Origin of the sequence: Rhodococcus sp. IEGM 1241 (genome assembly GCF_033142365.1) — a bacterium.
Lineage (GTDB): Bacteria > Actinomycetota > Actinomycetes > Mycobacteriales > Mycobacteriaceae > Rhodococcus_F > Rhodococcus_F erythropolis.
In genome coordinates, this window is record NZ_JAWLSE010000010.1 from 1 (window position 1) to 99,913 (window position 99,913).

Annotated in this window: 84 protein-coding genes and 2 pseudogenes; 52 read left to right on the forward strand and 34 right to left on the reverse strand. The window is 60.3% G+C overall.

The features are described 5' to 3' along the window. Positions 1 to 58 precede the first annotated feature (58 nt). Positions 59 to 346 carry a hypothetical protein gene (locus R4P70_RS28510; RefSeq protein ID WP_411742489.1) on the reverse strand — a complete coding sequence of 96 codons (288 nt, stop codon included), beginning with the start codon at positions 344 to 346 and terminating at the stop codon, positions 59 to 61. A 174-nt stretch (positions 347 to 520) separates the two neighbouring features. Between R4P70_RS28510 and R4P70_RS28515 the strand changes: the two genes are divergently transcribed. Beyond that, positions 521 to 1,441, forward strand: coding sequence for an alpha/beta hydrolase (locus R4P70_RS28515; RefSeq protein ID WP_317832959.1), 921 nt, complete (start codon positions 521 to 523; stop codon positions 1,439 to 1,441). A gap of 184 nt (positions 1,442 to 1,625) precedes the next feature. Then, positions 1,626 to 2,534 carry a tyrosine-protein phosphatase gene (locus R4P70_RS28520; RefSeq protein ID WP_317832961.1) on the forward strand — a complete coding sequence of 303 codons (909 nt, stop codon included), beginning with the start codon at positions 1,626 to 1,628 and terminating at the stop codon, positions 2,532 to 2,534. Between the two features lie 187 nt (positions 2,535 to 2,721). Here the strand turns inward: R4P70_RS28520 and R4P70_RS28525 are convergent, their stop codons facing one another. Further along, positions 2,722 to 3,297 (reverse strand): TetR/AcrR family transcriptional regulator, encoded by a 576-nt coding sequence (locus R4P70_RS28525; RefSeq protein WP_029255204.1) that lies wholly within the window; start codon positions 3,295 to 3,297, stop codon positions 2,722 to 2,724. Between the two features lie 106 nt (positions 3,298 to 3,403). Between R4P70_RS28525 and R4P70_RS28530 the strand changes: the two genes are divergently transcribed. After that, positions 3,404 to 4,585, forward strand: a complete 1,182-nt coding sequence (locus R4P70_RS28530) for a GDSL-type esterase/lipase family protein (RefSeq protein ID WP_099697898.1) — start codon at positions 3,404 to 3,406, stop codon at positions 4,583 to 4,585. A gap of 31 nt (positions 4,586 to 4,616) precedes the next feature. On the opposite strand, the gene R4P70_RS28535 is transcribed toward R4P70_RS28530, so the two are convergent. Beyond that, entirely contained in the window at positions 4,617 to 5,105 is a 489-nt protein-coding gene (locus R4P70_RS28535) for a nitroreductase family deazaflavin-dependent oxidoreductase (RefSeq protein ID WP_283384469.1), read from the reverse strand. Between the two features lie 169 nt (positions 5,106 to 5,274). Between R4P70_RS28535 and R4P70_RS28540 the strand changes: the two genes are divergently transcribed. Continuing rightward, on the forward strand, positions 5,275 to 5,781 hold the full coding sequence (locus R4P70_RS28540; RefSeq protein ID WP_019748135.1) for a glyoxalase/bleomycin resistance/dioxygenase family protein: 507 nt from the start codon (positions 5,275 to 5,277) through the stop codon (positions 5,779 to 5,781). Between the two features lie 52 nt (positions 5,782 to 5,833). Continuing rightward, complete coding sequence (locus R4P70_RS28545) at positions 5,834 to 6,664, forward strand: MerR family transcriptional regulator (protein WP_317832966.1); 831 nt, start codon at positions 5,834 to 5,836, stop codon at positions 6,662 to 6,664. 19 nt (positions 6,665 to 6,683) lie between these two features. Here R4P70_RS28545 and R4P70_RS28550 read toward each other — a convergent pair whose 3' ends face one another. Continuing rightward, positions 6,684 to 6,857: a hypothetical protein gene (locus R4P70_RS28550; protein ID WP_155404261.1), complete on the reverse strand. Its 174-nt coding sequence runs from the start codon at positions 6,855 to 6,857 to the stop codon at positions 6,684 to 6,686. 245 nt (positions 6,858 to 7,102) lie between these two features. Between R4P70_RS28550 and R4P70_RS28555 the strand changes: the two genes are divergently transcribed. Further along, positions 7,103 to 8,152: a biotin/lipoate A/B protein ligase family protein gene (locus R4P70_RS28555; RefSeq protein WP_019748138.1), complete on the forward strand. Its 1,050-nt coding sequence runs from the start codon at positions 7,103 to 7,105 to the stop codon at positions 8,150 to 8,152. A 62-nt stretch (positions 8,153 to 8,214) separates the two neighbouring features. Here R4P70_RS28555 and R4P70_RS28560 read toward each other — a convergent pair whose 3' ends face one another. Further along, the gene (locus R4P70_RS28560; RefSeq protein WP_020907476.1) at positions 8,215 to 9,378 is read right to left on the reverse strand and encodes a hypothetical protein; all 1,164 of its coding nucleotides are present in this window, start codon (positions 9,376 to 9,378) and stop codon (positions 8,215 to 8,217) included. Continuing rightward, positions 9,378 to 10,322 carry a metal-dependent hydrolase gene (locus R4P70_RS28565; RefSeq protein WP_029255210.1) on the reverse strand — a complete coding sequence of 315 codons (945 nt, stop codon included), beginning with the start codon at positions 10,320 to 10,322 and terminating at the stop codon, positions 9,378 to 9,380. The genes R4P70_RS28560 and R4P70_RS28565 overlap by 1 nt, the downstream gene beginning before the upstream one ends. Before the next feature lie 226 nt (positions 10,323 to 10,548). Here R4P70_RS28565 and R4P70_RS28570 point away from each other — a divergent pair, with 226 nt between their 5' ends. After that, positions 10,549 to 11,205: a TetR/AcrR family transcriptional regulator gene (locus R4P70_RS28570; RefSeq protein WP_317832972.1), complete on the forward strand. Its 657-nt coding sequence runs from the start codon at positions 10,549 to 10,551 to the stop codon at positions 11,203 to 11,205. Here the strand turns inward: R4P70_RS28570 and R4P70_RS28575 are convergent. Beyond that, positions 11,171 to 11,905 carry an energy-coupling factor transporter transmembrane component T family protein gene (locus tag R4P70_RS28575; RefSeq protein ID WP_283567471.1) on the reverse strand — a complete coding sequence of 245 codons (735 nt, stop codon included), beginning with the start codon at positions 11,903 to 11,905 and terminating at the stop codon, positions 11,171 to 11,173. The two genes, R4P70_RS28570 and R4P70_RS28575, sit on opposite strands and share 35 nt — an antisense overlap. Next, positions 11,902 to 13,941, reverse strand: a complete 2,040-nt coding sequence (locus R4P70_RS28580) for an ATP-binding cassette domain-containing protein (protein WP_084326598.1) — start codon at positions 13,939 to 13,941, stop codon at positions 11,902 to 11,904. The genes R4P70_RS28575 and R4P70_RS28580 overlap by 4 nt, the downstream gene beginning before the upstream one ends. Positions 13,942 to 14,043: 102 nt before the next feature. On the opposite strand from R4P70_RS28580, the gene dapB reads away from it, so the two are divergent. Continuing rightward, positions 14,044 to 14,808 (forward strand): 4-hydroxy-tetrahydrodipicolinate reductase, encoded by a 765-nt coding sequence (dapB, locus tag R4P70_RS28585; RefSeq protein ID WP_019748144.1) that lies wholly within the window; start codon positions 14,044 to 14,046, stop codon positions 14,806 to 14,808. Further along, on the forward strand, positions 14,805 to 15,269 hold the full coding sequence (locus R4P70_RS28590; RefSeq protein ID WP_243617192.1) for a hypothetical protein: 465 nt from the start codon (positions 14,805 to 14,807) through the stop codon (positions 15,267 to 15,269). Before dapB ends, R4P70_RS28590 begins: the two co-directional genes overlap by 4 nt. Positions 15,270 to 15,304: 35 nt before the next feature. Here R4P70_RS28590 and R4P70_RS28595 read toward each other — a convergent pair whose 3' ends face one another. Next, positions 15,305 to 15,961 (reverse strand): DUF3105 domain-containing protein, encoded by a 657-nt coding sequence (locus tag R4P70_RS28595; RefSeq protein WP_243617193.1) that lies wholly within the window; start codon positions 15,959 to 15,961, stop codon positions 15,305 to 15,307. A gap of 47 nt (positions 15,962 to 16,008) precedes the next feature. Further along, the gene (locus tag R4P70_RS28600) at positions 16,009 to 16,956 is read right to left on the reverse strand and encodes a hypothetical protein (protein ID WP_317833050.1); all 948 of its coding nucleotides are present in this window, start codon (positions 16,954 to 16,956) and stop codon (positions 16,009 to 16,011) included. A gap of 202 nt (positions 16,957 to 17,158) precedes the next feature. Between R4P70_RS28600 and R4P70_RS28605 the strand changes: the two genes are divergently transcribed. Beyond that, positions 17,159 to 17,557, forward strand: a complete 399-nt coding sequence (locus R4P70_RS28605) for a DUF1801 domain-containing protein (RefSeq protein ID WP_020907486.1) — start codon at positions 17,159 to 17,161, stop codon at positions 17,555 to 17,557. A gap of 7 nt (positions 17,558 to 17,564) precedes the next feature. Here the strand turns inward: R4P70_RS28605 and R4P70_RS28610 are convergent, their stop codons facing one another. Next, positions 17,565 to 18,722 carry an isochorismate synthase MenF gene (locus R4P70_RS28610; RefSeq protein WP_243617194.1) on the reverse strand — a complete coding sequence of 386 codons (1,158 nt, stop codon included), beginning with the start codon at positions 18,720 to 18,722 and terminating at the stop codon, positions 17,565 to 17,567. A gap of 200 nt (positions 18,723 to 18,922) precedes the next feature. Here R4P70_RS28610 and R4P70_RS28615 point away from each other — a divergent pair, with 200 nt between their 5' ends. From R4P70_RS28615 to R4P70_RS28655, 9 genes are all read left to right on the forward strand, one after another. Continuing rightward, positions 18,923 to 19,153, forward strand: a complete 231-nt coding sequence (locus R4P70_RS28615) for a phosphopantetheine-binding protein (protein WP_243617195.1) — start codon at positions 18,923 to 18,925, stop codon at positions 19,151 to 19,153. After that, positions 19,141 to 19,941 (forward strand): 2,3-dihydro-2,3-dihydroxybenzoate dehydrogenase, encoded by an 801-nt coding sequence (locus R4P70_RS28620; protein ID WP_317832979.1) that lies wholly within the window; start codon positions 19,141 to 19,143, stop codon positions 19,939 to 19,941. Before R4P70_RS28615 ends, R4P70_RS28620 begins: the two co-directional genes overlap by 13 nt. A gap of 41 nt (positions 19,942 to 19,982) precedes the next feature. Beyond that, positions 19,983 to 21,647, forward strand: a complete 1,665-nt coding sequence (locus R4P70_RS28625) for a (2,3-dihydroxybenzoyl)adenylate synthase (RefSeq protein ID WP_317832981.1) — start codon at positions 19,983 to 19,985, stop codon at positions 21,645 to 21,647. Positions 21,648 to 21,683: 36 nt separating this feature from the next. After that, a complete protein-coding gene (locus tag R4P70_RS28630; protein ID WP_019748152.1) occupies positions 21,684 to 22,331 on the forward strand; it encodes an isochorismatase family protein in 648 nt (215 codons plus the stop codon). A gap of 47 nt (positions 22,332 to 22,378) precedes the next feature. Next, the gene (locus R4P70_RS28635) at positions 22,379 to 22,831 is read left to right on the forward strand and encodes a flavodoxin family protein (RefSeq protein ID WP_019748153.1); all 453 of its coding nucleotides are present in this window, start codon (positions 22,379 to 22,381) and stop codon (positions 22,829 to 22,831) included. A gap of 208 nt (positions 22,832 to 23,039) precedes the next feature. After that, positions 23,040 to 35,483, forward strand: coding sequence for a non-ribosomal peptide synthetase (locus R4P70_RS28640; protein WP_317832984.1), 12,444 nt, complete (start codon positions 23,040 to 23,042; stop codon positions 35,481 to 35,483). A 40-nt stretch (positions 35,484 to 35,523) separates the two neighbouring features. Continuing rightward, entirely contained in the window at positions 35,524 to 36,537 is a 1,014-nt protein-coding gene (locus tag R4P70_RS28645; RefSeq protein ID WP_029538034.1) for a Fe2+-enterobactin ABC transporter substrate-binding protein, read from the forward strand. Next, positions 36,534 to 37,835 (forward strand): enterobactin transporter EntS, encoded by a 1,302-nt coding sequence (gene entS, locus R4P70_RS28650; RefSeq protein WP_317832986.1) that lies wholly within the window; start codon positions 36,534 to 36,536, stop codon positions 37,833 to 37,835. The genes R4P70_RS28645 and entS overlap by 4 nt, the downstream gene beginning before the upstream one ends. Then, positions 37,832 to 38,677 (forward strand): siderophore-interacting protein, encoded by an 846-nt coding sequence (locus R4P70_RS28655; RefSeq protein ID WP_317832988.1) that lies wholly within the window; start codon positions 37,832 to 37,834, stop codon positions 38,675 to 38,677. The genes entS and R4P70_RS28655 overlap by 4 nt, the downstream gene beginning before the upstream one ends. Here the strand turns inward: R4P70_RS28655 and R4P70_RS28660 are convergent. After that, positions 38,626 to 40,074: an MFS transporter gene (locus R4P70_RS28660; RefSeq protein ID WP_046378457.1), complete on the reverse strand. Its 1,449-nt coding sequence runs from the start codon at positions 40,072 to 40,074 to the stop codon at positions 38,626 to 38,628. The genes R4P70_RS28655 and R4P70_RS28660 overlap by 52 nt on opposite strands. 521 nt (positions 40,075 to 40,595) lie before the next feature. Here R4P70_RS28660 and R4P70_RS28665 point away from each other — a divergent pair. Further along, on the forward strand, positions 40,596 to 40,940 hold the full coding sequence (locus R4P70_RS28665) for a hypothetical protein (protein ID WP_099697885.1): 345 nt from the start codon (positions 40,596 to 40,598) through the stop codon (positions 40,938 to 40,940). Between the two features lie 100 nt (positions 40,941 to 41,040). Here R4P70_RS28665 and R4P70_RS28670 read toward each other — a convergent pair whose 3' ends face one another. Continuing rightward, the gene (locus R4P70_RS28670; protein ID WP_099697884.1) at positions 41,041 to 42,297 is read right to left on the reverse strand and encodes an amidohydrolase; all 1,257 of its coding nucleotides are present in this window, start codon (positions 42,295 to 42,297) and stop codon (positions 41,041 to 41,043) included. A 115-nt stretch (positions 42,298 to 42,412) separates the two neighbouring features. Further along, a complete protein-coding gene (locus R4P70_RS28675; RefSeq protein ID WP_099697883.1) occupies positions 42,413 to 43,645 on the reverse strand; it encodes a MalY/PatB family protein in 1,233 nt (410 codons plus the stop codon). Between the two features lie 237 nt (positions 43,646 to 43,882). Here R4P70_RS28675 and R4P70_RS28680 point away from each other — a divergent pair, with 237 nt between their 5' ends. The 13 genes from R4P70_RS28680 to R4P70_RS28740 all read left to right on the forward strand — a co-directional run bounded on the left by R4P70_RS28680 (position 43,883) and on the right by R4P70_RS28740 (position 59,574). Then, the gene (locus R4P70_RS28680) at positions 43,883 to 44,479 is read left to right on the forward strand and encodes a YdhR family protein (protein ID WP_099697882.1); all 597 of its coding nucleotides are present in this window, start codon (positions 43,883 to 43,885) and stop codon (positions 44,477 to 44,479) included. A 23-nt stretch (positions 44,480 to 44,502) separates the two neighbouring features. Continuing rightward, positions 44,503 to 46,065, forward strand: a complete 1,563-nt coding sequence (locus R4P70_RS28685; protein ID WP_099697881.1) for a class I adenylate-forming enzyme family protein — start codon at positions 44,503 to 44,505, stop codon at positions 46,063 to 46,065. Then, a complete protein-coding gene (locus R4P70_RS28690; RefSeq protein ID WP_099697880.1) occupies positions 46,062 to 47,462 on the forward strand; it encodes an MFS transporter in 1,401 nt (466 codons plus the stop codon). Before R4P70_RS28685 ends, R4P70_RS28690 begins: the two co-directional genes overlap by 4 nt. A gap of 916 nt (positions 47,463 to 48,378) precedes the next feature. Then, positions 48,379 to 50,274 carry a long-chain fatty acid--CoA ligase gene (locus tag R4P70_RS28695; RefSeq protein WP_317832994.1) on the forward strand — a complete coding sequence of 632 codons (1,896 nt, stop codon included), beginning with the start codon at positions 48,379 to 48,381 and terminating at the stop codon, positions 50,272 to 50,274. Next, a complete protein-coding gene (locus R4P70_RS28700; RefSeq protein WP_099699039.1) occupies positions 50,271 to 51,305 on the forward strand; it encodes an ABC transporter ATP-binding protein in 1,035 nt (344 codons plus the stop codon). The genes R4P70_RS28695 and R4P70_RS28700 overlap by 4 nt, the downstream gene beginning before the upstream one ends. After that, positions 51,302 to 52,390, forward strand: coding sequence for an ABC transporter ATP-binding protein (locus tag R4P70_RS28705; protein ID WP_235868063.1), 1,089 nt, complete (start codon positions 51,302 to 51,304; stop codon positions 52,388 to 52,390). The genes R4P70_RS28700 and R4P70_RS28705 overlap by 4 nt, the downstream gene beginning before the upstream one ends. Position 52,391: 1 nt before the next feature. Next, a complete protein-coding gene (locus tag R4P70_RS28710) occupies positions 52,392 to 53,306 on the forward strand; it encodes an ABC transporter permease (RefSeq protein ID WP_214609045.1) in 915 nt (304 codons plus the stop codon). Next, entirely contained in the window at positions 53,306 to 54,196 is an 891-nt protein-coding gene (locus R4P70_RS28715; protein ID WP_099699040.1) for an ABC transporter permease, read from the forward strand. Before R4P70_RS28710 ends, R4P70_RS28715 begins: the two co-directional genes overlap by 1 nt. Positions 54,197 to 54,272: 76 nt before the next feature. Next, the gene (locus R4P70_RS28720; protein ID WP_143542760.1) at positions 54,273 to 55,799 is read left to right on the forward strand and encodes an ABC transporter substrate-binding protein; all 1,527 of its coding nucleotides are present in this window, start codon (positions 54,273 to 54,275) and stop codon (positions 55,797 to 55,799) included. A gap of 103 nt (positions 55,800 to 55,902) precedes the next feature. Next, complete coding sequence (locus R4P70_RS28725; RefSeq protein WP_099699042.1) at positions 55,903 to 56,511, forward strand: hypothetical protein; 609 nt, start codon at positions 55,903 to 55,905, stop codon at positions 56,509 to 56,511. Position 56,512: 1 nt separating this feature from the next. Next, the gene (locus R4P70_RS28730) at positions 56,513 to 57,889 is read left to right on the forward strand and encodes an amidohydrolase family protein (RefSeq protein WP_317833003.1); all 1,377 of its coding nucleotides are present in this window, start codon (positions 56,513 to 56,515) and stop codon (positions 57,887 to 57,889) included. Next, entirely contained in the window at positions 57,886 to 58,974 is a 1,089-nt protein-coding gene (locus R4P70_RS28735) for a histidinol-phosphate transaminase (protein WP_317833005.1), read from the forward strand. Before R4P70_RS28730 ends, R4P70_RS28735 begins: the two co-directional genes overlap by 4 nt. A gap of 117 nt (positions 58,975 to 59,091) precedes the next feature. Further along, the gene (locus tag R4P70_RS28740) at positions 59,092 to 59,574 is read left to right on the forward strand and encodes a hypothetical protein (protein ID WP_317833007.1); all 483 of its coding nucleotides are present in this window, start codon (positions 59,092 to 59,094) and stop codon (positions 59,572 to 59,574) included. Between the two features lie 100 nt (positions 59,575 to 59,674). Here R4P70_RS28740 and R4P70_RS28745 read toward each other — a convergent pair whose 3' ends face one another. The 4 genes and pseudogenes from R4P70_RS28745 to R4P70_RS28760 form a co-directional block, all read right to left on the reverse strand. Further along, positions 59,675 to 61,258 carry an AMP-binding protein gene (locus tag R4P70_RS28745; RefSeq protein ID WP_099698963.1) on the reverse strand — a complete coding sequence of 528 codons (1,584 nt, stop codon included), beginning with the start codon at positions 61,256 to 61,258 and terminating at the stop codon, positions 59,675 to 59,677. A gap of 21 nt (positions 61,259 to 61,279) precedes the next feature. Beyond that, entirely contained in the window at positions 61,280 to 62,128 is an 849-nt protein-coding gene (locus tag R4P70_RS28750) for a thioesterase family protein (RefSeq protein ID WP_317833009.1), read from the reverse strand. A 65-nt stretch (positions 62,129 to 62,193) separates the two neighbouring features. Next, positions 62,194 to 62,892, reverse strand: coding sequence for a zinc-binding dehydrogenase (locus R4P70_RS28755; RefSeq protein WP_235868044.1), 699 nt, complete (start codon positions 62,890 to 62,892; stop codon positions 62,194 to 62,196). Between the two features lie 3 nt (positions 62,893 to 62,895). Then, positions 62,896 to 63,171 (reverse strand): annotated as a pseudogene (locus R4P70_RS28760) (alcohol dehydrogenase catalytic domain-containing protein); the annotation flags it as partial. A gap of 507 nt (positions 63,172 to 63,678) precedes the next feature. Here R4P70_RS28760 and R4P70_RS28765 point away from each other — a divergent pair. Genes R4P70_RS28765 through R4P70_RS28785 form a run of 5 tightly spaced genes read left to right on the forward strand, consistent with a single transcriptional unit; the run spans position 63,679 to position 69,108 of the window. Continuing rightward, the gene (locus R4P70_RS28765; protein WP_099698966.1) at positions 63,679 to 64,422 is read left to right on the forward strand and encodes a PaaX family transcriptional regulator C-terminal domain-containing protein; all 744 of its coding nucleotides are present in this window, start codon (positions 63,679 to 63,681) and stop codon (positions 64,420 to 64,422) included. Beyond that, positions 64,419 to 66,053 (forward strand): acyl-CoA dehydrogenase family protein, encoded by a 1,635-nt coding sequence (locus R4P70_RS28770; RefSeq protein ID WP_180279713.1) that lies wholly within the window; start codon positions 64,419 to 64,421, stop codon positions 66,051 to 66,053. Before R4P70_RS28765 ends, R4P70_RS28770 begins: the two co-directional genes overlap by 4 nt. A gap of 40 nt (positions 66,054 to 66,093) precedes the next feature. Continuing rightward, the gene (locus tag R4P70_RS28775; protein WP_099698967.1) at positions 66,094 to 67,608 is read left to right on the forward strand and encodes a class I adenylate-forming enzyme family protein; all 1,515 of its coding nucleotides are present in this window, start codon (positions 66,094 to 66,096) and stop codon (positions 67,606 to 67,608) included. 10 nt (positions 67,609 to 67,618) lie between these two features. Further along, complete coding sequence (locus tag R4P70_RS28780; protein ID WP_317833014.1) at positions 67,619 to 68,185, forward strand: hypothetical protein; 567 nt, start codon at positions 67,619 to 67,621, stop codon at positions 68,183 to 68,185. A gap of 14 nt (positions 68,186 to 68,199) precedes the next feature. Beyond that, complete coding sequence (locus tag R4P70_RS28785) at positions 68,200 to 69,108, forward strand: amidohydrolase family protein (protein ID WP_099698969.1); 909 nt, start codon at positions 68,200 to 68,202, stop codon at positions 69,106 to 69,108. Positions 69,109 to 69,161: 53 nt separating this feature from the next. On the opposite strand, the gene R4P70_RS28790 is transcribed toward R4P70_RS28785, so the two are convergent. Then, positions 69,162 to 69,833 (reverse strand): enoyl-CoA hydratase/isomerase family protein, encoded by a 672-nt coding sequence (locus R4P70_RS28790; protein WP_099698970.1) that lies wholly within the window; start codon positions 69,831 to 69,833, stop codon positions 69,162 to 69,164. A 183-nt stretch (positions 69,834 to 70,016) separates the two neighbouring features. Between R4P70_RS28790 and R4P70_RS28795 the strand changes: the two genes are divergently transcribed. The 9 genes and pseudogenes from R4P70_RS28795 (at position 70,017) to R4P70_RS28830 (ending at position 76,836) form a co-directional block, all read left to right on the forward strand. After that, positions 70,017 to 70,604, forward strand: coding sequence for a TetR/AcrR family transcriptional regulator (locus R4P70_RS28795; protein ID WP_099698975.1), 588 nt, complete (start codon positions 70,017 to 70,019; stop codon positions 70,602 to 70,604). Positions 70,605 to 70,867: 263 nt separating this feature from the next. Continuing rightward, positions 70,868 to 71,377 (forward strand): MaoC/PaaZ C-terminal domain-containing protein, encoded by a 510-nt coding sequence (locus tag R4P70_RS28800; protein WP_235868040.1) that lies wholly within the window; start codon positions 70,868 to 70,870, stop codon positions 71,375 to 71,377. A gap of 726 nt (positions 71,378 to 72,103) precedes the next feature. Continuing rightward, a pseudogene (locus R4P70_RS32775) lies at positions 72,104 to 72,475 on the forward strand (PAS domain-containing protein); the annotation flags it as partial. A 123-nt stretch (positions 72,476 to 72,598) separates the two neighbouring features. Next, complete coding sequence (locus R4P70_RS28805; protein ID WP_235868043.1) at positions 72,599 to 72,829, forward strand: helix-turn-helix domain-containing protein; 231 nt, start codon at positions 72,599 to 72,601, stop codon at positions 72,827 to 72,829. Between the two features lie 187 nt (positions 72,830 to 73,016). Beyond that, positions 73,017 to 73,373 carry a carboxymuconolactone decarboxylase family protein gene (locus tag R4P70_RS28810; RefSeq protein ID WP_099698972.1) on the forward strand — a complete coding sequence of 119 codons (357 nt, stop codon included), beginning with the start codon at positions 73,017 to 73,019 and terminating at the stop codon, positions 73,371 to 73,373. A 342-nt stretch (positions 73,374 to 73,715) separates the two neighbouring features. Beyond that, positions 73,716 to 74,021, forward strand: coding sequence for a hypothetical protein (locus tag R4P70_RS28815; protein WP_317833022.1), 306 nt, complete (start codon positions 73,716 to 73,718; stop codon positions 74,019 to 74,021). An 81-nt stretch (positions 74,022 to 74,102) separates the two neighbouring features. Beyond that, on the forward strand, positions 74,103 to 74,390 hold the full coding sequence (locus R4P70_RS28820; RefSeq protein ID WP_317833024.1) for a hypothetical protein: 288 nt from the start codon (positions 74,103 to 74,105) through the stop codon (positions 74,388 to 74,390). A gap of 225 nt (positions 74,391 to 74,615) precedes the next feature. Then, positions 74,616 to 75,980 carry a CoA transferase gene (locus tag R4P70_RS28825; RefSeq protein ID WP_317833026.1) on the forward strand — a complete coding sequence of 455 codons (1,365 nt, stop codon included), beginning with the start codon at positions 74,616 to 74,618 and terminating at the stop codon, positions 75,978 to 75,980. A gap of 148 nt (positions 75,981 to 76,128) precedes the next feature. Further along, entirely contained in the window at positions 76,129 to 76,836 is a 708-nt protein-coding gene (locus tag R4P70_RS28830; RefSeq protein ID WP_317833053.1) for a transcriptional regulator, read from the forward strand. Positions 76,837 to 76,913: 77 nt separating this feature from the next. Here R4P70_RS28830 and R4P70_RS28835 read toward each other — a convergent pair whose 3' ends face one another. Further along, positions 76,914 to 77,819 (reverse strand): thioesterase family protein, encoded by a 906-nt coding sequence (locus R4P70_RS28835; protein ID WP_099699169.1) that lies wholly within the window; start codon positions 77,817 to 77,819, stop codon positions 76,914 to 76,916. 92 nt (positions 77,820 to 77,911) lie between these two features. After that, the gene (locus R4P70_RS28840) at positions 77,912 to 78,709 is read right to left on the reverse strand and encodes an alpha/beta fold hydrolase (RefSeq protein WP_099699168.1); all 798 of its coding nucleotides are present in this window, start codon (positions 78,707 to 78,709) and stop codon (positions 77,912 to 77,914) included. Between the two features lie 659 nt (positions 78,710 to 79,368). Between R4P70_RS28840 and R4P70_RS28845 the strand changes: the two genes are divergently transcribed. From R4P70_RS28845 to R4P70_RS28855, 3 genes are all read left to right on the forward strand, one after another. Further along, positions 79,369 to 80,385, forward strand: a complete 1,017-nt coding sequence (locus R4P70_RS28845; protein ID WP_099699167.1) for a zinc-dependent alcohol dehydrogenase — start codon at positions 79,369 to 79,371, stop codon at positions 80,383 to 80,385. A 105-nt stretch (positions 80,386 to 80,490) separates the two neighbouring features. Beyond that, positions 80,491 to 81,372, forward strand: a complete 882-nt coding sequence (locus R4P70_RS28850) for an NADP-dependent oxidoreductase (RefSeq protein WP_317833031.1) — start codon at positions 80,491 to 80,493, stop codon at positions 81,370 to 81,372. A gap of 124 nt (positions 81,373 to 81,496) precedes the next feature. Then, complete coding sequence (locus R4P70_RS28855; RefSeq protein WP_317833033.1) at positions 81,497 to 82,282, forward strand: crotonase/enoyl-CoA hydratase family protein; 786 nt, start codon at positions 81,497 to 81,499, stop codon at positions 82,280 to 82,282. 224 nt (positions 82,283 to 82,506) lie between these two features. Here the strand turns inward: R4P70_RS28855 and R4P70_RS28860 are convergent, their stop codons facing one another. Next, complete coding sequence (locus tag R4P70_RS28860; protein ID WP_317833035.1) at positions 82,507 to 83,106, reverse strand: TetR/AcrR family transcriptional regulator; 600 nt, start codon at positions 83,104 to 83,106, stop codon at positions 82,507 to 82,509. A 145-nt stretch (positions 83,107 to 83,251) separates the two neighbouring features. Here R4P70_RS28860 and R4P70_RS28865 point away from each other — a divergent pair, with 145 nt between their 5' ends. Then, a complete protein-coding gene (locus R4P70_RS28865; protein ID WP_019744600.1) occupies positions 83,252 to 84,469 on the forward strand; it encodes an acetyl-CoA C-acetyltransferase in 1,218 nt (405 codons plus the stop codon). Positions 84,470 to 84,693: 224 nt separating this feature from the next. On the opposite strand, the gene R4P70_RS28870 is transcribed toward R4P70_RS28865, so the two are convergent. From R4P70_RS28870 to R4P70_RS28905, 10 genes are all read right to left on the reverse strand, one after another. Then, positions 84,694 to 85,320 (reverse strand): TetR family transcriptional regulator, encoded by a 627-nt coding sequence (locus tag R4P70_RS28870; RefSeq protein ID WP_317833037.1) that lies wholly within the window; start codon positions 85,318 to 85,320, stop codon positions 84,694 to 84,696. A gap of 179 nt (positions 85,321 to 85,499) precedes the next feature. Continuing rightward, complete coding sequence (locus R4P70_RS28875; protein WP_099698993.1) at positions 85,500 to 85,892, reverse strand: VOC family protein; 393 nt, start codon at positions 85,890 to 85,892, stop codon at positions 85,500 to 85,502. 39 nt (positions 85,893 to 85,931) lie between these two features. After that, a complete protein-coding gene (locus R4P70_RS28880; RefSeq protein ID WP_317833040.1) occupies positions 85,932 to 87,548 on the reverse strand; it encodes an AMP-binding protein in 1,617 nt (538 codons plus the stop codon). 7 nt (positions 87,549 to 87,555) lie between these two features. Then, a complete protein-coding gene (locus R4P70_RS28885; RefSeq protein ID WP_180279717.1) occupies positions 87,556 to 88,185 on the reverse strand; it encodes a TetR/AcrR family transcriptional regulator C-terminal domain-containing protein in 630 nt (209 codons plus the stop codon). Positions 88,186 to 88,964: 779 nt separating this feature from the next. Then, on the reverse strand, positions 88,965 to 89,264 hold the full coding sequence (locus R4P70_RS32780; protein ID WP_099698989.1) for a helix-turn-helix domain-containing protein: 300 nt from the start codon (positions 89,262 to 89,264) through the stop codon (positions 88,965 to 88,967). 70 nt (positions 89,265 to 89,334) lie between these two features. Then, positions 89,335 to 89,748: an AraC family transcriptional regulator ligand-binding domain-containing protein gene (locus R4P70_RS32785; protein WP_411742490.1), complete on the reverse strand. Its 414-nt coding sequence runs from the start codon at positions 89,746 to 89,748 to the stop codon at positions 89,335 to 89,337. Between the two features lie 452 nt (positions 89,749 to 90,200). Continuing rightward, on the reverse strand, positions 90,201 to 91,487 hold the full coding sequence (locus R4P70_RS28890) for an MFS transporter (protein ID WP_180279714.1): 1,287 nt from the start codon (positions 91,485 to 91,487) through the stop codon (positions 90,201 to 90,203). Positions 91,488 to 91,964: 477 nt separating this feature from the next. Further along, positions 91,965 to 92,537 carry a hypothetical protein gene (locus tag R4P70_RS28895; RefSeq protein WP_317833044.1) on the reverse strand — a complete coding sequence of 191 codons (573 nt, stop codon included), beginning with the start codon at positions 92,535 to 92,537 and terminating at the stop codon, positions 91,965 to 91,967. Continuing rightward, complete coding sequence (locus tag R4P70_RS28900) at positions 92,530 to 93,987, reverse strand: class I adenylate-forming enzyme family protein (protein ID WP_317833046.1); 1,458 nt, start codon at positions 93,985 to 93,987, stop codon at positions 92,530 to 92,532. Before R4P70_RS28900 ends, R4P70_RS28895 begins: the two co-directional genes overlap by 8 nt. A 229-nt stretch (positions 93,988 to 94,216) precedes the next feature. Further along, complete coding sequence (locus R4P70_RS28905) at positions 94,217 to 94,957, reverse strand: PaaX family transcriptional regulator C-terminal domain-containing protein (protein ID WP_099698984.1); 741 nt, start codon at positions 94,955 to 94,957, stop codon at positions 94,217 to 94,219. A 1,634-nt stretch (positions 94,958 to 96,591) separates the two neighbouring features. On the opposite strand from R4P70_RS28905, the gene R4P70_RS28910 reads away from it, so the two are divergent. After that, the gene (locus R4P70_RS28910) at positions 96,592 to 96,915 is read left to right on the forward strand and encodes a putative quinol monooxygenase (protein ID WP_099698982.1); all 324 of its coding nucleotides are present in this window, start codon (positions 96,592 to 96,594) and stop codon (positions 96,913 to 96,915) included. 315 nt (positions 96,916 to 97,230) lie between these two features. On the opposite strand, the gene R4P70_RS28915 is transcribed toward R4P70_RS28910, so the two are convergent. Beyond that, positions 97,231 to 99,231, reverse strand: coding sequence for an acetoacetate--CoA ligase (locus R4P70_RS28915; protein ID WP_317833055.1), 2,001 nt, complete (start codon positions 99,229 to 99,231; stop codon positions 97,231 to 97,233). A 168-nt stretch (positions 99,232 to 99,399) separates the two neighbouring features. After that, entirely contained in the window at positions 99,400 to 99,720 is a 321-nt protein-coding gene (locus R4P70_RS28920; protein ID WP_180279700.1) for a putative quinol monooxygenase, read from the reverse strand. Between the last annotated feature and the right edge of the window lie 193 nt (positions 99,721 to 99,913).

Sequence of the window (99,913 nt, forward strand, 5' to 3'; positions counted from 1 at the left end):
CTACGCTACTGAGCAGGGTGAGCAGGCCTTGGTTGAAATCAAATAGCCAGAGCCTCCATCAGACCCAGGGCGATTCATTGAAGCCCAGCGCGGCCATCTGCGCGAAGTCCGTTCTTCCCAGCGGCGTAACGGTGGGTAGACCGGTGCCGTTGGTTGCGTAGTCATTGAGACCGTTGGCGTTCACGCCGCGGAGCAACACCGTTCGTCCGTCGACGTCCTTGATCGTTCGATCTGCGACGGTCAGTTGGGGGAGAGTCCAGCCCGGATCCGGAGGTGAAGCGTTTGCCGCCGGGGCTGCAATCTGGATAGCCAGGATTGCAAGGGTGGCAAGCAACAGCGCGCGCATCCGGTGACCTTTCTAGACAAACGTCCAATTTGGAGATGAGGGTAGCGTGAGAACGCCTTATTGCGGCGCGATTCGCACATACCCGTCACGTCTTCACTGCCTGGAATGCCCCGGCTCGAGGCTGCTGTACGGGGTGCGAGAATTGTCGACAAGTCGCGACCCGAGGGAGCATTTGTGAAGCTTGCACTGACTGATCTGGTCGAACAACTACCCGGCGACGATGTGGCGATCACGCGAGCGTTCTATGCGTCGCGGCTTGCCGGTGTCGGTCCGAGTTCGCTGCAGGAACTGCTTGTGGCGCGAGCATCCAGGGTGGTTGAGCCCACGGCGACCCGGGCTGTTGAACACACACTCGACATCGAGGGTCGATCCGTTTCAGTGCGCGTAGTCACGCCGAAAGACGGCGTTGTCAACGGGATCTATCTGTATCTTCCGGGTGGTGGTTTCTACATGAGTTCAGCGGCCAGCGCTGACGCCCGAAGTACGAGACTTGCCGACGCGGTCGGGGTGGCAGTGGTTACCGTCGATTACCGGCTTGCGCCGGAATTCCCTTGGCCGGCAGCGCCGGACGATTGTGAGGCAGTCGCTTTGTGGCTACTTGATGTCGCTGCCGAACGGTTCGGGACGACCAGGCTCGCCATCGGTGGCATGTCGGCGGGAGCAACCTTGGTGACGACGACATTGCTGCGCCTTCGTGATCGAGGTCTGGCCAAGTCGTTTTCGGGTGCCGTGCTGGAAGCGGGCACGTACGACGTCAGTGCGCAGACTCCCGCGGGCCGCACCATCAGCGACGAATACTTCATCGAAGCCTATGTCGGGCATGTCGATGATCGCACTCTCCCGGATATTTCTCCGACATTCGGCGACCTCAGCGGCCTGCCGCCTACCCTCGTGGTGGTCGGATCAGAAGACGTGGTTCTGGCTGAGAACCTTGCCATGGTGGCGCGGCTGTCGGCGGCCGGTAACGACGTCGACTTGCGTCTCTATCCTGTTGTCCCGCATGGATTTACAAACCATCCAACGCCTGTTGCCCGGCGTGCTGCGCTCGATATGGGTGCTTGGCTTCGGAATCGACTCGACTCCGACCCCGCGTGACAAGCACGGGCGCGGTTCAGTGTGCCGAGGGTGTAGGAGTGGCAGGAGCGGGCAATTCGGGCACCTGAACAAATGTCCGGTTTTTGGGGCAAAGTCGGGACGAGGAGCGCGCCACCCTTGTAATCTCGCACGTGAGTTTGCGGGGGCGCGGGGTCGTCCAGCACAGCGAGTGAAGAGGACGACGATGACGACTGCTTACACGCGCCGCCGAGGGGCGCATTCTTTCGGAATCGCCCTCACTGCGCTGTTTACCGTGGTGGCGGCCTTGACCGGTCCCGCACTCGCCTCCGCCTCGAGCGGCGACCCGCAATCGGGTTCGAGCCAGTTCGGATCGTCCGGGGAGCAACCGCCGCTGCCGGAGATCTCACCGCCGTCCGCGGCCGAGATCAGGCTCGACGAGGCGCGGAACTTCCGCGACATCGGCGGCTATCGGACTACCGACGGCAGGACCGTCCGGACAGGCCTGGTGTTCCGTTCCAACAAGCTCAGCTCGCTCAATGAGACTGATCTGGCCAAACTCACCGCCGCGAACCTGACCCTCGACGTCGATCTGCGTAACACCTCCGAACGCACGGAGGATCCCGATCGGATCCCCGCCGGGGTCACCTACCAGGTCGCCGACGTCGTCAGCATCGACCATGGCATCGCGTTCCACGAGTTCGTTCCCCTGACCCTCGGTCGCGCGTTGATCGACGGCGCGGTCAACGGAACCTCGAACATCGGCCAGAGCATCGGCTACCCGTTCATGGTCAACTACCGTGGCTCCGATGTCGCCTTCCATGATCTGCTGACGGCGATCGCGAACAACTCCGACGGCGCAACCGTCTACCACTGCAGCGCAGGGAAGGATCGCACCGGTTGGGGTACCGCGATCCTGCTGACCATCCTCGGTGTCCCGCGTGAGGTCATCAGTGCCGACTTCATGGCGTCGAACACGTACCTGGGCCGGGACGACGCGGTGGACCTGTCGTGGCTCGATGCGGCGTACGCCCAGGTGGACCGACTCTACGGTGGTATGGATACTTACGTACGGGAGGGCCTCGGCGTCGACCAGGGCACTATCGACTCTCTGCGTGCCAAGCTTCTCCTCTAAGCGCAGCCCCACACCTCGACTTATTGCCCACTCGGACCCTCTGCTGTTCCAGTGCGACCAATGATTACGGGAACGCGCAATTGTGTGGCGCTGCTCCTGCGGTGGGCTCGAGGTTGCGGTCTCCATCATCAGGCCGCATGCCAACACCAAGTGGCGCAGGAACTTTGCTCACAAGAAGCACGCCCGATCATGCACTCGACGCTGGCCAATTGGTCAGCATCGAATCGAGAGCCTCGAGGATCCTGGACCAGCTTTCGGCGCTGTCCGGTGCACTGTGGCTGAACGATCCACCTAACTCCAGGCTGGCATATCCATGGAAAACGCTGCCTAGCAACCGAACTGCGTGAGTCTGGTCGAGGTCGTTGAGGTTGTATCCGCGCAGAATCGATCGCATCATCTGCGAGTGTCTGAAGCCCGCGCTCGCTGCTGCGTCCTCCGGGGTGAGGCGCATCTGTGACGCGGCGTACCGGCCGGGGTGTGCCTTCGCGTAGTCGCGATAGACGTTCGCGAAGGCGGTCAAAGCGTCGCGGCCGGACCGACCGGCCACGGCGTCGGCAGCCTGGTCGGCCATCTCCTCCAAAGCGAGCAACGCGATTCTGGTTTTGAGGTCGTTCGAACTTTTCACGTGGGAGTACAGGCTTGCGACCTTGACGTCGAACTGCCTGGCGACTGCCGATACGGTCACGTGCTCGAAGCCGACCTCGTCGGCCAATTCCGCGCCCGCCATCGCGAGGCGGTCGGCTGTGAGTCCTGCGCGAGGCATGTCAATCGGTCCTGTTCGTTGGGAGGGTAAACCACTTGCCTAAAGAGTATAGGCAAATTACTATCAGCAGTAGCAAACTTCCGTAAACGATTTTCAGGTGAATGAAATGCACAGCCAGAGCAGCTGGATTACTACCGAAATTTCCGAGGACATCGTGCGCGGAGCCCTCGAAATCGAACGGACCGAACGCGGTGTGCTGACGCACCGCCTACCTGCCACGGCTCGCACGCAATTCGCTGACGGGCAGATGGCAATGGCGCAATCACAACCGTCCGGAGTGCGGCTAGTATTCCGAACCAGCGCCACGAGCATCGAACTCGATACTCTGCCCACGAAAATGATCTACACCGGCGCTCCGCCGAGGCCGCAAGGGGTGTACGACCTGCTCGTCGACGGCGAACTGGCCGGGCAAGCAAGCGCTACGGGCGGCAATACGGTGACGATCGACATGGCTACCGGTACCGCTCAGAGGCAGTCCGGACCTGTCAGTATCATCCGTTTCGCGGAGCTGCCCGCGCGATCCAAGACCGTCGAGATCTGGTTGCCACACAACGAGACCACCGAACTTGTCGCATTGCGATCCGACGCGCCACTCGAACTCGCGGTTGATACGAAGCGCCGCGTGTGGCTCCATCACGGAAGCTCGATCAGTCAAGGATCCGGCGCTGAAAGTCCCTCCGGCACTTGGCCTGCTCTTGCAGCCTCCGTCGGCGGCGTGGATCTGATCAACCTCGGGTTCAGTGGCAGTGCTCTGCTGGACCAGTACACCGCCCGCGCGATGCGCGACACTTCTGCTGACCTGATCAGCATCAAGATGGGCATCAATCTGGTCAACTCCGACGTGATGCGCCTACGGGCCTTCACATCTGCAATGCACGGCTTCCTCGACACGGTTCGCGACGGTCATCCAGTGGCGCCGCTGTTGGTCGTTTCGCCCGTCTATTGCCCGATCCACGAGGACACACCGGGGCCTGGTGCCTTCGACTTCGACGCTCTTGCCAGAGGCGAAATGCGATTCGTTGCCACCGGAGATCCCGCCGAGCGGGCATCCGGGAAGCTGACGCTGCGCTCGATTCGGGAAGAGTTGGCGCGCATCGTAACCCAGCGGTCAGTCGATGATCCCAATCTGCATTACGTCGACGGGTGTGATCTCTACGGTGCCGCGGAGAACGAAGAGTTGCCGCTTCCCGATCAGCTCCATCCGGACGCTGCAACGCATCGTCTCATCGGCGAACGCTTTGCCCAACGTGTATTCGCAGACGGCGGTGTATTCGCCGGCGAGGTGTAATCGCGCAATCTGATTCGGCTCACACCACCACTCACATCACGGTGAGCCGAATCAGCGGGTACTTGCGATCGGACTTGCTCTGGTACTTGGCGATTCGGGGCTGGGCGGTGGCCACTTGGTGCCACGCTTGCTCGCGATCGTCGCCTTCGAGTTCGTGAGCTGTGACTGGTACGGCATTTCGGCCGGGCATCTCGATAGACACTCGATCGGGATGCGCCACCACATTCGAGTGCCAGTCCGGGTTTCGACCGCCGCCGCCCGAAGCCACGATCAACAGACCGCCCCTGCCGTCGGACAGGTGCATCAGCGGAGTCTCTCGGGGTTGCCCGCTGCGTCGGCCTACCGTGTGCAGGATGAGGACGTCCATTCCCATGAATGTGCCTTTCCCGCGCCGAATCTTGCGATTCGTGCGGGCGTTCGCGTTCCGCTGCATCCACCGTGACAGTGCGCCGGGACCGCCGGACTTCGGTTCGCTGTGATTCCCGATGGGATCTCTCGGTGTTGGATCCGTCTGTGCCATGGTCGGCTACCTCCAGTTTGTCGGCGTGAGCGTCGTTTCGACAAACCTATGAGGCTTGCGGGCTCGGTGCTTCTCGATTTCTGATCACTGTGTTTTCCGGTCACTGTGTTTTGTGATCGGAGTTCACAAGATTTGACCCTGACGTAGCGTGAGGGCTCACGATGACTTCATGACCGACACCTACCCTGCATTCGACGTCAGCCCCGTCCCTGTCCCTACGACCGATGCCGTGCCTCCGGAACAGTTCCGAGGTCTCTACGGTATGCCGATGTTCGTGTCTGTTCCGACTTCGGATCTGGCCGAATCGGCAGACTTCTGGATCCGCGGGCTCGGTTTCTTCGACCTCTTTTCGGTGCCTGATCGACTGACGCATCTGCGGCGCTGGGCATTTCAAGACGTTCTGCTCGTGCCCGGCGAGCGAGCAGATTCACCACCGTCCATCAGCGTGAGCTTTGCGTGTGTGCTGAGTCAGATCGACCAGATAGCAAAGGCGTGTGAGGAATTGCGGCCCGGATGCACCAGCGGTCCAGACCTGAAGCCGTGGAATTCACTGGAGTTGGAGATCGTGACACCGGAGAACGCGCGTGTGATCATGACGGCCGCTCGTCCGTACGACCCGAACAGTGCCGAGGCCGAGCATCTGCGAGGTATGGGAATTGACGGACCCGACGACTGAACAGAAGTCTGACGCGGTGGTCTCGCGCGCCGCGTCTGTCAAACTGGATGCCGTGACGGATCAACTCTTCGGAGACGAGGCAGACAATGCTCTTACCGTCGGTGCTGCCGCATCTCGGCTGGGCATAACTGTACGTACCCTTCATCATTGGGACGCAATCGGTTTGGTGTGCCCATCCGGGCGCAGAGACGGAGGCTACCGGCTGTACACCGACGCCGACCTCGGCCGAATTGGTCGCGTACTTGTCTACCGCGACGTGGGCTTGTCGCTCGACGAGATCGGGATACTGCTCGAATCGCCGGCAGCCCACGTGGACGAAACACTGCGCGGGCAGCGCGCCGAGTTGCGACAACGGATTGCCGACTTGGAGCAACGGGGCGAGTCCTTGGATCGCATCATCGATGCCAGGAAGTCCGGTGTGCTGTTGCCGGTAGACGAGCAGGTGTCGATCTTCGGCCGACACTGGCAGCCGTCATGGGGACCGGAGGCGCACGAGCGTTGGGGTGACAGTGCGCAGTGGGCGCAGCACGCGGAACGGTCGGCGGGTAGGACCGCTGAGGATTGGCAGAAGATCGCCGACTGCGTCGAGACGCTCAACGAAGATCTGGCGCTGGCGTGCCGCGCGGGTGTCGAACCGGGAAGCGCCGAGGCGAATTCGCTGGCAGAACGCCACCGAGCGTCGATCGGGGTCTACTTCGACTGCACACACTCGATGCAGGTGTGTCTGGGACGGATGTACGTTGGCGATCCGGGATTCTCCGAGTTCTACGACGCGCTGTTCTACGAGACGGTCGAGGCCGGTCTGACCGCGTGGCTCCGCGCTGTCATCGATGCGAACGCTCTGGCACATGGAGTTGTCCCCGAATCGGCGACATGGGTGTGAGTGAGCTGGTGGTCGCTCGTCAGTCCAAAGACGCGCAGGCAGTGCACCACGGTCGGCCGTCGACCCCGGGGGCACGATGGGGTACTGCGATGCGCGCGGCCAAGATGCAGCTTTCGTTGTCGTGATAGACGTCGAGGTCCGAAGGTTCCGTCGAGTGGAACGCCGGGACCTTCATGTCTACCTCCGTTGTCACTCGCCAGAGAGTTGGCTCGTTGCGGTAATCCTCCCACCCCAGCGATCATCTCGCCTGTCGGAAGAAGTAGGAGTCGAGGCAGGGCCCGACACGGGCTGTCCTCACCGCGCGATCATGCAGCCGCACAGCGGTTTACAGGTGTGAGAGCCTGATCACCCTTCCGGTCGAACCGATGCGCACTGCGCGCGCGGTGTGATCTTCGACGGCGCTCACCGCAGAGAATCGCACAGGGATAGGCTGGACGAATGCGTGGAGAGTACAAGGTTCCTGGTGGAAAACTGGTCGCGGTCGACGTCGAGGTGGCGGACGGTCGGCTGGCCGAAGTCGCAGTCTCGGGGGACTTCTTCCTCGAGCCCGACAGTGCGCTCGACGACATCAACGCGGCGTTGCGCGGAATGCCAGCCGACTCGGATGCAGAACAGTTGGCACAAGCTATCTCCAGCGCGCTCGACGAGTCCGTCTCGATGATCGGCTTCACGCCGCAGTCGGTCGGTATTGCGATCCGGCGCGCACTCGGTCACGCCACGAGTTGGGCGGATCACACGTTCGACCTCATCCCACCGGTGGTTCTGGACCCAGCGATGCACGTCGCGCTGGACGAGGTCATCGCGCGTGAGGTGGCATCGGGTGAGCGTCCGCCGACACTGCGATTCTGGGACTGGGACTCGCCCTTGGTCGTGATCGGATCGTTCCAATCCGTGCGTAACGAGGTCGACTCCGAGGCTGCTGCGCGGCACGGCATCGGCGTGGTGCGCCGAATCTCCGGTGGCGGCGCGATGTTCATGGAACCTGGCAACTGCATCACGTACTCGTTGGCAGTACCGGCGTCGTTGGTCGAAGGTTTGAGTTTCGAGCAGTCCTACGCGTTTCTCGATCAGTGGGTGATGGGAGCGCTGGCCGAGGTGGGTATCAACGCTCGGTACGTGCCGCTCAACGACATCGCCTCGGACAAGGGCAAGATAGCCGGCGCCGCTCAGAAGCGATTCGCGTCCGGCACCGTGCTCCATCACGTGACCATGGCCTACGACATCGATGCGGAGAAGATGACGCAGGTGCTGCGAATCGGGCGAGAGAAGATGTCGGACAAGGGAACCAAGAGCGCAGCCAAGCGGGTCGATCCGCTGCGTTCTCAAACCGGAATGACGCGTGCAGCGATCCTGGAGTCGTTTGCGCAGCACTTCCGCGGCCAGTACGACACCCGTGACAGCGACTACACGGACTCGGAGTTGGAGCAGGCGCGCAAGCTGGTGGACACGAAGTTCAGCACCGAAGCGTGGACTCACCGCGTCCCCTGACGCCGTTGTCTCGAGACACCGACAAACCGGGACGAGACCCGAGAGGTCTCGTCCCGGTCGACCTAGCTGGCCGGAGTCGTTGAGTTTGCCCCGAGAAGTTCAGCGTCGTCGTCGACGACGGAGTTCCTCTTCGGAATGGTGAAAGTTGCGCTCACACACAGGATTGCGATGACGAAGCACGCCAGCGTGTACCAGAGGTTCCCGACTGGATCTCCAGCGCTGGTGGAACCGTCGACTGCGTCGAAGAAGTCCGGAAGCGCACTCGCCCACAGTACGGCCATGACAACCAGGTACACCACGCTGTAAATCTGGACGAACCTGTTGGTGTGTGCAGGAGCGTTCGATTCTGCCGAGCGCAGGTTTCTCCACTGGCGGACGAGAACCACGATCGCGACCACTGTGAGGACGGCGAGTTCCGCCGCATAGAGGAACCCACGAACGGTGTCACTGCCCATCCCGAAGACCGTCGCCGGGAGCGGGAGAATGAACGTACCCAGCGAGGCCAGCAGGCCGATCACGATGGTGCGCCAAACCAACTGAAGCCCGGAGAAGTGCTTGCCGGCATCGACATGCCGTCCGACGAAGTACTGGACGCAGAATGCCAACGACATCGGCCACAACGCGGCAAAGACGACCACGCTGGGGAGTGGAACCGCGTCGAACATGGGTTGGTTGATCGGGTTCGACGTCGACCACTCCCACCACCGCAACTGGGGTCCGAGGTGATCGAAGATTTCGTAGAACGCATGGTGGACGAAGCCGACGCAGACTGCGCCCAGCAGTGGACCGTATTTGCGGAAAACGCCGAGCATTCTGACTATTTCGAAGGCCAACGTCGCCATGAGCGGGTAGATGGCAATGATGTACAGCGGCAGTCGACCCCACATGAAGTCGACGGTGAACACGTTGTGCGCGAACATCGTGTCCACTTGTTCTTCGATGCCGAAGGCTGCCGGGAAGTACAGCGGAGGCTCGATGATGAACAGGTAGGCGGTGGCGCCGAACCAAAGGACCAGGTTGGTGGGGTCGCCGTTGCGGCGCAGTCGCACGATCGCCAAGACCAGTGCGAGTACCGAGCCGACGATGATCGTCCATTCGAGTACGGGCAGGGTCCAGTTCTCGAGGGCCGCCGGGTTACGGAACTCGACGAGTCCACCTGCTTCCTGACAGGAGAAACCGAGTTCTGTTGCCAGTTGGGCAAACGTGGGGGAGCAGTGCTCTGCCATCAGTTGGCCCCTGACGTGATCGACTCTTGTGCCTGAGATTCAGCGGTGTACCAGCGTGTGCAGTCGTAGCCGTCGTCGTAACGCTTGAACCACTGGTCGGCCAGTGCGGGGAGCTTCTCGTGGTCCGGGTTGTGATTGGGCATCTGGCTGCGGAAGACACCGCCGAGCGCGACGAGTTGTTCGCCGAGTTGTAGGTGATCGAAGGCGCGGGGCATGGTGCCCTTGGTCAGGTAGGGCGCAAACGACGTCAGAATCTTCTGCTTGGTGCGGTGCATGGCGAACATCGACAGTGAGTCGACTTGCCGTTCGGAGAGTGGAACGTGCTGGTTGAACCCCGCACAGGCGATGCGAATCACCTTCATGACGTGCGCGAAGATCGACGGCGCCATTCGCATCCGGTAAAGCTCGCTTCCGACAACGGAATTGAAGATGATCAGTGCCGAGCTGCGATGCTCGACCTCCTCGACGAAGTGCCAGATGAACAGTGACGCGACGCGGTCGTCTCCCGGACGGAACAAGGTCGCCTCGTTGTCGAGCATCAGTTTGAACACCGGTGTGAAGGTCGCCTCCAGATCTGCGGTGTACGCGAGCCGGTAGTTCAACGAGGTCGCCTCGGTGAGCAAATCGAATTCACCGATCACGGCGTCGAGTGTGTTCTGCAGTCCGGGGTATCGCCTGATCAGAGCTTTCACATGTTGGCGGTGGGCGGTCGAGTGGTGGCCTTCTTGACGCATGAATGCCACGGCTTCCTCGGCGACCTCCGGATCGCTGATCCGCGACTTGGTTTGCATGATCATCTTCACGATCATTTTCTCGAAACCGATGGCCAGGAACGAGACCGCGTTGGACATGCTCGACCAGGCCGGATTCTCCGGGTTCCACAGGAAGGGAACGTCATGATCCTCGAATCCGAAATCCATCTTTCGGGGCTGAAGGTTGGTCACTTGTCGAACCTCGTCTTTCGGAGGGGCTGGTCAGGTGGCCGCTCTGGCACTCGAAGCCACGTGTGGCGGTAATCATACATATTGGTGTGCAGTTGTATGTTCACTTTTCGATGACGAACGTGAATTCGAGGAACGCAGATGCAAAACCTGCCTGTGTTAGCCTGTGGCTCTTGGACTTCGAGCGCAAAGACATGGTTCGAGCCTCGTTCGAGCGAGGAAGTGGGCAGTGGCACGAAGGCGTGGGTGGGGCGGCAATCCACCGGTCAACGACGAAGATGCGTCTCGTCGAATTGTCGAGGCCGCGGTCGAGCTGATCGGTCGGACGAGTTCGGAAATCAGCATCGGCGACGTCGCGGAGTCACTGGGCGTGATCCGGCAGACCGTGTATCGATACTTCCCCAGCGCCGACGCTCTGATGCGGGCAGCGGCGATCGCGTCGGTCGACGGCTACCTCGATCGACTCACCACACACGTGAGCGGCATCGAAGATCCCGTCGAGGCGATGACCGAGGGTGTTCTCTACACACTGACTCAGGTCCACCGAACACCGCATCTCGGCATCCTTCTCACAAGCACGAATACGAGTCTGCACCCGGAGGGTCTGACCTCTCAGGAGGCGCAAGCCTTCGGAATGGCGATGATCAACCGCTTCGACGTGGACTGGGTGCATTACGGCTACGACGACGCGTCACTTCAGGAACTGGTCGAATACGTCCTGCGGACGATGCAGTCGTTTTTCCTCGCGCCTGGCGACCCACCGCGGAGCGATGAGGAACTGCGGCGATACCTACGGCGCTGGATGGGTTCTGCGATCATCGCCCAGGCAAATTCTGTCAGCGATGACTCGATCAGCGCAGAACTATCGTCAAAGCAACGGCACTGACGCACGCGGCGATGACGACGGTCAGTGCGAACAGGTCGGCGAGCTGAGGGCGCTTGGGGTACGCCGCAATCAGTCCAGTGCCCCCTCGAGCGGAGATTGCTTCGCCCATTTCGGCAGACCGCCGAATTGCCACGGACATGGTTGTGGTGATCAGGTCGACTATCGAATTGTCGGCCGCGCTGTTCACCACAGCTTTCGGGCGCAGTCGTCGCGCCGCTACCAGGGTGAGCATCTCGTCGATCAACAGCGGAAGTGAACGAATGCAGAGGGCGGTCGCGATGGCCCACTCGTCGACCGGGATCTTGAATATTCGCAGCGGTCTACCGAGCGTTGCCAGTGCCGGCGCCACGTCGCTCATCGACGTGGTCCACGCCAACATCAGTGAGACGCAGAGCAATACAAGACCGAACGTCACAGCTTGCAGGTAGATGAACACCGCGTCGATGCCGATCGGAAGGTTGATCAACGCGCCGAGCAGGATCAGCGCCCACAACCACCACGGGGGTCGGGGAACTGAAGTCGGGGGGATGCGTCCGATCACCGCGGTCAGCAACAACAATCCCAGTACGACGCCGATCGCCGGCCAGGACGGCGCGGCCACGACCACGATGCTGACGAGAACGACGGCAACGATCTTCGTTCCGGCCCACAATCGGTGGATCGGCGATGAAGTTGGGACTTCGCGCAGAAGTGTTGTCACGTCGTCGATCCTTCCAAGGCGCTGCTGGCGGCAGGGTCGAGGATGCGACCCTGCGACAGTCGAATTGTTCTGCTGCAGACGGCGTCCATGCCGTCGACATCGTGGGAGATGACGACTACTGCGGTTCCGTTCCGACGAATCCACCTGAGTACGTTCAGGATTTCGTGTCGGCCGGGTGGATCGAGACCGGCCAATGGTTCGTCGAGGATGAGTACGCGGGGTTGGCGGACGAGGAGACCGGCCAGTACGACGCGTCGCATCTGTCCGCCGCTCAACTCGTCGATACTGCGGCCGGCGATGTGACGGTCGAGTCCGACGGCGTCGAGCGCCCAGGAGACTTGCACCGATCCGATCTCCGGACCACCGGCGGCCTCGATGTCTTCGGCGACGGTTCGGCGTTGCAGCTGCAGCCTCGAGTGTTGGAACGTCAGACCGACAGTGCCGAGCTGACGCGAGACGGGTTTGCCGTCGAAGACCGCGGTTCCCCGGCTCGGTGCGATCAAGCCCGCCATGATCCAGGCCAGGGTCGATTTACCGGAACCGTTGCCGCCCAGGACCAGTAGCCCGTCCCCGTCGCCGATGGTCAGATTCACGTCCGAGAGTGCGCGCCGCGACCACGGAGTCCGGTCGTTGTAGGTGTGGGTGACATCGGTGAGTTGGAGGACAGTTCGAGTGCCGGCCGGCCACGGCGCAGACGGCGGACCCGCGAACGTCGACGTCATCCAACCGGGTTGGTGATCGATTTGCCGTCCGCGTTGTAGTTGAATCACCCGATCTGCGTTGCGGGTGTCGGCGTGGTGATGGGTGACCAGAACCACGGCCATCGGATGGCGCCGGGGCAGTTCGGCGAGGAGCGAGACCAATTCCTCCCGGCCGGCCTGATCGACCATCGCGGTGGCTTCGTCCGCGATCAGCAGAGCGGGGCGCCGCGCCAGCGCGGCAGCAACCGCCAGACGTTGCATCTCGCCGCCGGACAGCCCTGAGGTCTCGCGCATGCCCATGCCCGCGAGTCCCACCTCGGCCAGCAGTGCATCGACGTCGGGATGCGACTCGGGCGGAAGCCCCCAGACGACGTCATCGGCGACGCGGGTTCCGAGGATCTGGCTCTCGGGACGTTGGAGGACGACGGCGGTTCCGCCGTGTCGACCGAGACCGGCGGACCCGGGCCTCGTCAGGGTCCCAACGGTCGGTGCGCGACCGGCGAGCAACCGGGTGAGTGTGGACTTGCCCGAGCCGTTGTGGCCGACGACGGTGACGAACTCTCCTCGTCGAACCGTGAAGTTGACGTCGACGAGCGCCGGCGTCGATGCGCCCGGATAGGTGAAGCCCACGTGATCGAAAGTGACCGGTAGCGGATCGATCGGACGGTCGTCGGGTGCTGTCTGGAGCGGGTCGGCCGAGGGGAGTGCAGCCAATCGATCGAGGACGGCACCGAGGACAAAATAGGAGACGACGGTGCTGAGGACGATTCCGGAGATGATCGACACGCCGATCCACAACCACCAGTAGTCGATGATCGAGCCGATGCTGTTCTCGATCCATTCGGCTGCGCCGACCAGCGTCGGGGCACGCTTCAAGATTGCGGCCACGCCAAGCGCGGTGTTCTCCAGCGAGGTCAACAACAAGGTGCGCAGGGGCGCGAGAACAAGCAACAGGACTATGGAGAACAACGCCAGCGCGGGTCCGATGACAAGGGACGACAGCAACGCGGAGACGAAGCCGAGACCGCGCCGCTTGACCGTACCGATGATTCCGCCGAGGAGAGCGCTCAGCGCGACCGCCGCCGCAGATCCCGAACCCGCTGCGACGAAAGCGACCGCAGTAGCCGAGACGCCGGCCGTCATCACGGCGCGGACTCGAAAGCGCTGGGCAACAATTCCCATCGGAACGGCGGCCACGAGGTTGAGGGCGCTGGCCATGGGGATGACCGTGGCAATGACGGACAACGCGACCGTGAATCCGGCCATGACGGCACCCGTTGCCAACTCGAGTGGTCGAAGGTTGCCGGTTTCGCGGACTTGCGGACGGTTGCTCACTACGTCCAGTGTGCCAGTGGTGACATAACTCCTGCCCGACTGATGGTGAGCGCATCGGCACGATTGCGTAGGCTTCACCTCAAACAATGCATCGGACGGAGCGTGGAAGACGTGAGTGCAGCACCCATCAGGGTCGGGGTTCTGGGAGCCAAGGGCAAGGTCGGTCGAGCGATCTGCGAGGCAGTGGAAGCTGCTCCCGATCTGGAACTTGTCGCTCAGGTCGATACCGGTGATCGCATCGAGACGTTCGTCGACACCCGCACTCAGGTAGTCGTCGATTTCACGCACCCCGACGTCGTCATGGGAAATCTGGAATTCCTCGTGGCCAACGGAATTCACGCCGTGATCGGCACCACCGGTTTCGACGAGTCCAGGCTTGCGACTGTGCAGTCCTGGCTCGACGAGCAGCCTGCAACGGGTGTTCTGATCGCCCCGAACTTCGCCATCGGTGCTGTGTTGTTGATGCGCTTCTCGGCTGCCGCGGCGCGCTTCTTCGATTCCGTCGAGGTCATCGAACTTCACCACCCCAACAAGGCAGATGCTCCCTCGGGCACCGCGTACCGAACGGCCGCCATGATCGCCGAGGCTCGCGCGGAAGCAGGCGTCGGACGCAGCCCTGACGCCACCACGACCGAGCTCGAGGGTGCGCGCGGCGCCGACGTCGACGGCGTCCGGGTTCACTCCGTGCGGATGGCCGGACTGGTCGCGCATCAGGAAGTGATTCTCGGAACTCAGGGCGAGACGCTGACCATTCGCCACGACTCGATCGACCGGAATTCGTTCGCGCCGGGCGTTCTGCTCGGTGTCCGCCAGATCGGCTCGCGTCCGGGCCTGACGGTCGGTATCGATTCCTTCCTCGATCTATGAACAAGACCACCCGCACCCTCGCGCTGATCGTTGCGATCTGTATCGCGCTCGCGGTGTACTTCGTGTTGCTCGGCCAGCGCGGAATTCAGCTCATCCAAGACGGAGGCGGCGCCGCGATCGGTCTCGGGATCGGCGTGCTGATCCTGCCGTTCCTGGGGCTGTGGCTCGTCATCGCCACCATTCGCGCCGGCTTCACACACCAACGCCTCGCGCAGCAGATTCACGACGAGGGCCTCGCTGTCGATGCGTCTTCACTTCCGAAATTGCCTTCGGGCCGGATCGAGCGGGCGGCTGCCGACGAGTTGTTCGCTCAGATCAAGGTCGACTGGGAAGCAGACCCGGACAACTGGAAGCAGAACTTCCGACTCGCTCGCGCCTACGACTATGCCGGTGACCGAAGCCGGGCGCGGGAAACCATGCGCCGCGCAGTGGAACTGGAACGTCGGTCGCGAGGCAAGTAGTTTCTCCCTGGTAGGAACAGGGGTCTGCTGGGATGCTACCGCTCCGGAACTGTTGCGGGAGAAGACGGATCCGGAGTGGTGGGGTCGAATGGCGGCGGGTTGTTCGGGTCGAAGCTAGTCATCGGCACCGAACACGTCGCGCCCACTTCGGGATACGTGTTCGGGTTGACTCGTAGCGCCGAGACGAATTGATCGATGCGAGCGTCCTCAGCGTTGTCGAGTTTGAGTTGACGGCCCCAGGACTGCAGCGAGATCGGCGAATCCAGGGTCGGATACGGCGACATCAAGGTGTAGCTCATGCCTTCGACTCGCTGTGCCAAGCGCGCCTGATCCTCACTCGAGACCAGGTCGGGGTTGTACGTGATCCACACTGCCCCGTGCTCGAGGGAATGGACCGCATTCTCGGTTCGAATGGCTTGCGGGTAGACAACTCCGGTGCAGTTTGCCCAGACCGAATCATGGCGACCACCGAAGGGCGGTGAATGTGTGTACGCCACACGTTCGTTCGGCCGTACGTGTTGAGCTGCCGGGTAGTCGACCGTGACAACTCCGTCGATGGATTCGGACGGATCCGGATTGTCGACGCTCGGAACAAACGCATCCGGTCGAGGTGTTCCTTCGAGAGAATTCGCGCACGAAGCCAGCGCGAGAACTGTCGAGAACGCCACTGTTGCTCGAAGTTGTTTGTTCACTCGGCCATGATAGCGGCGCCTGTCCGCTTTCCCGAGACGTGAATCGACTACGACCCGAGAGAGCTTGTGGTTCCGCCCGAGAGCGCGATGTCACTGGCGCCTCGAAGAATTCGGAGCGGAGGCAGCGGCCCTTGGTATGCCTCGGAGCCACTGATCAGATCACCGGCCGCGTCGAACGCGATCGCTTCACCTTGTGGCTCGTCGGGAAGGGGCACACGAATAGGCGTGGTGGTCAAGGCTTTCGCGACATCGCCGTCGGGAGCTGTGTAGAGGTAGACATCGGTGTAGGTGCGCAGCGCTACCACCGTGCCGTCTTTGCTCACGGCGCCTCCGGTGACAGCCATAGTTCCGGCATGGGGGACCGGTCCACCGGAAGTGAGGGTGGGAGTAAATCTGAGCTGACCTACCTTGGCCAACATGGTCGGCGACGCCGTACTCAGATCCTGAACCTGCTGTCGTTCAGCGGTTGTGTAGACCACGCTTGCGCCCAGGTAATCCTTGGTGACGATGACGGGAAGCCCGTTGCTCTGGATCAGCAGTGTCTCGGCATCGTGCGCCCCGTCCGGATAAACCAGGGGGTAGGAGGTCGCGGCACCTGAAGTCGGATCGAGTTCGATCAGCCCGATCGACGTTCGTACCGCGTTGTTGTCGCCGATGTCTGCCAGCCACAGGTGGCCGTCGGGAGTCGACGAGAGATCCTCGACATCGACACGAGGGGTGCCCACGTTGATCCAGCGCTGAACGTGGCAGTTCGAATCGAGTTCGGCGACTCGATCATCGGAGCCGCTGTCGCCGATTGCGTATATCCCGGCCGCGGTGACGGTGAGTCCGGACAGCTCGGAAAGGCCTGCATCGGTGGGTGTGCACAGTACGTCGAAAACGCGCGGGGCCTGTTGCGCCGCCGCCGGAACAGTGTGAACGCCGACGACTGCGGCGGCGAGAAGAACCGATCCGGCAGCCGCAGCGACTGAATGGGCGAGCGGGCGATTCCACATCACGATGCAGTCCTCCGGGCCGAAGAATCGGGACTTAGTACCCAGAGAATACTGGACGTCCGTCTCACTTTGTCCGAATTCCAAGAAATCGCGCTTGCCGAGACGTCGTGATGCGTCAGTGATTCGCTGAGTGAATGTTGGTGCAGGAGGGGATACTCGACTCACCGGAGATCGGCGGCAACGAGCAGGAAGTGACGAAGCGATGGCGAAGCGTGATTCCGAAAAGCAAGGCGCAGATTCCCCGTCTCAGTTGATCGACCAGCGAATCGAGGAACTCGGAGACTGGCGGGGCGAGATGCTCTCCCGGATACGAACTCTGATCAAAGAGGTGGATCCGGATGTGGTGGAGGAATGGAAGTGGCGAGGAGTTCCCGTGTGGTACCACGCTGGAATGATCTGTACCGGTGAGACTTACAAGAGTGCAGTGAAGGTGACTTTTGCCAAAGGCGCATCACTCGACGACGCCTCAGGTCTCTTCAACTCCAGCCTCGAGGGCAATACGAGACGGGCGATCGATTTTCACGAAGGTGAAGCCGTCGACGAAAAGGCGTTCAAGGCACTCGTTCACGCCGCGATTGCCCTGAACACCTCGAAGAAGTGATGCCTGATCAGAGCTGATGTTCAGCGAGGTCGAACGCACTGAGTAACGTGCGGAATTTTGTACTGGTCTCTATCAGCTCGATTTCCGGATCGGAGGAAGCGACGATTCCGCCGCCTGCGTACGCCCGCGCCGAGAGGCCGTCTGCTGCAATCTCGGCGCAACGAATAGCCACCATCCACTCGCCGTCTCCGGTTCGGTCGCACCAGCCCACGGCACCGGCGTAGAACCCGCGGTCCCCTTCGGTCGCGGTGATGTGCTCGCGTGCGGCGCCCGTCGGTGTTCCGCAGATGGCGGGGGTCGGGTGCAGCGCCATTGCCAGCTCGAGCGAGGTCAGGCTCGGATCGGCCAGGACACCTTCGATCTTGGTCCCGAGGTGCCACAGTTGCGGTGTCCGAAGGAGTTCCGGTGCGCTGGGTGCATTGAATGATGTGCACAGTGGTCCGAGTATCGCGCTGATGGAGTCGACGACAAACGCGTGTTCGGCGAGATCTTTGGTCGACGCGCGGAGTTGCTCGGCATTCGCCTCGTCCTGATCCGAATTCGGGTGCCGTGCAATCGAGCCCGCCAAGGGGTGGCAGGTGACGACGTCGCCTCGCCGTTCGATCAGAACCTCGGGCGTCGAGCCGACCAGCGAACGCCCGCGGTACTTTCCTCCGGCGGGGGACAAGTCGACGCAGAAACCGTTGTGCGCGTGATCGAGTGCAATCAGTTTCTCGGCCAGAGCGGCGGGAAAGATCGTGGACTCGGCCTCGATGGTCAGGGAGCGTGCGAGGACAACTTTGTCGAGTTCGCCTGCTCGAAGACGTTCGATGGCGCCGCGGACTCTGTCGGTGTGGATCTGCGGGCTGGGTTCGAATCCGGCTACCCGCGAAGTGGGTAGCGTCGGTGCGTTCGAGTGATATAGATCACCGCGGACTCGTGTGAAACTCAGTGGCGCGGTGAGGGCGGACGGCGTCTCCGGTGAGAACGGCAGGGCGCCGACGACCGAGTCGATGCGGCCCGTTTTGAGGGCTTCAGCGGCGTCGAAGGCCGAGTCGAATTCTTCGACTACTCCCGAAGTACGGATCGACGTTTGCCTACGTGAGAGCAGGAAAACGGAGTCCGTTTCATCGTCAGTCCGGTTGTTGCGCAACGGGAATTCGGAGACTTCGGCGAGTGCTGACATGGACACCCTTCCAGTTCGACAGGATTACTTGCTATGTTGAGGCTAGCCTTAGTTAGGGTAATTTGTGTCGTGAGCATCCGGGTTGTGTACTTCCGTACCGTTATGGTTAGGCTGGCCTAAAGTAAAGGCGTGCGGACGGGGTCGACACGAGGGGCGGGTTGGCTCGATCTGAGCGCGTCGACCACTACTCGAGGAGACCGATGAACAACACCGTGGACCGTGACCAGATCGTGCGCGACGTCGCCGAGGTTCTGTCGATGAGGGCAGAACAACTCGGCGACGACGCGGACCTGGGTGACGAAGGCCTGGACTCGGTTCGCTTGATGACGCTCGTCGAACGCTGGCGAGGAGCGGGCGCGGATGCCGACTTCGCGGAGTTGGCAGAAGAACCGACCATCAATGCCTGGGTTCAGGTGCTGTGCCCGCAGTGAACGATCGCCGAATTGCCGTGGTCACCGGTGCGGCGGCGGGGATCGGCGCCGCAGTGGCCCGGACTCTTGCGCGCGACGGGTATTCGCTGGCACTTCTCGATCGCGACGACGTCGAACTGAAGCGGGCAACTGCGGAATTGGCAGAAACAATCGTCGAAGGCGCCGATATCGAGAGTCACGTCGTGGACGTGACCGATCGGCAGGCAGTCGACGCTGCAGTGGCCTCCACGATGGATACGTTCGGCCGGATCGACGCGCTCGCGCACGTCGCCGGAATTCTGGACACCGGATCGGTGCTTGACTCCGATCCAGACCAGTGGCGGAATATATTCGGCGTCAACGTCTTCGGATTGCTCAACGTTCTGCAAAGTGTGGGACTGGAAATGCGTCGCCGGCGGGCTGGGTCGATCGTGGTGGTCTCGTCCAACGCGGCCGGTGTCCCACGTATCGGGATGGGTGCTTACGGTTCGTCCAAAGCTGCTGCCACCATGTTGGTTCGAACCGCGGGTCTGGAGTTGGCTGTCGACGGGATTCGCGTCAACGTTGTCGCTCCGGGTTCCACAGACACAGCGATGCAGCGGTCTTTGTGGTCGGACCCTTCCGACGATTCGGGTGCCGATGCGGTCATCGAAGGCAATCTGGCGGGCTATCGCCTGGGCATTCCGCTCGGAAAACTTGCCACCGCAGACGATATCGCGGACTCGGTGCACTTCCTGCTGTCCGACCGGGCGGCCCACATCACCATGCAGGCGCTGTACGTCGACGGCGGAGCGACGCTAAAAGCGTGAGATGTATTTGCTGACAGTACTTTCGAAGAGGAGTCACTTGCATGACATCGAGGATCGCTCGCGAGCCCTTGGCGCCCGTCGCACAGTATCCACCCGAATTGGTGACGCATTATCGGGAACGAGGCTACTGGACTGACGAGACGCTGGCCGGATTCATCACGGCCGCGGCCGCACGGCATCCCGACAACGAAGCGGTGGTAGGCAGCGATGCCACCGGGGCACAAACACGGCTGACGTATTGCGACCTCGATCGTCGCAGCTCGGCCGTGGCCGGAGGCCTGTCCGGCTTGGGTGTTCGCGCCGGTGACCGTGTGCTTCTGCAGCTACCGAACATCGTGGAATACGTCGAAGCATTGTTCGGTGTGTTGAAGCTCGGCGCCCTGCCGGTATTCGGGTTGCCGGCGCATCGCCGAACCGAAATCGGATACTTCTGCCAGTTCGCTGATGTCGCTGCCTATATCGTCGCCGACCGTCATGGCGGGTTCGACTACCGCGCACTGGCGCGTGAGGTGAACGAAGGCCTCGAGACTCCGCCTGTTGTGATCGTGGCCGGTGACCCCGAAGAGTTTGTCGGTTTCGATTCGCTGCGCGGATACGAGGTTCCCGTTCTTGCCGACGTCGATCCGTTGTCGGTCGCCTTTCTTCAGCTTTCCGGTGGCACGACCGGTGTTCCGAAGCTGATTCCGCGAACGCACGCCGACTACCTCTACTCGGTGCGGGCATCCAACCCGATCTGCGGCGTCGACGATTCGACGCGCATGTTGGTGGTTCTCCCTGCTGCGCACAATTTTCCGATGAGTTCGCCGGGCATCCTGGGTGTCTTCCACGCGGGCGGCACCGTGGTTCTGGCGCCGGACACCATGCCGTCCACAGCTTTCGGTCTGATCGAATCAGAGCGAGTCACGCACGCGTCGCTGGTTCCACCGATCGCATTGGCCTGGATGGCCGCCCCCAGCAAGGCAGATCACGACCTGTCGAGCTTGCGGGTTCTCGGCGTCGGCGGAGCGAAGTTCAGCGCCGAAGCTGCCGCACGCGTACCCAAGGAGCTGGGCTGCACCCTTCAGCAGGTGTTCGGCATGGCTGAGGGTCTGGTCAACTACACCCGCCTCGACGATACGGAAGATTTGATAGTCAGCACGCAGGGCCGACCCATTTCACCGGACGACGAGGTTCGTGTAGTCGATGACGATGGCGCGCTCGTCGAGCCCGGAACCACGGGGCACTTACTGACTCGGGGGCCATACACGATCCGTGGCTATTACCGGGCGGATGCGCACAATGCCGAGGTCTTCGACGCCGAAGGTTTCTATCGCACCGGCGATCTGGTCAGCGTCACCGATACGGGACACCTGATTGTCGAGGGCCGCGCAAAGGACCAGATCAACCGCGGCGGCGAGAAGGTGGCCGCCGAGGAGATCGAGAACCACCTGCTCTCGCATCCTGCTGTCCACGATGCGGCCGTCGTCGCTGTTCCCGACGAGTACCTGGGCGAGCGAACCTGCGCCGTTCTGGTGATTTCCGGAGATGCACCGACCGTCGGCGAGATCAAGCGATACATACGAGGCCGAGGCGTTGCGGCGTACAAGGTTCCGGATCGAGTGGAGTTCGTGACCGAGTTCCCCGTCACCGGCGTCGGAAAGACCAGCAAGGCGGCCTTGCGCCGTGTTCTCAGCGAATCGATTGCCGCACAGACTCTGTCGAGTTGATCGGTTCCCACCCCCACATTTTCGAGGAGATTCATCATGGCGCTACCCACAGCAGTGCGATACGAGATGCCCACCGAGTTTCCGCAGAATCGGGTCGACTGGACTCTCGATCCTTCCCGAGCGGTGCTGCTTCTGCACGACATGCAGGAATATTTCGTGAACGCGTACGACCGAAGCGTCGACCCGCTCCAAACCGTGGTTCCGAACATCGACCGGCTTCGTTCGTCGGCGCGAGCTGCCGGAATCCCGATCGTCTACACCGCGCAACCCGGAGATCAGGATCCCGAGGAGCGTGCGTTGCTGTCGGATTTCTGGGGACCGGGTCTGAAGGCAGATCCCGCTCACACCGACGTGATCGCCGAGTTGGCTCCGCATCCGGACGACGTGATGCTCACAAAATGGCGCTACAGCGCCTTCATCAAAACGGATCTGCGTGAGCGGCTGCGCGAGAGCGGGCGTGACCAGCTGATCATCACCGGAATCTATGCCCACATCGGTTGCCTGACTACCGCTTTGGACGGGTTCATGCAAGACGTGCAGATCTTCTTCGTGGGCGACGCGGTGGCCGACTTCTCCCTGGGCGAGCATGTCGGCGCCCTCGAGTACGCGGCCGGGCGCTGCGCCTCGGTCACCCGAACCGATGACCTGGTCAAGGCGATGAGCGCGGAAACGGTTTCGGCGTAGGCGTGAACGGCGACGGGTGCGCCACCCGTCGCCGTATTGTCAGGTGTGTGAAGACTTTGTTGGTGGTTCACCACTCGCCCTCGCCGACAACCCACGAATTGTTGGATGCAGTCCTTGCCGGTGCTCGCGATCCGGAGATCGAGGGCGTCGAGGTGAAGGTGGTGCCGGCGTTGGCGGCGACGGTGCCCGACGTACTCGCTGCTGACGGCTATCTTTTCGGTACCACCGCCAATTTCGGATACATGTCGGGTGCGCTCAAGTACTTCTTCGACACCACGTACTACCAATGTCTCGGTGCGGTGTCGGATCGGCCGTACGGCCTGTGGGTTCACGGCAACAACGACACTGCTGGTGCCGTGTCGTCGGTGCGCAAACTCGCGACAGGGCTCGGGTTGGTCGCGGTGGCGGATCCGCTCGAAGTGACTGTGAGCGTGGACAAATCTGTCCGCGATGGTTGTTATGAACTGGGCGGAACCGTCGCAGCAACGCTGATGGACTAGCCTTCCACTTTCTCGTTTCGGTTCACGAAAGAGACTGTCCCGCAAGTGGTTGTAGAAGCGCGTGTCCTCTGGTGAACGCGTCGGGAGCCGTCGGTTCTCGGGTCACCGGCGAGGCGGATTCCCCGATTCATCGACATTTAGTTTAGGCTACCCAAAACGACGTTAGGTCACCCTTGGGTGACGTGTGTCCACAGACGAGGGGATCAGTGTGAGCGTTCTTCCAGGTTCGAACTCCGGAGCGGCAAACGAAGCTACGTTTGCTCTCACAGGAGCTCAACTCGGGATTTGGAACGCACAGAGGCTTGATCCCGAATCTCGGAGCTATCTCGTCGGTGAGGTGCTCGAAATCTCGGGCGACGAACCGATCGACACCGAACGTCTGACGGCCGCCATCAGGGCGACGATCGGCGAAGCCGAAACCATGCGGCTGCGGATGATCGAGACGGCGGACGGCCCGCGTCAGTACATCTCCGACGAGCCGGTTGGCATCATCCCGATCACCGACGTCCGTGACGAGCGCGATCCCGTAGCCGTGGCGCACGCACTGGTCGACGCCGAGCGCAGCCGGGCGTCCGAGTACTGCCGCTTGATGGTGGAGCGCCCGCTTTACACGTACTCGCTGATCAGGCTGTCCGATCGCGAGATCTGGTGCATCCAGCTCTATCACCACCTGATCGTCGACGGATACAGCGCAGCCATGATTTCGCGTCGTGTCGCCGCGCACTACACGGCGGCGAAGAAGGGAACCGACGTCGCACCAACGCGATTCGGTTCGATGAGTGCGTTGGTCGCCGAGGACGAGGCGTACCGGGCGGGCAACCAGTTCGTCGAAGATCGTGACTACTGGCGTGATGTCCTGACGCCTTTGCCCGCGTTGGACGGACGGGGCCAGCAGGTCACCGGTCCAGCGGAACGAACGATCCAGGTTCGCGAGGTCATCAGTGCCGACGCCCTCGGCCGCCTCAAAGCGGTGGCAGACGCGACGGGAACAACGTGGGCCGAGGCACTGATCGCCTGCTACGGCGCGTTTCTCCACCGGTTGCTCGGCGAGACGGATGTTGTCATCGCGATGCCACTCATGGCACGCGTGGGGCGCACGGCACTCAAGACCCCGGCCATGGCAGTCAACGTTCTGCCTCTCCGGTTGACGATTCGCAGCCACGATCGACTCGGTGACCTGAGCAAGCAGGTGGCCGCCACGATGAAAAGCCTGCGCGCACACCAGCGCTACCGCGGTGAGAATCTTGCTCGGGACCTGGGCGTCGCCGGCACCGGCGCACTGCTTCACGGGATCGGAATCAATCTCAAGGCTTTCGACTTCGCCCTCGATTTCGCCGGCGCTGTGGGTGTACTACGTAACGTCGCCGGAGGTCCGCCCGAGGACCTGGGTTTGACGGTCACCCCCATCGCGGACGGCGAAGTTCTCCTCGGGTTCGAAGTGGACGCGCGCACCAACACTCGGGATTCGGTTCAGCGTCGCCTCGCCGGTTTCGTGAGCATCGTCAACGCGATGGTGGGGGAGGGAGATCCTGCCGTCGGACAGGTGCAGATGATGCCGGCACCCGAAGCTGCGCGGATTCTCACCCGCCGCGAGATTGAACCTGTGCCTGGCTCCGTCGCCCTCGTCCCGGACGTCTTCGACCGCATCGTCGCCGATCATGCGGATGACACGGTCCTGGTGTGCGGTGAGGAACGTCTGACAGGCGCAGAACTCGGTGGCCGCGTCCACAAACTCGCCCGGTTGCTTCGGGCTCGCGATGTCGGCCCGGACGACATTGTCGGACTTGCACTTCCGCGTACCTCCGAGATGGTGGTGGCTCTGCTCGCGACACTGAACGCGGGCGCAGCGTACGTGGCCCTGGATCCGCAGCACCCGGCCGAGCGGTTGCGGGATCTGATCGACGACGCGCAACCGAAGGTGGTGCTCACCACTTCCGCGCTGGCCGAGCAACTCGTCGGAGATTCTCGACCCGACCCGCTCGTACTCGATTCCGACGCAGTGCGCGAAGAACTCCGTGCCCATTCCGAGTTTCCACTCGAACTCGGTGAACTGGCGACGGCGCGGCATGGCGATCACCTGGCGTACGTCATCTACACCTCGGGATCGACCGGCAAGCCGAAGGGCGTGTTGGTCAGAAGCGGTGGATTGGCGCACCTGCTTCACCATCACCGCGCCACCATCTACCGGGACACCGCCGAGCGCGTCGGAAACCGCCAACTGCACACCGCGCATACGGCGTCGTTCGCCTTCGACGCGTCTCTCGATCAGCTGTTGTGGCTGCTGTGTGGTCATCGGGTGCACGTATACGACGAAGAACTGCAGAAGGACGCCGTTGCCCTGGTCGCGGCGTTCGAGCGAGATTGCGTCGACGTGGTCGACACGACGCCGTCGATGGCGGCAGCGATGGTGGACAACGGATTGCTGCGCACGCAGCGGCTGCACCTGCTTGTCGTGGGCGGCGAGGCGGCACCGCCCGCACTGTGGGACGCGATCATCGAATCCGGTGTTCCCGCTCGAAACCTGTACGGCCCCACCGAAACGACGGTCGACGCGATCGCGACCACGGTCGAAGGTGCCGGACCGCGTATCGGGTACCCGCTCGCGGGAACCCGCGCGTACCTGCTCGACAGCGCGCTCGAACCGGTCGCCAACGGCGAACGAGGTGAGCTCTATCTGGCCGGACCGCAATTGGCCAGGGGATACCTCGGTCGCGCCGGAGCGACCTCCGAGCGTTTTGTCGCAGATCCCTTCGGGGCTCCGGGAGATCTGATGTACCGCGCCGGGGACGTCGCGCGCTGGGTACCCGGGCGGGGATACGACTTCATCGGTCGTAGCGACAAGCAGGTGAAGATCCGCGGACATCGCGTCGAGTTGAGCGAGGTCGAGGCTGTTCTCGGATCGGTGCCCGGAATCGGCGCGGCCGCCGCGCTGATCCGTACGGATGGAGGACGGCCCAGCCTGGTCGGCTACGTTGTAGCCGCCGCCGGTACGACGCTTCCGCCGCAGGAAGAATTGCGCCGAGACCTCGCCGGTCGCGTACCGGATCATTTGGTTCCGGCCGCGATCGTCGTTCTGGACGAACTGCCCGTCACGGTGAACGGAAAGCTCGATCGTGCGGCACTACCTGCGCCGGCTACCGAATCGGAAGGTCGCGCTGCATCGACACAGCACGAGGAAATCCTCTGTGACGTGGTGGCCGAGGTGCTAGGCCGCGAGCGCGTCGGCGTGGACGAGGATTTCTTCGGCCTCGGTGGTGACAGCATCACGGCAATCAGTGTCAGCAGTCGCCTGCGGGTGCGCGGACTGGTCGTCGCTCCGAAAGAGCTACTGGCACAGCGAGATCTGGGAACCATCGCCGCTGCGGCGCGTGAGATTGCCGATGACGCCGACGCCGTAGCCTCGGTTGCGGACGTGGCGACCGGCACCGTGATCGCTCCGCCGATCGTTCGGGCGCTGATCGACAAGAATCCGACAGACGAGGCAATTGCGGGCTACACGCAGTGGACCGCAGTGCGCATCGACGACGGCCTCTCGCTGGGCGACCTGCAGTCCGGCGTGCAGACGATCCTCGATCACCATGACGCTCTACGTCTGCTCCTGCGCCGTGACAATGACAGCGGCACTACCGAATTGATCGTCCGAGACGTCGGCGCGGTGCGCAGCGAGGGGCTCGTTCACGAGGTATCCGACACCTCCGAGCCGTCCCGGATCAGAGAGCTCGCGGAGGCGTCGGCGGCGAGTCTCGACCCACGCGCCGGTGAACTCCTGCGAGTCGTACTGGTCAATACCGAGGCCGGTCGACCCGACCAATTGATCGTCGTGGCTCACCATTTGATCGTCGACGGTGTGTCCTGGCGAATTCTGCTTCCAGACCTCCACGAAGCTACCGATGCAGCGCGCGAGCGTAGGTCGGCCCGGCTGGGTGCTGGCGGAAGTTCGTGGCGCCGATACGCGGGGTTGCTCGCAGAATTCGGGACCTCGGGCAGCATGGCATCGGAGCTCGAGTACTGGAAGTCCGCGTCGGTACAGGCGGACGACGAGCCGATCGGCAGTCGTCGTCTCGACCCGAAAGTCGACCTCACCGCAACCGCCTCTCGCACGACAACTGTTGCACCCCCGGCTGTCACCGACGCGCTGTTGACCACGCTTCCGACGGCGTATCGAGCCAAGGCCGACGAAGTGCTTCTCGCGGGTTTGATGCTTGCCTTGCGCTCATGGCAGCACGGCCGCGGCCTCATCGGCCTGCCCGCGCAGACAGTCACCGTCGAAGGCCATGGCCGCGACGCGCTCACCAGCGACACCGACTTCGCCGGAACCATCGGGTGGTTCACCAGTGAGTTCCCCGTCCGGGTTCCCACCGATGCACTGCTCACCGCAGACGATCTTGCCGACGCACTGAGCGGCGGAGCAGCTGCCGGGCATCTGCTTCGTGCGGTGAAGGAAGCAAAACGCGCCGTACCCGGAGGTGGAGTCGGCTACGGAGTTCTGCGGCATCTGGATCGCGACACCGCACCTGACCTTTCCGCGTGCTCTACACCCGAACTGCTGCTCAACTATCTCGGCCGCTTCCCGTCCCTACCCGGAACCGGATGGCGATTGCCGGAGCAGGATCCATTCGCGGTCATCGAACCGGCGAGCAAGGCAATGTCGGAAGTGCTGGCGCTCAACGCATTTGTCCGAGAGGACGACTCGACGATGCTGGCAGTCGAATGGACTGCGGCGGGTTCAGTGCTCGACGCCGCGACGATCGTCGAGCTGCAAGAGCATTGGGAACGTGCGCTCGCTGCACTGACCGCGCATGCCGCGCTCTTCGAGGGTGGTTTGACGCCTTCCGATTGCTCGGCGACGATCTTCGGCCAGGGCGCGGTGGTCGATCAAGCCGGGATCAACGAACTCGAAGCCGTCCACGGACCGCTTGCCGATGTACTTCCGCTGTCGCCGCTACAAGAAGGCCTCCTGTTCCACGCGGTCCGTGACGGCGAAGCAGACGTCTACACACTTACTGCACGCTTCGACCTCTCCGGCCCGTTGGACGAGGTGAAGTTGGCCGACGCGTTCGAGACCGTGATCGACAGGCACCCGAACCTACGCGCAGCTTTCCACTACGAGCAGTTCGAACGGCCCGTTCAGATCATTCCGCGCGGTGCAAAAGTCGAGTGGCGTTCGGTCGACCTGACCTCCGTTCCAGCTGACACTGCATTCCGCTCTGCAGATCAGCTCGAGGACGAGGCCGCCGATTACGTCTTCGATGTCAGTACACCGCCTCTGCTGCGTGCGCTGCTGATTCGGCTGCCCGGCGGGGTGCACCGTTTGGTCCTCAATGCGCATCACCTGCTCACCGACGGGTGGTCGACTCCGATCGTCCTGCGCGAGCTGATGAACGTCTACCACGACGGCGATGCGCACCTTCCTGCGCCGACGCCGTATCGCGACTACTTGGCATGGATCGCCGGCCGTGATCAGGACTCTGCCCGCGTAGTGTGGAGTGAGCGTCTGCGTGGGCTCACCGCGCCGACTCTCGTTGCCGACGCAGGGGCGCCGCGAAGTGTGCCCGTCGCGCTCGAGGTTCCTCTCGCGACATCGGACGCCGAAGCGCTGATCGAACTCGGTCGTGCGCGAGCGCTGACGGTCAACACCCTGGTTCAGGGTGCGTGGGCAGCGGCGCTCGCCGAAGCGACGGGACAGTGGGACGTCGTGTTCGGGGCCACGGTGTCCGGCCGACCTGCCGAACTCTCCGGGGTGGAGGGAATGGTCGGGTTGTTCAGCAACACGATTCCGGCCCGCCTCGACATCGTCGCGGATCAGCCCTTGCTGGATCAGTTCGTCGGTCTGCAGAACGCGCAGTTCGACATCGTGGACGTCGAGCACACCAGTTTGGCCGAGATCGAACGCATCGCCGGGATCGGTCAACTGTTCGACACGCTCCTGGTGTTCGAGAACTTCCCGAACTCCGGTGCGGGACAGCCTGCATCGCACACACTTCGAGTCGAGGGATTCACCAACCGCGGAGTCACGCATTATCCGATGACGTTGATGGCGCCGCCGAGCACCGGTCTGGATCTGGTTCTGTATCACGATCCGGCAGTTGTCTCCGAAACCACGGCGCAGCGAATGGTTACCCGGCTCGCGGAGATCCTGCGTGGGTTGCTGACCGAGCCGACAGCTCCCGCATCCGCGGTGCTCACGGTTGTCCGACAGGCAGCGTCCGTTGCCGATGCGGTGTCTGTCACGAAAAATGTGGCTGCGTCTTATCAAGCGATCGATGTCGATCCAGCGGTCGTCGATGCAGTGTGCGCCTGTGTCGCAACGGTGTTGGAGATTCCCGACGTCGATCCGGGTGACAATTTCTTCACTCTCGGCGGCCACTCGCTCACTGCGATGCGGTTGGTGGGAAGTCTGCGGAAGCTGGGAATTCGCGTCGTCGTCTCGGATGTCTTCGACACCCCGACCCCCCTCGGTCTTGCCGTGGCCGCACGCGTCGATCAGAAGAAGTTCTCGCCGGATTCGGTTGCTGTCGTCGATCGACCCGCCGTGACCGTGGCGACGTTCCGCGCCCCGGCAGTGGCGGGAAATCCTGATCACGAGCGGTATTGGGTTCGCGCGCTCGAGGGCTTGCCCCTCGAAACGGACCTTCCCTACGATCGCCCGCGCGGCGAAGAGTACCGCCCGCACACCTACGTTCGTCAGCTACGCGATGCTCGGTTCGGTGACGGATCAGGATTCGACGCGGTGCTGTTGGCCGCAGTGGCGGCGACGCTGAACGGCTTCGGTGGCGGTCGGGACCTTGCGGTCGGACTGTTCTCGGAAGGGACTGACAGCCTGATTCGGGTCGATCTGTCCGGTCGGCCGAGAATTGCCGATGTCGTTCGACGAGTCGAAAACGCTGTCTCTGAGGCACTTGCGCATTCCGATGTCAGCCTGGACCGAATCGCCGATCTACTCGGGCGTCCCACCAGCAGTCTGTTCGCTGCCCGTGTCGGTCACTCGCCCGGAGCGAGCGTCGACCTCGAATTCGTCCGAACCGCAACAGAACTTCGATTGACGGTTGATGCCGGGCTGTTCGACGCCGCGACTGCGGACGCATTGCTCGACGGTGTGATCGCGGTCCTCGGTCACGAAAACAGCACTGTCGTCGCGGATCTGCGACTGGCGGAAAACAAGTCGGATCGCGACCTGGGCCGACGCGCGACGCCGCCGTCGGGGATCTCGCAGTTGTTCGCTCGACACGTCAGCCGTCACCCCGACGACGTCGCGGTGGTCTCCGGCGAGGTCGGAATTACCTACGGGGAACTGTCGGCGCGCGTCGACGAGCTGGCCCGCGAACTTCTCGCGGCCGGCGCCGGACCCGAGAAGGTAGTCGCCGTCGCGCTCGATCGAGATGCGGATCTGGTGGCCGGACTGCTCGCGGTACTGCGTATTGGTGCGGCGTACCTGCCACTCGACGTCGACTACCCGAGTGAGCGGCTCGAGTTCATGATCGAGGACGCGGCTCCGGTGTGTGTCCTGACCAGTATCGACAGCGCCGGGCAACTTCCGTCGACGGTCGCCACGAGTGTCTTCGTGGACGGTGAGTTCACCAACTCGGGTGTTGTGCTTCCTTCACCGCCCGCGGCGGGTGATCACCTCGCCTACATGATCCACACCTCCGGTTCGACGGGTCGCCCCAAGGGCGTGATGGTCTCGACGGGCAACCTCGCGGCCTTCGCGGACACGGTACTCGAGGATTGCTGGATCAGGCCGGGCGATCGCATCGTCGCGGTGACAACGGTGTCGTTCGACATCGCCGCACTCGAGTTGCTGTGCCCGCTCGCAGCGGGCGCGACTGTCGTGATCGCAGACCGCAGGACGGTTCGCGATCCGGATGCGTTGTCGGCGTTGATCATCGCAAGCGATGCGACAGTGATGCAGGCAACGCCGGCGCTGTGGCGAGTGGTCACCGAACACGAGAACGCAGTCGGGCTCGCCATGGTGCGAGCCCTGGTGGGAGGGGAAGCCCTCCCGCAGGATCTCGCTGACGATCTGGTGGCCAACGCTGCTTCGGTCCGGAATGTCTACGGACCCACCGAGGCCACGGTGTGGGCGACATCTTCGGTCATCACGACCGGCGACCGAGTCACGATCGGTCAGCCCTGGACCGACGTGCACGTGCGAATCCTCGACGACGACCTGCGTGAGGTTCCGGAAGGCGTTGCGGGCGAGCTGTATCTGGGCGGTGCGCAGGTGGTCCGCGGATACCTGAATCGCCCCGATCTGACCGTCGCTCGGTTCGTTGCCGATCCTTCTCTGCCGGGGGCACGCCTCTACCGCACCGGTGATCTGGTCCGACGCAGGCGAGGGGTTTTGCACTTCCTTCGTCGTGCGGACGATCAGGTGAAGGTTCGCGGTTTCCGCATCGAGCTCGGCGAGGTCGAAGGCGCGCTCGGATCGGTGGCCGGTGTGTTCCGCGCGGCAGCCACCGTCCGTGTCGATGCGGCGGGTACCGGAAGTCTGCACGGATATGTGGTTCCCGAAGGTGGAACCACGCTCGATTCGGTACTGGTGCGCAAGGAGATTGCGCGGCTGCTCCCCGAGCACATGGTGCCGCAGAGCATCACGGTGCTCGAAGCACTCCCGCTCACCCTCAACGGCAAGGTGGACCGAAAGGCATTGCCCGACACCGCGCCGGATCGTGTGCCGAGCCCACTCGTAGCCGTCGATGCGGATCGTCGGGCACGGCTCGAGTCGCTGAGCCCGGGCTGGCAGGACGTGCTGCCACTCGGTCCCTTGCAGGAAGGCATGTACTTCCAGTCGGTTCTCGACGGCGCCGGCGGTACGGATGTCTATCACATGCAGCCGCGATTCGGGTTCTCCGCCGATGCTGCCGTCGACGTTCGCGCACTCCGAGCAGCGGGGGATGCGCTCTTGCGGCGTTATCCGAACCTGCGGGCCGGCTTCACACACGCCGGTTTCGACGCTCCGGTGCAGTTCGTGCCCAGGGAAGCCGAAATGCCTTTCCGCGAGATCGATCTGAGCGCAGTTGCGACCGAGGACATCGATCGCGAGGTTCGCGCCGTCGACGAGGCCGAATTCGGCACGCTCTTCGACTTGAGTGCACCACCACTCATTCGAATGGTGCTGGTCTGGTTACCGGGTGGGGGAGCGCATCTCGTCTTCACTCAGCACCACCTGCTGACCGACGGTTGGTCGCAGACCTTGATGTACGCGGAGTTGTTTGCGCTCTACGAGTTTGCTCGCACTCACGGCACGGACCCGGTTGGACTCGACGGCGCGCTCGACAAGCCTGCGGACTTCCGTGATCACCTGCGATGGATCGCCGAAGCGGATCGCACGGACGCCCTCTCGTCCTGGAAGGACTACCTCGCGGATCTCGAGCAACCCACACTCGTGGGTGGTACGGGATCAGGCGGACGCGCTCCGTTGCCGGTGTTCACCCGCGTTCAGCTCGAACAGAGCATCACCGAGCACGTTCGCGAGCTGGCCAGACGTAGCGGAGTGACGCTGTCCACCGTCGTCTCTGCGGCGTGGGGCCTGGCATTGCGCGCCGTGACGGGGCGTGACGACGTGGTCTTCGGATCGACGGTTTCGGGACGTTCACCCGAGGTCGAGGGCGCCGACCGCATGGTGGGCTTGGCGCTCAACACCATTCCCGTGCGTGTCCGGGTCCGGCCAGGCGAGGAGATCTCGGCGTTGCTCGGACGCCTGTTCCGTGAACAGGGTTCGCTGCTGGGGCATCACCATCTCGGGCTCGGCGACGTGCAGCGAAGCGCTGGGTTCGCAACACTGTTCGACACGCTCTACGTCTTCCGCAACACGCCTCGTGACGAACAGGCACGTCGAGACACGTTCGGGCGCAGTGGAATCGTCGGGTTCGACGCAGTGGACGGCACCCACTATGCGCTCACGCTCGACGTGGATCCGGGGGTCGGGGATGCGCCGATGGCGCTCACTCTCGAAAATCGTCCCGACCTGATTCCCCACGACGTGGCTCGGGACGTTCTTTCACGCACCATCACGATCCTCGAAGTGATGGCGAATTCCGATACCGCCACGGTGGCGGACACGGCGGTTCCGCTTTCGCGCACCCCCGCGGAATTCGCTTCGGAGCACATTGTGATGCCGCGGCCGGACCAGGCCGGCGGTAGCGTGGACGCCTTGCTCCGCGAAAGGGCAGCGGCAACTCCGGACGAGACGGCGCTGGTCTTCGGAGACGTCACACTGAGCGCAGCCGAGATGAACACTCGAGTGGACAGGCTGGCACGGATACTCGCTTCGGCGCTGGGGCAGTCGGTGCCAGGCGCGGGATCGACCCGTGTTGTGGCGCTCGCACTTCCGCGTACCGCCGATCACGTCGTAGCGATCTTCGCGGTCATGAGAACCGGAGCGGCATACCTTCCCTTGGATCTGGCTCACCCGCCGGCACGCCTGCGCGAACTGATCCTCGACAGCGATGCGGCGCTGGTGATCACCACGACTCAGACGCGTGACCTTGTTGTTCCGGACGGACAGGTATGTCTGGTCCTCGACGACCCGGACGTAACCGGGGTACTCGACGGGCAGTCCCCGGCACCTGTAGTCGACGAGGCCGCGGTGTGCGGGCCGACCTCACCGGACCAGCCTGCCTACGTCATCTACACCTCGGGCAGTACCGGAAAACCCAAGGGCGTCGTGGTGGGTCACCGCGGGTTGACGACGATGTATCACAATCACAAGGCCGAGATCTTCACTCCGACCGAAAACAGTGTGGGTGGCCGACGTTTGCGCATCGCGCACACAGTCTCGTTCTCGTTCGACATGTCGTGGGAGGAACTGTTCTGGTTGCTCGCGGGGCATGAAGTTCACGTGATCGACGAGCAGGCGCGACTGGACCCCGCGTCTCTGGTGAAGCATTACCGCGAAGTCGGTATCGACGTCGTGAATGTAACCCCCTCGTATGCACGGGAACTGATGGCCGCCGGTCTCCTCGACGGGGAGCGGACGCCTGTGTTGGTGATGCTCGGAGGAGAAGCTGTACCTGCCGAACTGTGGTCGCGATTGCGCGATCAGGACGGTGTCGACGGGTACGACCTTTACGGGCCGACGGAGTTCACGATCAACGCGATGGGATCCCCGGTTCAGGGGAGCGAGACACCGTGCTTGGGTCGTCCGATTCTGAACGCGTCCGCGCGGGTACTCGATTCGGGGCTGCGGGAGGTTCCGATCGGAGCGGCGGGCGAGCTGTACATGTCCGGTGACGGCACGGCGATGGGTTACCTTCACCGGACCGCGCTGACATCTTCCGTATTCGTCGCTGATCCCTACTCGGTCGGTCACCGCATGTACCGCACGGGTGACGTCGTTCTGCGTCGCCGCGACGGCGAACTCGAATATCTGGGTCGCGCAGACCATCAGGTCAAGATCCGAGGCATTCGGATCGAATTGGGTGAAGTGGAATCCGCGCTGGCGTCGTTGCCGGGAGTGTTGAGAGCGGCAGCGTCAGTCCGTAGCGAAGGCGGTGGGCCGCCGCGACTGGTCGGGTACGTCATCGAAGAACCCGGCGCTGATTCAACCGATCTGCGAGCTGCGTTGCGGGAACGCGTACCGGCACACCTGGTTCCGTCGGACATCGTCGTCGTGGATTCGATTCCGCTGACGCCCAACGGAAAACTGGACCGCGGTGCGTTGCCGGCACCCCCCGCCCGAGCAGCGGCCCGAGCACCGCGAACCGAGATGGAAAGGCAACTGTGCCAGGTCTTTGCGCGGGTACTCGGCGTCGAGGCCGTCGATCCCGACGAGAGCTTCTTCGATCTCGGCGGCGACTCGCTTCGAGCCATGCGACTGGTGGGGGAGATGGAGCATGACCTGTCGGTGAGCGTCGGTGTGGGAACGCTGATGGCCCGTCCGACAGTTGCAGAACTTGCAGCACACCTTGGCGAGTCGGCGTCCGAAATCGATTTAAGTCGCGATCGCCTTCTGACACTCCGAGCCGAAGGCAGCGAAGAACCACTGTTCTGCGTGCATCCGGCCGGTGGATTCGCTTGGCCCTTTGCACCTTTGATCGGTGTCCTCGAGGCTGACCGTCCACTGTTCGGCCTGCAACTTCCCACAGTTGCCGGTGAGCCACTCGAACCGACGAACGTGGACCAACTGGCAGCGATGTACGTCGACACGATTCGGGGCGTTCAGCCGAGCGGGCCGTACCACCTGCTCGGCTACTCGTTCGGTGGCAACGTCGTTGCCGCGATGGCGGCTCAGCTGGTCGGTATCGGCGAGACGGTGGAGTTCGCCGGTCTGATCGATACTCATCCACTGGGAGATCGTGACGATCGCGGTCGCGACGATGCCGACGACCGAGATCTGGCCGCCGCCCTGCCACCCGAGATCCTCACTCAGGCACCGGGACTGGTCGAGGCAGTTCGGGCGGGTTTTGATGCCACTCGTTTGCTCGCGGCCCGCTCGACTGACACAACCTACGACGGACCGGTTACTCTGATCACCGCCGACGCCGAGGCGTCCGGACAGCTGCTGGCCGATCGCTGGCGCAGAGTCCGCGGGGACCGGGACATGGCAGTACACCATCTGCCGTACGACCACGCCGGATTGGTGACCCCAGCCGGGTGGGCGGCAATTGCCCCGCTGCTCGACAGCCATTTGTCGAAACGCACGGCCACATAGTTTGAAAACCACACAGTTGAAACACAATGGGAGCTCAATGATGAAGTCCACACCGCCCCTCGCGATACGGAGTTGGCGACGATTCGTCGCCATCGCAGGGTTGCTGATCGTCGCACTCGTGGCGATGATCGGTTGCAGTAGCGATTCGAACGACGAACCGACCAAGGCTGCAGAGCCCACGACGCGCGTGATCGAAACCGAAAAGGGCTCGGTCACCGTGCCCGCGTCGGCGGAGCGCATCGTGGTTCTGAGCGGCGGTCTCGCCGGATACCTGTACGCCCTGGACGCACCGGTGGTTGCCACCGATACCCGCGTCCTCGGTGTCACGAACCTCGACGGTGGATTCCCGCCGGCATGGTCGGATGCCGCAAAGGCGCAGGGCACCAAGGAATTGCCGGCCGGCGAGCAGCTCAACATCGAAGCCGTCGCGGCGGCTGAACCCGACCTGATCATCGGCGGTGGACAGGGCATCACCTCGGTTCAGGCCGAGGAACTCTACGACCAGCTGACTGCTATCGCACCCACCGTGTTGGTCCCCAAGACGGTTGCCAACTGGGACAAGCAGCTCGAGATCGTCGCCGATGCCGCAGGTCGTTCGGACAAGGTTCCGGCACTGATCAGCGCGTACGACGACAAGGTCAAAGAGGTCAAGGGCAAGATCAAGGTTCCCGAGGGCAACGTCGTCTACATTCTCTCGCTCGCCAACAACAAGCCGTACCTCGTGCCGCCGACGGCAGCGCTCCCCGCAATGCTCGCCGAGCTCGGTTTCAAGGCCGACGACGTCATGGCCAAGGCCGGCAACCCGCAGCTCTTCGGCTCGGGTGACTCGTTCGAGGTCAGCCCGGAACTGCTCTCGCAGGTCGCCGATGCTCCTGTCGCCTTTGTGATTCCGGTGTCCGGTCGCCCGATGGCCGAACTTGCCACCGATCCGCTCTACTCGCAGCTGCCGTCCTTCAAGGCAGGCACGACGTTCGAGCTCCCCGCCACCAGCTACCGTCCTGACTACGACGGCGCAATGGCTACGCTCGACCTGATCGGCCAGACCTTCGCATGACTCGATTCGGTGGGCTGGTGATCGATGTTTCACCGTTGCGGACCAGCCGTCCATTCAGGTACGCGTTTTCCGCGCGATTGATCTCGCTGCTCGGGATCGGACTGCTCGTCGTAGCCGTTCCCGCACAGACGTACCAGCTCACCGGCTCGACCTTGCAGGTTGCCGGAGTGTCCACGGCGATGGCCATCGCCATGTTCTTCGGCAGCCTGTTCGGCGGTGTGCTCGCTGATCGTTACGACCGGCGACGCACCATCCAGTTGGCCCGCAGTGCTGCGGGTCTCGGCTTTGTCATTCTCGGGTGCAATGCGCTCTTGCCACACCCGTCGATGTGGGTCATCTACGTCGCGGCAGCCGTCGACGGCTTGGCCGGCGGTGTCAGCAGCTCGGCCTTGATGGCTTTGATGCCGACGTTGTTGCCGCGCAACAAGATGGCTGCGGCCGGCGCTTTGGTAGCGCTGACCACCGACATCGGGACGATGATCTCGCCGGCAATCGCCGGCGTGATCATCGCCTCCGGCGGCATCCCCGCGACATACTTTGTTGCTGCGGTGGCCACCGCAGCAACTGTCACGTTGTTCCAAGCCATCGGCCCTTCCCCTGCACCGGGCACGAATCACGAAAGCCCGATGCGCGCGCTTGTGACCGGCGTGAAATTCGCCGGCAGGCACACAGTCATTCGCGGCATCCTGATCAGCGGACTGTTGGTCATGTTCGTCAGCGGGCCGATGGTGTTGCTGCCTGCCTTCGTCGACCAGGTTCTCGGCGGCGGACCCACCATGCTCGGTCTGCTCTACGGCGCCCCCGCTGTCGGCGCTGTGGTCGGTTCCCTCACCAGCGGGTGGACGGGACGAGTCCACCGCAACGGCGCCGCGATGTTGATCTCTGTTGCGCTGATGCCTCTCGGCCTGGTGGTACTGGGTGCGTCGGGAGCAGCGATTGTCGCGTTCCTGGGCCTGGCCGGATTCGGCCTCGGCCGCGCACTCAACGACATTCTGAGATTTGCAGTCCTTCAACAGAACACGCCGGACGAATTGCGCGGACGCGTGTCCAGTCTGTGGATGGTGCAAGCCGTCACGGGTACGGCGATCGGTTCGATGGCAGCCGGGTTCCTCGGGCAGTGGCTCGAGCCTGGCGCCGCGCTACTGGTCTTGGGGCTCGCCGGTGTGACACTGGGCCTGGTGCTCCTGGCAGCATTGGGTTCGGTGCGCCGGGTAACTTCGGAGATCAACGAAGTCGATCTCTCCGAAAACACTGTGCCGGTGGGGAATGCTCCGCCGGAAAAGGAAGGTAGTTCATGAACCGAGGAGACCACCTCGCGACCATCGCCGAAGTTCTGGCGGGAACCACCGGCGCAAAAGTGCCGTACCCCATCGGCATTCGCGAACTCGAAGTTGTTCGCAGCGAAATGGTCGGGACCGGACTGTTGCGTCTGACCTTGGGTGGACCGGAGTTGGCGGGCTTCGAATCGCACGCTCCCGACGAGCATGTCCGTCTGGTGTACCCCGATGCAGACGGAACTTTGCGTCTACCCGAACGCGACGGATTCAGCCTGAAGTGGCCTCGTCCATTGCCGATCTCGCGTGAGTACACCGTCCGTCGATACGACGCCGATGCGGGGGAGCTGGACCTCGACTTCGCGCTCCACGAAGGTGGGTACGCCTCTGATTGGGCTCAGGCGGCCACCGTCGGCACTCGGGTGCACGTGGCAGGTCCGCCCGGCGGCGTCGTAGTTCCATGGACGTACGATCGCTATCTGCTGGCCGGTGACATCACCGCCCTTCCTGCCATTGCTCGTTGGCTCGAGATGATGCCCGCTGCTGCCGCCGGGTGGGTGTTCGTCGAGATCACCGACCCTTCACAGGAAATCGAACTCACTGTTCCGGAAGGAGTCGAGGTGCGATGGTTGCATCGCGGTGACGTCCCAGCCGGTCACTCGGATCTGCTCGAGCAGGCAGTCCGGACGGTCACCGTGCCCGAAGGTGAGCGCGTCTACGCCTGGATCTCCGGTGAGGCCACCAGTCTCAAGCCGATTCGCAGATTCGTGCGCGACGAACTCGGCCTGAGTTCGGGCGACCACCTGATCACGGGCTACTGGAAGCGCGGAGTCGCAGACTTCGACGAGGACGACGACGACCACTGAACATCGGTTGACGCCGGTTTCGGCATCGTCACCGCGACAACGAGTCCGACAATCGCAACGATTGCCGCCACTCCGAAAGCCGTGGCGAATGCCGAGTGCTGGGGAAGGCCGCCGGATGAAGTCGCGCTCGCGATGATCCCGGCGGCAATTTGGGTTCCCACAGCAGAACCCAGCGATCTGGCGATCGTGACTATTGCCGTCGTGACACCTACGCGGTCTGCCGGTGCGCTGTCGGCGGAGATGACGAACACTGCCGTCGACGCGGCGGCAACGCCGGTACCCGCAAGGATCAGCACCACAACGATCTGCCACATCGTGGTTGCAAAGACCCCGACGGCGCCGCTGAGGCCGAGAAAGGCAACTCCCGCTACTGCAATGGCTTTCGTGCCGACCCGTTGCGCGAGCTTTCCGGAGATCACCGACGCGATGACCGCTGCGCCGTAGCCGACGCACAGCAGGAAGCCGATGGCGCTGGTCGACGCACCGCGGCCGAATCCGCTCTCTGCCGGCACGGCGAGTTGCTGCGGAAGTAGATAGACAACAGCGCCGTAGGTGAACCCGAAAACCACGCCGACGACCACGGCGCTCCACATCGAACGATGCCGCATCATCGTCAGGTCGACCATCGGCTCGGTTGTCCGGCTCTGATACCTGGCCCAGATCGTGAACACGGCAGCGGAAGCGAGAAGCAGCAGCATCGACGTCGGTGCGCCCCACCCGTTGCTCGATGCGCTCGCCAGCCACGCCGTCAGCGTCAACAAGCCCAGGGCCAATCCGGCAGCTCCCGGCCAATCGAGTCGGCCGCCGACGTTCGACCTGTGATCTCGGGGTGTGCTCACGGCAAAAGCAATTGCGCCGAGCAAAACGAACGCGGTCGGAACTGCATACATCGCGGTGCGTGAGACGTTTTCCGCGACGGGCCCGGCCAGCACGACTCCCAGAGCGCCGCCGGCCACGACGACAGCCCCGAGCAAACCCGTGGCCGTCTTGAGTCGGTCCGAGGACAAAGTGCGTCGTAGGACCACGAAGCTCACGGGCAACAACCCGAGCCCGAATCCCTGGAGAAACTGGCCGAGGACGAACAGCGGGAAGATCGTTGCAAGAGCGGACACGCTGCCGCCCAGGACGACGATTGTCGTGATCGCGAGCAAGGTGGGGCGGGCGCCGTACACGTCGGCTATTCGCCCGGCCATCGGCGTGACGAGAACAGTGCTCAACGTCAGAGCGACGGATGCGAGCGCTCCGACGTCGGCCGTCACTCCGAAGTCTCTCTGTATCAGGGGGAGTGCGGGGACGATGATGCTTTCGAGCGCGGCCACGGCAGCGATCAGCAGGGTCAGGCTTGCGATAGTTGCTACCGGTCGCGGCTGATTTCCGGAGATGCTCTCTGTGGTCATCGTGCTCTCTTTCGATCGGGGAGTGAGGAGCTTCTGGACACGACGAAGCGCCGCCCCAGCAAGAGTCCGGAAGGGTTGTGGCACTGGGTATATAGGTCAGTGCAGTAGAGCGTCTTGTTATTTCGTTACGCGTACCGTTATTGTGGAGAAATGTAATCGGATTCAGCGCACAAAGCAAGAGTCGGATGGGGCGGAATTGGCGCGAAGTATCGCGAGACCACAACCGGCAGACTTTCGCTGTTGCCGTCGGTCAGGGTCAGGTGATGTGACGATAGGGCTTTTTTCTCGTCCAACATGACGCTGGTCACCAAAAGGGCTCTGCGAGCAGGGAGTTCATCTGCCGGACACATCCAAGGTCCCCGTTTGAATGCCGGGTTTGTTAGCTTCTGCCTGTGACGCGACGTCACGGAAAGTTCACGAATCACGGAGGATCATCATGGGTTCCATTTCAACGATCATCGGCATCTTCGAGCTCTACAAGCTGCTCGAGCCGCTCCTGAGTTCGCTGAGCTGATTCAGGTGTGATTTCGCTGTCGAGCCGGGGCGCCGAGGGACTCGGCTCGGCAGCGGATCTCGAGGATCCGGCGCGATCAGGACCCGTGGAACGGATGTCGGCACCGGCAGAATTCCATCGCTCCGGTGTAGTGGTCCATCACCAGGATTTCTGCGCACCGAGCGGGTTGGGGTGCGAACCTGAGGCAGCGCTCGATCCAGCCGCGCTCGAGCGAAGGGGCCGGGTGCGCGCAGTTCCCGCATCGGCCGGGACGTTCGGCGACACGTACGGAACCGTAGTGCTCCGGGGGCATGCCAAACATCTTGGTGGTGCGATGTTTCCAGGGCAATGGTTCGGCTCGAGCGGAATGTAATTGACGGCTGGCGTGCCTCCAGGTTGCCGGCGACCCGCAAAGTGGCGGGCCTCCGGTCTCACCTCGAACGGCTGATTCGCGACTGATCGGCAGCGCTGACCTACATGGACGAACTTTGACGTAGACGAATCATCAGCGCAGCGATGCCTGCGCGCACAGCTGTCGATAGCGTGGGTTCGATTGCCGGTGCGAATTGTGCTGAATGGTTTCCGGGTACGACTCTTCCCGTCTCCATCTTCTCGGGGGCAGTGGAGCCGTAAAGCCAGTAAACAGAAGGGATTCCAATTGCCTCGCCTAGGTAGCCGAAGTCCTCGCTGCCGAGGAACGGTGGCGATTCCAGCAGAGTGTCGCTTCCGAACTCAACGCTGAGTGCGTCGACTACGCGCTGCGTCTCGTCGGGGTCGTTCACGCATCGGGGGAACGTGTACAGCTCGTCGATTTCTGGGTTTGGCGCTCCCGAGGCCTGAGACTCCGCGTTCAAGATTCGTTTGATCGAATGCAGGACGCGGTCACGCACGTTTTGGTCGAAAGCCCGGACGTTGACGGTGAACTCGACTTTTTCCGGAATGATGTTGTCCTTCAGTCCGCCGCGGATTGTGCCGACAGTGACCACGGCCGACTCGCCAGGGCTGACTTCACGAGCAACGATGGTCTGCAGTCGGATGATCATGTGAGAAGCCAGCACAATCGGGTCGATCGCATTCTCAGGCTTCGATGCGTGGCTTCCCCTTCCATGCACACTAACCTTCCACGCGTCTGCCGTTGCGGCAGCGACCCCAGGCGTGTAGAGGATGGTGCCTGCGCGCGCAGATCCGACGTGCTGTCCATAGATCACTTCGGGCGCAGGGGCGTGGACCCAGAGTCCGTCCTCGACCATGGCGCGCGCACCGGCGGCCGTTTCCTCTCCGGGCTGAAAAACGAATACAATTGTGCCAGACCACATGTCACAATGTGTTGCCATGACTTCGGCGAGTGTGAGGGCGACTGCAGTGTGTGCATCGTGTCCGCAGGCATGCATGACCGGTACCTCTGATCCGTCGGCCATGATGCCGGTAGCGGTGCTTGCATATTCGAGCCCGGTGTCTTCGGCGACTGGCAGTGCATCTATGTCAGCGCGGTAACCGACTACAGGGCCGTTGCCGTTTCGTAAGACTCCGACGACGCCGGTACCCGCGCAGCGGCGGTGTTCGATACCGAGCTTGCTCAGCTCGCTTTCGATCAGTTCCGCCGTGTTGAATTCCTGCATCGAGAGCTCAGGGTGTGCGTGAAGATGTCGGTACACATCGTGCAACTGCCGGACTGTTTCTTCCGAAAGAGCAGGTGCACGGCCCGTATTCACTGCGAAACGATCGTCCATAGTTGTTCCTCCGATAGGCGGTCTGCCAAGAAGTCGAGTACTTGTCTGTTCGCTGCGTTCGATGTCTGATGGTTCGGAGTAGGCCCGCGGTACATGCACCGGCCTTGCCATAAGGTCATCGCGGTATTGCGCCACTGCGCATCGCGGTACCGAGCGCCTCCACGGCCACTGGAATAACCTTGCGGGGGAGCGCGAAGTTGAAGCGAATGTGTTCGCGACCAACGAGTCCGAAGGAGGGGCCGTCGCTGATCGCTACGCGCGCATGTTCCAGGAAGAAGTGCTGTGCGCCTTCGGTCGGCGCAGACTCCTGCAGATTGATCCATCCGAAATATGTGGCGTCGGGGCGGATGATATGCGCGTTGGGTAGATGCTCCGCGAGGGCCTCGATCAGCAGGTTTCGATTGCCTTCGAGATAGGTGCGCACCGAGTCCAGCCACGGGTCGCCTTGTGTGTACGCGGCAGTGTTGGCGACGACTCCCGCATTCGACGCACCGTGGGTCAGCACCATCCCCAATTTCTCCAAGCGCGTGCGAAAGTGTTCACCGGTGGCGATGAGCTGTGCACACTTCAGCCCGGGCACGTTGAACGCCTTGGACGCCGAAGTTGCTGTCAGACAGTGGTTTGCAGCCAAGTCGCTCACTGAGGCATAGGGGATGTGTCGTTGTCCCGAGTAAACGATCGGAGCATGGATCTCGTCCGAGAAAACAGTGCCGCCGCGCCGGTCGATTATCTCAGCGAGTGCTGACAGTTCTGTTTCGGTGTAAACCTTTCCGACAGGATTGTGCGGATTGCAGAGGACGAGAAGGCCGCCACCGTTTTCGAATGCAGCATCAATCCCTTCGTAATCGATCACCCACCGGTTGTCCTCCCTCAACATCGGGACCTCGACGACTTCCCGGCCGTGATGTTGCGCGATGTGAAAGAAAGGCCCATATGCGGGGGTCATGAGGACGATCTTGCTTTCAGGGTTGCTGAAGTGCTTGATCGCGAATTCGTAGGCCCTGATCACGTCGGCAACGGCAAACACGCTGCCGGGATCGAATTCCCAGTCGAATCTCCGTTGGCACCAGTCGGCCGTCGCAGATTGGAGATCCGATTCCATCCAGTTGGGCAGGTAGCCCAACAGCCCTTTGGTGACGAGTTCGGTGACGGCCTCGGCGACGGGAGTCGCGACTCCAAAGTCCATCTCGGCTACGAATGCTGCAAGCGTGTCGGGATACTTCGTCCATTTCATCGACCCGGCGGCCCGTAAATCCTCCACTGTGATGTCTTCGTATGCCGGTACGTCACTGACGACGCTGGTGGAGTAGGTCGTGGGTGCAATGCTGTCGAATCTCGCGGTGGTCATCTAGGAATCCGATCCATGTTTTGTGTGGGGTGCCGCGCCATGCAGCGTGCTCGGGTCTCCGGCAGTGTGCAACAGGTCTGAGCTTCTGGAGCGTATGTGATTTCAACTTTATGTTGCAAGAACTATTGACATTTGTCCGAGATTGCAACAATCTGTTGACATCGAGCGTGTTCTCGGTCACATCCGTTGGCGGGGTTTGAAGGCTCTGCTTATTTCTACTGTCGTGAAGGAAATGCCATGTACCTACTCTCCATCCGATTCCGGTCTGGAAAGCCACACCAGGAGATTCAAGCAATGTCAGCGGCAAGCCTGCCGATGTTCCGCAAGATGCCAGGCCTGTTGGAGAAGTACTTCGTCGAGAACTCCGAAACCGGTGAAGTCGGCGGGATCTATCTGTGGGAGACCGTGGAGCAAGTGCAGGAGTATCTCGACGGCCCGGTAGTTGCCGCTATGCCGGAGCGTTTCGGCTTGACTGAGCCACTCACCTACGAAATCTTCGAGGTGGGGAACGAACTGACGTGCGCGGCGACGAGCCCGAACGAGGGTCGGATGATCGGCTCTGTGTGCTTCACGAGTATTTTGCCGGCCGAGGATCTTCGGTCGATGTCGTCGGCTTCGATTGCTGCATACAAAGACATTCCTGGTCTGATTCGGGTGTTCCGGGTGGCTCAGGTAGGGACGAACCGCGTCGGGGGCGTGTACGTATGGGCTGACGAATCGGCGCTCGAATCGAATCTGAGTAGCGACGGAGTCGCACAAATTCCTGCGATCTTCAAGGTCGAAGGCACCGTTGATATCGAACGCTTGCGCGTCAACGTCGCGTTGTCGGACTGACTGCGAAGGGACGAGAAGTCGCAATGAGCAACGTTTTCGACGTGATCGATCGGCACGCGCAGCGTATGCCCACCGCGATCGCGCTACGCACTCCCGAGTACGACTACACCTACCGTGATTTGTGCCGGGCATCGCTACAAGGTGCTGAACATCTTCGTGATTTGGGCGTTCGGAACGGAGACCGCGTCATGCTCGCGGCACCGTCGGTCCCGGAATTCGTCATTGTCTACTTCGCAATCCAGGCGGTCGGTGCGACGATTGTTCCGGTAAATCCGATCTCCACCGATTCCGAAGTCGCGTACATCATCGGTGACTGTCGACCCAGGGTTGCAGTCTGTTGGAAGGACGTGGCGCGGGGAGTTGACAGTGCTGCTCGCGCCGCCGACATCCCTGTATGGACGCTGACTCCTTGGCATCGAGATTCGGCCGAACCCGAACTTCGTCCCGTTGATCGTGGTGACCAGGACTTGGCCGCTGTTCTGTACACCTCCGGTACCACAGGTCGCCCCAAGGGCGTTATGTTGACGACTTCCAATGTCCTGGCAGCTGGCGAGATTTGTGCTGAACTCAGTCGTGGAACGGTAGAAGATCGAATCGGGACGGCTCTACCGTTGTTCCACGTGTTCGGTCAGTCGTCGGTCATGATGATGGCGCTGACACTTGGCGGTAGCCTGTCGCTCCTCCCGAGGTTCGACTCCACTGCCATGCTCGACATGATCGTGCGGGACAAGCTCACAGTCGTCAGTGGTGTTCCGACTATGTGGAACGCCATGGTTCATACAGAAGGTGATTGGGATGCAGAAAGTTTCGACGCTCTTCGTATCGCCGTTTCCGGAGGCTCACCGTTGGCACCGCCTATCGCGCAGGCGTTCGAGTCTCGGTTCGGATGCGTTCTGCTGGACGGCTACGGACTCACCGAGTCCACATCTATCGCGACGTTTTCCAGCCTCGAACGTCCCAAGAGTGAGGGATACACCGGCCCGGCAGCGCCACGAATCGAAATCCGCGTGATCGACGGCACAGGTGCTGCCTGCGCGGTCGGGGAAGTCGGCGAAGTCCAGGTGAAAAGTCCAACGGTAATGCTCGGATACTTGAATCAACCAGAAGCCACGTCGCAGTCGTTTACGCCGGACGGATGGTTGCAGACGGGAGATCTGGGGCAGGTCAACGAGTTCGGTGATCTTCGGATTGTCGACCGTAGCAAGGATCTGATCATCCGGGGCGGCTTCAATGTCTACCCCGCAGAAGTGGAAGCAGCGCTGTACGAACACCCGGAGGTCCTCGAGGCTTCGGTAGTCGGTGTGCCGGACGATCACCTCGGTGAGCGTGTGGCTGCGGTTGTGACTTGTCGACCGGAACGGACAGTTACAGCAGGAGTCCTCGCTGCGTGGGTTGCCGACCGCTTGTCGTACTACAAGGTGCCGTCCTACGTGTACTTCGTAGACTCCCTCCCCAAGGGCAGTACGGGCAAGATTCTCAAGCGGAAGATTGTGCTGGACGATCTCGTCGGTGAGCGAGTCCAGTCGACTCAGGCCAGGTCTTCGAACTTGGTTGTTGCTCAAGTGAACTCAAAGGACGACCGATGAGTGCCGCAACGCCCTCCTGGGAATCGGTCGCGCCACTTCCCCGAGGACGTTTGCTGAGGTATTCCGTCGGGAAGGTGGGATCTGGCCTCTACAATTCGATTCCCGGGCTGCTCCTGATGTACTATCTCACGGATACTCTGGCGGTCACTGCAGCTGTGGCCGGGATCGTGGTGGTGATTCCAAAGATCTGGGATATGTTCTGCGCCACCTTGGTTGGGAACTTGAGCGACCGTGACGCGATTCGTCACGGTCGGCGCACCCGACTGATGTTGCTCGGAACGGTATCGCTGCCGGTACTGTTCGTACTGATTTTCAGCGGACCCAGCAGTGGGTGGCAGGCCATTACCTGGGTCTTGCTTGCCTACATACTCGCAGCGTTGGCCTTCGAGATGTTCGATATCCCGTATCTGGCCCTGCCTGCCGAAATGTCGGCAAGTCCACAGCAGCGAACCCGTATTATGGGCTGGCGGATTATCGCGACGACAGTCGGTGTCTTGATGGCCGGAGGTGTCGCACCGATCCTGGTCAGTTCCGCTGGCGGCGGTCGTCGGGGTTACATCGTGATGGCGCTCGTGATGGCGGTCCTGATGTTCGTCGTGATGCTGATCTGTACGCTCTCGAGTCGTTGGGTCACTCCACTGGCTCACAACGGTGAGCAACCAACTCTGTTGCAGACTTTGAGAATTGCACGCCAGAACCGTCCATTCGTCCTTCTTATGGGGGTCTATCTACCTCATGCTGTTGGAATTTCGATGATTCAGACGGCGATGGCGTACGTGACGGCTTATCTGCTTGGGAACGCAGGCCTGATGGCGCTCCTTTTCGTAGCGTTGATGGGGCCCAGCATCTTCACCGTGCCGCTGTGGACGAAGCTTGCGCATCGCGTCGGTAAGTCGCGCACATTCACAATCGCCACGGTGCTTTACGCCGTAACCTGTATTGCGATGTTCCCGGCTGTTCTGTCCGGCAATCTAGGAGCGGTCGTCTGTATCGCGGTGATCATGGGTATCGCATTCGCGGGGGAGCAGGTAATGGTGTTTGCCATGGTTCCCGATACGATCCTTGCCGACACCGAGAGAACGGGCCACAACCGGGCGGGCGCTTTCGCGGGGGTGATGCAGTCGCTGGAGACCACTGCCGCTGCGATCGGAGCTTGGACGTTCTCATTGATCCTCGTCGCGACCGGTTTCTTGTCGTCGACATCCGGGACTTCGGTTGAGCAAACATCCCTCGCTCTCAATGGGATTGCCTACGGATACACGTTGATTCCAGCTGTTTTGCTGCTGGCAACTCTGCCTTTGATTCGTAAATACTCTCGGTCGGACGCGGCAGCGATTGGCGATCGGGTTGACACCGAACCGTTCTCGGAGGCAGTCCTGACAAACGCACCCGTTTGATGTGAAACTAGCTGAGCACTAGTAGACATGGTGTCGATTGTTGCCGAAGAGCGATGGGGTCGGGCAGTGGGTCGCCTATCAGAGATGGTCGAGGTGTTATCGCCGGTCGGATCGATGAGGGGTTCGATGGTCGGTATCGTCGACGTGCCAGGGTGGACCGCCCTTTGGCCGTTTCCTCCCTGGCGCGTTGAACGGAGGCGGGAATCTGTTGCAGACAAACCTCTTTCGTAGCTCACGTTTCGTACAAGCCGCCCACGGGTGTGTTTTGTAGTCGCTCCGTGCTCGATTTCGCCACATGGTCGGGGTCGCGATTCCGATGACCTGAGGACCTCGACACGAGACTCGCGCATTGCGAACTGGTAGCAGTTCGTCGAAGTAAACCTTGCGCCTGATGTAAATCTTCGGCAGTTTCCTCAACTGGTCAGCCGGCATTTCGGTTGTAGCTGACTCCCCGACGACAGTCGTGTGCTCACGCACCGGGCACGGCTCGGCTATCGCAAGTGGGCATGAATACGCAGTGCTGCAACGTGATTACAGATCTCGGCGACGATATCTGTGATGATCGTGCATGCCTTACGGCCTGTAATAGCCCCCCGCGCTCGAGATTTGTTCAGCGATCTGTGATGCCTGGCCTCCGTTGCCTCGCTGAACTTCGCGGCAGGCTATTCAACATCAGGTTGAATTTTTCTCTTGACGTATGCGATGTGCGATGTCACGATTCAACACCACGTTGCAATCGTCAACATATGGTTGAAATTGTAACGAGTGGCCGCAACTTTCGAACTCGCACTCTTTCGTTCCAACTCGAAAATCTGAGATTCATCCAAGGAGTAGGACCTATGACTGATTTGCGAAGCGTGATCGCGATCAATGCCGGCCGGAAACTCGGCGCCTCAGCGGGTGGGCGGTAGTGAGCATGAAAGTACTGACTGCTACTGACGAGCAGGTCGATTGGGATGTACTCGCGGATCGGCCGCGAAGCGTTGCAGCCTTGCTGGACCGCCGCGTCAGCCTGACTCCTGAGCTGCCTGCGTATCTCTATCCCGAACCGAAAACGGAATCGCTCCTAAGTCTGTCGTGGCGCGAATTGCGTCAGCGCGCACACGAAGTGGCTGCGGGACTGATGGGGTTCGGTGTCGAACTCGAAACGCCCGTGGCAATCTGCGCGCAGACATCGTTCGAATGGGTTCTCGCGGACCTTGGAATCGCTTGTGCGGGCGGGGCAACCACCACTATCTATCCGACGACCAAACTGGATGAGCTTGTCCACATCCTCGAGGATTCAGCCAGTGCCGTCGTCTTCGTGGAATCGCAGGACCATGTCGTCGAATTGCTCTGTCGGAGGGCCGACTTCGATCACATCAAGACCCTGGTGACATTGGGTGCAACGCAACACAACGATCCGTGGGTCGTATCGATTGCAGACCTCAGAGAACGAGGTCGGGCCAGTATTGCAAATGCTTCTTCACTCGTGGACCAGCGCATCTCTCAGATCGATGCACACCATTTGGGAGCGTTGATGTACACCTCCGGAACAACCGGCCCACCGAAAGGGGTCCGGCTTGCACAGGACAGCATTGTCTACCAAGGCTCCGCGACAGAAGCGACGAACTCTCTGACACCTGAAGATCTCCACTTTCTGTGGCTCCCGCTCTCACACGTCTTCGGCAAGATGCTCAGTGTCAAGGGGCTCGCTACCGGGTGTGCCACCGTAGTCGACGGGCGGATGGACCGGATCGCCCAGAACCTCGGGCGCTATCGCCCCACATTCATGGCTGCAGCTCCTCGCATTTTCGAAAAGCTCAGAACGGGTCTCGTCGAGTCACTGGACGCACGACGTGGAGTTCACGGCGCCGTTACGCGGTGGGCGCTGCGGGTCGGAAACGCGAGGAGTCTAGCCCGTCAGTCCGGACTGTCCGGGTCCGCGTTCTTGCGCCTCGAGTACACAGTGGCAGGCCGGCTCGTTCTTCGGGGAATTCGCCGAGTGCTGGGTGGCCGTGTTCGCTACTTCATCTGCGGATCCGCGCCACTGGACCCAGAGGTCGCTCAGTTCTTCGGGGACATCGGCATTCTCGTGTGTGAGGGATACGGGCTCACCGAGTCGAGCGCAGGAACATCTTTCAACCGACCGGCATCGGGCGGATACATCTACGGCTCGATCGGGTTGCCCATGCCGGGTACTACGGTCCGGGTCTCGGACGAGACCGGAGAACTGCTCATCAAAGGCCCCGGCGTCATGCTGGGCTGCAACAACAGTCCCGAAGCGACCGCAGCAGTACTTTCCGCGGATGGTTGGTTGCACACCGGCGACGTGGGACGAGTCGACGACCGAGGGTTCATCTATATCAGCGGTCGTCGCGACGAGATGTTCAAGACGTCCGGGGGCAAGAAGATTTCGCCTGGTGCTATTGAGGCGCAACTCAAAGCACATTGCCCCTATCTGAGTCACGTGGTGATCGTCGGAGAGGGTCGCAATTTTGTCTCCGCGCTTGTGACCCTCGACAACGCCGCCGTTCGGCGTTGGGCAATCGGCGCACGGGTCACACTCCCACAGGGATCACTGGCGAACGAAAAGACAGTCCGAGCGCTCGTCCAAAGTGCCTTCGATGACGTCAACATGCGGCTGAACAGGTGGGAGACGATCAAGAATTTTGCCGTCCTCGAAGAGGATCTCACCATCGAGGCTGGTGAGCTCACCGCGAGCCTCAAGGTTCGACGCTCGAGGGTGACGGACCGATATCGGGCGGTGGTGGACGAAATGTACGCGGCAAGTCGGACCGTCACACCCAATTTGGAAGGAATCGATCGATGACCAGTCTCGACGCAACGCTGCCCTCGACGGCCCGCAGCATTCTGAAGGCACCACCGGTGCTGAAGGTGCAGGGCCTGACGACCGAGTTCACTCGTCACGGTAGTACCAAGCGCGTCGTCGATGACGTCAGTTTTGAAGTAGGTGCCGGTGAGACCCTGGGTATAGTCGGTGAGTCCGGGTGTGGCAAGAGTGTGACCATGTTGTCGCTGGTCGACCTGCTGCCGAAGCCTGGTGGACAGGTCGTGGCAGGTGAAGTGATTTTCGACGGACGAGACTTGCGATCCCTCTCGGCGAGACAGATGACAGCAATTCGTGGGGCTGAGATCGGTTATGTTTTCCAGGACCCGATGAGCAGCCTCAACCCGACCCTCACCGTGGGTGCCCAATTGGCAGAGCCGCTGCGAGCGCATCTTGGTCTGAGTCGGAATGCAGCCAAGGCAAGGTCTATCGATCTGCTTGCACGGGTTGGGATCTCGGACCCGCGCCGTAGGTTCGACGGTTACCCGCACGAATTTTCGGGTGGCATGCGGCAGCGTGTGATGATTGCGATCGCTGTTGCCTGTGAGCCCAAGTTGCTGATCGCGGACGAGCCGACCACGGCACTCGACGTCACGGTCCAGGCGCAGGTACTCGACTTGCTCGGATCGATGACAAGTGAACTCGGTATGAGTTTATTGCTCATCACGCACGATCTGGGGGTGGCCGCACGAGTCTGCGACCGGGTCAACGTAATGTACGCCGGTCAGATCGTGGAGTCGTCGCCAGTCGACGAACTCTTCTTGCGTCCCCAAATGCCTTATCTCAAAGGGCTTCTTGCCTGTCTGCCTCGACTGGACGGTGATCTGAGCGAGCCGCTCATTCCGATTCCCGGCAGCTTGCCCGACCTCGGTGTGGCGCTGGACGGTTGCCGATTTGCCGAGCGGTGCACCTTCGCGCGCGACGTGTGCCGAGGCCGAGCCCCCGCGCTCTCACCCCGCGGTGCCCACCATCTGGCTCGATGCCATGCGACTGAGAAAGGAGGGTGGCTGTGACAAGCGCTGCCCCTGCGAACCTGAGCCTGCGGTCCGAAGATGCGACGGAACCCGCGCCCGTCGATACAGTTCTCCTTGATGCTTCCGGAATAGTTGTTCGCTACGCAGTCAAGAGTAGTGGAGTCACCAGTTCCGTCACAGCGGTCGACGGAGTGGACCTACGTATCCGAAAGGGTGAAACCGTCGGTCTGGTGGGCGAATCAGGTTGTGGCAAAAGCACTCTAGGTCGCGCCTTGATAGGTCTGCGCCCCTTGCACGCTGGTTCGGTTCGCATCGACAGTGTCGAGCTGCCACTTGCAAGCTCGAGGCAGATGCGGTCATGGAGGCGACGGCTTCAGATCATTTTCCAAGACCCGATGAGTTCACTGAACCCGCGGTTGCGAGTAGGTACTTCGGTCTCCGAGCCGGTGCGCAGCTTCGGCCTGCGTAAGGGGAGAATGATTGCAGAACGCGTCGAGGAGTTGATGGCCGAGGTCGGGTTGCCGAACGACACCGCCGCTCGCTTCCCCAAGGAGTTCTCCGGCGGTCAGCGCCAGAGGATCGCGATTGCCCGGGCACTCGCGGCCGAGCCCGATTTCGTCGTCTGCGATGAACCTGTGTCTGCTCTGGACGTGTCCGTCCAAGCCCACGTTCTCGCTCTCCTGGAGAGGTTGAAGACGGAGTTCGGGCTCACGTATCTCTTCATCTCGCACGACCTCGCTGTAGTTCGTCGGATCAGTGATCGCGTTGCAGTCATGTACCTCGGCCGCATCGTCGAGTTTGCCGATCGTGACACGCTGTACGAAAATCCGCGGCATCCCTATACAGCTGCGCTTCTCTCGGCTGCTCCCATTGCAGATCCAGCGGTGGAACGCACCAGAAAGCGGATCGTTCTCACTGGTGACCTGCCTTCGCCTTCTGCAATCCCCGAAGGGTGTCCGTTCCACACCAGGTGCTTTCGGTACGAGCAACTCGGCCGACCAGATCGCTGCACCGCGGAGCGGCCTGTATTGGCAGAAGTGGGTGGCTCCGAGGTTGCCTGCCATTTCCCCCTCGATTCGTCCGAGCAACGCGCAGCTCCGGTAGTTGCCGACAGGAGTATGTGACGTGCCCAAAATCATCCTTGTGCGATTGGCTCAGGTGATACCAACGCTGTTCGGTGTCAGTCTGATTGCATTTGTGCTCGTGCGACTAACCGGGGATCCGGCTGCGACAATGTTGCCGCCGACTGCAACAGCATCCGAGATCGCCGAATTCCGAACGCAGTACGGACTGGATCTATCCTGGCCAGCGCAGTACATGGTCTTCCTCAAAAATGTGGTGACGGGTTCGCTCGGGACATCGATCCGCTACGACGTACCAGTGACGTCGTTGCTTGCGGATCGACTGCCGGCAACCCTTGCACTTGGTGGAACAGCACTGGCGTTCGCAGTGGTGCTTGGACTGTCGCTGGGAATCTTGTCTGCGATGAGGCAGGGAACGTGGGTTGACAGGCTGGCCCGCAGCGTGGCAATGACCGGCCAAGCTGTGCCAACTTTCTATCTCGGCATCCTCCTGATTCTCGTTTTCGGAGTCTGGTTGTCGGTATTTCCAACCGGCGGATTCGTCGGCCCTGGATCTCTTGTGCTACCGAGCGTCGCGCTCGGCATTGCGCTCACACCATTGATCGTGCGGGTCACACGCGCCTCGATGCTGGACGTCGTCCGTCAGGACTACGTCCGAACCGCGCATGCCAAAGGCCTTCCGTCAGGCCGCATTTTGCGTCTCCACGTCGTGCGCAACGCATTGATCCCTGTTATTACCATCGTGGGACTTCAACTCGGCTCGGCCTTGAGTGGCGCCGTACTCACTGAGACGGTTTTCTCTTGGCCCGGTGTTGGTCGGCTTCTCGTCGACGCAATCTCCACCCGAGACTTTCCGGTTGTGCAAGGCGTCGTACTCGTCGCAGCGGTCGGCTTCGTATTCGTGAACATTTTGGTGGACTTCCTGGTGGCCCGCCTCGACCCGAGGATCAAGTTGTGATGACCGCATTGACCGTCGAGACCACTGAATCCTCGCGTGGCGCAGTGTATGTGGCGTTGACGAACCTTTCGCGTCGACCGCTCGCCGTAGTGAGTAGTCTGATCGTGATCGCCATGGTGGTGTGTGCGCTGTGGCCGCAAAGCGCTTTGCCACATGACCCGCGTGTGGGCGACAGTGACGCACGGTTCGTTCCACCGATCTTTCTTCCAGGGGGCTCGAGCGAATATCTGCTCGGAGCCGACGAGCTTGGACGCGATATCTTCAGTATGGTGATCGCAGGCGCGCGATACAGCCTGATCATCGCGGTGTCCGGGGCGCTGATCGGACTCGTTGTCGGAGCCAGCGCCGGAATCGTCGCTGGGTTTTACGGTGGACGGGTCGCAGCTCTGGTCATGCGCCTGGCGGATATCCAGTTGGCTTTCCCGATGATGGTTCTGCTCATCGCGGTCGTTGCAGCCTTCGGTGCGAATCTCACCACGCTGATCCTGATCCTGGGGGTCACCGCGTGGGCGCCATACGCGCGGGTCACCTATACCTCGACACTGTCGTTGAGGGAGAAGGAATTCGTCGAGGCTGCGCGAGCGTCAGGGCTTACGGGCCCACGAATAATGATCGGCCATATTTTGCCGAACCTCGTCTCACCACTGATTGTTCTTGCGACATTCGAGGTCGCCCAGCTCTTCGTCATCGAGTCAGGACTTTCGTTTCTCGGTTTGGGAGTGCAACCGCCGAATCCGAGTTGGGGCTCGATGATCGCGGGCGCTCGCGCATACATCAATGACTACTGGTGGGCATCAGCGATTCCCGGCTTGTTCATCGTTGCCGTCGTTCTTGCTTTCAACCTTCTCGGAGATGAACTTCGAGACGAGTTCGACCCCGAATCTTCTTGACTACTTCGGCGCGGAAATGTTGTCGCGCAGCTTAATTCCTACTCGACCCAAACCTCTCTCAATCTAAGGAAGTACATTGAGTACCGACCCTCAATTCAGGCCGTTGCGGCGATTCCGCAGCCTTGCTGCAGCGATGATCGGTGTCGTGATGGTTCTCGCGCCAACAGCGTGCGGTTCGAACAGCACTGGCACGGACTCGACACTCGTCATCGCCCAGACTTCGGACGTTAGAAGCCTGTATGCGAGTTCGTCGACAGTTCAGTCCGAGATCAACGTCAGCGGCCAGATCACCGAGAAGTTGATTGCCCTTGCCCCGGACGGCAAGTCGTTCGTACCGGCTCTCGCCGAGAAGTGGGAACCAGTCGATGCTGAAACCACACGATTCACACTGCGGACCGGGGTCACATTCAGCAACGGTGAGCCGTTCGACGCAGAGGCTGCGAAGTTCGGGCTGGGGGTCATGCGTGATGCGGCTTCGTACAAGCCTTACACGTCGATGATCTCCGACGTCAGGGTCGTTGATCCTCAGACAATAGACATTGTCACGAAGAATCCTTCGCCGCTACTGCTTGCCGGCCTGGCAGTCGGCAGTTTTCAGTATCCGCCAGTGTATTTCGCGGAGCAAGGCGTGGACGGCTTTGCGGAGGCTCCGATCGGAACCGGCCCGTATCTTCTCGACAAGAGGACGAAAGGCGTTTCAATCACCATGAAGCGCAACGATTCCTACTGGAATGGGAAACCCGCGATACAGTCGCTCGAGTTCCGGATTATTCCTGAACCGGCATCGCAGATCTCGGCCTTGCGTAACGGTGAAGTTGACATTGTTCAGGACGTGCCGATCAGTGCGCGAAGCCAAGTCAAGGACGCTTCAGGTGTGGAGCTTGTACCGAGTCCCGCAACGCGCATTAACTACATGTTCTTCAACAGCCGCGCGGACGGACCGCTTCAGGAGTCGAAGGTACGACAGGCTCTGCAGTATGCAATCAATGTGCCTGACATCATCAAAGGTGCTCTCGGCGGATACGGCCAGCCATTGAAGGGTCAGCTGGCAGTCGACTGGATGAGCGGATACGACTCCGACCGCACGATCGCGGCGCCCGACATCGCGAAGGCAAAAGCGCTCCTCGCTGAGGCTGGGTACCCCGAGGGGTTTACAGTCCCGCTCGAGTATGCGGCGACCAGCAAGGAAATCGGCCAAGCCATCGCGACACAGTTGGCAAACGTCGGTATCGAAACTACACAGTCAGTGATGGAACCGGGAACGTTTGTCGAGCGGATCGTCACGAACAAGATGACAGGTCTGACCTTCTGGGGCTTTCTTGCCCAGCCGGATGCTGACGATATCTACCGAGGTTTCCAGAGTGACTACCGCTTCTCGTACTACAACAATCCGAATATCGACAGCTTGGTGAACGCCGAGCGATCGACTCTAGACCCGGATGCTCGCGCCGACGTATTCACACAGATGTTGGGGACTTTCGATGCCGATCCCGCGTTTGTTCCCCTTTACCAATCGGACGAGGCCTACGGGGTATCGAGTTCGGTGACGGGCTTCGTTCCACAGGCAGATCTGAAGATCAACGTCGCGGGTCTTTCGAAGTAGAACCGCAGGTGGCCGCGAACCTGCGGCCACCTGCCTGTGGGAACTCCACTTGCATTGATCGCGGCCAATTCTGTCCGAAACGAAACGAAACGAGATCGAGAAAATGTACATCCTCTTCATGCGATTCACATCCAGGCTGGATGCGAGCGAACGTGCGAAGCTGACTGCCGAGGGCCTGCCCGTGCTGAGGAAACTTTCGGGCTTGATTCAGAAGTATTATGTCGCTGATCGTGTGGGAACCGAGGTCGGAGGAATCTATGTCTGGGAGGACTTGGAATCGTTGAAGTCCTACCTCAACGGACCGATCGTGGCGTCCATTTCCGACCGGTACGCGACCGAGGCTGACCCCGAGTACGAAATCCTGGAAGTCCGCCACTACAAGGAGTTTCCCGAAAATGCCGCGCAGAATAGCGCGTTGACCAAGCCGATGGTCGGGTCGGTTCGTTTTCGAACCACTTTGTCGTCGGCAGAATTGTCCGGAATATCCATAGCGAGCCTGCCGAACTATGACCATATGTCTGATCTGCTTGCAATGTATCGCGTCACCGACGTCGAGAACGGCCGCGTTGGCGGGATATACATTTGGCAAACAGAGGCTGCGCTGGACGAGAACTTCGCCAGTCCGACCGTGGCCGGCATCGAGGAGGTCTATCGCACGAGCGGTTCGATCGATATCCGTGGCTACGGACTGGGTCTGAAGCTGAGGGACTGACGTGATCGGATCTGCAAGTGTGAACGCCGTTTCCGTAGCTGAGTCGGTGAGTGGGGAAATGATCGAGATGGTGGGCGACTTACAGCCTCGACGTCAGGTTCTGGTGGCGGAAAGGGTACTCACCTGTGTCCCCGAGGATCGAGGTCACCCAGAATACGACGACGGCCCGGTCGCTGTGCTCATCGAGGCAGGGCGGATCATTGCGGTGGGCGCACCTGACAGCATGCCTCAGGACCCAGAGATTGACGTGGTCGACTTCGGAATCGGTTCGACAATGCTCCCGGGTCTCATCGATACTCACGTTCACCTCGCCTTCGACGGTGGTCCGGATCCGTTGTCCACACTGCAGTGTTCGGACGACGTGACGATCCTTGCGCTGATGACGGACAACGCCGAGGCGCTCCTGAGCGCGGGCGTTACAACGGCACGTGACCTCGGTGCCCCGCGTGGTCTCGATCTGACGATCAAGCGCCGGGTGAATGCCGGGCAAATACCTGCACCGCGGCTGCAGACGGTGACAGAGCCGCTGACAGTGACGGGAGGGCACTGCTGGTTCCTCGGCGGCGAGGTCAATCGTGGAGTCAATGCGGCTCGGGAGGCAGTTCAGCGTGCCCACGCCAGGGGAGCTGATGCCATCAAGATCATGGCGACCGGAGGCTCCATGACCTCGGGATCCCTCCCGTACGAGGCGCAGTTCACCGCAGAGGAGATTGTCGCAGTCGTCGACCAGGCGCACAAACTTGGTCTCAAGGTCGCAGCCCATGCCCATGGTGTCGCCGGCATTCGGGATTCCGTTGCTGCAAGGGTTGACAGCATCGAACACTTCAGCTTCATGACCGCGCTAGGGGGCATTGACCCAGAGCCAGACGTCGTCACGGCGGTTGCACAATCCGGAACATTCGTCTGTCGAACAGTGTGTGCGGCATGGGGTGAAGTGCTGAAAAAGCTTACACCGGAACCTGATTCGTTACGACGGCTGAAAGACATTGGCGTGCGCATCGTCGCTGGAACGGACGCGGGAATCGCGCGGACTCCCCACGTCGAATACGTCCTGAGTCTCGAGGGAATGGCTGCCTTCGGGATGACGAATTGGGAAGTAATCGAAGCTGCGACGAGCGTGGCGGCCGAATCCTTAGGTCTCGGGAGGGAGACCGGTTCGATTGCGCCGGGTAAGGCGGCCGATCTCGTCGTGGTCCGCGGAGATCCTCTCGAGGATTTGGGTTACTTGAGGAACCTCGAAGCCGTTTTTACTCGAGGTGTTCGCCATGTCCCGCAGGTCGCCAGTGTTCTCTCGTGGAATGAGATCGTGGAATGCCCCAAATACGTACCCGGTCTTCAGCGTCGACGAGCGGGCGGCCAGGAGCAGAGGGAATCGTGACAGTGCGTACAAGGTCTCTTCTCGATACTTATCCGGGTTACGTTGCCGGCCGGACCGCGGACGCTGTCGCGCAAAATGGTGGGCCGACAAACGCGGTCAAACTCTCGGGCAACGAGTCGTGCTTCGGCCCGCTGCCCGGCGTCCGAGCGGCGATCGACTCCGAGATTGTTCTAAACAGGTATCCAGATGCCCACGCGTCCAATCTATGTCGCGTCATCGCTGCACGGATTGGCCTCGACGTCGACCAGATCGTGGCAGCGAGCGGATCGTTGCCTCTGTGTCGGAGCATCGTCGACGCAATCTGCGAACCGGGAGACGAAGTGATGGTGCCGACGGTCTCTTTTCCTGCATACAGTGCGGCTGCGGCTTTGGCCGGTGCCGTACCAGTCCGGGTCGAGATGCGCGGACACGAACTGGATCTCGTCGAGATGGCTAACCGAGTGACCGAGCGAACACGCATTGTCTTCATATGTACGCCAAATAACCCGACCTCCGTAGCCGTCACGGCAGAGTCACTCTATTGTTTCCTGCGTCAGGTGCCGGGCGATGTACTTGTGGTCATAGACGAGGCGTATCGCGAGTTCGTGACTGATCCGCGGTCTGCAGACGGGATCGCACTCCTCGCCGAGTTCTCCAACGTCCTTGTCTTACGGACGTTTTCCAAGGCCTACGGACTTGCCGGACTGAGAGTGGGATACTCGTTGTCGAGTCCGAAGGTGGCCGCAGCGATTCGGAAGGTCACGGCTGCATTCTCAGTCAATCGACTGTCGGAATCCGGTGCCCTTGCAGCGCTGAACCCTGCCTGCGATAGCGAGCTCGAACGTCGCGTTGCGCATGTAGTCGGCGAGCGTGGCCGCGTGACGCAGACGTTGCGATCGCTCGGACACGAGGTCGCTGATTCCCAGGCGAACTTCGTATGGCTTCCCATGGGTCCGGCCGCGAACGAGTACGCCAGAATGTGCGAGCAAAGGGGTGTTGTCATCCGCCCTTTCGAGAATCGGGGTGTCAGAGTGACTCTGAGCACTGTTGTCGAGAACGAGGTTTTCCTCCGTGTGGCAACACAATTGGCACGCGAAACGCGGTAGCGATGGAGAGATGTCAAGGCTGCAACCAACGGCCCCCGCTCTGGTTGCGGATCACCGTACTATCATCGTTATGACGATCGTTATAGATCGATCTCTGGCGCACATAGTGGAGGAAGAATGACAGTCATCACCGTGAACACCCCGGCCGGGCGAATCACCCTCGAGCAACGCCGTGAATTGGCGACAACCCTTACCGATGCCGTCCTCGTGCCGGAAGTAGGCGCCCAAGTCGACGGCGCACGTGAGGGATTCCAGGTGCATTTTGTCGAACGGGCGCTCGACTCGATTGCTATCGGCGGCAAGCTGGTTTCCGATCGATCGGTCGACGTCATGCAGATCGACGTGGCGGTCATGGCAGGAGACTGGCGGCAGTCGGTACGTTCGGAGGTCATCACTCGCCTCTTTGCGGCACTGTCAACCGCATTGGGAGTCGCCGAGCCATCACCGGCGTGGTGGATCAACTTCCGAGTCATCGAGGAGGGAAGCTGGGGATCCCGTGGGGGAGTGCTGTCGATCCATCATCTACTTGGTCAGGGTATTTTCACCGAAGAGAAGACCACCGCCATCCGTAGCGCCACACCGCCGGCGCAGCTCTCCTAGATCCTCCGAAACGCGGCGATCTCTTAATCACAATGCGGATCAAATTGGGGCGCAGGGCATCTGAAACCAATCAGAGTTCCTGCGCCCCTTCGCGTTCTTGCTATCGTGTTGTTCGTAGTTCTTTGCGGAGGATTTTCCCTGCGGATGATCGTGGCACGGTGTCGATAAATTCGACGATTCGTACCTTTTTGTGTGGTGAGACGCGGGTGGCGACGTAGTCGATGACGGCGTCGGCGTTGAGTTTGGTGCCGGGTGTGGTGACGACGAATGCTTTGGGGACTTCTTCGCCGGTGGTGTCGGGAGCGCCGATGACGGCTGCGTCGGCGATGGCGGGGTGTGTGAGCAGTACTGCTTCCAGTTCTGCGGGCGGTACTTGGTATCCCTTGTATTTGATGAGTTCTTTGAGCCGGTCGACGATGGTGACGTTGCCGTCGGCATCGACGGTTGCCAGGTCACCGGTGTGCAAGTACCCGTCTGCGTCGATGGTTTCCGCTGTCGCGGCAGGATTGTTGAGGTAGCCCGCCATGATGTTCGGTCCCTTGCACCACAGTTCGCCCGGTTCCGAGACGCCGGTTGCCGTGGGGTAGATGACTTCGGTGCCGGTGGCGGGGTCGACGAGTTTACATTCCATGTTGGGCAGTGTCGGTCCGACGGAGTCGAGAGGAATATCTTCTCGGTTGAGGGGGATCACGTGGCTGACGGGACTCATCTCCGACATGCCGAATCCTTGACCGACGTGGCAGCCGAGACGGTTTCGGACTGCCTGTGCGAGCTCGCGGTCGAGGGGTGCGGCCCCGGAGATGATGGAGTGGACCGAGGAGAGGTCGAAGGTGTCGACCATCGGGTGTTTGGCGAGCGCGATGGCTACTGGTGGTGCAATGAACACGTAGGTGCACTGGTGTTTGGAGATGACGGTCAGGAACCGTTCGAGGTCGAATCTGGGCATCGTGACGAGCGTCGAGCGGCTGTGCAGTGCGGAGTTGAGTAGGACGGTCATTCCGTAGATGTGGAAGAACGGTAGAACTGCGAGGATGCGGTCTTGTGGTGACATTGCCAGTGCGGGTCCGACCTGGCAGACGTTGGCGACGAGGTTGGCGTGGGTGAGCATGACGCCTTTGGGGCGTGCGGTGGTTCCGGATGAGTAGGGCAGTACTGCGAGGTGGGTGTGTGGATCGAACGAGATGTCCGGGGCAGGTGCGTGTTCCGCGACGAGTTCGTTGATGGAGGTGAAACCTGCGGCGCTGTCGAGCAGGAAGATCCGGTCGTCGGCGATTGCGGCTTCGACGGCCGCGGCGCGGGCCTGTGGCAGTAGCGTCGAGGTCGTGAAGAGCGCGGTTGCTCCGGAGTCACTGAGTTGGGATGCGATGTCGGCGGGGGTGTAGAGCGCGTTGATCGTTGTCGCTGTCGCTCCGGCACGGAGTATGCCGTGGAAGACGCTCGCGAATTCGGGAATGTTGGGAGAGAGAAGGCCGACTACCGAACCGACTCCGATACCTCGGGCGGCGAGAGCGCCGGCTATGCCGGTGATCTGGTCAACCAAGGCGCGGTAGGTGGTTTCGGTTCCGGTGGCGGAGTCGATGGTGGCGGTGCGTTCGAGTTGGTCGTCGGTCAGTGTTCCGAAGAGAAAGTCGAAGACGCTGGACGAGGGGATGCTTACGTCGGGGTAGGGGCTTGTGAAGCTCACGATGTCTCCTGCTCGATTGTTTTACAGTGCGTCGGGTCGTGGACGAATCAGGACGTTCTGCGCGGATCTGGCCACCGGTCCGATCTCGTCGTAGAGGACCGCCGCTGTGAGGCCGACTCCGTCAGGCCCAGAGGAAGTTTCGGCGGAAATGCCGATCCACTCACCAACAGGTTCGCGGAAGATGTGCACTGTCATGTCCGTATTCAAGTATGTCCAATGCGAAGGATCGAGCTTCGATCCGATGCCGTTTGCAACATCGGCGAAGATGAAGAGTCGCTCCAGCGGCGTCGGCGTTTCCCCTCGTACGAGCACCACGTCGGTGCGGAGCCACATTGCAGACGGTCCTGGCGCACCTAGCGGGTGAACTGTCTTCCATTCGAGGGTGTTCACATATCCGATGCGCGGAAAGGCATTGGATGCAGCTGACGCTGCTGACTCGACGACCTCCTGGCGGGGACGCAGCGGTGCGTCGGCGGCGTGTGCGATTGCCCGGGTGTCGGTTGTTTGAACGCGCCACGCCGTGGCACGTGCCACGGCCCTTTCGCTTCCGTCCGGTGACGTAGCCCATAGTTCCGCGACGAGAAGTTCGATCACCTTTCCTGGCCGATCGATCCATGATCGAACTTCGATCTCGGTCAACGGGATAGGCCCGAGAATGTCAAAACAAACTCGTGTCAAACGAGTTCCGTTGCGAGGCTCGCAACGCTCGAGTGCCCGGACAAGCAACGCGGACGGCGGAGCGCCGTGCTGCATGGCGGGTGACCAGATGCTGATCGTGTCAGCGGTAGGCAAGTACCTTTCCGGTCGGCCAGCGTCGACGGCATCGGCCGGGACGTCGTGAGACGGGATGAAATAGGCGGCATCAGCCACGGTGGAACCTCCGGATTGCATGAAGATCGGTGGCTGCCCTCGTCGTCAATTGCGGGCGAACCAGTTCAACGCTTGAAATCGAACGTGTCGAGTCGATCCCGCCGGAGAACGAGTTTGGTTGTTCTTTCCGCGTAGACACGGGGTGCGTCCTCCCAATCGGCTGTGATTGTCGTGACGGATTCGGCTGGGAATTGCGCGCGGTCGACGAATTCGAGCATCTCAGGCAGGGCGGCCCGGGCATGCGAGACTCCGACCTTCAAAGTTGCGTCTGTCGCATACATTTTCATCAAGGGGACTCGCGTTCCCGTTGCAAGGTAGTAGCCGACGGCAGTACATGTTCCACCTGGTGCGAGAGAACCAATTGCCATTCGCAAACCGGGTGCATTCGACGTGGCTTCTACGACGACGTCGTATCGACGTGCGGACGCCCCGATGTTGCGGAGCTTCCTGCTGCCCGAGAGCGCTTGTGCTCTGGCGCCCATTGCCTCGGCAATTCGCCGCCGGCCGGCATCGTCGTCGAGATAATCGACCGTTGATGCTCCTTTGGCCACGGCAAGTCCAGCGGCAAAAAGTCCAATACTCTTCGCACCACCTCCGAGCACGAGAACCGGACCTCCTGGCCTCGATTCGAGCCCAGGTACGACAGAGCGCCATGCATCGGCGAGGTTGTCGCTGGCGGCAGCAACTCGCAACGGGTCTGTTCCAGCCGGTACCGGGACGAGCATGTGATCCGCATACGGCACGCGGAATCGATCAGCGATCATCCCTCCCCAATTGCCGCTCGACGGACCGAACCCGAAGGCTGCCAATGTCTTGTCGGTCGTGGTCGTACATTTCGACGTCAGCCCGAGCTGGCAGTTGTGGCACGTGCCGCACGAGACTGCCCATGGGACAACCACAATCTGTCCGGGACGGAGATTCTGCACGTCTGGACCGACCTCGACGACTTCGGCGACGCACTCGTGACCGATTCCGAAAGGGCCTTTGAAAGGTACTTTGCCGCAAATACATCCGACGACAGGATCAACGGCGCCAACCGCCATTCCGAATTGAAGGGCACGTGAGACAGGACGGTGTAGCGGGAGTGTATCTCCGTCGCAGCGGCTCACTACGAACGGGCGCACAATCGCATCACTCGAGTCGATCAGCTGAGGGTCGGGCTTTTCTGCCCACGCCAATCGGCCACTGCGAACGAACTGAAGTTCGCGCACGATCAGGCCTGGTGTTGCGTGTCGGTGCCGAGATGGCGGGCAAACGCCGCCTTCGCGTTTATCCGGATGGTCGGGCCCGGCGCGTCAGTCCATTTGACCGAATTCCTCGCCACCTGTGTCAATTCGCGCATCACTACCGCCTCAAAAGTTATTACGATCGTTATAGTCGATTCGAGTTGCTTTGCGCAACCGGGCGCTGCCGGGTGTCATCAACTGTTGGTCACCAGTCGGTGAAATGCATTTCGGGCCAGGAGTTCGTCGAATGTGGTGACTCTCAGCCTGCCGTGTGTTACAAAGTGTAGACAATCGTTGTGAATCTGCAATAGAGATAGAGGGATCGTGACACCTCGCACGTTGACCGAACTCGCGCCCAGTATGACCGCTCGTTCGGTCGCATTGAGCCTGTTGCTCGGCGCGAGGCCCCCGCGGTTACACGTTCGCGAGTTGATTTCGGCGGGTGATCTGTTCGAAATTGCAGCGTCGTCCATGCGTGCAGCGCTCTCACGCATGGTTGCAGCCGGTGAGCTGACTGTGGCTGATTCCTTCTATTCACTCGGACCACGACACGTGGACCGTCAGGCGTCGCAGGAGGCGATGATCCGGCCGCGTCGCCGCCCCTTCGACGGAGTGTGGGAGCAAAGGATCATCGTGACTGCCGGGAGGCAGGCATCCTCGCGTGCTGAGCTTCGAAAGCTGTTCGCCGTTCACAGGTTTGCCGAACTCCGCGAAGGAGTCTGGATGCGGCCGGCGAATCTTGTCGGTGAGGATCTCGAACAAATCGAAGACGTGCTCCGATTCGAGACGACGGTGCGCAACAGTAGGACGTTGGTGCGGGAATTGTGGGACCTCGAAACGTGGGCGTCGGAGGCGAAGTTGTTACTGGTTGCGCTCAGCTCACCAGGACACTCGAAGGAGCGCTTCATGGCGGCGGCGGGCGCCGTCCGTCACCTCTGTTCGGATCCAGCTCTACCTGACGAACTTCTTCCTGAATATTGGCCTGGCGATGAGCTTCGCTGGGCGTACGAAGACTATCGGGCTGAGTTCACGCAACTCAGCATGAACAATGCGAAGGACTTACAGTGAGTACACACCAAGTGACAAATCAGGTTCCGCTGCTGATCGATTTCGACGCAGCTGAGCATCCGGTCTTCGACGAGACGATGATTCGCTGCGGAGCCGTCGACGCTTTGGACGAGCTTCACGAAGTGGGTCGAGCCGCAGGCAGTTCACACTTCCAACTGTTGGGTGATCTCGCTGAAGCTCACCCGCCTGTGCTGAATACGCACGATCGTTACGGTCACCGAATCGACCGTGTTGATTACGATCCGAGCTATCACGAATTGCTGAGCACCGCAGTCAAATACGGGTTGCACGGGACGCCGTGGCGCGACACTCGACCTAACGCGCACCTGATTCGTGCCGCCAAGTTCAGCGCGTGGCAGCACGTCGATGCCGGGCACGGGTGTCCGACATCGATGACGTATGCGGCAGTGCCGGCGCTGAGAGCGGATTCCGAACTGTCTGCTATGTACGAGCCACTGCTGACGAACCGAGAATACGACTCTTCGGTCACCCCGCCACTGTCCAAGAGAGGACTGACGGCGGGCATGTCGATGACGGAGAAGCAAGGCGGCTCCGATGTGCGCGCGAACACCACTCGGGCGATAGAACAGGCGGACGGGAGCTACCGAATCGAGGGACACAAGTGGTTCACATCTGCTCCGATGTCGGATATCCTTTTGACTCTCGCGCAAGCACCCGGCGGTATCACCTGCTTCGCTCTTCCTCGTGTTCTTCCAGATGGCACGATGAATGCCATTGCGCTCCAACGTCTGAAGGACAAGCTAGGTAACAAGTCCAACGCAAGCAGTGAAGTGGAGTACCTGAACGCAACCGGCTGGCGATTGGGCGACGAGGGACGCGGTGTCCCCACCATTATCGAAATGGTGAACATGACACGACTGGACTGCACCCTGGGCACGGCAACCTTGATGAGGGCAGGCGTAATGCAGGCCGCTCATCATGCAACCTATCGATCGGCCTTCGGCAGTACGCTGATGGACAAACCGTTGATGCGTAACGTGATTGCCGACCTTGCGGTCGAGGCCGAGGCATCGACGACCGTCGCTCTGTGGCTCGCCGAACTGACCGATAGCGCACATCGAGGCGACGAACACGCTGCCGCACTGCGTCGTCTTGGGCTTGCGGTATCGAAATACTACGTATGCAAGAGAGGCCCGATTCATACCGCGGAGGCACTCGAATGTCTCGGTGGAAACGGATATGTCGAGGAATCGCGTATGCCACGGCTTTACCGTGAAGCGCCGCTCGCGTCAGTTTGGGAGGGGACCGGAAACGTAGCCGCGTTGGACACGTTGCGAGCGTTGGCCAAGGAACCGCACGTACTTCCCGCCTTCTTTGACGAACTCGAGATCGCAACAGGCAGTGACCCGAGATTCGATTCATTCATTGCGCAGCTCAAGGGACAGTTCGTCGACGCGGAAACTCTCGAATACCGAGCCCGTACCGTAGTCGAGCACCTTGCGTTGGCCCTGCAGGGCGCGTTGTTGATCCGATACGGACACGCCGCAGTGTCCGACGCCTTCAACGCAAGTCGTCTGGATCGGAATTGGGGAACGGTGTTCGGCACCCTACCGGCCGGCCTCGACCTAGCGCCCATCCTGGAGCGCTCGACACCGCAATTCAGCGCCTGATACTTCACTATCTTTCGATCAACGAGAAACTTGGAAACCCATGGAACCCACTCTCGGACAGCTCCTATCCAACCGCGCGTACCTCTCACCTGACAAGGAAGCCTTCGTCGGGCCCGGATATCGCTACACTTTCGCTCAAGTCGACCAGCGGGTTCACAACCTTGCACACTATTTCATCGCGCACGGCGTCGAAAGAGGCGACAGGATAGCGATCATTGCGAAGAACGGTGAGTTCCACGCGACTTCAGTTCTTGCGGCAGCACGGATCGGTGCCATCGCAGTCGTCGTGAACTGGCGGCTCCCCGCACCCGAATTGCATTACATCCTCACCAATTCGTCGGCGAAAGTTGTTGCTTACGAATCAGATTTCACGGCCACTGTCGTGGCGTTGGAACACGAGATTCCGGCAACTGTCTTTGTCTGCAACCAGGACAACGGCATCGCGGATTCGTACACGAGCATCGTCGAGGTCGTTCTCGGAGAAGTCGAGGTCGAGACTGCGGTCACAGGTGACGACGCCACTGCGATTGTGTACACCTCGGGCACCACCGGAAAACCTAAGGGCGCGGTGCTTTCACATTCCAACCTGTACTGGTCGGCGCACGCGACGTCGTGCACCATCGAATGGAACACTTCGCATCGATTCCTCCTGGTGGCCCCGATGTTTCACATCGGCGGCCTTAACCCGCTGATCACCAACATCCTCAAGGGTTGCCCCACGATCTTCATGCCGGACTTCGATCCGGTCGAGGTCTGGAATGTCATCGCCCGCGAACGCATCACGACAATGATGTCAGTCCCGGTGATGCTGAGGGCGATGCTCCACGTCGCTCGGAGTGTCGACGTCGATACATCTACCTTGTTCAGCATTACGTGCGGTGCATCCGCAGTACCGCCGGAACTGATCGCAGCCTTCGACGAGATGGATGTGAAAATTCAGGTGGTGTATGGCATTACCGAGTTTTCCGGAGGTCTGAGCTTTTGGACTCCGTCAATGGGAGTCGCCTCCGTGAACTCACAAGGCAAGGTCCTGCTTCACGGACAAGCAAAAATCGTAGATCTCGAGAACCAACAGGAAGTCCTGCGGGGAACTGCCGGCGAAGTGTGGTGCTCGGGGCCGATGGTGTTTAAGGGCTACTGGGCGAATCAGGAGGCCACCGATGCCGTCATCGTCGAGGGATGGTATCGATCGGGTGATGTCGGATTCGTGGACGACGACGGATTCATCTACCTGAAGGACCGCGTCAAGGACATGATCATCAGCGGAGGCGAGAACATCTATCCCGCAGAACTCGAGGCTGCGCTGTCCGAGCACGAGGCGATCGCGGAGGTTGCGGTTGTCGGCAAGCAGGACCCAACCTGGGGAGAGATTCCGGTTGCTCATGTGATCGTCAAGCCAGGGTTCGCTCTGACCGACCAGGACGTCATCGACTTCTGCAAGCAGCGTTTGGCGTCCTATAAATGTGTGAAAGAGGTTCTATTCCCGGATCTCCTGCCGAAGAACTCGGTCGGGAAAGTCCTCAAACGTCAACTCCGACTTGCCGATGCAAACTGAAGGATCGAATATGTCTCACCCGATTCCGGCTGAATCAGTCGAACTGCTGAACACGGTCGTTCCACCGCCAAACCGTCCACCGCTCCTCTATCAGGAGATGGCGGTGAACACGGCGGTTCTTCGTGGATACATCGAGCGTCCCATCTTGGGGACCAGGGGGCTCCTGTACACGGGTCAAATGACCTCGCAGGACCGCGAATTGTGTATTCTGCGCGTCACCGGACGCAAACGGGCAGTGCACGAATGGGGAGTTCACGTAGCGTATTTCGGAAGAACTTCCGGACTGTCGGAAAGTCAGGTCGCTGCCACAGCGACAAATTCGCAGCCAACGCCCGATTGGACGGATCGTCAGCGGGCCGTCATTGCCATCGCCGATGCGGTCGTGAACTTCAGGCCGCTGGCGGGTCGGTCGGCGGGGTTGGTCAAGGCCGAAATGGATGTGACCGAGCGTGCCGAGTTCATCGCGCTGGCGTCGCAGTATTTGGCGATTTCGTCTATGTGTCGAGTTCTCGAGGTTCCGGTCGAGCCAGGAACTCCGGAAATGCCCACTGTGACAACCGACCACGCCGGTAGCTGAGGTCTCAGACATAGATGTGTAACAGCACCGTTGGAGATGATCAGTTCGAGCCCGATGAAGCCAAGGATGTGCGGGCAGTGTGGCGAAGCCTCGGGCTTCCCGGAATCATCGATGTCCACACGCATTTCATGCCACAGGCCGTGATCGACAAAGTCTGGGCGTACTTCGATGGAGTTCTGCCCAGTACTGGAATCGACTGGTCGATCACCTATCGCTCGGACGAATCGACGCGTGTGCGTACGCTGGAGGACTTCGGCGTGCAAAAGTTCACATCGATGATTTATCCGCATAAGCCGGAGATGGCGGAATGGCTCAACTCATGGGCGCACGACTTTGCCGTTCGAACTCCGCAATGCCTATCGACCGCGACTTTCTTTCCCGAGGCTTCGGCGGCGAGATATGTGGGAGAATCGATAGATCGTGGTGTGCGAATCTTCAAGAGTCACATACAGGTTGGGAATTACGATCCGAACAATGCCATCCTGGATCAAGTGTGGGGACAGATCGAGGATGCGGGCCTTCCTGTAGTGATTCATTGTGGGTCCGGTCCGGCACCCGGGCGATACACGGGTCCTGCTCGGATCGAGAGTCTGCTCGCGCGATTCCCCGATCTTGCGTTGGTGATCGCACATATGGGGATGCCGGAGTATTCGGAGTTTCTTCGAATCGCGGAGAGATACCCGAAGACGCGTTTCGATACCACGATGAGCTTTACGGACTTCACCAATCGGTTCGCGAGGTTTCCCGACGATGAGCGGGAGACATTGATCGCGCTCGAGGATCGAATCCTGTTCGGAAGTGACTTTCCCAATATTCCGTACAAGTACGCGGATGCGCTGCGAGCAATTGTCGACCTGGACCTTGGTGCGGCGTGGTGCAGAAAGGTGTTGTACGAAAATGCACTTGAATTGTTTGAGCTGTAGTCGTCTTTGACGTCCCGGGCCCTTGCGATCGGCCCGGGACGTCTAGGTTGGCGTCAGAGACTCACACTTGTTTTTGATGACAGCGCCGCGATGGCCGTCGCGTACATCGACTCTTTGATCGCTCCCAACGTCGGCCGATCCTTCCCCTTCAATGGCAACGCCAATTCGAAGGCATCGCTGAGCAGGTTCGTCTCCGAACTCGTCCGGTCCACGATGCCGAGACTTTCGGCTTCGGTTCCGCCCACCCGTCGGCCTGTTGTCATTGTGTACGTAGCTGTTTGCGGCGTCACCTTCGAGAGGATGAGCGCCGTCATTCCGGGAGTGAAGGGAATGCGTATGTCGACCTCGGGAAGGCAGAAGAACCCGCGGTCTTCTCGCATGACTCGAAAGTCGTGAGCGAGTGCGAGCATTGCGCCTGCACCGAATGAATGTCCAGGCAGTGCTGCAATAGTCGGTATGGGGAACACGAGAATTCGGCCGATCAACTCCTGGACACGTTGTGAGTACGACGCGAGTTGGTCGCTATGAGTCATCAGCCACTCCAGGTCGAGGCCGTTGGAGTAGAACTTTCCGGTACCGATGGTGATGAGGCATTGCGCCTCGCTCTCGAGCACATCGTCGAGGATCGATTCGACTGTCGACAGCCAGTCGATCGAGAACCGATTCTCGTCGTCTCCGAGATCGACTACTGCGACGGCGTCTTCTATTTGCAGGGTGGGGGGCATCTCAAAACCTTCTGTATTGATGCGGGTGGGTGGCGGCCTGCCGTGCAGGGCGCCGGAACAAGGCTATAACGATCGTTATAGTGGAGTGGTGTGATTCTCGGTTTTCTCGGATATCGACCATCGGTGTCCGTGGGTAGAATCTGGAGTCGTCCGCGGCAATCGGCCCGGGGGATTGGAGTGAACATGGTCGATCGCAAACGTGATTCGAGGGAGCGCATCGTGGCGGGCGCTGCTGACATGATGAGTCGGCGCGGGCTCAATGCGACGAGCGTGCGCGAGTTGGCCAAGCATGCGAAAGCTCCCCTTGGTTCCACCTATCACTATTTCCCGGGTGGCAAGAAGCAACTTGCCGCTGAAGCCGTAATGTTCGCGGGCTCTTCGGTGAGGCTTGCCTTGGCGCAGGAGTTGGCATCTCACGGGCCAGTGGCGGGTCTGCGTGCATTCCTTGAAATGTGGCGGAACATCGTGTTGCGGAGTGAATTTCGCGCTGGTTGCCCGGTGTTGTCGGTTGCGGTCGAAGATGTCGATGTTGAAGAGCCGAATCCCGCCCTGGCTGCGGCTGCAGATGTCTTTTCCGCGTGGGAAGAACTTTTGTCGACTTCATTGTCGGAGGCGGGTGCGTCAGTCGTCGATGCTGAACAGGTGGCGACATTGGTGGTGGCTGCGGCCGAAGGGGCGGTTGCCATGTGTCGCGCCAAACGTGCCACTGATCCGCTCGATCGGGTTGCGATCCAACTCGAGCAGCTGATCGGGTCGGTCATTTCATCCTGAAACATGGTCGTGTCTTGAGAGGTGCGAACTACCAACATTCGAACTGACCTACCTGGAAAGTGCGATCGATGTATCTCCTCGCCAGCAGTACGAGCGCGATCTGACCGCGAGTCTGTTGATGGATAGGCGCGCCGGATACCGAGCTCTTCCGGAAGTCCGCCTGGGGTTACGTCAATGAACGCCAGGTCGGTTCGATCTACCAGGCCGGTAACCCGGTAAGGGCGCAGACTTTTCGATTGGCGCTCACAGTGCCAGGCGGTGCTATGAGCGACCGGCGCGAAGTGGGACTGGTCGAGGAAGCGGCGAATCTGATTCTCGCGGCCGCAGGCTTGTCCGAAAAACCGATGCAAGTGGTCACGTCATTCAGTGTGCGCAATTGCGAGAATCAGCGAGGGCCGCGACTGGTAAGGCTTGATCTCCTCTGGTGTGCGATGGGTTGGGCTTCTCGACGTCCGCAGCAACTCTTCCCCATACCGCGGGACGCTCGGACCTGGATTCACTCCGACGTCGACCGCGCTTTCGAAGGACCCTTCGGGACGACGATCGCGCACGGCCCACTCACCCTGAGTCTGATCGTGCCATTCATGGCGGAGATATATGAGGTCTCCAACCGCACCATGGGCGTCAACTACGGTTTCAACAAGGTCCGCTTCCCGGCACCTGTACTGGTGGGCTCACGGGTCCGCGGACGGCGAGTCCTCGCCTCCGTCAGCGAGGCTGACGGAGGCGTACAGGCCGTGCATGGCGTTACAGTCGAAACGAGAGGGCCATGAGCGCCTAGTGTGCGTCGCAGAAAAGATCACTCGAATCGACATCTGATTAAGTAAATGGCCACTCATCCTGAGATCTGGTGTGGTGGAGGAAGTTGAGTTCAGTGTGCACGGCGGGAAGCGCCGACTGATCGGATCTGCACCGCTGTGCGGATCATCGTCTCGCGCATGGACCCCTTGCTCGTGACACGTCTCAGTTGTAGTCGGCTGATTGTCTCAATTGGCAGGTGAACGAGTCGCAGATGAAAACTGACGCGCGCGATCTTTGCCCGCGCGACAGGTATTGCGGTCGCATCTCGTCGAGTCAAAGCAAGTGTGGCGCTACGCATTTCGTCCCGGTGGAGCCATTCGGCCCGTTTTCATCATCGCTGCTTCGAGGTTCGCGTCAAAGTGGCTGGATGGCGAAATATTCACGTACGCAACGGTGGACGACTCTGATCGGTGAAGTCGATCGGAGTAGGTGTTCGGAGCAATATGCTGAGTCAGGTGGCGGGTGTGCGCCTTTGCGAATCGACTCTGCCGGCAGGATTGTCGATCAAAAGGCATGTGGACCCGAGATCGAAGGCAGGGCGTGGTTGTCGAAACGAGCGCTCTGCCCTTCGATCCGGTCTCATTTGCACAGGGTTTTGAACTCAAGCGAAGTTATATCAACAATTCGTTGACATGTGATCCCGGTCATGCATACAATTCAACACCAAGTTGAATTGTCGGGGTTGGAGGAAAGTCGCAATGCAAAGGGGTCGGGCGAAAGTGCTCTCCGAAGCCGAGTCCGAAGAGTCGACTACGGAATTGCTGAGGGTTCTTGGGGAAGTTGTAGCTCCGTTGGCGTTGGCGATGCCTCTGCCGTCCGAAGTTGTGTTGCACGACCTTCGGAGACTTCCCAATTCCATTGTCTCTATTACCGGAAATGCAACAGGGCGACGTATCGGTGACCCTGCAACTGATGTGCTGCTTCAACATTTGCAGTCCGGGGAAGACGTTGTCGTCGGGTATCCCACGGATTTGCCGGACGGACGAGAGGGTAGATCGACGACTGTCATACTTCGCCTCGAAGGGGGTGATCCGTTCGCTGCACTCTGCGTGAACGTGGACGTAACAGGTTGGCGTGCTGCGGGTCAGTCGGTGGAACGATTCCTCAGGGTTGGGGGTGCCGAGCAAGTCGCGAGTCGCATCCCTGATACCTCGTTGGCACCGACGACGTCGCCTCGCCCTTCCGAGGGTGAGATGTTTGTTCGCAATGTCGAGGAATTGGCGACTGAACTGATTCGCCGTGAGATTGCGCGTATCGGGATTCCGGTCGAGGAGATGAAGAAGCGGCACAAACTTCGAGTCGTCGCAGGCCTCGAATCGAGGGGAATGTTCATGTTGAGGGACGCTGTCGACACCGTGGCGTTGGCACTCAACGTAACTCGCTTCACGATCTACAACTACATGAGCGAACTGGCCTCGGAATAAGTGATTTCGAGGGACTTGATCGGATACACGATCGAATCGAGATCGAACTGAGTAGTCCTTGCTCCTATCGTATTTCATTCAAATCCGGACAATCTTCGGACCAGCTAGTGCCATCCAAGGACTCTGTCGTGAGCAGGGTGAAATCTTGCGATTGGTAGTCGAATCCACCGAGAGGAAACACGGACCAATGGTCACAAATCACGACGCACACAGTCATGAAGACGGTAATCGTGCGTATGTTCGAGCTCTCAAGCAGCATGCACCGCAGGCGCTTGCTGCCTTTTCTGCATTTGACGAGGCTTCGCTGCGCGCGCCGGGACGCGCGATCCCGCGCAAATACACGGAGCTCATCGCTGTGGCAGTCGCGTTGACGACGCAATGTTCCTCATGCATCGATTCGCATGTTGTCTCTGCACGCACCGCGGGTGCAACTGAGCAGGAGCTCGCAGAAACAGTGTTCGTCGGCGCCGCGCTACGTGCTGGGGCTGGGATGTCGCACGGGCTGGCTGCGCTCCGCGCATACGACACTCCGACGACTTCTTGAGCGTTTGGCGCCCGCGCCCTCGGCGAAAAAATATACAAATCAAGGAGTTTCACGTTGCATATTCTGTCCATGCGGTTCAAAAGCGGTAGATCCGATGAGGAGCAGGAGGCGATCTCCCGCAGCAGCTTGCCGGTATTTCGGAACCTCGCCGCGTTGAAGCAGAAGTACTACGTTCGGAATCACGCCAGCGGGGAGGTCGGTGGAATTTACGTCTGGGAGACGTCGGAGGCGCTGCGAGACTATCTCGATGGGCCAATCGTCAAATCCGTTCCGGATCGATTCGCGGTTGTTGGACCGGTTCGCATCGAGACGTTCGAGGTAGGTGGCGCTCTGACCAATGACATGACGCTCGCAGTGAAGCCGATGATGTCTGTTGTGCGTTTCGTCAGCAACAAAAGTGAGTCGGACCTGCAGGCGATTTCCTCGGCAAGCCTGCCAAGTTATCGATCGACGGCGGGCCTTGCCCAGGTTTATCGCGTGAAGAGTACAGAGACGCGAGAGGTTGGCGGAATGTACTTGTGGGAGAACGAAGAATCGATGCGCGGGAATCTCGATGGCCCGAATGTGAGTGCCATTCCGGCGGTCTTCGACGTTGACGGTGAGGTCGGTATCGAGGTTCTCGAAGTGAGGCTCATCCTAAATCAGTGACTTCGCGAGATCATGCCAGTCGCTCGACTGTTGTTGAGAGTCAATGAAACCCGTCACAACGACGCAAACGAGGAAGCTAAAGTGATCATCTCGTCTATTCGCTTCAAGAGTCACAAACCCAACGAGGAACTGGTCGCGATGTCCAAGGCCGGCTCATTCCATTTCCGAGAGATCGAAGGACTGGAGGAAATGTATCGCGTGACAGATGTCAACACAGGTGAGGTGGGTGGCATCTATATTTGGGACAACGAGCAGGCGATGCGCGATTTTGTCGAGGGGCCGATTGTCAAGGGTATCGGAGAGCACTACGACGTGGTCGGCACAGTTCGCATCGAAATCCTCGAAGTCAGCCACACCTTGCACACCTAGGCCCGTCGATTATTTCGCAGTGGCTCAGTCTTGTCGGTTTGTCGAACCTCGCGGAAACCGACGGGTGAAGCCCGGCGCCGGAAACTCCGCCACAACCTCTGAGAACGGATTTACATGCCTTCGGACAGGTCCAGTTTCGTAGCCGAACTCGACAGAGTACTGAGTGGGATCGGATTGTGTCGAGACAATTCGGTAGATGACCTCCATATCGTCAACGACAAACCCATGATGCGATCCGTCACGGACCTGGGTCGAGCGATGGGTATCCCGATGATGGCCGTCGCCGTCGCAATCGCCGACCTCTGGCAACGACGAACCGGCGAGCGTCAGACGCTCTCGATCGATCTTGCACAGGCAGTGCACGCGATCAATCCACTTATCGGAAACTCCACTCTCATCGGTGGCTACCCGCCCAATTTCGGATCGATCCTCACACCGCATCAAGGCAGTGTTTTCATGGGCGGTCACATGGTGAGTCCTTTGCTGACTGACGTCTTTCGTACGAGGGACGACAGATGGGTTCTCCCGAGCGCCTTCTTCCCCGCTCAGCGCGATGCGCTGCTCACGCTGTTGGATGTTCCTCACAACAAGCAGTCGATCGCCTCGGCGATCTCCAGGTGGGATCCGTTCGAACTCGAAGAGCGCGCCAATGGAGTCGGCGTCCCGTTGTGCGTAGTGCGCACTCGAACCGAGTTCGAGGATCACCCGCAGGGACAGGCGATCCTCGACGAGCCTTTGATCACGATCGAAAAGATCGGCGATTCTGACCCTGAACCACTTCCTGACTCCCTTCAACCACTCGGTGGTCTCCGCGTTCTCTCCTATACCCGCGCGATCGCCGGACCAGTCGTCGGTCGCACACTCGCAGAACACGGCGCGGATGTTCTTCACGTCAACGGACCGCATGAATTCGAACACGACATGGTTTGGGCAGACGTCGGCGTCGGAATGCGATCGGCCCGACTGGACTTGCACGAGAACGCCGGCGCGACTGCATTTCGTTCGCTCCTCGGTGAGTCTGACGTGTTCGTCCAGAACATCCGTCGCTCGAAACTCGATTCCCTCGAACTTGGTGCTGCTCAGGCGGCCGCGTTACGTCCAGGGATCATTTACTGCTCTTTGAATTGTTACGGATTCACCGGACCATGGTCGGACCGCACCGGATTCGATACCCAGGCACTCGCATTCACTGGGTACCACACCGGGGAAGGAACGCAGGGAGCTCCGACGGGTCCGCCTACTGGAGTGCTGAACGATTTCATTCTGGGATACATGGGTACCGCAGGCATACTCGGGGCCTTGGCACGGCGTTCGACGGAAGGAGGCAGCTACCACGTCAAGCTATCCCTCAGCCGACTGTCTGCCTGGTACCCATCCCTTGGGAAAATCGACAAGGCTGCTCTCGACTTCGGGTCAGCATCCCACGGATTGCCGAAGCCGGTGCAGTTCACTACGCAAACTCCTCTGGGAGAACTCCGTCGTCAGATTCCGCCAGTGAAGTACTCGAGCACACCAAGCCGTTGGAGTGAACCTATTCTGGTTCCACGAGGGTCGAGTCCTGCAGAATGGCGGACTCGCGCGCCTCGATGACCCGAGAATCCAGCAGCGGTTTCAACTTGGTGTAGAAACAAGGGCAGTTGCCCATTGAGATTGCCAAGGGAGAAAGTGGCTCTACATGCCTTCACCACGGAAATCGCCGTCCACAAGCAAGAAATCGATCGCCGAGCCGGCGGATTCGATGCCTTGTCTTCCTCATTCCGAGGACCGAAACAGTGCAGTGGAGGTAATTGCCAGCGTCGTTGCGCAGTTGGACTCGGTTCTCCCCATCGGAGTCGAAGTCGTCCTCCACGACTTCGACTTGATCCCGAATTCGATTGTGGCTATTGCCGGTGAGTTGACAAACCGCGAGGTTGGCGACCCATCACATTCGATGATGTTGGAGAGGGTGACGGACATCGGCAAAGATGGCTTCGTGTCCTTCGAGTCGGTCATGACGGATGGCAGGAAGGTCCGTTCAACGAGTATCGAAGTTCGAGATCTCGATGGAGCGGCCGTGGCTGCACTGTCGGTGAATGTCGACATCTCACCGTGGGAGGCGATGCGGGACCTCGTGGATTCGGTTCTGCACGGCGTGTCCGGGGGACAAAAACACGTTGGTGAAGTTTCAAATGCTCCTGCCGTTTCGGCCGAGTTGGATGGTCCGTCGCCAAATTTCGTGCGTAACGTCGACGAGCTTGCAGTGCTGATGATCCGGCGGGAGATTGCTGCTGCCGGTGTCGCTGTGAAGCGTATGTCGAGGGCTGACAAACTCTCGGTGGTGCAAAGACTGAACGACCGTGGATTCTTTCTGATCCGTGAGGCGGCAGTCCAAATAGCGGACGCCCTCGAAGTGACCAGGTTCACGGTCTACAACTATCTCAAGGAAATCGAGTCGAACGATGCGTGAATTCGGGTCATTCCGATAGGCGGAAGATGTTCTCTTCCAGTTGCACGGTGTCGAGCAACCAGGATGCGGCGGGAAACTCAGGCTTGAACTCGTTCCGGCCGTTTCTCGACGAGGATGTTTTGAGTAACCCTCCCTACCGGACCGTCGGGCGTGTGGAGGACTGCAGCGCTCATGGCAATTCCGTCCTGGCCGATCGAAGTCTCACACGAGAGGCCGATCCAGCTGCTGCGCGGAGGGGCGAACAGATGAATTGTCAGTTCGGTGTTGAGAAAGGTCCACTCGTGGGGATCGAGACGGGCGCCGAGTCCGTTGGCCAAGTCGGCCAACGCGGTCGTAGCGGCGAGGTCACTCGTTGTTTCACCCTCGACGAGTGCTTGATTCAGCCTCACCCAAGCAGTGGTAGGTGTGTTCCGGAGACCGAGCGGCGACGTTATCCGCCACTCGACGGTATTGGCGAACCCCGTCTTCCACGAGTCGGGTATCGGAGTCAATTCGCCGCCTGGCAGGTCCGGAGTCTCTATGTGGTCCAGAGTCGAGTCTGCGTGATGGGCTGCGTCGGCGGTAGATTGCGTCGCAAGTCGCCAGGCTCGTCCTCGAGCGACCGCGCGCATCGATCCATCGGGCATTGCTGCACAGACCTCGGCGGCGAGTAGCTCGATCCGATTGCCTGGTCGCTCGACCCACGACCGAATACTCATTCGGGACATGGGCACTGGTCCGAGAATCTCAACGGTCAGACGCGAAATGCGAGCAGCGTCACGTGGTCGGCAATGTTCTAGACTGCGAGCGAGTAGACCGGCGACTGGCCCCCCATGCTGGATACCGGGCCCCCACGGGCTGCCTACATGCGCCGACGGTATGAAGGTTTCCCATGTTGTGCCATCGAGTGCAATCTCGGTCGATTCGAGCCGATAGCAAGCTTCGATCGAGAGCGTGCCAACTGCACCCGATATCGGCGCTGCGGTTATGTCGGACTTCGCCATCGAGGTTCCTTGGATTGCCTATGCACTTCTGCAGTGACTGAGTGGTCGATTTCGTTGCAGCCCGGCCCCGGGGTGGGGCAGGTGACCGCCGGTTAAGCCTTGGCGTGGGCAGTGATGAACGCGGCAGTTTCAGCGGGGCGTTCCCACCAGAAGAGGTGACCCACGCCCGCCCATTCCTGGTGTGATGCGCCGGAAATTCGTTCTGCCAGTTTGCGACCTTCAGATGGCAAGATCATCTCGTCCTCGGCTCCGTGGATAACTGCTGCGCGAGACGTAATGCTCTCGAGTTGGTCAATTACGTTGTGTCCCAGGCACGCTGCAGCCTGTAGTTGTACGACGGCGGACGGGACCCGCCGCGCGGCCGAGGCTTTTGCGAAGCGTTCGTACTCCAGTGGGCGTTCGGCGAACTCGGCAGATACATTGACTTCGAATGCTGTCCGGACAGCTACTTCTGCGTTTCGGGAGGCTATCGCCTCGACAAGGCGGGGGGCTCCGGGCCCCTCGAGGCCGGTTGGCCCTCCAGCTGTGGTGCACCCGAAGATCACACTTCGCACCCGCTCAGGGGCCCGCAGGCACAGTTGTTGTGCCACCATGCCGCCCATTGACGTTCCGACCACGTGCGCGGATTCCCAACCGAGATTGTCCATCAGTGCTTTCGCGTCGTCGGCAAGGTCGGTCACGGTAAATGGTTCTTGTGCCCGTGAGCTCTCGCCGATGCCACGGTGGTCGTAGACCGCGACCGTGAATTGCGATTCGAGTCGGCTGATGAACTCGTCACCCCACATTCCGCGATGTGCCGACATGCCTTGGAGTAGCAGTAGCGGTTCTCCGGCACCTGTGACTTCGGCGTCGAGCGTCAATCCAGTTTCGGGGCGGACTGTGACCAGCATGTGGATCTCTCTTCTCGGACGGAGTGAAAGTTATTGGTGCTCAAGATGTTGAACATGTTGCGCTGTTCGGTGCCGCGCGTCGAAGCGATGCTGACCATTGTACCGTAGCGTATTTTTACGAACTGCATAGTGGAACCACATACGGGCTGTCGTTCGATCGCGCAAGTTTTGTCGAATGTGAGGGCGCGGTCGATTTCGGCTGGATCGCAAGCAGATGGTGTTCTGGATCCGGTCGGAGCAACTGTCACGTCGGCGGTGTCGTTGCGGCGGAGTGTTGGTGTGCAGCATCGGATCTGGATCTTCTTGAATGCAGAGGATTTCGCTGAATTGCGTGCAGTGTGACGCATGTTGTCATAGCGCGGGGTGTTGACGATTGGTCGTGATCGAGGCTTGCGTACTTGCGACGATCGGTTGTAGTATCGCCATTATGTCGACTGTCATAATGTTTGTTCGAGTCTAGTGCGAACTCAGTCGATCAGCTTGTCGAATCCAGACAGTCAGAGTGGTAGCGGGCATTGACCGCAGAGATGTCTCGCGCGTGACCAGATTGTGCTTGCCCTGGACTGGGTCCGTACGAATACTTTTGCGTTGCAACGCAATGTGAATGATCGAAGTGATCGTTTCTGTTCCCGATGATCACAAGTTCAACGAGGAGAACCATGAGAAGTCTGATCTTTGTTGCTCCAGGCCAACTTCGTATCGACGAAGTTGACGCGCCCGTGATTGTCGACGCCACCGACGCGCTGGTTCGTCCCCTTGCAGCGACAACGTGCGATCTTGACCATCACGTCATTCGAGGAATCACTCCGATGTCTGCGGCCGGCCCTTTCCCGATCGGCCACGAGTGTGTGGGCACCGTCGTGGAGGTTGGTCCGGAGTGTACCGATGTCAAGGTCGGCGACGTCGTCGGCGTTGCCTGGCACATTGCCTGTGGCACTTGTACGCAGTGCAGGCTAGGTCATACTGCGCGTTGCCTACTTTACGGCGACGCGCAGTATGGACTTCCCTTGAACGGTTCCTGGGGGGGAACGTTTTCAGAGCTGATTCGAGTGCCGTTCGCCGACTTCAATCTGGCTCCGCTCCCCAAGGGGGTCGACCCGGTTCATCTTGCCTCGATCGGCGACAACCTCGCTCTCGGATGGGAGTCGGTGATGCCTACGATCGCCGGCATCGATGATCCTGAGATCGCGGTATTCGGCGGGACGGGCTCGATCGGCCTGTACTGTGTCGACACGGCGGTTCATTGCGCTGGCGCCCGCACTGTGTATTACGACGATGATCCGACGAGAATGGCAGTTGCCGAGAAGCTCGGTGCCGAGGTCTTTGACATCAATGGTAAGCGAGAGAAGAACTTTCACCTGGCTATCGATGCCAGCGCGGATCCGGCTCGACTGCGGAAGGCTTTACTTTCCGTCATGCCTGAGGGGTACGTCAACAGCGTCGGGATTTACTTCGAGGACGTTCCGGTGCCCATGCTGTCGCTGTATCTGCGTGGAGTCAATTTCCACAATGGCAAGGGACATGCCCGTCCGAACATGACTCCTACCCTCGAGGCTGTCGCAGCGGGGACTCTGCATCCCGAGTTGATAACCAGTGGAATTTACGGGTGGGATGAGATGCCTGACGTATTGACGTCGAGTGAGCCGGGACACAAGCCGATCTTCGTGCTCGACTGATCGTCGTCATATGTGGGTGCTGCCTGAAACTGTTCGTGGACAGGAGGATTCGTGAAAGCCGTTTGTATCAGACCCGATGGAGAGATCGGTGTGGACGAGATTCCCATGCCCACACTCAGGCCCGGAACAGTGCGAATTCGCGTTGCGGCGGCCGCGGTCAATCCCGCGGACCTGGCTATGCGTACATTCGGCAGGTCGATGACAGGCGTCGACGGGCCGTGGGTGCCTGGTATGGATGTTGCGGGCGTGATCGATTCGGTGTCCGAAAGCAGTAGTTTGCAGATCGGGCAGCGAGTGATGGCAGTTGTGGTCCCTTACGGCGAGCAGACCGGCGGACAAGCAGAGTACGTAGTAGTGCCGGAGTCGTCTGTGGCCGTCATCGATGATTCGCTCGACTTCGCGGAAGCTGCAACAATTCCCATGAATGCACTGACCGCGCGCATGGCTTTGGTCGAAATGGGATTGGGTCGCGGGGATACCGTCGCCGTGACCGGTGGGGCTGGCCATCTTGCGACGATGTTTACATTGATGGCGTGCAACCAGGGGTTACACGTCGTAGCTGATGCCGACCCGACTGAGGCTTATTCAGTACGTGCGCGGGGGGTTGAACTGGTTTTCGATCGAGGTCCCGAGTTGGCTGAGCGAATCAGGGAGTCCTATCGCGATGGTGTCGCTGCAGTACTCGACACCGCGCTGTTGGGGGCCGATATTGTGAGGGCGGTCAGCGACGGCGGTGTACTAGTCACCGTGCGCCCAGGTCGGATCGCCACGGTCCGAGGTATTGATGCCCGGTTGATCCTTGTCAGCAATCACGCGACAAACGAGGCGGCGATGCGCAGCGTCGCCGAATTCGTGGGCGAGGGAGTGATCAGCGGTCGGGTGGCTGATGTTTACTCGCCGGACCGAGTAGCAGACGCATACCGGCGTCAAGCGGCGGGCGGTGTACGTGGTCGCTTGGTGCTCGACTTCGAAAAAGCGGGCAACTGACGAGCGGAGATCGGATGCAGCCGGCGCTTCATTGCCGGTGCCTCATATCCAGCCATCGATTGTTTCGGCAGAGTGCGCGGGTGAATCCTGCGCACTGAGTCTACGGAAAATTTTGGAGTACTGAATGAGTGAGAAGCCTGTGGGTGTGGTGCGTAAGTCGGTTGATGGTCGTGTCTGTGTTATCACGATCGATAACGTGGCGAAGAAGAATGCGGTCACGCCGGAGATGATGGATCAGTTGGCGTTGTGTTTGACCGAGTTCGAGGATGACGACGAATTGTGGGTGGCTGTCATCGAGGCGGAGGGGGAGCACACTACCGCTGGTCTCGATATGCCGAAGTTCTTCGGGCCGGGGGCGACGGTGAAGCCGCGGCCGCAGGGGTGGGTTGATCCGTTGGGGTTGCAGCGGCGGTGCAGTAAGCCTGTGATCACTGCGGTGCAGGGGATTACGTACACGGTGGGGATCGAGTTGATGCTTGCCGGCGATATCGTGATTGCTGCTGACACTGCGCGGTTCGGTCAGGTCGAGGCCAAGCGGGGCATCGCACCGTTCGGGGGAGCGCATTTTCGGTATCTCACGCGTATGGGGTGGGGAAATGCGATGTACCACTTGTTCACTGCGGAGGAGTTTTCGGCGCAGCGGGCGCTCGAGATCGGGCTTGTTCAGGAGGTTGTTCCGTTCGGGGAGCAGCGTGCTCGGGCGATCGAGCTTGCGCAGCAGATCTGCACGTGTGCTCCGCTCGGTGTTCGTGCGACGAAGGCTGCTGCGTTGACGTTTACCGAGCATGGCGAAGAGGCGGCGATTGCTGTGGTTCCGGCGATGCGGGAGAAGCTTTTGGCGTCGGCGGATTTCGTGGAAGGTGTTCAGTCTTTTGTCGAGCGCCGCGCGGCCGTTTTCACCGGCCACTGATGGAGCTGAGGAGGTGAGCGTGCCGACTGTGCCATTGCAGAGGATCTTCACTTGAAAGCTATTCTCTAGCTGACGGTTTGGTGTTGATGACAATCGACGCTCGTTCGTCCCGTTCGGGAGGTAATGGTTTGCCTGGAACGGGGTGCCGGAGTCGGGTGTTTTTCACCGACCGGAGAATTTGCTGACCGAGAAGTTTCAGGTCGTGACTTTCGTTCTATTGCTGATCATGTCGGATCAGGCAGGGAGTCGGGTCGACGCCGCGCGCCAACCATTCGTTGGGATAGCTCGCCGTACGCATGGGCGAGAGTGTCCGGGTCCGAATAGGTTTGGGATGGAAACCATCGACTCACATCGATCCCGAGCGATGTGATTGCCAGGGTAGTGGCCCCGATGTCGATGGTGTTGAACTCGTCGGATGCGTTGCCGTCAGTGATTATCTGTTCGAAGACGCGCGATGTCGAGCGACGAAGGGCGGCGATTGTTTCGAAATGGTCCGGGGCAAGCGAACGGAGTTCGTACTGCACCACTCTCGCGAGATCACGATTCTGTGCATGCCATTTGACGTATGCCCTGACTGTGGAGGTGAGGCGAACGCTGGGTGACTCGCCCGCGGGATCAGCCTGTTTCACGGCTGCGAGTGCACTCGTATGACCTTCGAGACTGATCGCGAACAGGAGGGATTCCTTGGATTTGTAGTGTGGATAGACAGCTCCAGGGCTGAGACTCAGACTCGCAGCGATATCGCGAGTGCTCGCGGCTGCATACCCCTTCACTGCGAAGACGGAAATTGCCGCGGTTCGTATTCGTGCGGCGGCCTTCGACATTCGCGTTCGGTCTCCATCTCGGTGCGGGTTGACAGGCTCCTTGTGAGTGGTCACTATATGCGAAGCAAGAAACTATGCGCTTGCATATTTTCACTCACACTAGCCCTCGGCGGCAACACCGCAACCGGGGGGTTCAGGAGTTTTCATGCCCGAGGCAGTAATCGTCTCAGCAGTACGGTCGCCCATCGGCCGCGCAATGAAGGGTTCGCTCAAGGACATCCGCCCGGATGACCTCGCAACTCAGATGGTTGCCGCCGCGTTGGCAAAGATCCCCGAGCTCGACCCCACCGAGATCGACGACCTCATGCTCGGTTGCGGCCAGCCCGCCGGCCAGTCGGGCTTCAACATCGCCCGCGTCGTCGCCGTTCAGCTCGGCTACGACTTCCTCCCCGGTGTGACGGTCAACCGTTACTGTTCCTCCTCGCTGCAGACCACCCGGATGGCACTGCACGCCATCCGCGCAGGCGAGGGCGACGTCTTCATCTCCGCCGGCGTCGAGTCCGTCTCCAGTTTCATCACGGGCAACGCCGACGGCCTACCCAACACCAAGAACCCGCTCTTCGACGCAGCGCAGGCTCGTAGCGCCAAGCTCGCCGAGGGTGGAGTCGCCTGGACCGATCCTCGCGAAGAAGGCCTGATCCCCGACGTGTACCTGGGCATGGGCCAGACCGCCGAGAACGTCGCTTCGGCCACCGGCATCACCCGCGAAGACCAGGACCGCTGGGCAGTGCGCAGCCAGAATCGCGCCGAGGAAGCCATCGCTCGCGGCTTCTTCGAGCGTGAGATCACGCCCGTCACGCTCGCCGACGGCACCGTCGTCTCCAAGGACGACGGCCCTCGCGCCGGCACCACCTACGAGGGCATCAGCGGCCTCAAGCCCGTCTTCCGCCCCGACGGCACCGTCACCGCCGGCAACGCCTGCCCGCTCAACGACGGAGCAGCCGCACTGGTGATCATGTCCGACACCAAGGCGAAGGCACTCGGCCTGACCCCGCTCGCTCGCATCGTCTCCACCGGCGTCTCGGGCCTCTCTCCCGAGATCATGGGCCTCGGCCCGATCCAGGCCGTCAAGAACGCCCTGAAGATCGCCGGCAAGTCGATCTCCGACATCGACCTGTTCGAGATCAACGAGGCATTCGCCGTGCAGGTCCTCGGATCCGCTCGCGAACTGGGCATCGAAGAGGACAAGCTCAACATCTCCGGTGGCGCGATCGCCCTGGGTCACCCCTTCGGTATGACCGGTGCCCGCATCACCAACACCCTGATCAACAACCTGCAGGAGCAGGACAAGACCTTCGGCGTCGAGACCATGTGTGTCGGCGGCGGACAGGGCATGGCAATGGTGATCGAGCGCCTCAGCTGATCTCGAGTTGGATCCGTTTCGGGTGAAACTGACTGAACCACAGCGTCACTGAGATCCATCTCGGAGTGTGGATTGCCGTCCGATATGAACGGAGCTTGCCGATGATGCCGAATGTATGCTTCGGCATCATCGGCAAGGAGCCAGTTCAGCGCGTAGTTGGCCGTCAGTTCCGGTAGCGGGTTTTGTAGGACCGTCGCCGAGAGGCGGGCCCCAGCCCCAGGCTGCTATTCAGTGGTCCCGACCGATCGAAGTGAAATTCGGATCATCTGCTCAACGAGCGTTGCGCGGGCTTGCGGGCTTGACGGATGAGCCCAAGTCCACATGAACGAGATCATGCCGGTGATTGCTCGCGCAGAAACCATGGGATCGTCGTCGCGGAATTCGCCTGAGCGAATCCCTTCCTCGATTATGTAACTGACCTTGTTGTCCACTTCAGCGCGGATTCCGAGAATCCGCCTACGGTCTTCGTCGCGTAGCGACGCAACCTCACTCGCGTATACCGCAAGATAGCCGCCGTGGTCGATGACGATCTCGGTCAGTCGACGTGAAAAACTGCGCAGTCGCTCAGCGGCGGACTGCCCTGGTGCTTCGGCGTTGGCGTTGACCGCGGACAGTGTCAGTTCGGCTCCAGCGGTGCACACTCCATTGAGTACTGCTGCCTTGTCCTTGAATTGGTAGTAGATGAACTGTTTCGATACTCCGAGAACATTCGCAATCGAATCGACGGATGTACCGTGGTATCCGTTCTGCAAGAAGAGTCCGACCGCTGCATCGAGGATCTGCTGGTGCTTGAGTTGCGCGATCTCGTCTTTGATGGAGAGGCGTGCATTCTCTACAGTACTTTTCTTCACTGCTCACCTGGGTCTCGTGCGCGATGCAGCCGGAAGCTGCTGGGTATGCTGATATACGTTACAGTACGCCCGTTTGGCGGCTCCCTCGTTCGCGGCGGGCCTGACTTTCGCCGCCCGAACCTGATGACGAGACTGCCGACGAGCAGAACATCTTGACTCATCGGCGGTCTCTGCAACGACTACGCTACGAAGAACTTTCGATTTTCTCCATTGACCTCGAACAGTTCGAGTAGCACGTTGTCAGGCGCAGTGGCCATGGCGAATCGTCCGTCAGGCACATTGGTCACGGCAGTTACCTGCACATCGTTCTTCTCCAGTCTCGCAATGGTCTCGGTCAAGTTCTCGACCATCATCCCTAGATGGTGGAACGAGTTCCGCGAGTGCTGGGGTGGGTTCCGTGATTCGAAGAGATGAATGCGTCCGGTGCCGATGGTCATGAAGATATTTCGATCACCGTCGATCTTTTCGTCGAAGACAACTTCGGCGTCGAAATTCGACTTGTAGAAGCGGCAGACGTTGTCGACCTGATTGGTAACAAGGTGGGTGTGGTGCAATGAAACTTGGCTGTTCATGGTGGACTCTCTGTGTTCGGATTCTGGGTTGTGAGTCTGCTACGCGGACTTGCGTTTCTTCATCGAGCGCAAATCAAATAGGCCTGGAATGTCAGAAGTGAAACCTCCCGGGAAGATTCTGTGCTTCTGAATCTTTTGGGTTCCGGTCGTCGGGAGAGTGTCGACGAAGTAGATCCAACCTGGCACCTTGTAGTACGCCAGCCTTGATTGTGCATGTGCGAACATCGCCGTTGCAGTCGTCAGGTCGTCCGACGCGGTGCCATTGGTGACCACGCAGGCGAGAACCTCCTCGTCGCGCATGGCGTCGGGAACCGCAAGTACAGCTACCTGGGCCACCGAGGAATGTTCCGCCAGTACAGCTTCGACCTCTGCGCTCGAAACGTTCTCGCCGCTTCGCCGAACTATATTCTTCCTTCGGTCGACGAAGAAGAACATCCCGTCGCTCGAGCGCGTGCAAAGGTCGCCACTGTGGAACCAGCCGCCCTCCCAAGCCTTTTCGGTTTCCTTTTCATTGTCGAGATATCCGGAAAAGAATCCGTACCTGGGATTTTCTGCCGAGTGACGTACAACCAGCTCTCCTGTTTCCCCGTCCGGCAGATCTTGGCCGAGGTCGTCGATGATCTTGGCTTCCAATCCAGGAAGAGTTCGACCACATGCTCGTGTGTCGATGTGGCGCGGTTCCCTGTCGACGATCAAGAAGCGCCCGGTTTCGGTCATGCCCCAGACTTCCATCAGGCCGATTCCGAATCGTTCTTCGAACCGAGCGTGTGCGGCCGGGTCTACACCTGCCCCGAATGCAAACTTGACCGAGTGCATTTTGTCCAAAGGGGATTCAGGTTGGGCCAGTAGAGCTGGGATCATGATACCGAGGTAGTTGAAGCGAGTGGCTCCGGTTTCTGCGACGTCGTTCCACCAGTTCTTCGCACTGAAACGGCCCGGCAGAATCAGGCACGCACCGCGTTGTATAGCTGCCCCGGCAGTCGTGACCATGGAGTTCATGTGATAGAGCGGGAGTGGATTCATCATTCGTTCGGTTTCCGGTGCTACTGCAACGTCGCCGTGAAGATCGGCGTAATAGCGCCCGGACTCTTGAACATAGACGTTGCTCAGGACGCACCCCTTGGGGTTGCCTGTTGTCCCGGAGGTGTAAAGGATTGCCGCAGCTCGATCACGAGGAGAGTCGGACATCGGGCGCACGATATCGTCCGACTGAGCCTTCAAGTGTTCTGGCGAGTCGACGGCTATCTGAATACTCCGCCCCGACAGCGTAATTGATTCCTCGAGTAGTGTGACGAGTGCAGGCAGGCAGACGACGGCTGCTGACTTCGAATGCGCGAGTTGATAGGCAATTTCTGGGGGAGTCAGATCGGTATTGAGGGGAACGGCGCATATCCCCAAGGAGTTCAGAGCTAGATAGTGAAAGAAGTACTGAGGCTGCGATTCGAAGGCCAACGCGATTCGATCACCTTCGCCAAAGTGCTTGCTTGAATAGATTGCTGCCAATTCTTTTACACGAGATAGCGTTTCGGAGTATGTGATCTCTGTGTCCACGCCCCATAAGGATGCCAGTCGACGAGGTGCCGCGAGGAACGGTTGATTCGGATACTTCGCAGTAGATTCGCTGAAGAGCGCGTACAGACTTTCTTGGATGGACATGTAACTCCTAGGTCTCGTGAAACTTCTCTGTCTCGCTGCTCGTGGTGAATGCCTTGTTGAGATTCATCATCAACAATGCGACTGCCTCGCTACTTGCATGATCGAAATCCCTTCCGGTTGCGGCTTTTTCGAGCGCAAGACCGAAGACTGACGACCAGAATCCGCGAGTGATGACGTCAGGCATGACCCGGGTTTCCCAACCGGTCCGCATCAGTGTTGCAACCATAGCCGTCTCGCCGGCGGTCTGAAGTCGGTCGAGCGTTTCGCGAATCACTTCGCTCAGTTCGGGTTTGCGTCGTGCCATCAACATGGCCTCGGCGAAGAACATCACCGACTCCGCTCCGGGGCCCAGTAGCCGTGCGATCAGCATGCGAGCGTGCTGATCAATCGACTCGCTGTGGCGGGATACTCGTTCCGCATCCTTCGCAGTTCTGAGCATCGACTGGCAGGCGGACTCGACGAAGAGTGCTTCCTTTCCTCCGAAGTGATGTGTCACCTGGTTCGGGTAAGCGGAAGCTTTCTCGGCAATTTCGGCTACAGATACTTTGTCGAATCCGCGTCGCGCGAACAGTTGTTCCGCTGCATCGATGAGCGCCTTGCGGGTCGGTTGTTCGGTTTTACGCGGGGGTCGAGGCATCGAAATCATCCGTATCGTCGAGATCTGCGTGGTCTGGCGCGTGGTCGGTCCGCGCACACGCTAGTCATCAAAGCACACGACTTGTACAACATACAAGATCTGACGTGATGCGATATGACGATGCACGAGCGTCTGTACGCGCGCTGCCCTGGAACTGTCGCGGACAGAGCGATGCGGCAATGTTCGCGCTGGAAATAGCGCCGCGTTTCGCGGGGTCTGTGACCTACGGGGCGGTAGCGATGACCGGTCAGAATGCCGGCAGAGTCATGATGCGGGTACAGCGGGAGTTTTCAGTGCGATGGAGCATTGCGGCTACGAAACTCGCTTTCGCGATGCGGGCGACTTGTCAGTCGATGCGACAGGTACTGCTTGCGCAGAGGGGTGGGTGAGAACAGTTGTTTCACAGGCCAACTCGAGATTGATCAGGCCAGACCAGACGCAGTCGCGGTGCTGCATGAGCGCTCGCTGTGGGCCCAGATCTGGGCGAGTCAACCAAGATTACTTGAACCATTCAATACCGACTCGGCAATCATCGAGTCGATTCGGGCGGTGCGCGACCCGTTGGTGGCAAAGGATGGGGGTGGTGAACACTTACGTCCCCAGGTTCGTGATTTCTGGCAAGCGACGCCCGACGGCGCGGAGAACCACTTCAGACCGTATCTGCAGCAAGTGCTGAACGATCACCGCGAAAGTCGCATCGTAATCGCGCACGGTGCCTGAAGTTGCCGCCTTGTAGACCAGTGATTTCCACAAGTCCTGTCATCTGCCAAGCGCGAGTCCTAGCTGCGATGCGACGGGGTTTCCAATTCACGATTGTCCGGTCTTGGACGGCGTGTGCAGTAAGAGGACGGAGCAACGCCTGTCCACCGTTTGAAGGCGCGACGGAAGGCGCTGGGCTCGGAGTATCCGAGTCGAGCAGATACGTCGTCGACGGATTCGCCGCGAGTCAGACCTGAGATGGCAGAGTCGCGGAGTGCTTCGGTCTTGATTTCACTCAAAGACGTCCCTGGATGTCGAAGTAGTTTCCGGAGGTGAGAGAGACTGATCGAAAGTCTTACCGGAACGTCCACAGCGCTCATCGTGACGGTCGGCCCGTCAATTTCGAACAGTTGGCGAACGTGAGCGACGGGTGTGTCGTCGTAGTCGCGTTCAGTGAAGGCACGTGCTGAAGAGTCTCGTAGTTATGCGTCGAGTGATTCCTCGGTCCGGACGATCGGGGCGACAAGCACCCGATTCTCGAACTCCATTACGACCTTGGTGGCATCGAAGCTGACGCGAGTACCGAAGACCGAGTCGTAGTTGCGTGCGGACAGTTTGATCCGGCTCGGGAAACGGTAGCTGCACCGTGACCGGCTTCAGGCGGTGCCCAATCAGCCAGGCGGAGAATCGGTGGAGAAATATGAGTACGAAGGCTATCAGCAGGCGATTGATTGGGTTGTCTACTCTTGTTTCATGTCCTCGTATCTCGGGGCGAAGTTCGACACACACTGTTGTTGTTGTGTCGCAGCGACGTTCGAGGCGGATTTGGGGAAATCCCGACAACAGAGGAGTCACTTCGGCCATCCGACGGAGCGCGTTGCCCAGGTCGACGCAGTGAATCAACGACAAACAGACCAATCAAAACGTTCCGCGGGGGGACGGGCGCCGTGCCGAGGCCGAAAAGTTCGTCGTCGGTCAGCCTCCATGCATCTCTCGTGCACCTCGTCAATTGGGCGGGCGAGGCAAGGGCAACTCGAACTTGCTGGTTTGCAGTAGAAGTCCTCCCTGCCGCGGCCAGCGCATTTACGAAACTCTCCGGATGGGAAATCGCACAACTAGGAAGCGGTGAGAGCGCGTCACCGCCGACGCGCCGGAACCGCGCTTGAATGTCTCTCAAATTTCCACCTTTTGGGCGTCGCGGCCAGGCAACCACGACCGTGCATCGACAATCACCTTCAAGCTGCGTCCGTTCGTGTGGTCTCTCACTCTCGGTGCCGAGAGCGAGAGACCACACGCAAATGGTTCGAAAACCCTTACTAGGCTGAAGCTTCCATCGTATCGGGAATCCGAGCCGATACTGGGGCCGTTAGTCGCGATTCTTCAGCGCGCTGATTGCGCCATAGGAAGTAGACCAGTGCAGCCGAGAGCAGGGTGGGAACGATCATGAGTTGGAAGATCGATTCGGGGTGCCAGGAGCGGTCGATGAGCATTCCGATGCCCAATGGCATCAGGATCGGACCTATTCGACTGATTCCGATACCCAGTCCCATTGCAGCCGAGCGATTCTCGGCACCGAAAAGGGCCGGCACGAGTGCATAGACCGCGACGTTGGTGGCGCACTGGCATAAGCCGAGTACTGGTGCTACCACCAGTGCGTACATGAGATTCGACGACACGAGCGAGAACACCGCAAGTAAGATTGCGGAGAGTATTGCGAAGGTGACAGTCAAGCCGAACAGTGAAAATCGACTCGACAGCACTGCGACGACGAGTCCCGCAGTCGCCGCCCCCAACGATAGAAGTAGAACGCCTCCGAACCCGCCGTCAGTTGACATCCCGGCCAGGACCAGAAGTTTGGGGAGCCACATGCTGCTGAAGTAGTAGGTTGAGACGACCAGGAGGAAGATGAGGACTACGACGACCATCTGCCAGGATCGAATCGCGAAGCCCGCAGGAGTTGGGAACTGTTCTGCTGTATTCGTATTCGTGAACTCGGCGCTAAGAGCTGCGGAGTGTGTGTCAATCCCCATTCGGGCCAGGATGTCCTCGAGTCTGCGCCGGGCCGAGTCGGTACCCTTCGCTGCGAGGTAGTCCGGCGTCTCCGGGACAGTGGCAATGACGAGCATGCATACGAGAGCAGTGAGGACAGCGCCGAGGACGAAGGCACGCTGCCAGCCTGTGTCCGACATCAGTAGGGCGGCGCCTGCGCCTCCTACCGCGCTGCCAAGGGGTAGGCCTACTGAGAGGATGCCGATTGCGGCAGCGCGTCTTCTGACCGGTGCGAACTCTCCGACCGTGATGGTCAGGATGGGCAGCATTCCGCCCATGCCTACTCCGGCGAGAAGCCTGAATGCCGATAGCTGTGTCATGTCAGTTGCGAGCGCCGAAAGTCCAAGGAACACAGCGATTATGCTGAGTGACAGGATGAGTTGGGAGCGGCGGCCGAAACGGTCGGACAATGGCGCCAAAACGATCGCGCCGAATATCATGCCAACCGGACCCATGGCAAGAAGAATGCCGGTCTGGGCACCTGTCAACCCCCAGATATCGGCGAGTGGGACCACGGCCAGCGACATGGAGAGCAGGTCATACCCTTCAGCCATGTTTGCCAGCATGCACACGATGAGTACGCGGATTTGGAGTCGACTGATGGGTGCGGAGTCTATCAATTGTCGAGCCGGAGTCACGATCGTCCTTCTTTCGGAAACTGTTGAGCTGGAGCATTTTCAGCAGATACGAGTCCCGGAAAGGTGCGTCGGACGCTGCGAGTCCCGGTTTCGCTCCCGTGTTGGGCGTTTGTTCCGGAAATGACGGAGAGGCCAGCTGCCTTCTCAGTCCCTGCGACTCGGTGCCATTTCTCGGGTGGGCGGAATTACCTAGTCGACTTGTATCGCATACAAATATGGCAGAGAGATGTGTATCACGTCAAGCGTCGAAGGCGAGCGTTCTGAAATCCGTGGGAGGGGTGTTGTTTCTGCGCCACGATCGAGTTCCGCCCCGGTACCTAGGAGGTAGCGGGGCGGAACTCGTCTTCTGAATATCGGTTTCGGTTGAGTACCAGTGTGCAAGTGGTGTCGTGATCAGTTACAGCGTTCGATGGGATCGGGCATGATCGGAGCCCCGGGCTCCGGTGGGATCTGGAGGGTGCGGCATTGGGCGGAGATGCCGAGATACAGGGCGGAGATCGCGACGAACTCGGCGCGTTCAGCGGCTGTCAACACATGGTCGATCACCGTGCTCTCATCTTTGGTGAAGGGCCTCAGGCCGGCGATTGCGTCTGCGATCGATATGATTGCGCGTTGTCGGTCGGACCAATCCGGAGTCGGAGTCTCGTCGGTGACCGTTGCCCGATTCTGGCTGTCGGTAAGTCCGGAAGTTTTGCCGAAATACGCTACGTGGACGCCCCACTCATGCTCGGCTCGTTGTTGCGCAGTGACTCTCAGAATGCACAGTTCGCGGTCGGCGTTGCTGAGCTGTCCAGTATGGAGTAGTCCGCGCAGGCCGAGTATAGGTCCCTCGGCGTAGGCGCGCAGCACCGCCGGATTCTGAGCCATCGCCAAGTAGAGGAGCGGCGGACGATTGGGTGGAGGAACGACAGCATCCAAGAGCGCTCGCGATTCTTCGGGTAGATCGCCGAGCTCGAACTTATCCACGAAGAGCCGCCTTCTGGATCTTGCCGATTGCGTTGCGAGGTAGTTCGTCGATGAACGTGACGCTCTTAGGGCGCTTGAACCCCGCAAGATACTCCCGGCACCAGTCGATGACCTCTGTCTCGGTCAACGCGGACCCATTCATACGGACCACGTGGGCCGTTGGAACCTCTCCCCAGCGCTCGTCCGGTACTCCGACGACCGCGACCTCGGCTACATCAGGGTGTCGAGCGATCACTGCCTCGAGTTCGGCCGGATAAATATTCTCGCCGCCGCTGATGAGCATGTCTTTGACCCGATCGACGAGGTGCAGGAAGCCATCGTCATCGATGTACCCGATGTCCCCGGAGCGATACCAGCCATCCTCGGTGATTGCACCGGCGGTAGCTTCCGCGTTCCCCCAGTACCCGGCGAAGCGCTGTGGCCCGCGGCACCAGACCTCGCCTCGAGATCCGGAATCGGCCGTCGATCCGTCAGTCAAATCGACAATCTTGAGTTCGGCGCCAAGTAGCGCTTTTCCTTGCGAATCAGAGCCTTTCGAGCCCATCCGCGGTAACCAGTACGTCAGGCTGCCGGTGTATTCGGTCATTCCGTAGACGATCTGGACTGTTACGTCCAAGTCGTCGAAACCTTGGATGAGGCTGACAGGAACCATCGAACCACCGCAGCTGATGCTGATCAAGCTGCTCGCATCGACCTCACTTGAACGTGCCACCTGGAGCAGGGCTTGCAGCATCATCGGCACGGCCATCATCGTCGTGATGCGTCGATCGCCAATCGTGCGCCATACCTGGATCGGATCGAAGTCCCGCAGAAAGATCGTGGTATTTCCCCTGAGAACGCTTGCTGTGAGTGGTGCCAGCCCGGCGATATGGAACATCGGCGATACAAGCAGGAATTGATGGCCCGGCTCCCACGCAATACTGTTCGTCATGGCGTGCGCGGACCAGAAGAAGTTCGCGTTGGTCAGGACAGCGCCTTTGGGGCGCCCGGTTGTTCCCGAGGTGTACATGATGACTGCGGGATCGTGAGCAGAACCTGCTGGACTCAGATCGGGTGGGTTGAAATGGTCCACGATCTCGCTGGCGTCGATGACGCGAGCGTCACCGGCTTCAATCGCGCCGTTGCAGACCCTGAGCGGATTGCGGACGCTCTTTTCAGCCAGTGCTTCCGCGGTCGCCGTGAACTCCGCATCATGAAGTATTGCAACGGGTTCCGAGTTTTCGACGACGTACGCCAGCTCGGGAATCGGCAGGCGCCAGTTCGCGATGACGGCGACGGCTCCGAGATAGGAGAGTGCGTAGAAAGATGTCGCCAGAAATTCGTCGTTCTTTGCGAGGACGATTACGCGGTCGTGTTTTTTTAACTCCGACGGTTGCAAGTGCGGCGGCAAGCGCACGACTGCGGCCGTCAGCTTCTCGGAAGGTGAATGTCCTTCCGTTCGAGTCAACATAAGCGTCGGCCTCGGGTGTGAATCTGGCTCGCTCGGCCAGGATTTGGGCGGGAGTTGGTTCCACGAGAGTCTCTTTCGCGAGGGTGTTTGGGGTACAAGAAGGTTGGCAGGCCGAAGCGTGCACACCGAATAACGCGCTCCCCGGATCTCGGTGAACACGTTCTGTGACTGCGTTTTCGGCAGTTCTCGCTCGGAATGCGCCCGGGATCTGTGTCCGAACTTATTCTCGTCAGTCTGTGTGTTGGCGACAGACAGACAGATGAGTAGCGGTCAGCTCGGTGCGGAAGTCTTCACAGGCCCAACGGAGTTCATTGCCTGGCCATCGTTCGGGGAGTAATTCGTCCGGCAATGCGGGATCGCTTCGTAGATGCCGGACCGAGGCTGCGGCAGCGGTGAGATGTTCGATGGGTTCGCGCGGAGAAGTGAGCGTCTCGAGTAACAGGCGCGCTTCGGCGGCCCATACATCGAGATCCCACAGTCGCCGACTGAGGTTCCTGTCGTCTTCGGGAATCGTCTCGAATGTCTCGAGTTCGGTGAATTCGGACAGGTTAAGGTCAGCTAGGTTGTCCGGACGTAGCCAGACGCCTTCTCGCAGTTCTGCAAGCCGTGCCCAGGTGAGCGATTCACGCAGCGCCGCACGGGTTTCGGCGTTGCGGCCGCGGTCGGTTACGACTGCCATGCGCCACATGCCGTCGTATGGTCGACGTCGAGTTCCTGCCTGACGGTCGGTAGATGCCTGCCGTTCGAGATGATGGTCAGCAAGGACGTAAGCGCCGTCCTCAGTCACGAGGTCGCCTGCCGCGGTCATCCGGGACAGGGCGACGCGCATAGTCGACGACGTGACTCCGAACAGCGATCCCAGTGAAACCAGATCCCGGGCCGTGAGTTTCGGTGGACGGGAACCCAGCATCAAGCTGAGTGCAACCGACCTTGCGCTGAGTGCGGGCATGAGTTCGTCGAGCGTACGCATGGGACCTCCTTGCCGCGTAACATTACACTTGTTCAACAAATGTGGAAAGTGTGTAATGTGACGTGCGACATGAATTGGCGAGTTCCGTGACGAATGTCGTAGCCTCGCAGGGGCATCTCCGCAAGAAAGACGTCTCTCTCACCGGATCGAGTCTGCTCGCACGCGTCGGGAATTCGTTATCCAAGGAGTGCGCCATCGAACGAAAGGACGCCCAACGCGTCCATGAATGCCAAGGCGGTCGCAGGGGATGGGCTGTTGCAAATGGCTAGGTGTGTCATCTCGATGACAGGGCGGACTGCGATTTGCCTTGGTGGACCCTCCCGTTCCTCTGAATTCCGTATATCACTGTCAGTGAATGGGTTTCAGTCGTCTCTCGGGCAACCGCCCCGCGGTGCGTACCTCGCCGTGCGCTTCGAGTGGCTCTGTTTCGATTTGGATCGGCGTCGCCCACCATTGCTTGGATCGACTGCTGTTCGTTTGTCGCGGTTTACCTTCCGGGTTGGCTTGCATCCCGCAGCAATCGACTTGTTCGGCACCCGACTTCCCCCGATGACCATCATCCCCCCGATGACCATCATCGCAAATATACCATAGGGTATATTGACACACCTATATGAGTATTGACGGACTGCTGAGTCCGCAGACGCTTTTTGCAGGCTCGACTCAATGTGTCCACGGCGGCGACAGCATGGTTCAGTGATTTGCATTCGTTATCAGGGGGAGCGGCGGGATCGGCCTCGACATCGTTAATTCCTCTGCCGCAGAAAGTCTTCGAGTGTGTTGTTGTCGGCAACACATCGACAGTCGACACGATTGCAGCGAAACGATGACGACGTACGCCACACCGCAGATCCACGTGCTTCGGTGATGGTGTTTCACTACCAGGGCGACCAAAATTGGTTCAGCGAACGCATCATGGCTGCGTGGGGCAACCGTCTTATTGCTGCAGAAGGCACTGGTCTGGTCCGTGGTGCGCAAGCGGAACTCCGCGCGGCCGCAATTCGATTCTGTGTGGGGATTCCTCGCCCGTAGTGGACATTCCCGATGATGACCTTTGTTCACAGTGTATCGATATCATTGGGGTGCAACGGACTACCGTTGACTTCGTCGAGATGATGCGTGAATAGATGCAGGCCGATAAGCATTGCCAAGTGCATCTGTGACGGTGATCATCAACGATGAAGCATCGCACTCGAACGCGACGGAGTGGAGCGAGTTGTCGTGGTGTGCATTCTTCCTTTCCCGAGATCGCAGGCTCGGAAAGACTCACCGGCGCCGCTGTGATCCCGGCTCGATGGGCCGTCGTTCATGGTGTTTCTGGAGGTGATTCCTATCGAGTCTGAAACATTGTGATACGCGTCGCGCGGCCGCAATTCCGGAGCGCGAACGCACTCGGCGAGGACGTTGAATCGCTGCGGATTGCCGTTATGGGCGATCCGTCGAGTGGCTGGGTGCGTATAGACCGTAACTCGCCCTTGGGTTTTGCGGAGCCATCTCTACGAGCCGAAATTATAACGAGTGTTATTGTGTGTACGGGGTGTGGCCTGTCGGGTCCATCGCCGAGCCACCTGCCAGTGTTCGATCACCGCAGCGTCACGAGATTTACTCTCGATCGAAGAAAATAGGAGAGATGAATGAGCAGTCCAGTTATCTTGGTAGCGAAGATGATCGCAAAACCGGATCAGGTAGATCTGGTCGAAAGTACTCTGAAGAGCGCCGCGCCGGCTGTGCACGAAGAGTCCGGTTGTCAGTTGTATGCGTTGCATCGCAAGGCTGGTACGACGGGCGAATTCGTGATGATCGAAAAGTGGGCGTCTCAGGAAGATCTCGGTGCTCATTTCAAGGGGTCCGTCATGCGTGAAATTGGTGCCGTGCTCAAATCGGCGCTCGTGACTCCTCCGGAAGTTCAACTGCTGGAACAGATTCCCGCAGGCGATGCCGCAGTGGGGGTCCTCTAGTCCTGACGGAGGACGCAAGACCTCGGACATTGCGCGATGGCGCAGTCCGGGGTCTTGCAGACTGAGGCCCGTGTCGGCTTCTCGGACTTTATTGTTGCGTAAGAGATGTGAAGCCAACGCGTGGCTGCGTCATGGAGTGAATGAGTCAGTCGGAGTTCCCCTCTGAGGAGATTCCTAGCACCGGCGATTCGTCCGCGAGAATCGACGCAAACGGATACTAGTCGGGAAAGGTTGTCGATCCACCAATCTTGGTGGTGGGCTGACCTACAGCTGCTGAAATTCGTCCTGCAACTTGATCCGCCGGTGTCATCAACGTCACGACCTCGTGCGAGCCATTTCGGTGTAGAAGTCGATGAGCTCCGGCTTGTCCACGGCTCCCAGACTGACCACTGCTGCTGGATCTGCGCCTTGCAGTATCCGCTTGAGTGGTACCTCCAGCCGCTTTCCGGTCCGGGTGTGCGGCAGTGCGGGTACGACAAAGAACTCGTCAGGAATGTGACGTGGAGACGCTTCATCGCGAAGCTTGCGGCGAATCCTCTCTACGAGTGGATCATCGAGAACGACGTCGTCGGTGAGGACGAGAAACATTGGCATCCAGTATGTCGCATTCGGCAACTCGACGCCGAGGACCAACGCTTCGACCACCTCCGGCATCGCTTCGACGACGGCATAGAGATCGCTGGAGCCAATCCGGACACCGCCTCGATTGAGTGTCGAATCGGAGCGGCCGTGAATTATGTAAGTACCACGGCTGGTGTGGGTCATCCAGTCACCATGACGCCAGATACCGGGGTAGACGTCGAAGTACGCAGCTCGATAGCGCGCTCCGTCAGGATCGTCCCAGAACGAGACCGGCATGCTGGGCATGGGCTTTGTAACCACAAGTTCACCAACCTCGTCGATGGTTGGATTACCTTCGGCGTCGTATACGTCGACAGCGACACCCAGCGATGCGGTAGCGATCTCGCCAGGATAGATCGGCATTCCGGGCGACCAGCCGACGAATGAGGAACAAACATCGGTTCCTCCGCTCGTGGACACGAGGGGCAGATCAGGGCCCACATGTTCGGCCACCCAGTCGTAGAGGTGCGGTGCAACTGGGGAACCCGTGACTCCGATGTGCTGGAGTCTGGAGAGGTCGTGATTCTGGCCTGGTGCGAGTTGCGCGTTAGCGGTGTACTGCAGATGACCAGGGCTGGTGCCGAACATAGTGGCCTTCTCGTCTCCGGCGATCTGCCAGAGGCGGTCCAAGGTCGGGAACCCGGGGCTTCCTTCGTAAGTCACCGTTGTGGCTCCGGTCAGCAGGGCTGAAACCACGAGATTCCACATCATCCAATTCGTCGTGGTGTACCAAAAGAAGACTGACTCCGGTTCGGCGCCATACTGTAGGCCGAGAGATGCCATGTGCTCGAGCAGGATTCCGCCGTGCCCGTGGACGATACCTTTGGGGACTCCGGTAGTGCCTGACGAGAAGAGTATCCACAGGGGGTGGTCCGCCGGTACCTGCAATGTGGACGATGCGTCCGTGGATTTGCGGGGTTCTATTGCCTCTTGCCATGCGATCAAGGGGCCGTCGGTCGTAGTGGGGTCGAACACCAGACCCGCGCGCTCGGCGATGATTACTGGCAGGTTGTGGCCGAGTTTTGCAGCCAATGCGGCGACTTCGGCGCGACGGTCGTAGACGGTCCCGTTGAACTGGTAACCGGTGACGGCAACAAGCACGCTTGGTTCGAGTTGAGTGAGGCGGGCCGCAGCGGCATCAATACCGTAGTCCGGTCCAATACCGGACCAGACAGCACCTATCGCTGCAGTACCGAGAAACGCGATGATCGGTTCGATGCTATTGGTCAGATACCCGACCACGCGGTCACCGGGTTTTACGCCGAGAGACTGCAGTGTTGCGGCAAAGCCGTGTATTGCGTCGGTTAGTTCCCGCCAGGACGTCTCGCAGCGGGTTCCGTCCTCGGCGACGGAGACAACTGCAGTGCCGGGGCGACTGCCATGTCGGAGTACCTGGTCCACATAGTTCAGGCGTGCTCCAGGGAGCCACTGTGCGCCCGGCATCTGGGTTGACCCGAGAATTCTGTCGTAGGACACCGAGGCTTTCAGGTCGAAGTAATCCCAGATGCTCGCCCAGAACTCTTCTTGTTTCTCCACTGACCACCGCCACAAACCGGGGTAGTCCACGAGTGTCGCGTTAGTTCGTTTGGATGCCCAGGTAGCGAACCGGCCAATTTCTGCGGCTTCAAACCCGCTCTTGCTCGTCGGGGATGATGCGACATCCTTGTACTCGATCAAAGCGAACTGTCCTTCCATGATTACGTCGCCGAGAGAACTTTGGAGCACCACGGCTTCGTGCTGTGTCTCGCTGCAGAGCCCAGCGAGGTGGGTGTGGCCAAGTCGAACTGACTCACATTCTCGAATATTCGCTCTTACTTGGAGTTTCGGGAGATCTGACCGTCGGCATGTCTTCAGTAAGGAGCGTTACCAGGTTGGGATACCATCGCCCTCGCCCACAATGGCCGCCTCGTAGGTGCGGAACTTGTAGGTGCCTTCCTGCAACATGGGCTTGCGCTTCTGTGAAAATGCCAGATAGTGCTCCGCGCGGATATGAGCTTCGACGTCCTGTGCGCGTCTCCACACTTCGAAGACGAACATGCCGGTGTCGTCTTCCACGGAGGGATAGTGGGTATAGGAAATGTTCCCCTCTTCCTTCCTAGTCTCGCGTACGTTGGCCTCAACTATTTCCAACAGCTCATTTCTGAGGCCTGGCTTGACGGAGTAATAGACCTCGCAGATGATCACGTGTTTCCCATCCCTTCGGTATGAAATTCTGAGGGTTTTTCGTTGGTGGCAGTTGACAGAACGGCGTTGTCGGCTGGCCCGGAGATCTGGCCGGGTGTGCGAGACGAACGTCGCCCTGAATCGCCCTGGGTTCGGTGGAGACTTCTGGCCTTGGAAACGAGGATGGAAGCATGCCGAATGAACGGGTGTCAGG

Excerpts from the sequence above, each read along its gene's own strand:
- R4P70_RS28525 (WP_029255204.1), bottom strand. The coding sequence starts at position 3,297 with ATGCCTCGCGCAGGACTCACAGCCGACCGCCTCGCGATGGCGGGCGCG.
- R4P70_RS28795 (WP_099698975.1), top strand. The coding sequence starts at position 70,017 with ATGGTCGATCGCAAACGTGATTCGAGGGAGCGCATCGTGGCGGGCGCT.
- R4P70_RS28905 (WP_099698984.1), bottom strand. The coding sequence starts at position 94,957 with ATGCGTACGCTCGACGAACTCATGCCCGCACTCAGCGCAAGGTCGGTT.
- R4P70_RS28610 (WP_243617194.1), bottom strand. The coding sequence starts at position 18,722 with ATGTCAGCACTCGCCGAAGTCTCCGAATTCCCGTTGCGCAACAACCGG.
- R4P70_RS28900 (WP_317833046.1), bottom strand. The coding sequence starts at position 93,987 with ATGTTGACTCGAACGGAAGGACATTCACCTTCCGAGAAGCTGACGGCC.
- R4P70_RS28675 (WP_099697883.1), bottom strand. The coding sequence starts at position 43,645 with ATGACCACCGCGAGATTCGACAGCATTGCACCCACGACCTACTCCACC.
- R4P70_RS28535 (WP_283384469.1), bottom strand. The coding sequence starts at position 5,105 with ATGGCACAGACGGATCCAACACCGAGAGATCCCATCGGGAATCACAGC.
- R4P70_RS28655 (WP_317832988.1), top strand. The coding sequence starts at position 37,832 with ATGAACCGAGGAGACCACCTCGCGACCATCGCCGAAGTTCTGGCGGGA.
- R4P70_RS28690 (WP_099697880.1), top strand. The coding sequence starts at position 46,062 with ATGAGTGCCGCAACGCCCTCCTGGGAATCGGTCGCGCCACTTCCCCGA.
- R4P70_RS28740 (WP_317833007.1), top strand. The coding sequence starts at position 59,092 with ATGACAGTCATCACCGTGAACACCCCGGCCGGGCGAATCACCCTCGAG.
- R4P70_RS28630 (WP_019748152.1), top strand. The coding sequence starts at position 21,684 with ATGGCGCTACCCACAGCAGTGCGATACGAGATGCCCACCGAGTTTCCG.
- R4P70_RS28510 (WP_411742489.1), bottom strand. The coding sequence starts at position 346 with ATGCGCGCGCTGTTGCTTGCCACCCTTGCAATCCTGGCTATCCAGATT.
- R4P70_RS28555 (WP_019748138.1), top strand. The coding sequence starts at position 7,103 with ATGCGTGGAGAGTACAAGGTTCCTGGTGGAAAACTGGTCGCGGTCGAC.
- R4P70_RS28910 (WP_099698982.1), top strand. The coding sequence starts at position 96,592 with ATGAGCAGTCCAGTTATCTTGGTAGCGAAGATGATCGCAAAACCGGAT.
- R4P70_RS28625 (WP_317832981.1), top strand. The coding sequence starts at position 19,983 with ATGACATCGAGGATCGCTCGCGAGCCCTTGGCGCCCGTCGCACAGTAT.
- R4P70_RS28800 (WP_235868040.1), top strand. The coding sequence starts at position 70,868 with ATGAGCGACCGGCGCGAAGTGGGACTGGTCGAGGAAGCGGCGAATCTG.
- R4P70_RS28875 (WP_099698993.1), bottom strand. The coding sequence starts at position 85,892 with ATGAACAGCCAAGTTTCATTGCACCACACCCACCTTGTTACCAATCAG.
- R4P70_RS28520 (WP_317832961.1), top strand. The coding sequence starts at position 1,626 with ATGACGACTGCTTACACGCGCCGCCGAGGGGCGCATTCTTTCGGAATC.
- entS (WP_317832986.1), top strand. The coding sequence starts at position 36,534 with ATGACTCGATTCGGTGGGCTGGTGATCGATGTTTCACCGTTGCGGACC.
- R4P70_RS28785 (WP_099698969.1), top strand. The coding sequence starts at position 68,200 with ATGTGTAACAGCACCGTTGGAGATGATCAGTTCGAGCCCGATGAAGCC.
- R4P70_RS28530 (WP_099697898.1), top strand. The coding sequence starts at position 3,404 with ATGCACAGCCAGAGCAGCTGGATTACTACCGAAATTTCCGAGGACATC.
- R4P70_RS28840 (WP_099699168.1), bottom strand. The coding sequence starts at position 78,709 with ATGCTGGTCACAGTCCGCCCCGAAACTGGATTGACGCTCGACGCCGAA.
- R4P70_RS28755 (WP_235868044.1), bottom strand. The coding sequence starts at position 62,892 with ATGATCGCTGATCGATTCCGCGTGCCGTATGCGGATCACATGCTCGTC.
- R4P70_RS28540 (WP_019748135.1), top strand. The coding sequence starts at position 5,275 with ATGACCGACACCTACCCTGCATTCGACGTCAGCCCCGTCCCTGTCCCT.
- R4P70_RS28835 (WP_099699169.1), bottom strand. The coding sequence starts at position 77,819 with ATGGCGAAGTCCGACATAACCGCAGCGCCGATATCGGGTGCAGTTGGC.
- R4P70_RS28680 (WP_099697882.1), top strand. The coding sequence starts at position 43,883 with ATGTACCTACTCTCCATCCGATTCCGGTCTGGAAAGCCACACCAGGAG.
- R4P70_RS28830 (WP_317833053.1), top strand. The coding sequence starts at position 76,129 with ATGCCTTGTCTTCCTCATTCCGAGGACCGAAACAGTGCAGTGGAGGTA.
- R4P70_RS28805 (WP_235868043.1), top strand. The coding sequence starts at position 72,599 with ATGTTTGTTCGCAATGTCGAGGAATTGGCGACTGAACTGATTCGCCGT.
- R4P70_RS28645 (WP_029538034.1), top strand. The coding sequence starts at position 35,524 with ATGAAGTCCACACCGCCCCTCGCGATACGGAGTTGGCGACGATTCGTC.
- R4P70_RS28700 (WP_099699039.1), top strand. The coding sequence starts at position 50,271 with ATGACCAGTCTCGACGCAACGCTGCCCTCGACGGCCCGCAGCATTCTG.
- R4P70_RS28670 (WP_099697884.1), bottom strand. The coding sequence starts at position 42,297 with ATGGACGATCGTTTCGCAGTGAATACGGGCCGTGCACCTGCTCTTTCG.
- R4P70_RS28560 (WP_020907476.1), bottom strand. The coding sequence starts at position 9,378 with ATGGCAGAGCACTGCTCCCCCACGTTTGCCCAACTGGCAACAGAACTC.
- R4P70_RS28885 (WP_180279717.1), bottom strand. The coding sequence starts at position 88,185 with ATGCCTCGACCCCCGCGTAAAACCGAACAACCGACCCGCAAGGCGCTC.
- R4P70_RS28660 (WP_046378457.1), bottom strand. The coding sequence starts at position 40,074 with ATGACCACAGAGAGCATCTCCGGAAATCAGCCGCGACCGGTAGCAACT.
- R4P70_RS28810 (WP_099698972.1), top strand. The coding sequence starts at position 73,017 with ATGGTCACAAATCACGACGCACACAGTCATGAAGACGGTAATCGTGCG.
- R4P70_RS28845 (WP_099699167.1), top strand. The coding sequence starts at position 79,369 with ATGAGAAGTCTGATCTTTGTTGCTCCAGGCCAACTTCGTATCGACGAA.
- R4P70_RS28775 (WP_099698967.1), top strand. The coding sequence starts at position 66,094 with ATGGAACCCACTCTCGGACAGCTCCTATCCAACCGCGCGTACCTCTCA.
- R4P70_RS28855 (WP_317833033.1), top strand. The coding sequence starts at position 81,497 with ATGAGTGAGAAGCCTGTGGGTGTGGTGCGTAAGTCGGTTGATGGTCGT.
- R4P70_RS28600 (WP_317833050.1), bottom strand. The coding sequence starts at position 16,956 with ATGTGGAATCGCCCGCTCGCCCATTCAGTCGCTGCGGCTGCCGGATCG.
- R4P70_RS32780 (WP_099698989.1), bottom strand. The coding sequence starts at position 89,264 with ATGAGCGCTGTGGACGTTCCGGTAAGACTTTCGATCAGTCTCTCTCAC.
- R4P70_RS28605 (WP_020907486.1), top strand. The coding sequence starts at position 17,159 with ATGGCGAAGCGTGATTCCGAAAAGCAAGGCGCAGATTCCCCGTCTCAG.
- R4P70_RS28715 (WP_099699040.1), top strand. The coding sequence starts at position 53,306 with ATGACCGCATTGACCGTCGAGACCACTGAATCCTCGCGTGGCGCAGTG.
- R4P70_RS32785 (WP_411742490.1), bottom strand. The coding sequence starts at position 89,748 with ATGGCCGAAGTGACTCCTCTGTTGTCGGGATTTCCCCAAATCCGCCTC.
- R4P70_RS28615 (WP_243617195.1), top strand. The coding sequence starts at position 18,923 with ATGAACAACACCGTGGACCGTGACCAGATCGTGCGCGACGTCGCCGAG.
- R4P70_RS28725 (WP_099699042.1), top strand. The coding sequence starts at position 55,903 with ATGTACATCCTCTTCATGCGATTCACATCCAGGCTGGATGCGAGCGAA.
- R4P70_RS28850 (WP_317833031.1), top strand. The coding sequence starts at position 80,491 with ATGCCCACACTCAGGCCCGGAACAGTGCGAATTCGCGTTGCGGCGGCC.
- R4P70_RS28780 (WP_317833014.1), top strand. The coding sequence starts at position 67,619 with ATGTCTCACCCGATTCCGGCTGAATCAGTCGAACTGCTGAACACGGTC.
- R4P70_RS28825 (WP_317833026.1), top strand. The coding sequence starts at position 74,616 with ATGATGCGATCCGTCACGGACCTGGGTCGAGCGATGGGTATCCCGATG.
- R4P70_RS28815 (WP_317833022.1), top strand. The coding sequence starts at position 73,716 with ATGACGCTCGCAGTGAAGCCGATGATGTCTGTTGTGCGTTTCGTCAGC.
- R4P70_RS28880 (WP_317833040.1), bottom strand. The coding sequence starts at position 87,548 with ATGTCCATCCAAGAAAGTCTGTACGCGCTCTTCAGCGAATCTACTGCG.
- R4P70_RS28915 (WP_317833055.1), bottom strand. The coding sequence starts at position 99,231 with ATGGAAGGACAGTTCGCTTTGATCGAGTACAAGGATGTCGCATCATCC.
- R4P70_RS28865 (WP_019744600.1), top strand. The coding sequence starts at position 83,252 with ATGCCCGAGGCAGTAATCGTCTCAGCAGTACGGTCGCCCATCGGCCGC.
- R4P70_RS28790 (WP_099698970.1), bottom strand. The coding sequence starts at position 69,833 with ATGCCCCCCACCCTGCAAATAGAAGACGCCGTCGCAGTAGTCGATCTC.
- R4P70_RS28860 (WP_317833035.1), bottom strand. The coding sequence starts at position 83,106 with ATGTCGAAGGCCGCCGCACGAATACGAACCGCGGCAATTTCCGTCTTC.
- R4P70_RS28890 (WP_180279714.1), bottom strand. The coding sequence starts at position 91,487 with ATGGCTGAAGGGTATGACCTGCTCTCCATGTCGCTGGCCGTGGTCCCA.
- R4P70_RS28590 (WP_243617192.1), top strand. The coding sequence starts at position 14,805 with ATGAACAAGACCACCCGCACCCTCGCGCTGATCGTTGCGATCTGTATC.
- R4P70_RS28685 (WP_099697881.1), top strand. The coding sequence starts at position 44,503 with ATGAGCAACGTTTTCGACGTGATCGATCGGCACGCGCAGCGTATGCCC.
- R4P70_RS28695 (WP_317832994.1), top strand. The coding sequence starts at position 48,379 with ATGAAAGTACTGACTGCTACTGACGAGCAGGTCGATTGGGATGTACTC.